The 92421-nt window shown below is 59.5% G+C and carries 98 protein-coding genes and 1 tRNA gene (1 of these 99 cut by a window edge); 28 read left to right on the forward strand and 71 right to left on the reverse strand.

Annotated elements, in window-relative coordinates; genetic code table 11:
* From tpiA to LAO20_14130, 6 genes are all read right to left on the reverse strand, one after another.
* A protein-coding gene (gene tpiA, locus LAO20_14105) for a triose-phosphate isomerase (GenBank protein MBZ5532561.1) crosses the window boundary here: on the reverse strand, positions 1-551 show its 5' portion. The gene continues 199 nt to the left of window position 1, outside the view; only the first 551 of its 750 coding nucleotides appear in the window; the start codon lies at positions 549-551; the stop codon falls past the left edge of the window.
* Positions 548-1150, reverse strand: coding sequence for an O-acetyl-ADP-ribose deacetylase (locus LAO20_14110; GenBank protein ID MBZ5532562.1), 603 nt, complete (start codon positions 1148-1150; stop codon positions 548-550). The genes tpiA and LAO20_14110 overlap by 4 nt, the downstream gene beginning before the upstream one ends.
* A gap of 5 nt (positions 1151-1155) precedes the next feature.
* Positions 1156-2367: a phosphoglycerate kinase gene (locus tag LAO20_14115; GenBank protein ID MBZ5532563.1), complete on the reverse strand. Its 1212-nt coding sequence runs from the start codon at positions 2365-2367 to the stop codon at positions 1156-1158.
* 26 nt (positions 2368-2393) lie between these two features.
* The gene (gap, locus tag LAO20_14120; protein ID MBZ5532564.1) at positions 2394-3401 is read right to left on the reverse strand and encodes a type I glyceraldehyde-3-phosphate dehydrogenase; all 1008 of its coding nucleotides are present in this window, start codon (positions 3399-3401) and stop codon (positions 2394-2396) included.
* 314 nt (positions 3402-3715) lie between these two features.
* On the reverse strand, positions 3716-4246 hold the full coding sequence (locus tag LAO20_14125; GenBank protein ID MBZ5532565.1) for a methyltransferase domain-containing protein: 531 nt from the start codon (positions 4244-4246) through the stop codon (positions 3716-3718).
* Between the two features lie 61 nt (positions 4247-4307).
* Entirely contained in the window at positions 4308-4829 is a 522-nt protein-coding gene (locus LAO20_14130; protein ID MBZ5532566.1) for a hypothetical protein, read from the reverse strand.
* Positions 4830-5178: 349 nt separating this feature from the next.
* Here LAO20_14130 and LAO20_14135 point away from each other — a divergent pair, with 349 nt between their 5' ends.
* Positions 5179-5901, forward strand: a complete 723-nt coding sequence (locus tag LAO20_14135; GenBank protein MBZ5532567.1) for an AAA family ATPase — start codon at positions 5179-5181, stop codon at positions 5899-5901.
* Between the two features lie 108 nt (positions 5902-6009).
* Here LAO20_14135 and LAO20_14140 read toward each other — a convergent pair whose 3' ends face one another.
* The 8 genes from LAO20_14140 to LAO20_14175 form a co-directional block, all read right to left on the reverse strand.
* Positions 6010-6777, reverse strand: a complete 768-nt coding sequence (locus LAO20_14140; protein ID MBZ5532568.1) for a cytochrome c oxidase subunit 3 — start codon at positions 6775-6777, stop codon at positions 6010-6012.
* Positions 6778-6801: 24 nt separating this feature from the next.
* On the reverse strand, positions 6802-8520 hold the full coding sequence (locus LAO20_14145; protein ID MBZ5532569.1) for a cbb3-type cytochrome c oxidase subunit I: 1719 nt from the start codon (positions 8518-8520) through the stop codon (positions 6802-6804).
* Positions 8520-9320, reverse strand: coding sequence for a cytochrome C oxidase subunit II (locus LAO20_14150; GenBank protein ID MBZ5532570.1), 801 nt, complete (start codon positions 9318-9320; stop codon positions 8520-8522). Before LAO20_14150 ends, LAO20_14145 begins: the two co-directional genes overlap by 1 nt.
* A complete protein-coding gene (gene pdxT, locus LAO20_14155) occupies positions 9320-9898 on the reverse strand; it encodes a pyridoxal 5'-phosphate synthase glutaminase subunit PdxT (GenBank protein ID MBZ5532571.1) in 579 nt (192 codons plus the stop codon). The genes LAO20_14150 and pdxT overlap by 1 nt, the downstream gene beginning before the upstream one ends.
* Positions 9899-10072: 174 nt before the next feature.
* Positions 10073-10993 carry a pyridoxal 5'-phosphate synthase lyase subunit PdxS gene (gene pdxS, locus LAO20_14160; protein MBZ5532572.1) on the reverse strand — a complete coding sequence of 307 codons (921 nt, stop codon included), beginning with the start codon at positions 10991-10993 and terminating at the stop codon, positions 10073-10075.
* Positions 10994-11098: 105 nt separating this feature from the next.
* Positions 11099-12244, reverse strand: coding sequence for a hypothetical protein (locus tag LAO20_14165; protein ID MBZ5532573.1), 1146 nt, complete (start codon positions 12242-12244; stop codon positions 11099-11101).
* 11 nt (positions 12245-12255) lie between these two features.
* A complete protein-coding gene (locus tag LAO20_14170) occupies positions 12256-12738 on the reverse strand; it encodes a PaaI family thioesterase (protein ID MBZ5532574.1) in 483 nt (160 codons plus the stop codon).
* A gap of 168 nt (positions 12739-12906) precedes the next feature.
* Positions 12907-13482 carry a methyltransferase domain-containing protein gene (locus LAO20_14175; GenBank protein MBZ5532575.1) on the reverse strand — a complete coding sequence of 192 codons (576 nt, stop codon included), beginning with the start codon at positions 13480-13482 and terminating at the stop codon, positions 12907-12909.
* Between the two features lie 25 nt (positions 13483-13507).
* Here LAO20_14175 and miaB point away from each other — a divergent pair, with 25 nt between their 5' ends.
* The 16 genes from miaB (at position 13508) to LAO20_14255 (ending at position 22730) form a co-directional block, all read left to right on the forward strand.
* Positions 13508-14962, forward strand: a complete 1455-nt coding sequence (miaB, locus tag LAO20_14180) for a tRNA (N6-isopentenyl adenosine(37)-C2)-methylthiotransferase MiaB (GenBank protein ID MBZ5532576.1) — start codon at positions 13508-13510, stop codon at positions 14960-14962.
* Between the two features lie 11 nt (positions 14963-14973).
* Positions 14974-15294 carry a hypothetical protein gene (locus LAO20_14185; protein MBZ5532577.1) on the forward strand — a complete coding sequence of 107 codons (321 nt, stop codon included), beginning with the start codon at positions 14974-14976 and terminating at the stop codon, positions 15292-15294.
* 376 nt (positions 15295-15670) lie between these two features.
* Complete coding sequence (locus LAO20_14190) at positions 15671-16216, forward strand: hypothetical protein (protein ID MBZ5532578.1); 546 nt, start codon at positions 15671-15673, stop codon at positions 16214-16216.
* Positions 16217-16678 (forward strand): hypothetical protein, encoded by a 462-nt coding sequence (locus LAO20_14195; GenBank protein MBZ5532579.1) that lies wholly within the window; start codon positions 16217-16219, stop codon positions 16676-16678.
* Between the two features lie 4 nt (positions 16679-16682).
* A complete protein-coding gene (locus LAO20_14200; protein MBZ5532580.1) occupies positions 16683-16880 on the forward strand; it encodes a hypothetical protein in 198 nt (65 codons plus the stop codon).
* Complete coding sequence (locus LAO20_14205; GenBank protein MBZ5532581.1) at positions 16877-17344, forward strand: hypothetical protein; 468 nt, start codon at positions 16877-16879, stop codon at positions 17342-17344. The genes LAO20_14200 and LAO20_14205 overlap by 4 nt, the downstream gene beginning before the upstream one ends.
* Position 17345: 1 nt before the next feature.
* On the forward strand, positions 17346-17504 hold the full coding sequence (locus LAO20_14210; protein MBZ5532582.1) for a hypothetical protein: 159 nt from the start codon (positions 17346-17348) through the stop codon (positions 17502-17504).
* Positions 17501-17743, forward strand: a complete 243-nt coding sequence (locus LAO20_14215) for a hypothetical protein (protein MBZ5532583.1) — start codon at positions 17501-17503, stop codon at positions 17741-17743. Before LAO20_14210 ends, LAO20_14215 begins: the two co-directional genes overlap by 4 nt.
* The gene (locus LAO20_14220) at positions 17740-17961 is read left to right on the forward strand and encodes a hypothetical protein (protein ID MBZ5532584.1); all 222 of its coding nucleotides are present in this window, start codon (positions 17740-17742) and stop codon (positions 17959-17961) included. The genes LAO20_14215 and LAO20_14220 overlap by 4 nt, the downstream gene beginning before the upstream one ends.
* Positions 17949-18152, forward strand: coding sequence for a hypothetical protein (locus tag LAO20_14225; GenBank protein ID MBZ5532585.1), 204 nt, complete (start codon positions 17949-17951; stop codon positions 18150-18152). The genes LAO20_14220 and LAO20_14225 overlap by 13 nt, the downstream gene beginning before the upstream one ends.
* A complete protein-coding gene (locus LAO20_14230) occupies positions 18145-18408 on the forward strand; it encodes a hypothetical protein (protein MBZ5532586.1) in 264 nt (87 codons plus the stop codon). Before LAO20_14225 ends, LAO20_14230 begins: the two co-directional genes overlap by 8 nt.
* Before the next feature lie 187 nt (positions 18409-18595).
* Entirely contained in the window at positions 18596-18958 is a 363-nt protein-coding gene (locus LAO20_14235; GenBank protein ID MBZ5532587.1) for a hypothetical protein, read from the forward strand.
* Positions 18959-19002: 44 nt separating this feature from the next.
* Entirely contained in the window at positions 19003-20763 is a 1761-nt protein-coding gene (locus LAO20_14240) for a ParB/RepB/Spo0J family partition protein (protein MBZ5532588.1), read from the forward strand.
* Entirely contained in the window at positions 20760-20999 is a 240-nt protein-coding gene (locus tag LAO20_14245) for a hypothetical protein (GenBank protein MBZ5532589.1), read from the forward strand. Before LAO20_14240 ends, LAO20_14245 begins: the two co-directional genes overlap by 4 nt.
* Positions 21000-21216: 217 nt before the next feature.
* Positions 21217-21423 carry a hypothetical protein gene (locus LAO20_14250; GenBank protein ID MBZ5532590.1) on the forward strand — a complete coding sequence of 69 codons (207 nt, stop codon included), beginning with the start codon at positions 21217-21219 and terminating at the stop codon, positions 21421-21423.
* Positions 21423-22730 (forward strand): hypothetical protein, encoded by a 1308-nt coding sequence (locus tag LAO20_14255; GenBank protein ID MBZ5532591.1) that lies wholly within the window; start codon positions 21423-21425, stop codon positions 22728-22730. The genes LAO20_14250 and LAO20_14255 overlap by 1 nt, the downstream gene beginning before the upstream one ends.
* An 832-nt stretch (positions 22731-23562) precedes the next feature.
* Here the strand turns inward: LAO20_14255 and LAO20_14260 are convergent.
* The 20 genes from LAO20_14260 to LAO20_14355 form a co-directional block, all read right to left on the reverse strand.
* A complete protein-coding gene (locus LAO20_14260) occupies positions 23563-24045 on the reverse strand; it encodes a hypothetical protein (protein ID MBZ5532592.1) in 483 nt (160 codons plus the stop codon).
* Positions 24046-24049: 4 nt separating this feature from the next.
* Positions 24050-25072, reverse strand: coding sequence for a hypothetical protein (locus tag LAO20_14265; GenBank protein ID MBZ5532593.1), 1023 nt, complete (start codon positions 25070-25072; stop codon positions 24050-24052).
* Between the two features lie 22 nt (positions 25073-25094).
* The gene (locus tag LAO20_14270; GenBank protein ID MBZ5532594.1) at positions 25095-25784 is read right to left on the reverse strand and encodes a hypothetical protein; all 690 of its coding nucleotides are present in this window, start codon (positions 25782-25784) and stop codon (positions 25095-25097) included.
* Positions 25781-26923, reverse strand: coding sequence for a hypothetical protein (locus LAO20_14275; protein MBZ5532595.1), 1143 nt, complete (start codon positions 26921-26923; stop codon positions 25781-25783). The genes LAO20_14270 and LAO20_14275 overlap by 4 nt, the downstream gene beginning before the upstream one ends.
* Positions 26920-27204, reverse strand: coding sequence for a hypothetical protein (locus LAO20_14280; GenBank protein ID MBZ5532596.1), 285 nt, complete (start codon positions 27202-27204; stop codon positions 26920-26922). Before LAO20_14280 ends, LAO20_14275 begins: the two co-directional genes overlap by 4 nt.
* Entirely contained in the window at positions 27204-27662 is a 459-nt protein-coding gene (locus tag LAO20_14285) for a hypothetical protein (protein MBZ5532597.1), read from the reverse strand. Before LAO20_14285 ends, LAO20_14280 begins: the two co-directional genes overlap by 1 nt.
* A complete protein-coding gene (locus LAO20_14290; protein ID MBZ5532598.1) occupies positions 27655-28164 on the reverse strand; it encodes a hypothetical protein in 510 nt (169 codons plus the stop codon). Before LAO20_14290 ends, LAO20_14285 begins: the two co-directional genes overlap by 8 nt.
* On the reverse strand, positions 28161-28520 hold the full coding sequence (locus LAO20_14295; GenBank protein ID MBZ5532599.1) for a hypothetical protein: 360 nt from the start codon (positions 28518-28520) through the stop codon (positions 28161-28163). Before LAO20_14295 ends, LAO20_14290 begins: the two co-directional genes overlap by 4 nt.
* 42 nt (positions 28521-28562) lie before the next feature.
* Positions 28563-29096, reverse strand: coding sequence for a zinc finger-like domain-containing protein (locus LAO20_14300; GenBank protein ID MBZ5532600.1), 534 nt, complete (start codon positions 29094-29096; stop codon positions 28563-28565).
* Between the two features lie 76 nt (positions 29097-29172).
* A complete protein-coding gene (locus tag LAO20_14305; GenBank protein MBZ5532601.1) occupies positions 29173-29955 on the reverse strand; it encodes a hypothetical protein in 783 nt (260 codons plus the stop codon).
* Positions 29956-30083: 128 nt separating this feature from the next.
* Positions 30084-30821, reverse strand: a complete 738-nt coding sequence (locus LAO20_14310; GenBank protein MBZ5532602.1) for a hypothetical protein — start codon at positions 30819-30821, stop codon at positions 30084-30086.
* Positions 30822-30966: 145 nt separating this feature from the next.
* Positions 30967-31599 (reverse strand): hypothetical protein, encoded by a 633-nt coding sequence (locus LAO20_14315; GenBank protein ID MBZ5532603.1) that lies wholly within the window; start codon positions 31597-31599, stop codon positions 30967-30969.
* A 176-nt stretch (positions 31600-31775) separates the two neighbouring features.
* Positions 31776-31982: a hypothetical protein gene (locus LAO20_14320; protein ID MBZ5532604.1), complete on the reverse strand. Its 207-nt coding sequence runs from the start codon at positions 31980-31982 to the stop codon at positions 31776-31778.
* Between the two features lie 7 nt (positions 31983-31989).
* Complete coding sequence (locus tag LAO20_14325; protein MBZ5532605.1) at positions 31990-32604, reverse strand: hypothetical protein; 615 nt, start codon at positions 32602-32604, stop codon at positions 31990-31992.
* Between the two features lie 3 nt (positions 32605-32607).
* Positions 32608-32793, reverse strand: a complete 186-nt coding sequence (locus LAO20_14330; GenBank protein ID MBZ5532606.1) for a hypothetical protein — start codon at positions 32791-32793, stop codon at positions 32608-32610.
* Positions 32794-33807 carry a hypothetical protein gene (locus tag LAO20_14335; GenBank protein MBZ5532607.1) on the reverse strand — a complete coding sequence of 338 codons (1014 nt, stop codon included), beginning with the start codon at positions 33805-33807 and terminating at the stop codon, positions 32794-32796.
* 7 nt (positions 33808-33814) lie between these two features.
* Entirely contained in the window at positions 33815-34063 is a 249-nt protein-coding gene (locus LAO20_14340; GenBank protein MBZ5532608.1) for a hypothetical protein, read from the reverse strand.
* Between the two features lie 19 nt (positions 34064-34082).
* Positions 34083-34553, reverse strand: a complete 471-nt coding sequence (locus LAO20_14345) for a hypothetical protein (GenBank protein ID MBZ5532609.1) — start codon at positions 34551-34553, stop codon at positions 34083-34085.
* A complete protein-coding gene (locus LAO20_14350; protein ID MBZ5532610.1) occupies positions 34553-36208 on the reverse strand; it encodes a hypothetical protein in 1656 nt (551 codons plus the stop codon). Before LAO20_14350 ends, LAO20_14345 begins: the two co-directional genes overlap by 1 nt.
* A complete protein-coding gene (locus LAO20_14355) occupies positions 36208-36459 on the reverse strand; it encodes a hypothetical protein (protein MBZ5532611.1) in 252 nt (83 codons plus the stop codon). Before LAO20_14355 ends, LAO20_14350 begins: the two co-directional genes overlap by 1 nt.
* 232 nt (positions 36460-36691) lie before the next feature.
* On the opposite strand from LAO20_14355, the gene LAO20_14360 reads away from it, so the two are divergent.
* Positions 36692-37186, forward strand: coding sequence for a hypothetical protein (locus LAO20_14360; GenBank protein ID MBZ5532612.1), 495 nt, complete (start codon positions 36692-36694; stop codon positions 37184-37186).
* A gap of 32 nt (positions 37187-37218) precedes the next feature.
* Here LAO20_14360 and LAO20_14365 read toward each other — a convergent pair whose 3' ends face one another.
* From LAO20_14365 to LAO20_14385, 5 genes are read right to left on the reverse strand one after another with little or no spacing between them, the layout of a single operon-like run.
* A complete protein-coding gene (locus tag LAO20_14365; GenBank protein MBZ5532613.1) occupies positions 37219-37932 on the reverse strand; it encodes a hypothetical protein in 714 nt (237 codons plus the stop codon).
* Complete coding sequence (locus tag LAO20_14370; GenBank protein MBZ5532614.1) at positions 37929-38192, reverse strand: hypothetical protein; 264 nt, start codon at positions 38190-38192, stop codon at positions 37929-37931. Before LAO20_14370 ends, LAO20_14365 begins: the two co-directional genes overlap by 4 nt.
* A complete protein-coding gene (locus tag LAO20_14375) occupies positions 38189-38677 on the reverse strand; it encodes a hypothetical protein (GenBank protein MBZ5532615.1) in 489 nt (162 codons plus the stop codon). Before LAO20_14375 ends, LAO20_14370 begins: the two co-directional genes overlap by 4 nt.
* Positions 38674-39597 carry a hypothetical protein gene (locus tag LAO20_14380; GenBank protein MBZ5532616.1) on the reverse strand — a complete coding sequence of 308 codons (924 nt, stop codon included), beginning with the start codon at positions 39595-39597 and terminating at the stop codon, positions 38674-38676. Before LAO20_14380 ends, LAO20_14375 begins: the two co-directional genes overlap by 4 nt.
* Positions 39594-40532: a hypothetical protein gene (locus tag LAO20_14385; protein ID MBZ5532617.1), complete on the reverse strand. Its 939-nt coding sequence runs from the start codon at positions 40530-40532 to the stop codon at positions 39594-39596. Before LAO20_14385 ends, LAO20_14380 begins: the two co-directional genes overlap by 4 nt.
* A gap of 469 nt (positions 40533-41001) precedes the next feature.
* On the opposite strand from LAO20_14385, the gene LAO20_14390 reads away from it, so the two are divergent.
* Entirely contained in the window at positions 41002-42309 is a 1308-nt protein-coding gene (locus LAO20_14390) for a hypothetical protein (GenBank protein MBZ5532618.1), read from the forward strand.
* A gap of 182 nt (positions 42310-42491) precedes the next feature.
* Here LAO20_14390 and LAO20_14395 read toward each other — a convergent pair whose 3' ends face one another.
* Both LAO20_14395 and truB read right to left on the reverse strand, forming a co-directional pair.
* Positions 42492-45284: an ABC transporter permease gene (locus tag LAO20_14395; protein ID MBZ5532619.1), complete on the reverse strand. Its 2793-nt coding sequence runs from the start codon at positions 45282-45284 to the stop codon at positions 42492-42494.
* 144 nt (positions 45285-45428) lie between these two features.
* Positions 45429-46307 (reverse strand): tRNA pseudouridine(55) synthase TruB, encoded by an 879-nt coding sequence (gene truB / locus LAO20_14400; GenBank protein ID MBZ5532620.1) that lies wholly within the window; start codon positions 46305-46307, stop codon positions 45429-45431.
* 49 nt (positions 46308-46356) lie between these two features.
* Between truB and LAO20_14405 the strand changes: the two genes are divergently transcribed.
* Together LAO20_14405 and LAO20_14410 are read left to right on the forward strand one after the other, a co-directional pair.
* Positions 46357-47043: a rhomboid family intramembrane serine protease gene (locus tag LAO20_14405; protein ID MBZ5532621.1), complete on the forward strand. Its 687-nt coding sequence runs from the start codon at positions 46357-46359 to the stop codon at positions 47041-47043.
* Positions 47044-47204: 161 nt separating this feature from the next.
* Positions 47205-48389: a DUF1080 domain-containing protein gene (locus tag LAO20_14410; protein MBZ5532622.1), complete on the forward strand. Its 1185-nt coding sequence runs from the start codon at positions 47205-47207 to the stop codon at positions 48387-48389.
* 9 nt (positions 48390-48398) lie between these two features.
* Here LAO20_14410 and LAO20_14415 read toward each other — a convergent pair whose 3' ends face one another.
* The 5 genes from LAO20_14415 to LAO20_14435 form a co-directional block, all read right to left on the reverse strand.
* A complete protein-coding gene (locus tag LAO20_14415; protein ID MBZ5532623.1) occupies positions 48399-49103 on the reverse strand; it encodes an SDR family NAD(P)-dependent oxidoreductase in 705 nt (234 codons plus the stop codon).
* Positions 49104-49775 (reverse strand): GTP cyclohydrolase I FolE, encoded by a 672-nt coding sequence (gene folE / locus LAO20_14420; protein MBZ5532624.1) that lies wholly within the window; start codon positions 49773-49775, stop codon positions 49104-49106.
* Positions 49747-50169 carry a 6-carboxytetrahydropterin synthase gene (locus LAO20_14425; GenBank protein MBZ5532625.1) on the reverse strand — a complete coding sequence of 141 codons (423 nt, stop codon included), beginning with the start codon at positions 50167-50169 and terminating at the stop codon, positions 49747-49749. Before LAO20_14425 ends, folE begins: the two co-directional genes overlap by 29 nt.
* Positions 50166-50576: a 6-carboxytetrahydropterin synthase gene (locus tag LAO20_14430; protein ID MBZ5532626.1), complete on the reverse strand. Its 411-nt coding sequence runs from the start codon at positions 50574-50576 to the stop codon at positions 50166-50168. Before LAO20_14430 ends, LAO20_14425 begins: the two co-directional genes overlap by 4 nt.
* 125 nt (positions 50577-50701) lie before the next feature.
* The gene (locus LAO20_14435) at positions 50702-51646 is read right to left on the reverse strand and encodes a hypothetical protein (GenBank protein MBZ5532627.1); all 945 of its coding nucleotides are present in this window, start codon (positions 51644-51646) and stop codon (positions 50702-50704) included.
* A gap of 81 nt (positions 51647-51727) precedes the next feature.
* Between LAO20_14435 and LAO20_14440 the strand changes: the two genes are divergently transcribed.
* Positions 51728-52210 carry a TlpA family protein disulfide reductase gene (locus LAO20_14440; GenBank protein MBZ5532628.1) on the forward strand — a complete coding sequence of 161 codons (483 nt, stop codon included), beginning with the start codon at positions 51728-51730 and terminating at the stop codon, positions 52208-52210.
* Positions 52211-52229: 19 nt separating this feature from the next.
* Here LAO20_14440 and LAO20_14445 read toward each other — a convergent pair whose 3' ends face one another.
* The 7 genes from LAO20_14445 to LAO20_14475 form a co-directional block, all read right to left on the reverse strand.
* Complete coding sequence (locus LAO20_14445; GenBank protein MBZ5532629.1) at positions 52230-53093, reverse strand: hypothetical protein; 864 nt, start codon at positions 53091-53093, stop codon at positions 52230-52232.
* Entirely contained in the window at positions 53090-54040 is a 951-nt protein-coding gene (locus LAO20_14450) for an ABC transporter ATP-binding protein (protein ID MBZ5532630.1), read from the reverse strand. The genes LAO20_14445 and LAO20_14450 overlap by 4 nt, the downstream gene beginning before the upstream one ends.
* Entirely contained in the window at positions 54037-54924 is an 888-nt protein-coding gene (locus LAO20_14455; protein ID MBZ5532631.1) for a hypothetical protein, read from the reverse strand. Before LAO20_14455 ends, LAO20_14450 begins: the two co-directional genes overlap by 4 nt.
* Positions 54911-55891 carry an ABC transporter ATP-binding protein gene (locus tag LAO20_14460; protein MBZ5532632.1) on the reverse strand — a complete coding sequence of 327 codons (981 nt, stop codon included), beginning with the start codon at positions 55889-55891 and terminating at the stop codon, positions 54911-54913. Before LAO20_14460 ends, LAO20_14455 begins: the two co-directional genes overlap by 14 nt.
* 14 nt (positions 55892-55905) lie before the next feature.
* Positions 55906-58539, reverse strand: coding sequence for a FecR domain-containing protein (locus LAO20_14465; GenBank protein ID MBZ5532633.1), 2634 nt, complete (start codon positions 58537-58539; stop codon positions 55906-55908).
* Positions 58536-59069: a sigma-70 family RNA polymerase sigma factor gene (locus tag LAO20_14470; protein MBZ5532634.1), complete on the reverse strand. Its 534-nt coding sequence runs from the start codon at positions 59067-59069 to the stop codon at positions 58536-58538. The genes LAO20_14465 and LAO20_14470 overlap by 4 nt, the downstream gene beginning before the upstream one ends.
* 223 nt (positions 59070-59292) lie before the next feature.
* Positions 59293-61497 carry a hypothetical protein gene (locus LAO20_14475; GenBank protein ID MBZ5532635.1) on the reverse strand — a complete coding sequence of 735 codons (2205 nt, stop codon included), beginning with the start codon at positions 61495-61497 and terminating at the stop codon, positions 59293-59295.
* A 250-nt stretch (positions 61498-61747) separates the two neighbouring features.
* On the opposite strand from LAO20_14475, the gene LAO20_14480 reads away from it, so the two are divergent.
* Positions 61748-63322: a benzoate-CoA ligase family protein gene (locus LAO20_14480; GenBank protein ID MBZ5532636.1), complete on the forward strand. Its 1575-nt coding sequence runs from the start codon at positions 61748-61750 to the stop codon at positions 63320-63322.
* A 223-nt stretch (positions 63323-63545) separates the two neighbouring features.
* Entirely contained in the window at positions 63546-64133 is a 588-nt protein-coding gene (locus LAO20_14485; protein ID MBZ5532637.1) for a hypothetical protein, read from the forward strand.
* 32 nt (positions 64134-64165) lie between these two features.
* On the opposite strand, the gene LAO20_14490 is transcribed toward LAO20_14485, so the two are convergent.
* The 8 genes from LAO20_14490 to LAO20_14525 all read right to left on the reverse strand — a co-directional run bounded on the left by LAO20_14490 (position 64166) and on the right by LAO20_14525 (position 71051).
* Entirely contained in the window at positions 64166-65323 is a 1158-nt protein-coding gene (locus tag LAO20_14490) for a pyridoxal phosphate-dependent aminotransferase (GenBank protein ID MBZ5532638.1), read from the reverse strand.
* A gap of 30 nt (positions 65324-65353) precedes the next feature.
* Positions 65354-66247 (reverse strand): hypothetical protein, encoded by an 894-nt coding sequence (locus tag LAO20_14495; protein ID MBZ5532639.1) that lies wholly within the window; start codon positions 66245-66247, stop codon positions 65354-65356.
* A gap of 238 nt (positions 66248-66485) precedes the next feature.
* The gene (locus LAO20_14500) at positions 66486-67868 is read right to left on the reverse strand and encodes an NAD(P)(+) transhydrogenase (Re/Si-specific) subunit beta (GenBank protein MBZ5532640.1); all 1383 of its coding nucleotides are present in this window, start codon (positions 67866-67868) and stop codon (positions 66486-66488) included.
* A complete protein-coding gene (locus LAO20_14505) occupies positions 67865-68191 on the reverse strand; it encodes an NAD(P) transhydrogenase subunit alpha (protein ID MBZ5532641.1) in 327 nt (108 codons plus the stop codon). Before LAO20_14505 ends, LAO20_14500 begins: the two co-directional genes overlap by 4 nt.
* Positions 68192-68300: 109 nt before the next feature.
* Positions 68301-69440 (reverse strand): Re/Si-specific NAD(P)(+) transhydrogenase subunit alpha, encoded by a 1140-nt coding sequence (locus tag LAO20_14510; GenBank protein ID MBZ5532642.1) that lies wholly within the window; start codon positions 69438-69440, stop codon positions 68301-68303.
* Between the two features lie 247 nt (positions 69441-69687).
* Complete coding sequence (locus LAO20_14515; protein ID MBZ5532643.1) at positions 69688-70020, reverse strand: DUF5615 family PIN-like protein; 333 nt, start codon at positions 70018-70020, stop codon at positions 69688-69690.
* Positions 70017-70229, reverse strand: a complete 213-nt coding sequence (locus LAO20_14520) for a DUF433 domain-containing protein (protein ID MBZ5532644.1) — start codon at positions 70227-70229, stop codon at positions 70017-70019. Before LAO20_14520 ends, LAO20_14515 begins: the two co-directional genes overlap by 4 nt.
* Positions 70230-70676: 447 nt before the next feature.
* Complete coding sequence (locus tag LAO20_14525) at positions 70677-71051, reverse strand: substrate-binding domain-containing protein (GenBank protein MBZ5532645.1); 375 nt, start codon at positions 71049-71051, stop codon at positions 70677-70679.
* Between the two features lie 653 nt (positions 71052-71704).
* Between LAO20_14525 and LAO20_14530 the strand changes: the two genes are divergently transcribed.
* Positions 71705-71793: transfer RNA gene (locus tag LAO20_14530), tRNA-Leu, on the forward strand.
* Positions 71794-72097: 304 nt separating this feature from the next.
* On the opposite strand, the gene LAO20_14535 is transcribed toward LAO20_14530, so the two are convergent.
* The 8 genes from LAO20_14535 to LAO20_14570 all read right to left on the reverse strand — a co-directional run bounded on the left by LAO20_14535 (position 72098) and on the right by LAO20_14570 (position 82582).
* A complete protein-coding gene (locus tag LAO20_14535; protein ID MBZ5532646.1) occupies positions 72098-72562 on the reverse strand; it encodes a TlpA family protein disulfide reductase in 465 nt (154 codons plus the stop codon).
* Positions 72563-72717: 155 nt separating this feature from the next.
* On the reverse strand, positions 72718-74064 hold the full coding sequence (locus tag LAO20_14540; protein ID MBZ5532647.1) for a carbohydrate ABC transporter substrate-binding protein: 1347 nt from the start codon (positions 74062-74064) through the stop codon (positions 72718-72720).
* Between the two features lie 117 nt (positions 74065-74181).
* The gene (locus LAO20_14545) at positions 74182-75483 is read right to left on the reverse strand and encodes a hypothetical protein (protein ID MBZ5532648.1); all 1302 of its coding nucleotides are present in this window, start codon (positions 75481-75483) and stop codon (positions 74182-74184) included.
* Between the two features lie 93 nt (positions 75484-75576).
* Positions 75577-76242: an SCO family protein gene (locus tag LAO20_14550; GenBank protein MBZ5532649.1), complete on the reverse strand. Its 666-nt coding sequence runs from the start codon at positions 76240-76242 to the stop codon at positions 75577-75579.
* Positions 76243-76304: 62 nt separating this feature from the next.
* Complete coding sequence (locus tag LAO20_14555; protein ID MBZ5532650.1) at positions 76305-78323, reverse strand: multicopper oxidase domain-containing protein; 2019 nt, start codon at positions 78321-78323, stop codon at positions 76305-76307.
* Between the two features lie 185 nt (positions 78324-78508).
* Positions 78509-78823, reverse strand: a complete 315-nt coding sequence (locus LAO20_14560; protein MBZ5532651.1) for a helix-turn-helix transcriptional regulator — start codon at positions 78821-78823, stop codon at positions 78509-78511.
* A 1103-nt stretch (positions 78824-79926) separates the two neighbouring features.
* Positions 79927-80322: a response regulator transcription factor gene (locus LAO20_14565; GenBank protein MBZ5532652.1), complete on the reverse strand. Its 396-nt coding sequence runs from the start codon at positions 80320-80322 to the stop codon at positions 79927-79929.
* A gap of 223 nt (positions 80323-80545) precedes the next feature.
* Positions 80546-82582 (reverse strand): PAS domain S-box protein, encoded by a 2037-nt coding sequence (locus LAO20_14570; protein MBZ5532653.1) that lies wholly within the window; start codon positions 82580-82582, stop codon positions 80546-80548.
* A 641-nt stretch (positions 82583-83223) separates the two neighbouring features.
* Between LAO20_14570 and LAO20_14575 the strand changes: the two genes are divergently transcribed.
* Complete coding sequence (locus LAO20_14575; protein MBZ5532654.1) at positions 83224-83856, forward strand: response regulator transcription factor; 633 nt, start codon at positions 83224-83226, stop codon at positions 83854-83856.
* 63 nt (positions 83857-83919) lie between these two features.
* On the opposite strand, the gene LAO20_14580 is transcribed toward LAO20_14575, so the two are convergent.
* Complete coding sequence (locus tag LAO20_14580; GenBank protein MBZ5532655.1) at positions 83920-86337, reverse strand: hypothetical protein; 2418 nt, start codon at positions 86335-86337, stop codon at positions 83920-83922.
* Between the two features lie 166 nt (positions 86338-86503).
* Positions 86504-88876 (reverse strand): hypothetical protein, encoded by a 2373-nt coding sequence (locus tag LAO20_14585; GenBank protein MBZ5532656.1) that lies wholly within the window; start codon positions 88874-88876, stop codon positions 86504-86506.
* A 726-nt stretch (positions 88877-89602) separates the two neighbouring features.
* Here LAO20_14585 and LAO20_14590 point away from each other — a divergent pair.
* A complete protein-coding gene (locus LAO20_14590; GenBank protein ID MBZ5532657.1) occupies positions 89603-92236 on the forward strand; it encodes a hypothetical protein in 2634 nt (877 codons plus the stop codon).
* Positions 92237-92247: 11 nt separating this feature from the next.
* Positions 92248-92421 (forward strand): RNase adaptor protein RapZ (locus tag LAO20_14595; GenBank protein ID MBZ5532658.1); only part of this gene is annotated, 174 nt, incomplete at its 3' end.

Raw genomic sequence — 92421 nt, forward strand, 5'->3', positions numbered from 1 at the left:
ACCGCCAGCTCCGGCGTTGCCGTTTTGCCGGTGCCAATGGCCCACACCGGTTCGTAGGCGACGACCAGCGGAATCGCCTCACCGCCGGAGATATCGCGAAAGGCCACACCGCACTGGCGACGCAGCACGTCTTCGGTGAGTCCGGCTTCGCGCTCCTGCAGCACTTCGCCCACGCAGACGATGGGCTTGAGTCCCGCGGAGAGGGCGCGCTTGAGCTTGCGGTTGACCGTGTCATCGGTCTCGCCGAAATACTGGCGGCGCTCCGAGTGGCCGATGACCACGTGGGTGCATCCGGCGGCCATGAGCATGTGGGCGGAGATGGCGCCGGTAAACGCGCCTTCCTGTTCCCAATGCATGTCTTGCCCGCCCACGCCGATGCCGCTGCCTTGCGCGGCTTCCACCGTAGCCGGAATGCAGACAAACGGCGGGCAGATGACGATTTCATCGCGGGTGTGTCCCCAGGCGTGCGGCATGAAGGTGGCGAGGAACTCCCGCGCCTGGTTAGGCGTTTTGTACATCTTCCAATTGGCAGCGATCAATTTTTTTCTCATGAAGGTAAGGGTTCCGTAGTGATGAGCAGATGGGGAAAGTTCCGGGCCAGTTCGCGCGCCGCACTCGCATACGTCCGCAGGGCACGCTGGTCAAAAAGCACAAAGCGCACCAGCATCACTGAGCGCGGCTTGCTCAGCAAGGCAGCGACGGCACGCAGAGCGATGGGGGCGGCAAGATGCGCAGGATATCCAAAAGCTCCGGTGGAGATAGCAGGGAAGCTGACGCTGCCGCAGCGCAGGCGTTCGGCTTCTTCCATGCAATGGCAATAGCAGCTTTCCAGAATTTGCGGTTCGTTCTTGTCACCGCCGTGCCACACCGGACCGACGGTATGAATGACGTAACGTGCTTGCAGGTTCGCGCCGGGCGTCGCCACGGCCTGGCCTGCCGGCAGCGAACCACGCTGTTCGCGCACCTTCTTGCATTCTTCCAGAAGTTGCGGACCGGCAGCGCGATGAATGGCGCCATCCACGCCGCCTCCGCCGAGCAGGCTGGAGTTGGCAGCGTTCACAATGGCGTCAGTGGTCTCTTGCGTGATATCTCCCAGAACAAGATCGAGGGCTGCTTGATCGCCAATGCGATAGCGCGGGTGAATGGTCATTTCATCTACTTGTCGGTAAGGGCCTCAACGCCGGGCAGTTTCTTGCCTTCAAGAAACTCCAGTGACGCGCCGCCTCCGGTGGAGATGTGCGTGATCTTCCCGGCGACGCCCGACTGGTGCACTGCGGCCACGGAATCTCCGCCGCCGACGATGGACGTGGCTCCGCGGTTGGCCGCCACCGCCTGGGCAATCTTCATGGTCCCCGTGGCGAACGGCGCAACTTCAAATACGCCCATGGGCCCGTTCCACACAATGGTTTTGGCTCCGGCAATTTCCTGGGAAAATGCTGCGACGGTTGCAGGGCCGATGTCCAGACCCATTTGGCCTGCGGGAATGCCGGCATCGGTGGTCACGGTCTGCGTTGCAGAAGCCGCGTCAATCTTTTCGGCAGTCACGTGGTCCAGCGGCAGCAGCATGCGGACTCTTTTGGTTTGCGCTTCTGCCAGAAGCTGTTTGGCCAGGTCGAGCTTGTCTTCTTCCACCAGCGACTTGCCCACCTGTTTGCTCTGGGCTTTCAGGAAGGTGTACGCCATGGCGCCGCCGATCAGCAGCGCATCAACTTTATTGAGGAGGTTGCGGATGACGTCAATCTTGTCAGAAACTTTGGCGCCGCCGAGAATCGCGACAAACGGCTTCTCCGGATTCGAAGTCGCTTTGCCCAGATACTCCAGTTCCTTCTGCATGAGCAGTCCGGCTGCGGCTTTGTCCACAAAGTGCGTGATGCCCACCGTGGAGGCGTGGGCGCGATGCGCGGTGCCAAACGCGTCGTTCACGTACACATCCGCCAGCGCGGCCAGCTTGCGGGAGAAACTCTCGCCATTGGCTTCTTCCTCGGCGTGGAAGCGCAGGTTTTCCAGCAGCAGCGTGTGGCCTTTGTCGAGCTTAAGGGCCATCTCTTCGGCGGCGAGTCCGATGCAGTCGGGAGCAAAGCCCACGTTGCAGCTTCGTCCCAGTTGCTCGTCCAGCAACATGCGCAGGCGTTCGGAGGCGGGCTTGAGGCTCATCTTGGCGTTGAACTTGCCCTTGGGACGCCCCAGGTGCGAAGCCAGAATGAGCCGCGCACCCTTGCGGATAGCGTATTCGATGGTGGGCAGCGTTTCGCGAATGCGCGTGTCGTCGGTAACGCGGCCGTCTTCGGACAGTGGGACGTTGAAGTCCACGCGCATGAATACGCGCTGGCCGTCGAGATGCAGGTCTTGTATGGAAAGCTTGGCCATGGCTCCTTCTTTTACAGCGCTCACGGTTACAGCCCCTTCTTGGCCATGTAGTGGATCAGGTCGCGGACGCGGCAGGAGTAGCCCCACTCATTGTCATACCAGGCGATCACCTTCACGCAGTTGCCGCAGACCACGCGGGTCATGGGCGCATCCACAATGGACGAGCGGTCGTCACCCTTGTAGTCGGACGATACCAGCTCGGCCGTTTCATAGCCCAGGATGCCTTTCATCGGACCATTGGCCGCGGCCTGCAGGGCTTTGTTCACTTCCTCCACCGTGGTGGCCTTCTCCACAAACGCCACCAGGTCCACCACGGAAACGTTCGGAGTGGGAACGCGCATGGCAAACCCGTCAAGTTTGCCTTTCAGGTCAGGGATCACCAGGTTGATCGCCTTGGCTGCGCCGGTGGAGGTTGGAATCATGTTGATGGCCGCTGCGCGGGCGCGCCGCAGGTCTTTGTGCGGGAAGTCCAAGATCACCTGGTCGTTGGTATAGGAGTGGATGGTGGTCATGGTCCCACTCTGGATCTTGAAGTTATCGTGGACCACTTTGGCCACAGGCGCCAGACAATTGGTGGTGCAAGACGCGTTGGAGATGATGTGGTGCTTGGCCGGATCGTAGTTGCCTTCATTCACGCCGAGGACAATGGTGATGTCTTCATTCTTGGCGGGCGCGGAAATGATGACCTTCTTCACCGGCCCACGTAGATGGGCCTTGGCCTTTTCCGCTTCCGTGAACTTGCCGGTGGATTCAATCACCACCTGCGCTCCCACGGAGTCCCACTTGAGCGCCGCCGGATCTTTCTCTGAGAAGACCTTGATGGTGCGGCCGTCAATGGTGATGGAGTCGCCGCTGGCCCTGATGTCATGCTTGAGGTTGCCAAGAATGGAGTCGTACTTGAGCAGGTGGGCCAGAGTCGCCGGGCTGGTCAAGTCGTTGACCGCCACGAATTCCAGGCTGGGGTCGTCGATGGCGGTGCGGAGGACATTGCGTCCGATGCGGCCAAAACCATTGATGCCAACTTTGATTGCCATAAGTTTTTTACTGTCCTCCACGCAAAGATGAAAGATAAAGGTCCCGGAAATTGCACGATCAAGATTGATTGCATAACGCTGCTCGCGAAACCAAGTGACCTGCTGGCAGAGATGGCCTGAACTCCAGCTAAAACTCTTCAGGTTAGCAGAGAAAGCAAAGCACGGGCAAATGGACCTCGTGCCGTGAGGCACGAGACGTCAATCGTTGGCCCGCAAAACACAAGGGAGTCTTTAGTTTGATAGCAGGGAAGAGCTGTTCGTTGCCGTGGAGTGATAAGGAAAAGCGTTTAAGCGCGGACGTGGTTCTGCGGTCGTCAACGCCGGTACAAGTACAACGTGTAGTCCACGTTGCCTTCAGATCTGGCAGGGAACTCTTTCTCCGCGCGCCATCCCGGGACCGGATAGTCCAGCGACACCACGCGCGCGCCTTTCGCTAACTGGCTGGCCAGACGGGGCCCCAGATAGCCGTTGACCTGAGTCAGGAGGTAGAGAGTGACCACGGTAGCGTCGCGCAGGCCGGTCTTGAAGAAATCCTCTTGCCGGAATGAAACGCGGTCTTGCAGCCCGTACTCCGCCACTTTCTCCTGTGCGTGCCGGCAAAGCTTCTCGTCAAGCTCAATGCCCACGGCGCGGCAGCCGAACTCCTGCGCCGCCATGATCGGGATGCGGCCATCGCCTGAGCCCAGGTCGTACAGCACATCGTTCGCGCCCACCTCCGCTGCTTCCAGCATCTGGCGAGCGATGGCCCACGGCGTAGGAGCAAAGAACACGGACTTGGTGAGCTGTGCCAGAGTTTCTTCCAGCGACCCAGCTTCCGTCCGGCGACCAAAAAAAGGAATGCGCATGAAAAACTAAAGCCGCGGAATCATCGCCTCCGCGGCAAAGCGTGCGAATAACGCGATGAACTTATTTTGGCGCCGGGGCTCCGGCGTTCTTTTCTTGAATGGCTTTGTCGCGCTTCTCGCCTACAGGATGAGTCGCGGCGGCATTCTTCTTCATTTTGATCTGAGCGTCAGCCTTGCCGGTGCTTTGCTCAGCCGCCGACTTGGCACGCTTCTCATTCACCACGTCAGCCTTGCTTGCACCGGCGGCGTTTTTCTTGAATTTGAACTCCGAACTGGTTTTGGCGGCATTGGCCTCGGCCTTGCCCTTCTGTTTCACGGTAAGCGCGTCTGTTTTGACGGCCGCTTTCTCGCTCGTGGCTTTGGTCATCTTGGCAGCGTCTTTTGATGAGGCGTCCGCCGCTGCAACCCTGTTCTTCTTCTGTGCAGCGTTGGCGGCCTTCTCCTGAGCAGCCTTTGACGACTTAACGGTGCTGGCCTTTTCGGTTTCTGCTTCCTTGGAACCTTTGAGGACCTGGGCTTGGGCAGGGACAGTCGGGCCGGCAAGTCCAAGCAACGACAGAAGGGCCAAATAAGCTTTACGCATAAATGTCTCCGTGAGAGACGAGCAAGAGTTATGGAAATCCACCCTGCCACAGACAGGGACCCGATCTGCCAGGAGTAACGAAGTGGCTTGGTGGTTGCGCCGCGAATTATAGCAACTTCGCCTAAGAGCGCAAGAGGTGAACGTAAAAAATCACCTTAGCCGCGGTCATTTCTCTCGTGCGTCCCCGCCATGTACGCCGGAGCGCGATTTGACGCGGGTGAAACCCGCCTTCAGGGCGATTGGCTGAACCGCGGAGGGGAGGGTAACCACCTGGGAACTCCCGTGAGAGTTGCAACGGTTCATCTTCGTGTGTTACACACGAGTCATGCGCAATTGGATGCGCGAGCGCATGCGGCGCCGTAAAAAGAAACCCGAGAACCCTTCTGAGGCTACCGGCAAAGTCGGGCAGCAAAAGCCTCCCGTAGACGAACACCACCCTGAACCCATCGTCCCGGCCTATGATGAACCGTCCGATGAAGGGCCCCGCGTAAGTCCCCGCGACGCCCGCATGGAGACGGAAGTCCAGCCGGAATCGCCTTCCACGCCTCCGGCCGGGCCGCCTGAGCAGCGGCTGGTCCAGGCAGCCAAGACCACCCGCGCCCCAAAAGGCGTCGTAGTACTGGCGATTGGCCTCCCCGGGTCCGGAAAGACTACGTGGTTCAAGCGGCGCGGCGTTACCCCGCTTTCCAGTGACATGCTGCGCTCCATCCTTTTTGATGACATCGGTGAACAGCGTTATCAGGGATTAGTGTTTTCCACCCTGCGGTCTTTGCTGCGCGCGCGCCTGATCGCCCGCATGCCCTGGAATTACGTGGACGCGAGCAACCTCGCCCCGCACGAGCGCAAGCAGTGGATCAAGATGGCTAAGGGCTTTGGATATGAGGTCCACGCGGTGTTCTTTGATGTACCACTTGAAGTTTGTCTGGAGCGCAATCGCAAGCGCGAGCGACAGGTAAAAGAAGAAGTCATCGAGCGTATGGCCGCCAAACTCAAACCGCCGACGTTTGACGAAGGCTTCGCCAAAGTCACCCTGGTGCGCGTGAAGGCCGGGGCCAAAGGGCCAGCCGAGTAAATCGAGCAATCCCGCCGCAGCGTTCTTGCGGTATCGGAAGAATCGAGAAATGCCTCGCGTAGAGACGTAGCGCCTGCTACGTCTCCAACCCTGTATCGCCGACGCGGTTCATTTTCGCGTGAAATAGAGCAGCGCGAAGATCGCCATCCACAAAATCCCCATATAGTGCCAATACCATCCGGTGGCTTGCAGGGTGACCTGGCGGAAGTCCGCGCCGCGCGGCTTCCAGCTGCGGAAGATGACCCACATCAGGGCGACCAAGCCGCACAGCAGGTGGGCGCCATGCAGCCCGGTAAACGCATAGAAGAATGAGCTTCTTGAATTCCACGCCAGAAACAGGCCTTGACGTCGCAGGATATTCCAGACTTCGACCTGCCCGCCAAGAAACGCCAGGCCCAGCAACAGCGTCAAGAACAGCCACGGCATCTCTCTGCGTCCCGCAGGAGGCACAATGCCCAGCGCGGCAAACTCACTCTGTTTGAGCAGGCGTCTGCGGGACAACTCCAGCGTACCGCTGCTCAGCAGAAGGACTGCTGAATTGATCCACAGTTGCAGGTAGGGCAGCGCCAGGGGAGTCCACACGTGGACGACGCGGTTCAAGTCCTGATCATAGTGCTCGACCGAGCGGCGCCACAGGTAAGCGACCGTCAGCGCAACGAACAGGGTAGTGATGGCGACCATGCAAATCGCCATCAGGATGCGGTAGGTCAGGTGGCGTTCGCGCTGCTGGTTAAGGTTTTCGTTACGCTCAGGATCGCCGTCATCACCACCGCCGTAGCCAAAACGATGCGGAATTTTGCCCGGACCGCCGCCGCCCAGCTTGGGCTTGCGATCAGGCTTGCGTTCGACTTCGACATGTTCCGTGACAACCGGCATGACAACTCGATTCAAGTTTCCGCGTCAGGTAGCGGCATTCTGCATACGGAAATCCGCGCCAGCCTGATCGCCGCCGTACTCGTACGAGCCTTGGCTGACAATGGGTGTAACCGCGCCAAATCCCTCCGCCGGCGCCGGCGACGCCAGAGTCCACTCCAGCGTTGTACACTCCCAGGGATTGGCTTCCGCCGGCTGGCCCTTGAACATGCTGCGAAAGAAATTCACCAGAAAGATGATCTGTCCGGCGAGAGTCACAATCGCTGCCAGCGTGATGATCTTCTGCAAAGGGGCCATCGCCGCCACATATTGTACGCCGGTTAATTCTGAATACCGCCGCGGATGTCCGGCAATTCCCAGCAGGTGCATTGGTATAAAGATGGCGTAAGCGCCCAGAAAGGTTATCCAGAAATGCAGCGCGCCCAGGCGCTCATTCATCAGGCGGCCGAACATTTTGGGGAACCAGAAATGCGTGGCGGCAAAGATCGCAAACAGCCCGGCCATGGCCATGATGAGATGAAAATGTCCGACCACAAAATACGTGTCATGCAGGTATTCATCCAACGCCGGTTGCGCCAGCAGCGGCCCGCTCAATCCGCCGGCGATGAACAATGAGACAAATCCCACGGAAAACAGCATGGGCGTGGTGAAGCGCAAGCGTCCGCCGTAGATCGTCCCCAGCCAGTTGAAAGTCTTGATGGCGGAAGGCACGGCAATGGCCGTGGTCAGCGTGGAGAAGGCAAATCCCGCGTGCGGGTCCATGCCGCTGACAAACATGTGGTGACCCCACACCATGAAGCCCATGGCGCCGATGGCGATCGTCGCCGCAACCATAGCCTTGTATCCGAACACCGGCTTACGCGAAAAAGTTGAGAGCAAGTGCGACGTAATGCCCATCGCCGGCAGAATCGCGATATAGACCTCCGGATGTCCGAAGAACCAGAACAGATGCTGCCACAGCAAGGGCGACCCGCCGCTGCGCTGCACCGGCTGTCCGTTGACGATCAATCCGCCGGGAACGAAGAAGTTGGTGCCGAAATGGCGGTCGGTCATCAGCATGACCAGCGCTACCAGAAGAATGTTGAAGGCCAGCAGAATCAAGATCGCCGTGATGAACCATGCCCAACAGGTCAGCGGCATACGCATCCAGGTCATCCCCGGTGCGCGCTTCTTCAAGGTGGTGGAAATGAAGCTGGTCGCGCTCATCACTGACGCCACGCAGAACAGCCCGATGCTCACCAGCCACAAGTCCGTCCCCAGGGCTTGCCCTGGTCCGGCGGAAGCCAGCACGCTGAGCGGCGCGTATTGCGTCCAGCCGGCCACGGACGCGCCCCCAGGCACAAAGAAGACTGACATCAACACCAGAAACGCCGCCAGCGTAGTCCAAAAGGCCAGCATGTTCAGTCGCGGAAATGCCATCTGCGACGCGCCCAGTTGCAGCGGCAGAAAGTACGTTCCGAATCCCGCTTGCGGCAGGGTGGAGAGCACAAAGAACACCATCACCGTGCCGTGGATGGTCAGGTAGCCGAGATAGTGTTCGGGTTTGATCTCGCCCAGGAAGGGAATCGCGAACTTAGGCCAGACCAGATGGATACGCATCAGCAGTGATAGCCACGCACCGCTCAACGCTGCCGCCAGCGACAAGAATAGATATTGCACGCCGATGATCTTGTGGTCCGTGCTGAAGACATAACGGCGCAGGAGGCCCGCGTGTGCAGCAGCGGCGTTGGGGGACAGGGCTGCCATTATTCCTTAGCGTTCTCCTGTGCTTTCAGCCACTTCTCAAACTCATCTTCGCTCACCACGCGCACCACGGCCCGCATGCGGTAGTGGCCTGTCCCGCACAACTGCGTGCACGCAATTTCGTAAGTTCCGATTTTGGTCGGCGTGAAATGTTTGTGGATGGTCATCCCCGGGACCGTATCCTGCTTGAAGCGCATGGCCGGAATGAACAGGCTGTGGATCACGTCTTGCGCGCGCAGCTCAAGCTGCACCAGATGGCCAACTGGCACCACCATGGAGGTCGAGACGATGTCATCCCTGCCCGCGGGGTCGCTGGGCTCAATCCCTAGCGGATTTCCTTCGTCCGGCCGCGCGAACTTCTGTGCGTCGGTGCGGCCGAGAACGCCGTCAGCTCCGGCGTATCTGAAATACCACTGAAATTGCGCGCCGGTGACTTCAACCTGCACGGCGGTGGGGCTTGGATGTTCATGGGTCATGCGCGCCCACATGCGTCCACCGGAGATGTGAAAGCTGAAAAAGATGGCGGCCATGGCCACCGTCCAGGCGATTTCCAGCCGCCAGTTTCCCGCCCAGCTTTCGCCAGCCGCTGAATCGCCGCTACGCCTCTTGGCTAGAAAGACTGCCAGCAGGACCTGTCCGGCAACGAACAAGCCGCCCAGCACCCACAGAGCGATGCGGAATTCCTGATCAACCGGCGCAGCTTCCGCCGACGCTCCAGCAGGGAACCACCAGGGATGAGCAACAAAAGCGTATACGCAGCCCAACGTAACCAGTAGCAGCGCGATCAGCAGTGCGCGGGCCATTATTTGGGAGGGTGTCCGTTCTGCAGCAGCTTGAGGAATTCCTGGTGCACGCGTGTATCGCGGGAAAGCTCAGGATGGAACGTGGCCGCCATGATCTTGCCCTGGCGCACCAGCACCGGATCGCCGCCTTCGCTGGCCAGCACTTCCACGCCCTTGCCCGTGCGCATGATCCGGGGCGCGCGGATGAACACCATCTCCAGCGGACCGCCTGCCAGCTTGGTTCCGGCTTCATGAATCGAGCTGTCAATCTGGCGGCCATAGCCGTTGCGGCGAATGCGGATGTCCAGCACGCCGAGCGATTTCTGCGCAGGGTTCTCCACTTCTTTCGCCAGCAGGATGGCTCCCGCGCACGTCCCGAACGCCGGCTTGGTGCTGACGAAGTCGCGCAACTTCTCCAGGAAGCCGTGCTCCGAAAGGAAGTTGAGAAACGTACTGGACTCGCCGCCGGGGATCACGATGGCGTCAATCGAATCGAGTTGCTCCGGCTTGCGGACAAGCGTGACCGCCGCGCCCAGCTCCTCGAGCCGGGCTTTGTGCGCTTCGTAGTCGCCTTGGATGGCCAGGACACCAACCTTCATTTTGCTGACACCTGAATTCTCACCACGGAGGCACGGAGACACGGAGGAATCACAAAAAGATGTAACGACGAGACGGCGTTGCCACGTATTCGGAGGCTGATGTCAATCTCATCGCAGAGGAATAAAACATTAATACGGCTGTTGCTCCGTGCCTCCGTGGTGAAAATTCTGACTCTACCATCCCCTGGTCTGCAGCATGTCCGCCTCAGACATCGCGGCCACGGCCAGGCCTTTCATCGCGCCGACCAGGTCTGCGCTGACTTCAAGCAACACTTTAGGATCGTCAAAGTGCGTGGTCGCGCGAACGATCGCCTTGGCGCGTTTCTCCGCTTCCGCGGGAGGCGCAAAAGTCGTCGAGTCGGACATGAAGATTCCCGATCCCACGAACACGGCTTCCGCTCCCAGTTGCCGGACCAGCGCCGCGTCCGCCGGGGTGGCGATGCCGCCGGCCGAAAAGTTCGGAACCGGCAGTTTGCCGGCCTTGGCCACCATGCGGACCAGCTCGTAGGGAGCCTGCAGGTCTTTCGCTTGGGCATAGAGCTCTTCATCAGAAAGTACGGTGAGCTGTTTCATCTCGCGAACGATTTGCCGCAGATGTTTCACCGCATGCACGACGTCGCCCGTGCCGGCCTCGCCTTTGGTGCGAATCATGGCCGCGCCTTCGGCAATGCGCCGCAAGGCTTCGCCCAGGTTGCGCGCGCCGCACACAAACGGGACCTTGAAGGCGTGCTTGTCCACGTGATGGGCTTCGTCGGCTGGCGTGAGGACTTCGGATTCGTCCACGTAATCCACGCCCAGCTCCTGCAGGATCTGCGCTTCAGCAAAATGGCCGATGCGGCACTTGGCCATGACCGGGATGGAGACGGTGTCCATGATCTCGCGGATCTTCTTGGGGGACGCCATGCGGGCCACGCCGCCCTCGGCGCGAATCTGCGCGGGTACGCGCTCCAAGGCCATCACCGCCACCGCGCCGGCCTTCTCGGCGATTGCCGCCTGCGCGGCATCGGTCACGTCCATGATCACGCCGCCTTTGAGCATCTCCGCCAGGCCCGTCTTGAGCCGCAAGCTGGTGTTGTTACCGTTCAGTTCTGACATAAGCCAAACTCCTGAAACCGCGGCCTCACGCCGCAGGCCCAACTGTTGTGTGAACCATCTATTTTAGCGCGATACCTGTCTTTGATGCATTCGACGCTCGGGTTCCTAAGGCTTGATTCGCGTAGGGCGCGCTTGGCAATGGTTTGTCATGGGTGTGCCGGACGGGAAGAGAATCAAGGCATCGATGACCCATTTGTTGGCGTCCTGCGGAGCCAGAACCACGCGTTGCCTTTGCGGCACATAGATGAATTGGGCTTGAGGCGCGCTGGCCAGGACTCTATCGAGCGTCTCACCGGAGGCAAGGCGGTTGTCTTTTGCCTCGTAGTAGACAGGTTGATGCCGGCCCCTCCAAAACGTGTCCCCGGCAAGAGGAAGTGTCTCTATGCAAAATATTTTGACGCCGGCTTGCTCCAGACGCAGAGCCATGGGCGCGAACGGTTGATTTCTTGCTGTGCCTCCGTCCGTCCTCATTGCTTTCGTAATGTGATCAGCCCCGTAGAGCACCAGGAGGGCCGGAACCTCGCGGGTATGCACCAGATCCTCGATGTTACTCGCCACCGCCTGCTCGCGCTCCTCGAGATAAGGACTGCCCGTCAGTTGACCGGTTCCTACTTCAAAACCCTGCTGGTAGGCACGTATCGAGCTTTCGACAGTGCGAAGCTCAGAGCTTACACGCGAATCCAGGGGGAAGCGTTTCAGTTGAGCGACGGTCTGAAGCCCATGTGTTTTGATTTGGTCTGCCGCAGGAATCCTTGCGCCTGCCGCCTGGGGAATTTGTTTCTTAAGGGCGATCAGGTGCTGCCGAATTGCCGGAGCCGGGGAATCAATATCAACAAAGTGAACTCGGATGCGTTCGGATTCTTGCAGGCCGGCATTGAGCGTCCTGATTCGGCCAAGAATTCCGACGCGAAGACAGAGCGTCACCGGCAGAGTGTCTGATCTGCCCTCCACATAGGCCTGCGCCTGGTCTTCGTAAACGCTCTTTTCTTCGAGCGCAACATCGCGCAAGCCTGATGTTTTGTGGAGTAGCGCGAGATATTGCAGCAAAAAGTCTGCGGTTTCTTCTATTCCGTGCAGTTCGCCAATGAGGTAGGCCTGGTAGCCCTGGGTGGGAAGCGAAAGACTTTCAACCTTGCTGCCCGCCCAGACGCCCGGACGGATCTCTTGTGCCTTCGCCACTGGCGCATTGATTAGAAGAAGCACCAAAACCAGGATGCAAGCCTTGAGAGGTTCTTTCGAGGTTCGTACCATCGTCGCCTTTCCTAGTCTTCCGGCTGCAGGTGCTGCGAGAACATCTTCTTGATGTCGATGGCCACAAACGTGCCGCTGCTGCGGGCCAGCAGAGCGCCGGATTCGTCCGTGATTTCGGCCACGTTAGTGTGCTTGCGCCCTTCCACTTGCCGCTCGCGCGCGGTCACGGTGAGCGCTTTGCCTAGAGGCACCGGCCTCATGTACTCCACGTTCAAGGACTTGGTCAGGGCGATCACGTTGCGCAACTTGTTCACTTTGCCCATGGCTTCATCCAATATCACGGCGATGATCCCCCCGTGCGCGTGCCCCGGAGGCCCTTGGTACTTCTTCGCCAGGTTGAAATTACAGTAGGCCGTTCGGGCGGCTTCGTCAAAAAAGAAGTCGAGTTGCATGCCGTCGGCATTGCCCTTGCCGCAGGCAAAGCAGTTGTTCTGCACAGGATGGTCTTTGCCGATATGCTCTGAGTGGCCGGGGGCTGGTTTGTGCTTGGACATGGAAGAAAGCTGATTCTAGCACCGCCAGCGAATCCATCACGGCGACACGACGTGTTTCAGGGCGAAGCCGACTTGCGTGCTGAGGCCGTCGTTGCGAGCGCAGAGGACATCGCATTTGGACAACAGCCGACGGCGGTTTGGAGCGTCGCGACATGAATTACGAGTGTTCTAGCTCTTCCTCCCCACCAGCTCCGCCGCAGCTTTGCCTTCCAGTGTTTCGTGATAATGCAGCACGCGCATGTGAGACGAGAAAGCATGCAGTAGCTCATTCGGCTGCAGCAAATATCGCGGATCGTCCGGTCCGCCGGGGACTTTCATGCGGTCAATCGTGTACGTCCGATAGATCAAGAACCCGCCGGGCTTGAGCGCGCGCAGGATGGCAGGGAAGAGTTCGCGTTTGAGAAAGTAGAACACCACAATCGCGTCATACAACTCGCTCCCCAGATCGGTGATGGTGTTCAGATCCACGACTGCCGTGTCCAGAGTTAGGGTGTGTGCAGCAGCTTTTTCCTTCGCCAACCCCAGCCCTACTTCCGAGATGTCCACGAGCTTCACTTGCCATCCGCGCTGAACCAGAAATAGCGAATTCCTTCCGGCGCCGCCGGCCAGATCCAGGGCTTTCCCCGGCGCGATGTTGACCAGAAATTCGTCGTAAACGCGCTTCAGGAAGTCATCAGGCTCGGTCCATGATCCTGGGCCTTCAGTGTAACGGGTGTCCCAACGAGCTTTTTCTCCGGGTCGCATTCGTTAGCAGAGAGGACACAAACCGATGCTGGAACACATCGCCCAGCACTCCATTGTTTTTCTCTGCGCCCTCCATTCTCCGTTGCGGGGGTTGATTTTCCCTTGCGCTATACTGGCACAAGTGCCTGACATTCCACAAAACGCGTCTTCACGAGACACTGCGGGCCAGAAGGCTTTCTACATCGAGACCTTTGGCTGCCAGATGAATGTGCATGACTCGGAGAAAGTCATCGGGACGCTGCTGCGCCATGGGTATCGCCAGGTGCAGACCGTGGAAGAGGCCGACCTGGTACTCTACAACACCTGCTCCATCCGCGACAAAGCCGAACAAAAAGTCTTCAACCGCCTCAACGACTACAAGAAATACCAGAAGCAGGGCAAGAAGTTTGCCGTCCTGGGCTGCGTGGCGCAGCAGGAAGGCGAAAAAATCTTTGAGAAGGCGCCGTATGTTTCACTGGTGGCCGGATCGGCGTCGTATCGTAACTTGCCGCAAATGCTGGTGCAGCTGGAAGCAGGGAACAATCGCGTCACCGGCCTGGACGACCGCGAGACCGATCTGACGTTTGAGACCGAGTTCACTGCCCGCAGCAACCCGCATCGCGGCTACATCACGATCATTGAGGGCTGTGACAAGTTCTGTGCCTACTGCGTCGTGCCCTACACTCGCGGCAAAGAACGCAGCCGGACGTCAGAGTCCGTGCTGTCTGAAGCCCGCCAGATGGCCGACCTGGGCTATACCGATATTCAGCTTCTAGGCCAGAACGTAAATGCCTACGCCGACCCGCTGGCGAAGAAGACTTTTGCCGAACTGCTCTACGCCGTGGGTGAGCTGCCGGGTATCCGTCGCGTGCGCTTTACCACGTCGCACCCGCGGCATTTCAGCCGGGACATCGTGGAGGCCATTGACGCCTTGCCGACGCTCTGCGACCACGTCCATCTGCCGGTGCAGAGTGGGTCGTCGCGCGTGCTCCAGGCCATGAACAGGGAATACACCCGCGAGATGTACCTGGAGAAGATCGCCTGGATCAGGGCCGCCAAGCGGGACATATCGCTGACCACGGACTTGATCGTTGGCTTCCCCGGCGAAACGGAAGCTGAATTCGAAGAGACCATTACCTTGATGCACGAGGGCCAATTCGATGCCGTCTTCGGCTTCAAGTACTCGCCGCGTCCCAACACGCCGGCCATCGGCATGGATGACAGCATCCCAGACGCCGAGAAATCCCGCCGGCTACAGATTCTGCTGGACCGCCAGCGTGAAATCCAACGGGCTAATTATGAGAAGAAGGTCGGGCGGATCTTTGAAGTGATGGTTGAGGGTTTGAACGAGGCCCGCGGACAGGTCGTTGGCCGCACCTCACAAAATATAACGTTAAACTTCACTGTTTCCGGACAAGCTGTGCCAAATACTGGAAGTTACACTAATGTCATGGTCACCAAGAGCTTTCCCAACAGCCTGGTGGGCGAGATGGTGGTTTGAGCGGGTCACCGATGCCTCGGCCTGAAGAACAACTACAGAGACTCTATATCGCCGGCTTCGAACTCGAAACTTTTGAGCGCTTTCCCAAGGCCATCGGCGTTGTGCGGGAAGGATACGTCGCGTTCCTTGTCCCAGGACCGGACGGGCTCCAGATTCTGGGGAACGTCGGCAGGCGCATGGGCGAAAGCCTGGGGCCGTTGGTAGAGCGCGGCGGACGTAAGGTCTTCGTGCATAAGCAGGAAGAGATCGAAGCTACGGCCGAGATGATTGAGGCCCTGAAGCAGTTCAGGGAAGACCTGAAGCGGCTACTGCATGAGGCTGACTTGGTCTAATTGGGCACGTCCTGGGCTGGGATTTGGCATATTTTACATAATATACGTTATCAGACGTTGAGCGGGACGGGAGGAAGCAAGACGCAAGGAAGCTGGGATGCGTTTTGGCTCCACTTGGTTCTTCGCGTTGTCGCTCGCGGTGGCTACCCCGGCCACTGCAAGCGGCCACCTGCCGGCACCGCTCGACACCTCACAGGACTTCCACGCGATCGCTGCCGGCATCCACGGCGCCTGCTTCGTAGATACGGGCTTCTCCTGGCAGGCGCCGTTTTCTGATTCTGAATTGCAAGCCCCCAGCCCGAGCGTCTATTCTTCCCCCACTTTTTTCCCACACGAAACGACTCAGCTTTCTTCCCGTTCATCCGGGAGGAGTCGCATGGTTTGTGCCCGTCGAGCCAAGCGCGTTCTTGACTACCTGCGCGACATGATGGACGTGTGCCGGGGATTCCACCGCCACGATCTTTTGCGCGAGTACCAGGACGCCTGGGAGGTTGCAGCAGTCGCCATCTACGGCGCGTTGCCGCCGCGTAAGCCTATCGCGGCGAATTTCGCCTACGTGTCCCTAGCGCCAAAAGCGCCCACCTTCTGGCGCCAGCAAATGCTGGATTCACCGCTCAAGAAGATCGTGGGCCGTTTTCATGAGGAGCGCCGCGACCGTCGCCTGGGGATGGTGGCCACCGATTACGAGATGCTGGAGTGTGGCCACCGCGTTACGGCCGGCGTCCATCTCCCTGATTCGCCGCCGGCGAAGCGGCGCCACTGTTCGCAGTGTTCCAAGCAAAAAGTTTCTCCCGCGGTAGGGGCAGAGGTCGCGGCCGTCGCAGGGGCTGCACGTCCCGCGGCCCTGCCCCGTTTTGACCTTGGGGAAAAGAAACCGCCGGCGCCGGCCGCAAGCTACGCGCAGGCGAAAAGGAGGTGCTGAGTGTTCGAAGCACTTCAGCCGGCCATGATTCCAGCAGCCGCCACGGCGATAGACAAGGGGCTGTCCTACGACGAAGCCAAGTGCGCTTTCCAGACCAGTCTTGCTGCTGAGGCGATGCGGCGAACCGATAGCGACTACCGCGCCGCCAAGATCCTGAAGATGGCGCCCAGGTGGTTTTCTGTGGTGGTCAAAAGGAAACGCTGGAGCGCGTTGCAGCCGGCCATGACCCCAGCCGCGGCCGCGGCGATAGACCTGGGGCTGTCCTACCAGCAGGCAACGGCCGCGTATGAGCAGGCCGTTACCGCTGAGGCGATACGGCGCGCCGGCAACAAACAACGCGCGGCCCAAATCTTGAGGATGGCGCGCACCTGGCTGTCTCGCGTGAGCAAAGGCAACCGCAGAGGCAGCTTCAACCGAGGCGGAGGGAAAAAACCAAAACGGCTTGCCGCCGTGGAGAGCTGAGGCCATGCACTACCTGGTGGACGTGGGCCGGCTGATTCCCGTGACCGCGGTGACGGCGCAAGACGCGCTGGCGCTGGCGGAGCTGGACATCGGGTGCGAGAAGCACATCCACCGCGTCGCTGTGTACGAGCTGGGCAGCGACGGCAAAGAAGTAATCCGGGTGATCCCCTGCACCCAACAACGAAAGGAAGAAAGCCCGTGAAAGACGTAAACCTGAAAACTGCGACCAGCGCCGCGTTGGCGACGATCGTGATTCTGCTGCTGTGCGGCCTGGGCGTGAAGTCCTGCAACGCTGAGGATCTTCCCGACGCGCCCCAGGCCAAACCTCAGCCGGTCCACGCCGGCAACTACTTTCCAGAGCATCGCTTTCTGGACAAATCAAACACCTTCGCACTGGGCGCGATGGTGAGTTTGCGTGCGACGGACGCGGTGATCACCTGCCGCGTTTTGAAAACGGGACGATGGGAGGAAGGCTGGCTGTCCACTAATTCCTGCCGCGGCGTCGCCACCTTCAATGCGATTTTCAGCGCCCTGGGCGCCGGCGGAGCGTATCTGCTGCACCGCACCGGACACCACAAGCTGGAGCGCATCCCCATGTGGATCAGCGCCGGCGGATCAGCCGCGGGGATCGCTCAGTACGCCCAGCAGCGCAGCAGGGGGTTTTAAGGTGGACGACCACTCCGCCCTGGATTACGTGGACAGATTCACCGCGGCTGTGGTGCGGTGGGTTGACGATTATCTGGAGCGCGCCGCCTACCAGGGACCGGCGTGGAAACAAGCGGCCGCGCTGGAGTTGCCGGCCGTTCATGGGAGGGTTTTGCAATGAGCCAGTTCAGATTGGCGCAAACGTCTGCGCCGCTGGAGATCGTCCGCATGAAGAAAAAGAAAGTCCTGGTGATCGTGGAAGTTGAGGGGCCAGAGGAGAAGGTCCACGATTACGCCCGGATCGTTGAAGGCCACGTGCGCGCGATGGAAGGGATCATGCAGCGGATCAAGCTGGTGAGCAGCAAGCCCACGCCACTGCCAACGTTGAACGTTTACACCAGGGACGTGGAAAAAGCATGAGCGCCGGCGCCGACAAAAAACCCGCGTCCCCGCTGTTCGAGGTGCGCTGTCCCGCATGTATGCAGGACTTTGGCGGGTCCACCGCGCTGGAATCCGTGGTGCTGCTGTTCGAGCACCTCAAGGAGAAAAAAGACGTTGACGCTGCCCACTTCGAGGAATGGAAGTGGGGCCAGCAGGTGCTGAAGAACCTGCCCAAGGGGGACGTATGCCCAGGATGAACGGCGAACGGCCCGAAGCGTATGCCGCGCGGAGAGTTTTCGAGTATCAGCGCAAACACGCGCCGTCGTTGGAACTGAAGCCGGAGAGCGTTCCCTGGCCGCGGCCGTGTCTTTGCGCGCGGTACCCGTTCGCGCACTACCACGTGGAAACCACGCCGGTCCTGGACCGGCAAGGCAGGGGCAATGGCTGAAGCAATCCGCAACGCGCCCAACTGGTGTTTTTTCGTCATGGGGTCTTTTGCGGTCCTGGGCTTTCTCCTGGGATGGCGCCTGCGCCATCACGACATCAGCAAGGCCGCGTTGACGTGCAACAAGGGGTACGACGCTGGGCGCGTGATGCGGCCCGGCTTCGACCCGATCCAGGAGACGGCCACGTGGAACGCGGGGTACCTCAAGGGCTGGAATGATCGCGACGCTAACGGCGACGCTGAAGGGAACAGGAAATGACCCAACTCCTGCACAAGCCGGCCAGCACAGAGCCGCCGCTGCTGCTGTTTTCAGATTTTTCCCCGCGCGCCGCTTGCGTCTTTTGCGGTGACGGGAAAGAAGGCCGGTACATGTGCAGCACGTGCCGGCGGGTCCCGCTAGTCCAAATGTTTGGGAATTATATACATGAGTACCGTGGAGGGAGCGAATGTCAACAGTGTTGAGAAGTGAAAAAGTAACCGGGCCTTTGGGCACATTCAGGATTAGCACGGTGAAGACTCTCGCTGGTGGTGGAGCAAACGACACGAGAGGGCCATTCAGCGATGCGGATTACGTTGACGAAACACCGTGGCCGTTTGAAGTCATGGTCTTTAGGGAGGTCAGTATTACTGGCCTGTACCATGCACCGCTGGCCAGTGAATCGGAAGCCATCGAACATCATGCTTTGATGGTTGAAACTATTCGCAAAGGGTTGGAATTCGGCGGCGGGGTGCAGGGACAATTTGGCACTCCCTCTGTCACGGCACAAGAGTGGCGTGATCGCATGGCCGCAAAAGGGTTAGGGACTTAAGTATATAAATCCCAAATGTTTTGGTTGAACAGGAGGTGACGAAAGTGTCTACATCAGCAATCGAGCAAAGACCCACCGCGGCGCCACCGCCGCCAGACAGCGAGACGGCCAGCGTCAATATCCCGCTGAGCAAGATCGTGCCATCCAAAACCAACCCCGGCCGGTCCTATGACGCGGCACGGGACAGCGAAATGGTCGAGAGCATCCGCGCGCACGCGGTCCTGCAGCCCATCTTGCTGCGTACCCCAGGAGTAAAAGGCAGCTCTTTTCAGATCAAGGGCGCCTATGAGATTGTTGCCGGCGAACGTCGCTACCACTGTTCGCTGAAAGCCGGCCGCACACACATCTCAGCCGTGGTCCGCGAGCTGACTGACATCCAGGCGCTGGAGATCCAGACCATTGAAAATGACCAGCGTGAGGATCTGGACCCGCTGGGCAAGTCCGCGGCGTATGCCCGGCTGAGAGACGCCTACCTCGCAGACGGCCTGGGCGATTACAAAAAGCGCATGGTGGAACGCCTGGGGCGCAAAGAGCGCACCGTGGAGCAAACGCTGTCCCTGGGCAACCTGTCCAAGCAAGGCCAGAATCTGCTGGCCAATGGCGATATGTCGCTCAGCCACGCTTACGAAGTTTGCCGCCGCACCGCCGCGGAGCAAAAGAGAATCCTGGACTGGTACGAACATGCGTCCAGGTACTCCAAAGTTTCAGTACGCGACCTGAAGGACCACATTCGCGAGGAGTGCAATCACTTTCTGGACGCGGCGCCGTTCGACAAAAAAGACCCCAAGCTCTTCCCTGGCGCCGGCGCCTGCACTGATTGCCAGAAAAATACCGCGGTCAATCCCAACCTGGTGGACCCGGAGGACCTGAAAGGCAAGAACGGCGGGAAACGCGCCATCTGCACCGATGGCGATTGCTGGAAAACCAAGGTGAGCCGCAACCTGGTCCAGATCGAGGAGGCCGCGAAAAAAGCCCGTGAGGAAGTCATTCACGTTTCCACGTCGCATGCACCCCCCAAGGGCGCCAAAGCTGCTGGTGACTGGAAAGAGGTCAAGCCTGGGAGCTGCCAATATTCCGGTCCCGGCTTGATCCTTGATGGCAAGCAACGTGGAACGGAGATCGAGGTGTGCATCGCCACCAACGTGTGCAAAGAACATTGGGGCAGAGACGTGGAGCCAAACGCCAGCCGCATTCCTTCCCGTCCCCGGAGCGAGGCTGAGAAAAAGGCCATGCTGCAAAAGCAGCGCAACAAGAAGCTGGACCAGGCTTTCAGGATCGCCGCCACGGCACAGCTACGCAAGAGTGTGAAGTCGCTGAAAGACCAGGACCTGAAGGACGTGGCGCTGGCCATGTTTGAAGGAATGGACCGCCGGCTGCGTAATCCTGTCCTGGCCGCAATGGGTTGGAAGACCAGCACGAGCTGGTACGGCCCATCCACGCCCGCCAAACAGATCGCCGCGCTAAAGCCGCCTGACGTTGCAGCGTTCATGGCTCTAATGGCGATCGCAGACAACGTGCTGCCTGGCCTGCCAGACTACATAGGCCGCGACAGCAAGGTGCAGTTGCAGCCATTCGCCAAACGCCACAAGGTGAACCTGGTGAAGATCCACAAGGCCGCGGCCGCGCCACTCCAGGCCAACTGGCGCGTGATTGATGCGCGCAAGAAAGCAGCCAAGGCCAAGCCCAAACCCAAGGCGAAGGCCAAGCCGGCGCAAACGATTGCGAAGGTGACTCGCGCATCGGCCACAAAGGGCATTCTCGCCCACATAGCCAAGAGAAAGGGGAAGGCGAAGAAGGCCGCATGATCGCGATCAGGGAGTTTGAGGTGGAACAAGGGTCCACGCCGAACATGAGTTACCGCGTCGCTTTTCTCAAGGGAGGCGTGGTAGTGGCGGAGTTTATTAGGCCCACGATGCAGGAAGCGGTGGACGCTTGCCACGTCGCCGGGTATCAGTTTGCCGACAGGGCTAGCTTTTTCCTGGAAAAAGGCGGGACATCTGTTGCGCCGGTTTCGTTGCTCGTGTTGAGGCCCAAGCAATGAGCAAATTCTGGCTGAACGCGCTGTGCCTGATCGCGGCCCTGGCGGTGGCGATGCTAGCCGCGCGTTGCTGAGAGCTTCCCCGCTGAAACAGGCGGGGCATCTGACGACGAAGGGAGGACGTTTCCTTTTTTGTTTAGAACTTAGCCAATCAGGGGACCGGACGCCAACCCGCTAGTGGGCTTTGGTCCCCCTGATTCTAAACCAAGGAGCAGGGAGAATGAACCAAAAGTTTAGATACGAGGCGGAGTGGTGGGCACACCCCAACGGCCGACAACAGAATCTCTATTTCGGCCGAACGTTCGCGCTAGCAACGGACGATCCAAGCCAGGCGCTGGCGCTGATCATCAAGAACCCGCCCCCCGAAGCAAACGGCGGTCCAATCAAAAACTTCAGCGGCCCTAACTGGACGGTGTACACAGACTGATGGCCAAGACTCCTCACCATCTGCGAATGCTGGGCGTCCCCGAGGACTGCGGCCCCGATCGCGCCGTCCCCAGGGTGATCGAGGGATATGTTGGCCCCTACAAAAAAGAGGCCATGAGTCTCTACTTCAGCAAAATCTTTGCGCGCGCCCTGCCTGAGTGGAACGCGCCTGAGATCCACTTCAGTGAAGTCACCCACGCCCGGCTGGCAGCGATGAACGGCGTGCGCCGTGAGACTATCAGCCGGCGCATCGGCAAGCTGTCCAGGGGGACAAAGAAATGGGACGAAGCCCAGCGCAGAAAGCGTTCGATGGAAGAAACCAGGCGCGCGGCCGCGCAGGGCAAGCGAGTGCGGGTTGGGCGCCGCAAGCTGGCGTTGCGATCGCTGGAACCCGTTGCGGAGTTGTTTGAAGTCACGCCGCGATTCAACGCCCCCAACCTGTACAAAGGCCCCAAGGGCGCCGTGGGCGGCAAGAACGATCCTTGCCGCGCGGCCCGTGACGCCGCTGAGAAATATGGGACGAAAAATTTTGACTCCACGGCCCACGTCAACGGCTTCAAGCGCATTGACGCCGTCATCTGGCATCCCACCCTGCCCGACGTGGTGCCCTGTGAATGCAAGATGGGCCAGGCGCGGCTTCCCTTCCAGGGGGAATGCCCCACGTGCGGGGGCAAGGGCAAGGTGTTCAAAGGCTCACTGCCAGATTTCGGCCGAAACTTTCTCACGCTGCTTCAGATGTGGGGCATTGAAGACGAGATCCCTGAGCTGCGCGACAATGACGACAAGATCGTGCGCAAGCACAAGCCCGCGGGAATGCTCCAGATCCCGCAGTGGAAGATGGCACAACGCATGGGATGCGACGAAGACACCCTGCGTAAGTATCAGCGAAAAGCTGAGGCCCTGCTGTTCATCAAGGTTGTGGACGGCGACAAATACGGGGCGTGTCCATCGTGCGCCGGCGGTCCAGTGCTGGCCAAAGCCAAGGTTTGCCCGTCCTGCCACGCCAACATTGCCGGCAAGGTGCGCATCACGTCCAGCGATCCCGACAAGATCATCTGGATGCCCGGCCGGCTGATGGAGCACGAGATGTGCCTGGCCGAGCGGCAACGCTTCCTGGAGGCCAAGGCGAAGCTGGCAGACCAGTCCGCTGCCTGGAAGGCTGACCAGGTCCACCTGGAGCTGCTGAAGGAATGGGGAGGCAAGGAGCACACCCTAAAAGCCTTCTGGAATGAGCTGTACCGTCGTTTTGCTCACCACGGGGTCCCGCGTGACGCGCGCAAGGCCCTTCTACCCTCTTACCTCGAGTGATTTGATCCCTTTACACCAGTTTCCTGGCCTGGCACCAGGGAGCGCGACGGGAGAGTTGTCCCCGCCGCGCTTTTTTTGCGTCCCCGCATGGATGGCTGCTATACTCTAACTTTCGCCTATTGTTCTATGGGCAAAAGTTTACCAGGTAGATTCTGGAAAAACGTCCCGGTCGGGCCGATCCCGCCCTCCCCTACCCGTGGCATCGCCAGGAGCGAATAAAATCCACAGGCCACGGTGAATATTCAAGAACAATGTGCGTTTTCTCGGAGTACGACAGTGCGATCCTTCGCAAACCACGGTGCGAAAAATCAGAAGTTGGGCGTGCGAAAAACCCTGTCTTCTCTTAGACTTTAGACCTTCAGACCCCTTATCTAGAGTAGTAGCTAGATTTCCTCGCTGTGCATGGTGTGGAAAGCGGAGCGTCACCAAGAACGTGACGCTCTTTCCCTTTGGGGCTCCGCCCCAAACCCGCAGAACCTCCCAACGAACGGGAGGTGCAATCCAGATGCCACACGGGATAGATCCCACCAGGTCCCACGTGAACGCCGGCGAAGAGCAAAAGCAACCCCAACCCCAAAAACTTCAGCCTGCTAAAACCGCGCGTATGCGTCTAACCCAATCACCCCGGCAACGATCACACAGCCAGGCCCGGCAGAGTTCACACCACTGGACCAGCTTAGATCGCGTATCGTTTTCCAACCGCCGGCAGCACTCACACGTTCCAACAATCACCATGCCTCAGTCCAGCAATTCGTCCAGGAGAAAATATCCCCCGATGATCAGCAGCCCGATCCACACCGGCGCCGGCAGCGAGCTGAGTACAACGCCAGGGTCAACAGTTGCGCTTGCTACTTGGACCTGGCTTAGATCGGGGAAGCCCAGGAGCTGCTGCCCCTGAGCCGCCGCCCCCTGCAAAGTAGTTTGCAAACACATCGTTGGGGCTTACGCCCAGGAACCCCGTCACGTTGGCCACCCATGCCGCGGAATTGCCCGCGTACTTTTTCGCGATCTGTGACCAGGTCATTAGCGGCGAGTAGGTGGAACTGGTCCCGTTGACAATGTTTGTGATTTTTTCGCGAAGCGCCTGCCAGCCGCCCTCTTTGCTGGCGAACACAATCAAAATCTCACCGTCTGGCAGTGTCACGTAGCCAGAGACGGGTTGGCCGTGTTCGTCGCCTTTGCTGAGGTCCCCAGGGTTGTTGTAGCGATCTGGAGGTGCACCGGGAACGTTGGCGCCCTCTGCCGACGCGATGGCCTGGCAGACGGTCCAGATCAAGTCACCACCAGGCCACGTGCTGGGATCAAAGGTGATCATGTTTCTAGTTGTCCAGCTTTACGTCGTATTCCAGCAGGATGGCCGAGTTGCCGCCGTTGGACGTGGTAAATTTGAACGCGATATTTACAAACTCCGCCACCGTTTCATCCACCGCGGCCGATGCGGCCGTCGCAGTGTCCAGGAAGTCAGTACAGCCCACCGCGGTGGTCGCTCCCAGGTTGATGCATAGCTGCCCTTTCGCGATAAACGTGCCAGACGCGCCGATGGTGGACGTGGTAGAGAGTGAGCAATCAAACCAGAATTGGCCGTTGGTGAGGTTGTTCGCCTGGTTCGTGCTGGTGATGGCGCAGCCGGCCGGCGCCACCACAGTGCCAGAGGCGCATCCTGAAACCTGGCACAGCATCAGCTCTGCGTTTAGGACCGACGCCGCGGCGTTGGTATAGACCCCACTGCCATGAACCCTGATCTTGCGTGGCGTGATGTTGGCCAGGTTCGCGGGGATCTGTATGTCGCTGGCCGCGGCCACCAGCGGGGTAAAGTTCGCGGTGGTAATCGGGACTGAAGTCGTGCCCTGGTAGGCGCCCAGGCTGCGCGTGAGGTCCGCGTAAAGCAGCGCCGGCGCCGGCACAGCGTTAATGTTGCCGGTGATGTCCTGGCTGGCGCCGGCGATCGTGATCTGCCCCGTGGTGAAACACTGAGGCCCTGTGCTGCCAGGGTCCGGGTAGCTGGTGGTGGGAGCTGAGCAAATCGAAAACTGCCAATGCGTGCTCCCTGGCGTAATCGAACCGTTGGCCATCAACGAAAGCGCGAACTGCCCCGCTGTGTTAATGGTCACCGGGGACACCGGCGGGATCAGCGGGAAACCCGTTGCGGTCACGCTGGGCGACGCGCCGCCGCTCACGTTGACAAACTGAGGCATGACGGTCCCGCCCCCATAGGGCACGCCGTTTTTGTCCAGGACCGTCCCGGTGATAGACGTGATGGTTTGCCCCGCGGCCGGCAGGACCGCGGCGAACGAAGCGGCCACCAGCAATAGCGCGGCCGCAAGAGTTGTTTTGACGCTCATACTTGTTTCCTCCAAAAAGTTGCTATCGTTTCTTTCCCCCGCTGAACATCAACAGCGCGGCGCCGCCGGCCAGCAGGACCCAGTTGGGGATGCCGCCGATCATGGCGCCCTGCAGCCAGGTGGCGATGGAAGCCATAAAGTCGGCCGGCGCCGGCGCAGATGTTTGCGCTGGCGTCCCCGTGGTGGTGGAAATAACCAAGCCGGACGGCGTGACCGCCGTGGGCGTGGATGCCGGCGTGGACGCGGGCGATTGCGTCACCGCGGGCGCTACGGTGGAAGTGGGAGCGGACGCCGCGGACGGCGTGGCCACGGGAGTGGCGGCCGGCGGGGTGTAAGCGATTGCGGCGCCGCTGGCGTCGCAATAATGGCTGGACCCGTCCGACATGTTGCACTGGAAAACTCCAGGCGCGACGCTCAGCGTATTGACCAGCGTGACCGTGGCGCCGGTTTGCGTGGACACCGGCGTACCCGATGGCGTGACGGCCGGCGTGGGCGCCGATGTGGATGCCGCCGCTTGTGCCGCGGCCCATTTTGCAGCCAAGTCCGCAGGGAGTTGCTGGCCAAACTGCTGGAGCACGCTTATCTGCGTCGCGTCTGGCGTCTGTGGTGAAAAAGAAAACGATTGCCCCGATGCAGAGATGAACTGATCAGGCAGGACCGGGTAGCCCAAGCCCAGCCTCTTGCGCGCGTGAACGTAGCGGCGATGGATCACAAGATGCTCCCCTGAACGTCCAGCGTGCCGGTATTTGCGACCCCGCACGTGGTGAGCTGGACCTGGACCGTGTGTCCCACAGCGCCGGCCAGGCTGGGATTCCATTGGAACCTGAAAGTTGTAGTACCCACCTCAGTTGCTGCGCTGGTCCACAGGTTCACAGAGGCAGTGGTGTCCACTACCAGGAGCTGAGAGGTTCCGGCGGAACATCTCCCGCTGATCGAAAACACGTGTGCGCGCTGGAATACGTTTCCAGCCACCAGAGTGAAAGTCACAGAGGCAGTGGCGTTCACAGCGGTGGTCTCTGCGTTGTTGGTGTTAGCCGGCTGAATCGCGGCCGGCTGAGCCGCACCAGGCGGGTAAAAGTAGTAATAGCCTGTGTAGTTTCCCGCTCCCGTGCACGAGTTGCATCGCACGCTGATGGCAGTACAAGACATTGCCGGCACCGGCAGCAAAGTTGAACCTCCGCCGGTTAGGGTCAGGGACGACTCTGTGCTGACCGCTCCAAAATCAAAGCATCGCGCTACGAGAGTGCCGCCGGTGAAATTGGCGGATGCGCTGATTACGATGTAACCCGCGGTTGACCCATAAGGGGAATTGATCGTTGGAGCGGTGATGGTCCCAGATTGTGTCTGCTGGGTAAAAAGCACTTTTCTGATCTGCTGGCCGGCCCCATAGAGGCCAAAAGGATTTTCCGGGATGGCTGAGGTGCCAACGTAATTGGCCGTGATGGTATCAGCCACGTCGCACGTCGTACACTTCGCCAGATTCACCCGCAAAAAAGGATAGTTGCCAATGCCAAGGACCAGGCCCTGGGCGTTCTGGCTGATCTCTGTGCCATCATCGCTGATGGGAAACCATGTACCAGTGACGCAAGTCGCGGAGTCGCTGTTAAAACTGCCTTCCAGTCGAATCTGTACTCCTGTCGGCGCGCCGGTTGCTCCCGTCTCCTGGTAGAAGAGAAAATGGACGGTCTGCCCCACGTTCGTGATGCAGGGGGATGCGGTAGGAGCACTTACGCCGTTTAGGTTTAGCTGCGTTGCGGACGCCGACACGCTCTGTGGGGACACGTTGGTGACCTGGCCCACGGCCGCGGCCGCGGAGAGTAAGAGCAAAATCGAAAGTAGAATCTTTTTCACGAAGTCCCCTTTTGGTGTTGCGATCTTTCCCAGAGTCGCCGGCGGATCGCGTCCAACATCAAGCCCACGTCGTCAACCTCTTGGTCGGCTGGGATGTCGTTTTCCTGGCAGTACCAAATCCAGATGAGCTTGTGTTGCAGCATGAACACGTCCATCTTTTTCTCGAAGCGGCGCATAGTGCGTACCAGCCACACCACCGGCGCCCCCAGCCCGCCCACCACAGCGATTAATGTGGCGACGAAAGCCAGATAAGGGTTAACGTTGGCCATGAAAGTAGGCATCACCAGATCGAATCCTCAGTTGCGCGCCACTTGGGGTAAAACCATCCGCTGAGCCGCCCGCCGGCCTGCACTCCGCCCGCGGCCAGGCTCACGTTGGAGACTTGCAGCACCACGAGTTGCTGTTCGTACACCAGGATGCCAGCCGTCTCTGCTGGATTGTTCACCGCGCCCAGGCTGGCCAGGATGTTGTCGTAATTGCGAATCACTCCCGCGTTGGCCAGGATCTGCCAGATCAGCGAGCCGGACCCTTCAGTCCAGCCGCCGCCCACGATCACGTTGCCCACGCGCTTGATTACGCCGTGGAAGCCCTCGGGCACAGTGAACGTGACCACTACGCCGCTGGCCGCGATCACCGGCAGCGCGATATAGCTGGTGTAGTCAAAGGCCAGGCCGTCTGGAGGCATCCACAGATGCGCCGGCAGAGAGATTTCTTGCGGCAAAATTGTTTGGCTACTCATCCACGCACCCCGCGATCACGACCTGAACGCCGTTGGCGCTGGCCTGTAAATTCTGAATTCTCACCAGGATGGTGTGGCCGGCGTGGAAGCGGTAAGGCTTACGCAGGGAAAAAGGATGCCGCGCACTGCCCCCAAAATTCACGTCGTTAACGCCCACGATCGAAAACCGTTTTCCCTTCCCTGGCTGAGTGGACATGTCGCGGATCTGCACGCGGCATCCTGGGTTGGCCCCGGTCCCGCCCACCGTGGTAGAAACCATCAGCGTGTGAGCGAGAAAGTCCGACTGGCAGACCTGGCGCAGTTCCACCCACTGATTGGCGGGAATGGTCACGTCGCCCGCGGCGCCGCCAAACACTTGCCAGAAGGGACGCCGGCCGCGCATCTGCCGGCGATCGCGCAAGCTGGGCACATACGCCCGGCTGGCCAGCTTGGCAGTGGATAGCCACAACCCCAGCGCGTGACGCCGCGGTCCCTTGAAGCGGTCCTGATTCCAGATGCTCATGTCAGCCTGTCCACCTGTGCCTGGTAGTGCTGCGCTATCCGCGTGTGCAGCGAGTTGACAGCCTGCGACTGTTCAGGCTGTTTGAACTTCTTAAACCAGCCATCATTCGCGGCCAGTGTGTTCACCTGGGCAGGCGTAAGCTGTGCCGCGGCCATACCCTGGGCCGTGGACAGCAACGCTTGCACGTCGGCCTTGGTGCGAATATCCTGCGCGGCCACGATCTGTTGTTTATCGTGGTCCCGGTTGCCAGGATGCTGGACCAGGACCAGGCGTGTGACCGGGTCCAGCACTTTGGCGTAGATCCAGTGGTCCACGCCGTCAGTCTGTCTGATCTGGACAATGTCCCCTGCGTTCATAAAAAGTTCTCCCTCTCCTCGCGAAGTTCAGGCCGCGGGGGGTTATGCCTTGACGATCGCGCCCTGGCTGCCTTGCGCCGGATTGTCCCGCGGGTAGAGCTTGTAGCCACGAAGCACCAGTTGGATCGTGTTGCCCGCGTTGGAACGATCTGTAAAGCTGGCCCGGACCACTGAAGACCTGGCCCACACGTAAGGCTCTACCAGCGGGAAAGGCAATTGCGCCGTGCCGGCAAAGTTCTCGCCGTTCACGTTGGTAGTGGAAAGATTCCTGCCGGTGGAAGGATCGAGCAGCGACACAGAGTAAATCCCGGTAGAGTTGGCCACGGTAAAGACCCATTCAAAGTCCGCGTCCTGGTCAATCTGCTGCTGGACAGGCAAGCCGGCCTGCAGGGCGGTAAGGACCGCGTTGGGCAATACCAGGTCATAAGGCACGCGAATGGGCTGTTGCTGGATCACGCCGTTGCCCTGGCAATTGGGACAAGTCTGGAAACCGCCGCGGCCGGTGGGCAGTGCGCCCTTCCCTTTGCAGGTGGGGCAGGTCACGCCGGCTGCCAGTGCTGATGGTGTGGTGGACATAAATGTCTTTTTCCTCAAATCTCAAAAGAGTCTGCAAACTCCAGGGCCTTACCGGCCCTGGAGCTAAAGCGTTTTCTTAAAAGCCAGCAGCGGCGATCGCCGCGTCTGGGTTTTTGTAGCCCATGCTGAGCAATTCCTGGCGCGCGTAATCGCGGTTCAAGAATTGACGCATCTCATCGCGTGACACGTGCGCGATCTTGGGCATGGCCTTCACCTGTTTACTGTTGGCGTGCTGCTGCAAAATCCCCAGCGTCACGTGCAAGCCGGTGCTAAACAAGGCGATCCACATGGACGCCTTTTGTTGCGCGATGGGATTTTTGATTTTCAGCGTAGCGAGCGCGGCCTGGTCCACCTGCGCGGTGAACGCATCGGCCCCGTTCAGCAACGCCTGGTAGGCATCTGCGCCTGGGTTGGCCAGGTAGGTGTCGCACGCCGCGGTGAGCTTATCCAGCGCCGGCCCGGCGCCATCCACCAGAGGCTGGAGAACGCCGGCAATGTCGGGATCTAAAACCCGCACCTCTCCGACAATCATCTGCGCCTGGGGCAGCAAAGCCTTGGCAGTCTTTAGCCCGCCCTCTACCCGCTGGACCGCGGCCACGGTTTGGGCCTGGCTATACGTGCAGCCCGTTGTGGCGATTGGCACAACGATCAGCGCAGCGCACAGGAATAAAGATAGGCTGGACTTGGCCACGTTCGCCGCGGAAGGCAGCGCGCCGGGCGACGGCATCCAGTGATTGAAGATCGCGCCGGTGGCCACCACGACCGTGGACCACGCGGGATGCGTCGTCACGAACTGGACAAGGTATTTTTGTATCTCAGGAGAGAGCGCGGTGAGCACCGTCCCCAGCAATGGCAGCAAAGATGGAAGCAGCTTCTTGAAATTCGCGTTTCGGGTTCTCCCGGCCGCAAAAGCGGCCAATTTCGGCCATTTCTTAAGCCCTGGGCGCCCGGCGCAAACGTTTGCGCCGGGCGCTTTTGGGGGTTGTCTTACTGCACGGCGCGGAACAGTGTGCCGTCCAGGAACACGTGGCTGTAGATCCCGGTGCCCGCGATCGGGGTGCCAGGAGCCGCTACGACGTTCGCGGTGGTGAAGGGCGCGGCCGTCACGTTGCTGATGGTGGGGTCAATCACGCAGTTGAACTGCTGCTGCTGCTCGATTGGCACTCCGCCGTAAGCCAGCGTGTAGGTGTTGCGCGCGTCCGGCCAGCCGTTCGCGGTCAGCGAATAGCCGTTGGTCGCGGCAAACGTGCCCATCATGGACGCGAATGCCCCGCCGCCGGCCGGCAGCCGTCCAACGATGGTGTCCTGGTAGCTCTTCCCGTTCACGTTGAATTGGAAGAAGCATTCCATGTACTTTTCCAGATCGTTGCCGACTACGTTGCCCTCAGTGAACACGCTGATAGCGCGAACAATGTGCTTGTTGGGCGCCTGCAACACTCCGGCCAGGATCTGGCTGGTGTGCGCCGGCGTTTTCACAAAGCCAGCGACGCCGCCAAAGTTGTACGTCTGCCCTTGCGGGACAGCGAACAGCGTCAGCTTGACGGTGGCCGTGTTGAGCGCGACCGCGTAGATGTCATAGAGGGCCTGGGTGATTCCTTCCAGGTAGCCCGCCATGATGGGGTTTTTCCGGCGAAGCCGGGGACGCCCCAGGTCGAACCCTTCCAGTTCAGGCAGGTGCGCGAACTTGCGCGATGCTTGCTTGGTTTGGCGATTGGTTGCTCTCATCTCTAACACCTCCTTCTGAGAGACTCAAATTCGCCAAATGCAAAAACTCTAAAAACTCTCCAGTCTCGGGACCGCGCAACCGACCGATGCGCGATCCAGCGAGGGATAAAGGCCCATACTCAAAGCGAGGACGTGGCGGAGCCGCCTAAGCGGCCCAGCGCGAACCCCAACGGGTTGGCTCGTCTGACGCCGCTCCCGGCAGTGCCGCCGGCGCTGCTGCTGCCGCGGCCAGTTGCGCCGCGGTGGACTGCGCCGCGGACTGGACCGAAGGCATAGGCGAGCCGCTGTAGCCAGGATTCAGCAGGTAAGGACCCTGCCCTGACGTAGGCAGCGGGAATGAGTTTTCGATGTAATAACCCATGTCCCCGCTCAGACCGATCGGGAAACTGGACCCGAAGAAATTGTTAAAGATCCTCAGACCCGTCGCGATCAGACCGCCGGCCAGGAAGTGCGCGCCGGCTTGCGGACCGGCAAACTTGCCAACCAACTGGCCGCCGATGAAGGCGGTCGCGCCGTTCAGCACATAGCCGATAACGCCAGTGTTGTACTGAGCGGCCACCAGGCCAGGAGCTGCGAGCGAGCCGACTGCGCCGGCCGTGCCCCACAGCAGAAGCCCGCCGATTTCGCGAATGCTGCCTGCCCCGCCTGGATTACGACGGCGCCGGAAGCTCTTGCGATGCCTCGCTCCGCCAAACCCAAACGGGTTTGAACGGCGGTGACTCGTGCGCCGGTGATGCGTGTTGCCAATCCGGCGGTGAGACTTTCTCTTTTTCGCCACGATAAAAACACCCCCTCCCCCGCTGAGCTTTTGGCCTCTCGGCTTGTGAACGCGCCGGCGAAGGCCGCGCCCTGAACTTGGATTAACGACTCTGATCTTCATAAAATTGCCCCTTTAAATTCGATTGCAGGCGTCCCTGGCCTTTTTCAGGTCTTACCCCACGCGCACAACTTCAATCACTTACGCCGGCGCCGCGCCTTGCTTTTCTTTGCCACTGGCAAGCCAGCGCGCCTGGTGCGACCGCGACGCGCGGGATTGCGTTTCTTCTTTTTCCCGCGGCCGCGCGTGGACTTAAACTCAAACTTCAGCCCCGCGGCCTTCAGCGCCTTGCGTATGCCGCGCGCCTCGCTCGGGTTCTTTGCAACGATGGTCCTGGCTTTCATGCTCTCCTCACCCCGCTCTGTCTATGCGATACCTTCCGCCGAAAAAGAATGCTTGCCCGGTGTCCTGGTCAATCAGCAACTCCATCTGCGTTCCCGTTCCCGGCGCGCCGGCGCACTGTGCGATCCAGCCCTCTGCCAGCCCTTCTGGCCTGATGAGGATCTGCGCCACGGGACCAAAGACCAGAAACCGCGTGCCCTTCAATTGCCCGCGCGCGCGATCGCCCAGCTCTTGCTTGATCATCGGCGCCGCTGGCGGGACGTAATCGCCGGTGACCTGCGCCGCGGTGGGAATTGGCGGGACCCACGCGGGATCTGGAATATCAGGTAGGCCCACTCTGCCATCCGCACGAACGATTGGGTCCAGCAGCAGCAGCGTGCTGCGGTCCTTGGTTTGTGCGATCCGCGGCATCAGGCTCTGGCCTTTTTGTCCTGTCCCGTAAAACTCCAAACGCACGCCTAAGCTGTTGGCGACTGCTGCGCTGGGCAGCGCGGCGCCTTGCGACGCCTCCAGTACGATCACCCACGCGCGGCCGATCAGCTCATAGTCGTTGTGCAGAATTCTGTCTTGTTGCCAGCTCAGCGTGCTGGCCGGCGAGTCCATCGTGCCCTGTGAAGTACCCATTTCTCAGATCCTCGCTTTCTTCCACTTCGCCAGCTCGCGCTGTGCGTTGCGTAGCTCTTTCTCCTGGTCCTTGACCATTCCCCTTGCCTGCGCCAGCCTTTCCTTCTTGCCCTGGACCTTCGCGCGCAGCTCACGGAGAAATAGCCTGCGTTGTTTCTTTTTTCCCGCGAGCGTGAGGACTGGTGGCATCTAAAACACCCCCAGCAGTTTTGCCGCTGCCAACCCGCCCACGCCCCAGATCACGATCGCCGGCAAACCAGTGGACGCGGCGAGCTGGTCCACCAGTGAAGCCGCGGCGCCAACTGGATTGCTTGTGATTGAAGGCGCGCCACCAGCCGTGATTGCGTTGCCGCTGGCGTCACATGGCCAGGTGCGGCCTTCGTTCTTCCCAAACGTGGTGTAGTGCGTCCAGGCCCCGGCCGGTCCGCCCGCCGTCCCCATGCCGGGGTCCGCGGCCACGTCGGGATAAAGTTTCCAGTAGGCTTGTGCGCACGCCAGCGACGCCTGCGCCGGCAGCATGGCCGCGTATGTAGCTTTTCTTTTCGCGATCACGCCGCGGGCCTCCGCCAAAATGAAGCACGCCGCGTTGCAGTGGCTGGAGTCCTGTTTCAGAATAGGGCTTACGTTCTGCTGCAAATCTGAATACAGTTTGTCCAGCGACGGCCCCGCCTGCGCCGCGGTGATCACTCCCTGCTGGACCGCCTGGTCAATCACGCTCAGCGAGTCATTGATCGCCTGGACCACAGCGCAGATGATCTGCTGCTCTTGCTTCACCTTAGCCGCGTGGTGGGCGAAGATGGCGCCAAAGACTTCCAACACTCCGCCCACGGCCAGAACGACCGGCGCCAGCGGCCCGGTTGCGCCCGCGGCGATCGCCGTTGTGGCCCAGGAGACGGCCGCGCTGCCACCCGCGCTAGTGATAAGCGCCGCTTTGCTCGGCCCGATGACGCCTGAGCAATTCTCCGCGGTGTAGAGCGCGCCTTGCGACATGGCTTGCTGTACAACCTGCTGCACGTTGGCCGCGGCCGGCGCGCCAGACTGCCCCGCAAAAACCTGCTGCAAGATCGTGGCATCGTCGCCCAGGCGAGTGTGACGCCGGCGCGCAACGCGGCGCGCGGGGAGCGGCTGCGCCCCAGGGGGGTAAGACCCCAGCGGCAACGGGCGCCGGCCTAGATCGTTCGTGGTTGGAGTCTGAACGTACATCGGGCGCTTAGGGTTCGACCTCCAGCAGTTTGGGCTTTGCCTGCTCTGCCGGCGTGCGGGGTTCGAGTTGGTCCGCGGGAAACATGACCAAGCTGCCTTCCATCGAATGCCCAGACGGGTGATCGCTGCCAGTGATGCGGCATACAAAGTTGTCGGCATCAGGCAGGCCCTCATGGGACACTACTTGTGCGGGCACGCCGGCCAGGTGTGGCGCTGTGATGGTGACCAGGTCGCCGCGTTTGAATTTCTCTTCCATGATTCGCTCCTTTAGCCCTCTAAAACGGGACAGCAGTTTTGTCAGTACCTCTCGCACGTCGAATCCTCCAGATCTGGTCCGCGAACGATGAACGCCGCGCGGGCGACGTGGCCCTGATCATGGCGATCGCTTGCCGCGGGTGCAGATCGTTGGACTCGCCTTTCAAACTCTTGACCGCCATCATCCACTGCGCCAGAGACTTTGCCGGCTCCGCGGCCGGGTTGTATTCCTGGTCCACGCGCTGGCCGATGTTGTAGCGTTTCATCAGATACGCCACCAGGATGTTGTGAGCATGGCAGGAGTACACCAGGTTCCTGGGGTCGTTGTCTGACTCCACGCCGTTCAGGTGGTGGACCCGCGGGTTTTTCAGTGACCCGCAAAACACACACCGCTTGGACTGGCGTTTGTCAATGCACTTGGCCGCGCGGTTGCGCTGCTGGCGATCAGTGATCTCGCCGGCCGGCTTTCGAGTTTCAATCTGGCATTGCATCAGTTGATGATCCCCGGCGCTTCCACGCGATACGATCCGCCCACAAACAAAACTTGCTTGGTCAATTTGTCAAAGACCAGGCGCGGCCGTTCCCCGCCCTCTTCCCCGAATACGTGGACCCACTCCAGCACTTCGTGGGGCTTCTTGGCGACGTAGACCACAAACGTGGCCTCGCCCAGATCCACAAAGTCCTTTTGGGTGTCGGTTTCAAACTGGCTCACGTCAATCTCCAGCGGCTCTGTGCAGATCACGTAAAGCTGTTTGCCGTTGGGCGAGCTGGCCAGCAGAGCAATCTCTTTCAGGTACTGGTGGGGATCGTCCAGAACTCTCTTGACCTGGTCCACCTGCGGCCCGGTGAGGAATGCCATGTGCGGGAGCTTTTCCCAGTGCTGGACTACAGCGTCCGGCCGCGGGTTGATCTTGTCGAATTTCTCACCGTTCACGCCCAGCGCGACCAGCGGCCCCAGGATGGTGTAGTCCTTGCGTCGCTTCGCTGAAACCTGAAGATCAAACTCGCCTTCCGGCGCGCGCTTGTGGAATTGCTCGTACAGGTCCTTCGCCTGGTCCGTCGCGTTGGGGTTCCCCCGCGGTCGCACGTAGCCCTCTAGCTCCGTGTGTCTTTCCCCGCGTCGGCTTTTTGGGGTGCGCTTTAGAAACGTGGCGAGATCCCGTCTGGTCCCTGGCTTGTCATAGTCGCCCGGCCGCGGGTTCCCTTTCTTCTTTGACACTCTGACTATGTTGCTGTCGCTTGCGATACCCGGCGTCCCATGCGCTCCACCCATGTTGAGGACCCAGCCGCCGCTGCTGCTTGGCATGACTGCGCGGCCGGTGCGCTGCTGGCCATGCGGCGTGACGATCGTGACGCGGTCCCCTGGCCGGATGGCGTCCACCAGGCCGGGGTTCTGGCGCAAACGTTTGCCGGGGTTGCGCCTTAAATCGAACTCGACGCCGATATGCTCCGCGGCGCCGTGGGTGCGGCCCGATGCCCGTTTTGCGATCTCCAGAACTTGCTGGTGGGCTTCGCCGGTGAATGGCTGGCCGGCAATCCTTATGTCCAGCCAATTGTGCGCGGTCCCGCGGCCGTGGCCTACTTTCGCCTTGAATCCTGCTGCGGTGAGTGCGCGGCGAACGTTCAGGATCTCCGCCGCGCGTTCTTCCCGGCGATTCTCTGTATTTTTCTTGCCGGCCACGTGGGCTATCTTCTCGCCCGCGCCAAACGCCAGCCCTTGCACCAGCGCGAGGGGCAGAGGGTTTTTCGCGGAGTGCTTCGCCAAGGCGCGGCGGCTGTATACCTTTTCCGGGTTGCCAAAGATGATCAGCTCGCCGGGGTTCTTGCCCACGGCGCGCCGGAACAGAGATTCAAAGCCTTCCCCGCTCGCCGGATGGGGGACCATCTTTTCCGCGACGGGCTTTTTGTAGCCTAGGTTTCCCAGGGCAGATAGCACGTCGCCGCGGACCGAGCTTGCCTGCGCGACGCCGCTCGGGCGGGCGCGGCGACGTGTGGCTGGCTTCCCGCCTAGTCCGGGACTGAGCGGAACGCCAAACAGCGAAGCAAAGCCCTTGCGCGCGGCGCCCTTCATCTTGTGGACGATCTTTTTACGCACGCGCTTTTTCTCTGAGCGGGTGAACAGCGGATTGGCGTTGGGCTGGGTCACTATGCTTGTTTCTTCCTCAGCAGGTCGAAGTCAGGGAACGCCATGCCAGGCGGTGCGATCGCAGGCGGTGCGTTCAGCCCCAGCATGTCGCGCTTGTTTTTTTCCAGCGTGGTCGTTGCCAGGGAAAGCAGCGCCAGCGCGTCCAGGATGTTGGAGTGCATACAGCTAAACTCCCCGGTCTTGGGGTTGAGCCGGACAAAGAGATACGCTTCGCCCTCGGGGATCCCCTGCGGTTTGCTGTTGTCAGACATACGTCCTCCGGGTAGAATTCACGCCACACCCCCTTGGCTGAAAGGAAAGCCCGTGGCCAAACTCCGCTCCAGCACGATCGTCAGACACTACGACCCAGACGATGAAGACCGGCCGCGGCGCCGGCGTGGGCGCGATCCAATCCGCGAGATTGCGCGCGCTGCTTTGCTGGTCTTGATCCTGTGGCTCCTCTACCAGATGTTTAAAAGTTATCCCCACTAGAAAGGAAAGCCCGTGGCCAAACTGCGTTGGATCGCCGGTATCGTCCTGGTCCTTCTTGTCGCAAGCGGCGCTTACAGCGTCATTTCCCGGCGCATGGCAAGTGCGAGATTCAGCAGCCAGGTTTACGGGGAAGTCCCCGATGCCCCCAAAAGTTTTGTGCTGAAGCCAGGTCAGGCGATGACTCTTGGACCGCCCCACAGCGCCGGCAACGTGCGATACGACGTGGCTTCCTCCATGCCGGTGAACACTGGGTTGATGGTCAGCGGCGGACGCTGGCCCAGAGACGCGATCTGCTACGAAGCCCAGGTGTTGGCCTCTGTGAAGTCCTGCAAGGTTGACCCGCCCAATCCTCAGTGGATCGTCGTTGCAGACACCAGGACTTCCAGCGATGTCGTTGCCGGCGCGATTTTTGGAAACCAGCAAGTGATCGCTGACAACAAAGTGACGGTCACCATCTATCACTGGGGTTGCGCGAGAAACTGCTGCGCGACCCTGGATTGCCGGTAACGCCAGACAAAGCGCGATCTGTAAGACGTTTCTCATAGGTTCTTGATCAACACGATCGCGCCGATAGTCAGCGCGATGCCGCCCACGGTCCCCACGCCAAGCCCAGAGAACAGCGAGCTAATGTCAAAGGGCGGATTGGAAGATCCAGATGGCGCCTGGTCTGAATAAACCAGGCCCGGCGAAACTGGCGCATCAGTTGCAGGACCAGAGGCAGAGACAAAAGTAAAGCTGGCGTTGCTGATGTTGTCAGAGAGGACCTTGGCCATCTCCATCCCGGCGTTCAAAACAATGCTGCCCTGCCCTGAGTAGACGAAAGAGATTAGATATCCCCCACCAGGAGCCGGCGTTGGTGTGACGTTGCGAAAATTTGAATCGCTTTTCAGGGCAGACACGATATCGCTGGTAGCCAGACCCACGCAGACACCAAACAAACCACAGCTCACGTTGAACTGAAAGACGTAGTTGCCTCCAATCACCATCGTGCTGCCAGGGTCAAGAGTGCCCAGGCCACTAAGCCTCACCGGCGCGTGGACGCCGCGGGCAAAGGCATCGTCGCGCGTGAGTCTGATCATGTGCGCGTGACGGGCTGCAGCGGCGTGGATATGCTGCATACGTTGGGCGTGGTCCATCGCGGCCGCGGATGCTTTCCAATCGGGATGCGAAAGCCGGCGCAGCTCGCCCAGGGTGCGCACCGTTCCCGGCCGCCAGCCGTTGGGATTGTCAGTGTTCGCGCGCATGTAGCTCATCGCGCCACCGTCCAGCACCGTTTGAGCGGGTCAGTTGCCACGTCCACGCGATAATCGGGTCCATAGCAAACGCGATCGCCGGACAGCAGTTCGTACGCAAACTCTGAACAGAAGCCCAGCTTTTTGCAGGGATAGTCGTTCTTGTCCTGGGCCACGATCTGAGGGACGTTGGGATCGAGAATGTAGAGCTTCACCGTGTGCTTGGGTGCAGCACAGCCGATCGCGACGAAGGCCAGAAACAGAAATAGCGTTTTCTTCATTTCTTTTTCCCTCCAAACAGCAGCAGCGCCGCGATCCCGCCCAGGACAAGGTAGCTGTTCTTCACGCCGGGAATCATCTGCTGATCAAACCAGGACGATGCCGGCGCCGCGGCCGCGGCCACCGTTGCCGGCGAAGGGATTGTCCCCGACGTGGGCGTGACCACCAGCGGCTTGGTGCTGGCCTGTGTGCTGGGGACTTGTGCCGGCAGAGTGGTGAACACGCCCGGCTGGGTCGCGGGATTCAAGCCAGGCCAGGCGCCGGGCAGTGTGTCAGGATTCTGAAAGGGTGTTGGAGCGGCAACCAACACAGGCCCGCCCTGGAATGCAGGAGTCATTGGCGAGCCGTCGCTGATAGGCTGCGGCGGACCAAAGGGCTGCGTGCTGAAGTCGCTGCCGGCAGATCCAGCCACGACAAAGCCCAGACCCAGGCGCCGCGGGAATGGCACGTGCACGCGACTATGCGGGAAGATGGTGCCTCGCCTCATCTGCGCTTCCCCTTATTGGCCATCGCCATCACCAGCAACGCTCCCCCGCCCAGCAGCGCGACGTTGGGGATCACTGCGCTGCCAATGCGAGTTGACCCGCTGAACAAAGTGGAAACAGAAGTCTGCGCCGGCACAACCGTTGGCCGCGGCGTTCCCGCGTTGAAGCTGAACACGATTGGAAAGCCGCTGGGCGATGTGGCGGTGATAGGCGGGACGGCCGGGTTGGCAAAATCAAACGTTGTGCGCTGGGTTCCTGGAGCTGGGGCCACCACAGTGGGAGTCACACCGGGCAAAGACACGTCGCCCTGTTCAGTGGCCATTGAGGGATCAGGCGGGCAAGGCACGATCGTGCCATCGGGCTGAGGCCCACACACGTCTGCCCCTAGTCCGCTGCAGGGCGCCCCGCAATTCAGATTGGACATGCCGCGCCGATTCATATCGTCATGGCGATGCCGGCGCAAACGTGTGCGCCGTCCAGGGCTGGTGCGAGAGATGATCCTGCGGCCATCGGGGAGCTGCACGAGCTGGTGGCCGCTGGCGGTGACCGGCTGGCGCAAAGCGGTGATGGCCACCGGCGCCGGCGGCGGCTGGGGAGTTTGCTCAAACACGCCGCGCGGGAGAATGTCAGTGTTGTAGAAGCGATATTTACCCGTGGCCGGGTCCACGCGATAGGTGACCGCGCCCTGGCCTTGCGACGTGGCCCGCGGCGGTGGACCAGGCGGGACCCATTCACCTGAGACGCCGCGTGTGCGCGACAATTCAGGCTGAGCGTAACGGGGGTAAGGCGCGCCGTCCCAACCCATGCGGGGATTAATCGGCTGGCTCAAGCTGGTAGTGGGCAGAGGAAAGCGCGCGCGCTGGTACCAGCCCAGCGGCCGGTGTCCAAGATCGTTCTCAGTCGAAGTGCGAATGTAGCTCATCGTCTGCCCCCAAGCGCCATGAACGCCAGAAGGCCGATTCCCCCGTAGAGCATCCAATCGGGAATGGTCCCCACGGCCGACGTCACAATGCCACCAGGCGCGCTGCTTACCATGAGCTGTCCCGTGGGTGAAACAGGCACGAGCTGGCCGGTCGTTGGATTGACGGCGAAGCCAGGCACGCTGGGCCGTATGCCGGTGTTTGTCGCGTTGATGATGCTGGCCGTGGCCTGGCCGGCCGTGCCCACGATCTTTGCGATGCCGGTGGCGATGTCTTCAAAGTCGCCCATGCGACGCAAGCGGCCCGGGCGCCGGCCGTCGTAATAGCCGCCCAGCCCTTGAATGTCCTGAAAACCGGCGTTGGTCAGCGACCAGACGCGCTTGCGAAAGTAGTTTCGCGGCCCGCGGCCAAAAGCAGGATTGCGACGTGCAGAGTCCAGAGGGAGCCATTGGCCGTCAATCTCTACCTCGCAGTAAATGTGACTGAAGACCCGCGGCGCGCCGGGATCTGAACTGACGGTGACCAGGCGCACGTCGTGGCCGATGGTGGCCAGCAGAGAAGGCAGCAGGACGCTGTTAATGTCGTCACAGTCGCCGGCGCGGACCAGAAGGATCTCGCGGGCTGTCCTCAGCGTTTCAATGCCGGCAATGTCCCGCGTGAAGCGAATGTTTTGCCTCACCCATTCGTAGACGGCGCGGATCTCGCCTACAAAGTCAAATTGCTGGACGCCGGCCGCGCGCACGATGGCGATCGCGAATCGGTTGATGTACTGGTCCGTCATGCCCTGGTGGACCAGCTTGCGTATGCGTTCAATCGTCTGCGCTGTGCCGCGGTCACCGTCAGACAGGGGCAGGCTCAAAGTGGGTTGCAGGCCCAGCAGGACCGCGAGCTTGTCAGGGGGAGGGCTTTGTGTTCGCGTCGCGAGTTGCTGATTCATTTTGGGCGCCCCTTCTTTCCCATCGTCCTGGAGTGCAGCACTGCCAGGAACAATTCCAGCACCGGCCTGGTTGCCGGCGTCACTGGAATCACCGCTTGCTTCTTGGTACCCGCTAGCACGCCGTTCAGGTCGCAAAACGCTTTCTGCAGCTGCGACGCATTGGGGGGAGCCTGCATTGCGAATTTAACGGCCAGCCGGTTTGCATTTGACTTTGGTCAGTAGCTCGATCGCGGCTGGCCTGGGTACCGAGCGGGGTGAGTCTGGCAAAGGACGCGACGGGACGCAAGAGTTTGCCTGTTACAGGGAAAACCACGTGCCCTGTTACAGGGATGAGAATGTACCCACGTGCGCTATACAGGGATTTTTTGCCCACCTGCACCACTTTTTGTGCTAATGTCTCAAGGCTTAGTCCCTCAACCGAGACGTTCCCCCGAGCCTCGCTGGGTTTTGCATTTGAGGGAAGGTTTGCATGGCTACGCGCACGAACGCTCCCGCCCAGCGCGGTGGGGTACTACACCAATCCATTTCACTTACGCCCGACGCCGCTGCCGCGGCCGGCGATCCAGCGCAGGACTCCGCCCCGACTTTCTGGGAACGCATCTACGCGATCAAGCCAGAAGAGTGGGCAAACTATTTCTGTTATCTCTACCGCGGCCGCGGCGGAGCCAGCCTGGCAAAGCTCACTCACCCATTCGACGCCGATTGGGTGAAACAGCAGTATGGCGGGGGAGATTACCGCGCGCTGCTGAACGACCAAAACTACAAGATGGTCGCGTCGCACAGCTTTTCCATCGAAGGTCCACCCAAGCCGTCGCCAGTCGAAGCGCAAACGGCTGCGCCGGCGGCCGCGCCTAACGACGCATTCCAGGCTCAAGTGCTGGAGCTGATCAGGGAAAGCAATCGGCAGACACAAGACCTGGTCCGCGAAGTGTTGCGCGATCGCCAGCAGCCCGCGGGCTACGCAGCCGGGGCGGTGGACCCCAACATCGCGCTGAAGGGCGTGATAGAGATGCTGGTGGCCACCATGCCCAAACAGCAGGACCCGCTAGCGTTGCTGGTCCAGCTCAAAACATTGATGCCGACACAAACCGACCCGCTTGATTTTCTGGTCAAGCTGAAGACCGCGGGCTTAATCCCCGATGGCGCCGCGGGAGGCACCTTGCTGGAGCAAATCGAGAAGATCACAGAAGTCGCCAGCAAGCTGGGACTCTCCGCCACCGGCAGCAAGAGTCTGGGCGAGATCCTGCTGGAGAAAGGCCCTGACATCCTGGCCGGCATTGGCACAGTAGTGGACAAATACAAAGGCGTGGAAAACACCAGGCTGGAAGCAGCAAAGACCATTCGCGAGGTCCAGCGAAACGCCGCGCCTCCAGGCGTGGCCCATACAACTGCAACGCCGGCAGGTCCCGCGGCGCCGCCAGCGATCGCCGCGCCGCCCAGCTCAGCTCTGGACGTTGAACCAATTGGAACGCCAGGCGCGCCCACGTCGCCGGTCACTACTGAAAACATGATGACAGAAGCCGACCTGGTCAAAAGCAAGATCGTTAAGGCGATCGCCAACGGCGCCGGCGGAGGGGACATAGTCAGCTTTATCGGCGTGATGGATGAAGCTCTGCTGGACACTTTCCGCGGCGTGTCGGCCGCAGACCTGGAGATGTTCTGCAACATGGACCCCATCTTGAAGCAAGCAACCCAGCTCCCGCGCTTCAAGGAGTGCGTCCAGGAGATCGTAGAGGTCCTGCAGGAGGAAGAAGTCGAAGCGAGGCCGGTCAACTGAAGAAGTTACCCCGGTTACCCTGCTAGACACTCTAGTTCAAAAAAGTTCTTGACTATGTGTCTATAGTTGTAGTTATACTACGCGCATCTGAAAGTTTTGCTTCTTTCGAGATTACCCGCCTATACGTTATCAGACGTTACCGGTCTAGCCTGCGAGAAGACAGGCTCCCCGGATCCCCTTTCTTACTCATACCTCAGCGCCACCATCGGATCCACGCGGGAAGCTCTTCTTGCCGGAACGTACCCTGCCACGGCGGTCACCGCTAACGTGGCCGCTATCGCCATAGCGATGCTCAAAGGATCGTGTGGCCCGAGTCCGAACAACCTGGATTTGAGTAGCCCGGTCGTCGCCCAGGCTGCGGGCAGTCCCAGGGCAAGGCCCGCCAGAACGATTACTGCGGTCTCGCGTAGGACCATGCCTAGAATGCTTCCCCTTCCGGCGCCCAGGGCCATGCGGATGCCGATTTCGTTGGTGCGGCGGGCCACCACGTAAGCCATGGTGCCGTAGAGCCCAACGCAGGCCAGCATCAGCGCCAGGAAGCTGAAAGCTGAACTCAAGGCGGCGAAGGTCCGTTCCAGGAACAGCACTTCATCGATCACTTGGGCTTCCGTTTTGATGTCAACGATGGGCACGTTCTTATCCACGGCCGCAGCCTCTTGCCGGACGGTGGCGATCAGGCCGGGCATCCCCGCCTGTCCGCTCTTAACGGTAAAGGTCATAAAGGGCCAGGAAAAGGCTTTCACGTCCTCCAGAAAGCCCGCAGAAGTGAATAGCTGCTGATGAGAGAAATACGCAGTCGGCGGCACATCTTCGCGGATGCGCGCGTATTTCACGTCACTGGCCACTCCAACAATCTGATAATGCACGGGGTGCTTGCGTCCTCCCAGCACCAGTTCGTGTCCGATAGGGTTGTCACCGTGCATATATTTATCGACAAATCTCTGGTTTACCACCACCACTGGCGGCGCGGCTGCCGTATCCTGCGCGCCAACAGCACGTCCTAGTCGAATCGGGATATTCAGGGTTTCAAAATAGCCGGGGCCGACCACGTGGCGGTACACGTCGGCCCGCTTGTCACCTTCGGTGTAGCCAGGAATTGCAGCCGCAGTGATGCTCATGCCCGCGCCGATGGCATTACGGTCAGAAAAAGTAACGGCTTGCACCCCGGGAATTCGTTGCAGGCGCCGCTGCATCTCCAGGTAGTACTGGTTCAATTGCGCATCCTTGTAGCCGTTCAGCCCAGGTCGGACGCTAAAGAGCAAAATATTCTGATGATCGAAGCCCAAGTTGACGCCTTGCAGGCGATTCAACGTTCTTAAGAGCAGCCCGGCGCTTACCAGCAGCAGTAGGCAGAGGGCAACCTGTCCGGCAACCAGAATCTTGCCGGCCCTGAGCTTGCGTCCTGAAGCTCCGGACGAAGGCTGCTTGAGCGAACTCAGCAGGTCCATGCGTGTGGCGCGCAGCGCCGGGGCCAAGCCGAACAGAATGCCGCTCAGGAGGCAGACGGCGCTGGTAAAGAAGAGCACGCGAGTGTCCAGGTGCAACTGCAGCGTGATTCGTTCGCGGCCGCTGGAGAGCAGCGCCAGCAATACCCTGCCGGCCCACTTGGCCACCACCAGTCCCAGTGCGCCCCCGCAAAAGGCAAGCAGGAGGCTTTCCGTAAGCAACTGGCGTATCAACCGGAAGCGGCGCGCGCCCAGGCTTAGACGTACCGCAATCTCGCGCTGGCGGGCGCTGGCTCGCGTGAGCAGCAACGCAGCAACGTTGCCACAGGCGATCAGCAGCACCGCGCCCACCATCATCATCAGCAGCAATAGCGAACTTGAAAACTGTCGTCTCAAGTTATCAAGGCCCTGCTTGACGGGAACCACCTGCAATGCCGGTTTGTTGGGGTCAGCCGTTGCAACAACCGTGCGCAAAGCCTGATCGAACACCACGGCCAATTCGGCTTCGGCCCGTTTTTGGCTGATGCCGGGTTTCAGCCGGCCAACCACGCCTGCCCACCATACTTTGGGATCTTTCAGGTAGGTCAAGCCGCTGTCTGTGCCGCCGTGACGAGCCTGCTCGGCGGAATACAGAGCAAGGGGAACATAGAAGCCCGGCGAGCTTCCCGGCTCCAGACCAAAGAAATCCGGCGGAGCCACGCCGACGATGGTGATAGGTAGGCCGTTGAGCACCACTGACTTCCCTGCAACTTGTTGCGTCCCGCCCAATCGCTGCTGCCAGAACCGGTAGGAGACTACGGCGACCGGCGGCGCCGACTCGAGGTCGTCTTCAGGAAGAATCGTGCGACCCTGTGCGGCCTGCACGCCCAGGCCTTCAAAGTAGTTGCCGGAGACGCCTTGGATATTGGCGGCTTCCGCCCGCCCGTCAATCCCCACGTTCACCTCATCGCTGTTGGCGGCGAACGCGAAGGTGCTTGTGAAAACGTGGTTCTGTTCGGTGAACTGCCGGTAAGCGGCGTAGCTGAAGGAATAGCTGGTCATCCCCTGGTCGCCGCCGCCAAAGCCGCTGCCTTCCAGATCATTCACGAATTTCTCCGGCCAATCCTTGGCATGCCACTGCAGCATCACCAATCGCTGCGGCTCGGCGACCGGCAGCATGCGCAGCATCACCGCGTCAATCGCGCTGAAGATGGCAGTGTTGGCGCCAATGCCCAGGGCCAGGGATACAATCACCACCAAAGAGAAGCCCGGATTTCTGGCGATCATGCGCCCGGCATACCGCAGGTCTTGCGCTAGGGTCTCCAGGAATTGCAGCCCGCGCTGCTGGCGATAGACATCTTGCGTCTGGGCAACGCCGCCGAAGTGTTTCTTGGCCTCCCGGTGCGCTTCTTCCGCGGACATCCCCTTGCGGCGGTTTTCTTCCTCCAGCAACTCCAGATGGGCGCGGATCTCCTGGTCCAGCTCCCAGTCATTCTGCCGCTGGCCAAAAAGGCCTTTGATGCGCGCGCCCAGAATTTGCAACCAGTCCATATGGTTAGTTTCTCCCCAGCACCCGGCGGCGGTCAGCAGCGCCGGGCGGCTCTCCTGTTGATATCCAACAGAAATAGACTCCCTTTCCTTTTGAATGTCAACAGGAGAGTTTTTCCTTCCCCGAACAACTCCCGGACATTGACGCTAGAGCACAATCTTCGGCTGGAAGAGCGTGCCGGCGACTCTCTTGGCGATGGCCAGAAGTTCCCTTTGGCTGGAAAACACCCGCACCATGCTGGCTTTGCTGAATTCCGGCAGGTTGACGGCTCCGCCGTGCTTAAGGCGGACTTGCGCTTCCGGCGGCGCCATGACAGCGGGAAATTCGGGCAATACCAGCCGGGGATGCAGGAAGAGTTCGTCAATTGAGCCAGCGGCCATCGCTTCTGCGAGTTCCTCCAGACTGTGCGCGTTCTCCAGATCCAATTCGCGGACCGCGGTGCGGACCAGCGCCGACAAATGCGCTCCCGTCCCCAGAACTTTGCCCAGATCGTGCGCCATGGAGCGCAGGTACGTCCCCGAGCTGACCCAGGCCTTGAAACGCGCAATCTTGCTCTTCGGGTCCCACTCCAGGATTTTAAACTCCTTCACTTCGACTTCCTTCGGCTTGAGTTCTACTTCCTGGCCTTTGCGCGCCAGCTTGTAGGCCGGAACGCCGGCAATCTTCTTGGCCGAGAATGGCGGCGGCATCTGCTGTATCTTCCCCGTAAAGCTGGCCGCGGCCGCCTGGATCTGTTGCAGCGCCAAGTTCACCGGGAGCTCCGGGCCGGTGGGGTCGCCGGCGGCGTCATAGGTGTCCGTCGCCTGGCCAAAGCGGATCGCGCCTTCGTAGCGCTTGTCGGAGTCGGTATAGAACTGCGCCAGGCGGGTAAAGCGTCCCAACACCAGCGGCAGGACGCCGGTGGCGGTGGGATCGAGCGTCCCCAGGTGCCCCACGGACTTCTCCCCGCAAATGCGGCGCACTCGCGCTACCACGTCATGCGAGGTCATCCCGCCCGGTTTGTTGATGATCAGTACGCCGTCCACTTGAGTAACTCCGTGATATCAAGCATCATAATCAAGAAGCAGCAAATTAATGCTCCCCATTAAAGACGACGCGCCGCGCTCCAGCACTCCCTACGTCACTTATTTCTTGATCGCACTGAACCTCTTCATCTTTCTTTTTGAATCCACACTGCGGCCGCGCGCGCTGGCCAGCTTTGAATTTCAGTTTGCCCTGGTGCCTCAGCACGTGGAAGGCTGGATGTCCGGATCGCTGCCGGCCTCCTACGCCCTGCTTCCCTTCTTCACCTCCATGTTTCTTCATGGCGGCTGGCTGCACGTGATCTTCAACATGTGGTTTCTGGCGATTTTCGGCGACAACGTAGAAGACCGGACCGGCCACTTTACGTATCTGGCTTTTTACTTGGTCTGCGGCTTGGTCGGCAATCTGGCGCATTTTGCCTTCAACTTTAGTTCTCCGGTGCCAGCAGTGGGCGCCAGCGGTGCGATTGCCGGCGTGATGGGGGCATACTTCTTGCTTTATCCTCGTGCGCGTGTGCTGACCTGGTGGGGCTTCTTCGTGTTCTGGCTTCCCGCGTGGCTGGTCCTTGGCTACTGGTTCCTGGGCGAGTTCCTGAGCGGCGCCGCGTCGGTTTTTACCTCGTCCGGCGGGGCCGGCGGCGTGGCTTTCTGGGCGCACGTGGGAGGATTCGTCTGCGGCTTGCTTCTCATCAAGCTGCTGCCAACACGCAAGAATGTTTACGCGTTTGAGGACTACTGAATCCGCGAAGCTGGATGCCGCTCAAAATCGAACACTCATTCCCTAAGTAGAGCACCCTCTCAGCCGCCACAAGAGCATCTTGCTGGCAGCCTGCTACCAATTCTTGGGACGAATCGTCTACATGCTCGAATCGTAAATCAAAATCTCAAGCAGGCACCCAAATGCTATTCAAATGCAACTCAGCGCGGCTGCTCTCCATGATCGTTTGGGTTTGGCTCCTCGCCGCAGCAGCGCCGGTAACCGCCCAGCCGCAGACGCTTTCTGTCCCCGCCGATTCCCCGCGCTGGGACCTGCAAGGACAAGCCAAGGTAGCCGACTATCAAGGCCGCAAATGCCTCTTTCTCGATAGTGGAGCGGCGATCTTGAAAGACTTTGAAATGCGCGACGGCGTCATTGACTTTGACATGGCAATGCCCGATGCCGGCAACTCGAATAAGCGCGGATTTTCCGGTCTTCTGTTTCGGTTGGACAAAGACGGCGCCAACGGCGAAGAGCTCTATCTGCGCCAGCACAAGTCCGGGCTTCCTGACGCCATGCAGTACACTCCGGTCCTCAACACCGGCCGCAACTGGCAGATCTACAACGGGCCGGGATTCACGGGCGCGGTGGATATCCCGAAAGACTCGTGGTTCCACCTGCGCCTGGAGGTTGCTGGGGCGCAGGCCAAGTTCTACGTCAAAGACATGGAGAAGCCCGCGCTGGTGATGAATGATCTGAAAAGCGGCGTACAAAGAGGCCAGGTGGCCCTGTACGTTCTGACTGGCGCGACGTATTTTTCGAATTTCGAAGTACGGGCAACGACAGACGCGGCCTGGGAGCGACGACTGACGCCGATGCTCACGGGCACTCTCGCTAAGTGGAGCCTGTCGCCTACCTACGATGCGCTCACGCGCAATCTGGAGCGTCCGCTCTCGCCCGCGGAGACGGCGGCCATCCAATGGCAGGACGTGGAAGCCGAGCCGCCGGGCTTTGTGGTCATCTATCGTTATCGCGAAGCACCGCATCCGAGAGTCTCATTTCAGGGCGATTTTTCCAAGCGCCTGGAACCGCAGCCGGGCATGAAAGTCGTGTATGCGCGGACCAGCATCACGTCCGACCGCAACCAAGTGAAGAAGCTGTACATCGGCTATAGCGATGACGTCAGCGTGTTCCTGAATGGCCAGATTCTCTACCGCGGCCGTAGCGCCCAGGGCTTCCGCGACCCCGGGTTCCTGGGCATCGTCAACCCGGAGAACGACGCCGTCTACCTTCCGTTGAAGAAGGGCAACAATGAACTGGTGCTGGCGGTGAGCGAACTCGGCGGCGGGTGGGCGTTCATTTGCCGCTTGGTGGACATGGAGAACTGAGTCAGAGGTTCACAAGACGCCAGCGGCCGGCAAAACTCTGATTTCGTCAATCGATGCGTTGGCCGGCACCGATACTGCGTGCAAGACGGCTTCGGCAACGGTTTCGGGCGACACCATCTTGGCGCGTGGAGCGTCGGGCCAGAACTGCTGCCATATGTCGGTATCGGTGGCGCCGGGCATCAGGGCTACCACGCGGATGCCGCGCTTTCGCAGGTCGTCTCGCAGTGCCTGGGTGAAGCCCATCGCGCCAAACTTGGACGCGTTGTAGGCTGACATCCCCGCGAACGGCTGCACCGCGGCAACCGACAGGTTGTTCACGATGGTCCCACCTGCGCGCATCAACGGCAAAGCTCCGCGGGTGACCAGAAATGTTCCGGTGAGATTGGTGTCAATCACCTGCTTCCAGGTTTCAATGGAAAGCTGGTCAGCCGGCGCCAGCGCGTGGGCCACGCCGGCGTTGTTGATCAGCACGTCAATCGTTGCGTGGCGTTGCTTAATCCGCTGAAAGGCTTTTTCTATAGCGGTGGGATCGGTGATATCGAAGACAAGAGTTTCGACGCTGGTCGCTTTCAGCGAATCCGCGGCGGCTTGCAGAGAGGCCGCGTTGCGTCCGGTGATGATGACTTTGTAACCCGCGCCGGCGAACGTTCGTGCCAGAGCCAACCCGATGCCCCGGCTGCCGCCGGTGATCACGGCAAGTTTGGTGTTCGCCATCTAGAACGTGCTTCCGTTCTTGCCGTTCCTGATCAGCGAGAGAAATTCTTTCCGCGTTTTGTCGGACGAGCGGAAGCTGCCCAGCATGTGGGAGGTCACCGCCGACGAATGCTGTTTCTCCACCCCGCGCATCATCACGCACATGTGGCGGGCCTCAATCACCACGCCCACGCCCTGCGGCTCAATGGCTTCCTGCAAGGTCTCCGCGATCTCCACGGTCAGGCGCTCTTGAATTTGCAGGCGCCGGGCAAAGATGTCCACCAGCCGCGGGATCTTGCTCAGGCCCACGACCTTGCCGTTGGGGATATAGGCCACGTGCACCTTGCCAAAGAACGGCAGCGCGTGGTGTTCGCACAGGCTGAACATCTCAATGTCTTTGACGATGACCATTTCGTCGTAGTTCACCTCAAACAAGGCCCCTTGCAGGACCTGGCTGGGGTCCTCGCGATGGCCCTTGGTCAGGTACGTCAGCGCTTTGTACATGCGCTCCGGGGTCTTGATCAGGCCGTCGCGGTCCGGGTCTTCTCCCAGGCGCAGCAGCAATTCGCGCAGCAGGTCCTGCGGCGTGGCTGAGGCCAGGTCGTCCAGGTCAACCGTCTTCTTCAACACGTTCCCTACAGCTCTTGGCTTCACGCTGAGCTCCCTACGTACGGATTTCTTTTCCACCGGCATATTCGAATGAATTCAACATGGTCTCTTCCACACGGACTTTCTCCACCGCTGCATGACGGAAACCGTTCTTCAGCGTGCTGAACAGCTCGATGCAAAGGTTCTCCGTGGTTGGCACCACCTCGCGGAACTCCGGCAAGGTATTGAGGTTCTGAAGGCCGAAGCGTTCCACAATTTTTTCGTTCACAAAAGCGTCCAGGTCGGCCAGATTGCAGACCATCCCTGTTCTGGGATCCACCTGGCCCGTTACCGTCACCTCCAGGCTGTAATTGTGGCCATGCCCGAAAGGGTTGTTGCACTTGCCGTAGACCGCGCGGTTCTCTTCCGCCGACATGGCATCGCAATGCAAGCGGTGCGACGCGGGAAACCTGTACCGCCGTGTCAGGTACGCCTTCATGCTTCACCGTAATAGTCCACAAAGAGGTCCGGCGTCTCATAGACGCGGATGCGATGCAGTTGCGCGGCGTTCAGCTTGCTCTGCAGCCGGTTCCATATGGCGATGGCCAGGTTCTCTGTGGTGGGGATGGCGTGCTTGAACTCAGCAACTTCGTCATTCAGCGACCGGTGGTCCAGCGCGTCAATCACCTCGCGGTTCATGATGTCTTTCAGCTGCTTCAGGTCCACCACGAAGCCGGAGCGGGCGTCCACTTCCCCTTTGACCGTGACTTCCAGGGTGTAATTGTGGCCGTGGCCGTGAGGATTGTTGCACTTGCCAAAAACCCGCTGGTTCTCCTCAGGCGTGAAGTCCGGATTGTGGTAGTAATGCGCGGCAGAAAACTCTGCCTTTCGCGTCAAATAGACCATCAGAATCAGCTCTTCAGCTTGGAATATCCCTTTCAATAGATGAGTTGATCAGCACCCGAGGTTCAGAACCTCACCAAGTGTGCACCCATCCAGCTTACCGCACAGCGCAGGGCACGGCCATTTGCTCATATGCTGCGGTAAAAATCAGCCCGCGCGATCGAGTCCCGGAAGGCGCGTTGAGAAAAAGCATCGTCCGGGATCCGCGAAAGATATTGATGTGCCTTCTCAATCAGCGCCAGATCGTCCGCCTTGGCGGCCGCTTCGTCCAGATCAGAAAAAAACAGCGGGTAATCAGGGCCTAATAATTCTACCAAGGATGGCAGGCGATTACAGATCACCGGGGTCCGCCGGACGACACATTCGATCAGGGTGTTGTTCACCACGGTGTCGTAAAGATCAAGGAATACCACGTTTTGGGCCAGCAAACGGTCATAGTCGCCCGGGGCCTGGTAGGCCAGAAACTCCACTGAAGACCAATCAGCCTTTCTGGCTGCGGGCTCATTTTCAGCCTCCCGGCGAAGCAGGGACTCCAGATGCGGATCAGGCATTGGCCTGGGCGCGAGCAGCGTCTTCCGCAGCGTAGTCACTTTCAGAAGGCTGATGGAGTGCAGCCGTCTCAGCCATGAGCCGATCTGGACGATCCGGCGGACGGGATTCGCCAGGAAATCTTCCATACGAAAGAAGCGCTCCGGCGGCTCCGTGGGATGCACCGCAGCCGCCACGGGAACGTCAGTCCTTTCTCTCAGCCAGGAGCACATGGTCTCTGAAAACACGTAAATTCCCCGGCAATACGGCAGGCTCTGGCGCCAAGCCGGTAAATTGAAAATGGATTGCGGAGCGGATTCGAACTCGTGCCAGGTGGGAATTCCAGGCGGGTTGTGGATGAAGGCGATCCAGTCACTGCGATAAGGCAGTTTTCCCGACTGCTCGTTTTCTTGGAGGTCCCAGCAGAAGGTGGCTTCGATGAAGGGGTCGAGGATCACGCCGTCAGGCTTCAGCAAAGGCTTGAGCGCGTCCAGGGCATAGGCCCAGCCGCTGCGATGATGGGGGAAAGTAAGATGCCGGGCCAAAGATAACTTTGGTCGTTGGCTGGCAGGTTGTTCGGGAGGGGCCATTTCCATGCGAATCGTTCTATTATAGAAGGTGTGAAGATGCCTCGTTTTGTACCCATTTTGCTGTTGGCGGTTCTGCTCGCAGGATGCAACCGCAACTCGACGGTCGGTCTGGTCGGCACCAAAGCCCCGGATTTCACCATCAAAGACTCTGACCGCACGGTCTCTTTGCATGACTTTAAGGGCAAGACTGTTCTGCTGAATTTCTGGGCCACCAACTGCCCGCCATGCGTGGAAGAGATGCCTTCACTGGTCCGGCTGCAGAAACTGAAGGGCCCTGGGCTGGTGGTGCTGGCGGTGAGCACAGACCAGAGCGAGCAGGAGTACCACAGGTTCCTGCAGCGGTACAGCATTGACATCCTGACCGTCCGCGATGCCGCCAGAAAGAGCCCCGACCTTTACCTCACCACCGGCCAGCCGGAAACCTTTGTGATTGACAGCTCGGGGATGGTGCGGCGCAAGTTCTGGGGACCGGTGGATTGGACCAGTAAAGAAGTCCTGGATTATTTGAGCAAGCTGTAATTCGGCGAGGCCAGGAAGCCTAGTCCGCCAAATAGCTGATCTCCATCCGGCGTATGCGCATACATGCGAATACCAGAATCGCCGCGCAGAGGCAAAGCAGTCCGATCACCGCGATCCACGCGGGGACGGGTTCAGCCACAATCGTGAACAAGGCCATCATGCCTTCTGGACGAAGCGTGACCGGACAAAGCTGTTTTAGATAGAACGCGATACTCAGCTTCTGCAATAGTGAAGGAAGAACAACGTGGAAAGTCTCCCACAGCAGAACAAACGCTCCCGGCAGGATGGGGTTCTTGAAGACCAGACTCAAAGCAAGAAACACTGCTCCATATCCCAGACAAGCCAGCAGGGTGACGCTCAAATAAGCCAGCAACTGACCGAGCCCTGGTCCGGAAAAGACATACGCACGTCCCGCGGCGGCGGAGTGAGCGTACAAGAAGGTGAAGCACAGCAGGATGGCGGTGCCAAAGATCAGGGCTGAAGAAATCAAGCCGGCTAAAAACTTGCCGGCCACCAGCAGTTCCCGGCGCATCGGCGAGAGGAAGTAATAGTGCAGGCTCTTCTCAACGATTTCTCCGCGGAAGAGCCAGCTAAACAGGCCCAGGCAGCCGAAGAAGATGCCAAAGCGGAGATAGTAAACCTGAAAGACAACGGAAAGAATTTCCGTGCTCTCATTGAGATCGGAGCTTCCTCCCAATGGCTCGCGGAGGAACTGGATGGCAATGAAGAGCGCTGGGGCGAATGCCACCAGGTAGATCCAGATGCTGCGGCGCATCCACACGGCTTTCTTGAGTTCGATGCGGAGGATGGCGCCGAGCTGCGACCACCACAGTTGCCACGGAGCTTCACTGAACGACTTGGTCATGGTTGCGATGGAACTCATACCGTACCCCCTCCGCCGCCGATCAGGTATTGATAGACGGAGTTGACGTCATCATCGGCTGGGGCCACAGCTTGCAACGAGATCTGCTCTTCCGCCACGATCTTGTTCAGCAGCAGGTAAAACTCGTCGGCATCGCGGGTGCGAATGAGCACGCCCTGGCCGTCACGGTTCAACTTGGCTTCCACCACGTGATCTTGCGAAAACAAACGCGAGGCCAGCAGATTGGGAGCGTCGCAGCGGACCAGAATCTGCATGGGATGTTCTTTCACCTCGCTGCGCACGCCGTGAATCTTGCCTTCGGCGACTACGTAGCCGTAACTCATCAGGACGACCTGGTCGGAGATCTTGTCCACCTCGTGCAGGACGTGGCTGGAGAGGATGACGTGCATGCCTTCCTTGCCCAGCGTTTCAAAAAGCGCAATGGTTTCCGCGCGGGCCATAGGATCGAGGCCGTTGAGCGGTTCGTCCAGCACCAAGACTGTAGGGTGATGAGCAACGGACTGGCCCAGACGGATGCGCTGGCGCATGCCTTTGCTGTATCCGGCCACCCTGCGCAAGGCCGCCTCGCGCAGGCCGATGCGGTCAATGGCTTCCCAAGTCAACTGGTTCGCTTCCACACTGCTCAATCCGCGCAGCATGAGCGATTGGTAGATGAATTCGTAGCCGGTCACGCCTTTGGGAAAGGAATCAAACTGCGTGCAGTAGCCCACGTGGCGAAAGAATTCTTCCGGCTGGTCCGGTGTAAGCCCCAGCACGCTGATGCTGCCCTGCGTGGGACGCACCAGGCCGGTCATCAAGTTCATGAGCGTGGTCTTGCCGGACCCGTTTGGACCCACCAGGCTGGTCACCCCGGGAGGAAGCGACAGGTTCACGCGGTTCACGCCCAGAACTTCCCCGTAGAATTTCGAGACGTTATCAAAAACGATGGTGTTGTTGCCGGTGGTCATCCGCGTTCCACCTCGCGGGCCCTCAAGCGCAGGTTCAGCAGCCACAAGGACAAAAGGCAAACAGTGAGGAGTGATGCCCAGGCTGCCCACAAAGGAATAGCTTCGCTGCTGGTTTGCACGTGGTGGAGCGGAATGCGAAACAAACTGGCCCAGACCAGGGTAAGCATGTGCGGAAGATTGAAAAGTGATCCCCAGGTGGTCCGCAGGATGAGGTTCATAATGAAGCCAAAGGCCGGCAGTAAGAAAAACGTCCCGAACAACAGCAGGGTCGCGGCGATGCGCCAGCGCACCCATACGGCGATGGCCATGGCCAGCAGGGAGATCAAGGCAATCCAAAGCGCGCACGCGACAAAGATGGAGCCGGCCATCCACAGGTTCTGCCGTCCCCAACCGGCGCCGCGAAGCTCCGCCTCGATGGCGAACAGAATCAGGGCGGGAACCCAGGTAGTGAAAGACAGCAGTGCCGCCAGCACGGACACTTTGCCCAGCAGATATTCGGCGCGGGACAAGGGACGGCTCAGATACAGCTGGATGGAGTGGTTGGCAAAATCCTTGCTGATCATCCCAGGCGCTCCCCAGGCGGTAAGGATGAATGCCATCCAGCCTTCGAAGCCAAGAAAGCCCAGAAACCAGTTGCTGTTGATAGTGGCCGCCATGGTGTTGCCTGCGCGGATGTTCAACAATGCCTGGACCGCCGAGCTATTCACTAAATAGATGTAGCCGAGGCCGATCAAAAACGGCACAAAACACACCACCGTGAACGCGGTGAACATGCGCGACTCAAACAGCCGGGAGAAGCCGTAGCGCGAAAGCACGGTAAAACGCGACCACCGCGGCGTCATCACGCCCTGGTACGCTTTGTAGGTTCGCTTATATACGGCCATTCGTATTCCCCATTACTGGTGGCGGTGGCGGCGGTGGTGACGGCGGTAAGGCCATGCTCCCGGTCATGGCTTTCAGGAAGATGTCCTCCAGAGAGTCGCGACGATAGTTCATACGCCGGATCTGCACCGAATGTTCCGTGGCTAGACGATAAAGCTGGCGGACTTCAATGTTTTCCGGCAGAACGATTTTCAGCCGCCCGCCTCCGAAGCTGGCGCACTCGCAGCCCAGGCCGCGGATGGAATCCAGAAAGCCGTTCTCCACGTTGACCTCAAGTTCCAGGAACTTGAGGTTGGCCCGGCGCTCTTCTTCCAGGTTGCACAGCGCGGCGATCTTTCCCTCTTTCAGGATGATCACCTGGTCGCAGCATTCCTCAATGTCGTGGAGCAGGTGAGAGGAAATCAGAACGCTGACTTCGCGGGTGTCGCGGATCTCGCGCACCAGTTGCAGCATGCGCTGGCGGGCCTCAGGATCCAGGCCGTTGGTGGGTTCGTCCAGCAGCAGCAGGCGCGGGCCGTGAGCGATGGCCTGGGCCAGCTTGGCCAGCTGCTTCATGCCCAATGAATATGTGCCGACTTTGCGGTAACGGGCTTCACCCAGGCCGACGTAAAAGAACGCTTCGTGGGCGCGCTCCATGGCTTCGCCCGGCGGCAGGCCGGAGAGTTCCGCCATGTAACGGACAAAGCGCACGCCGCTCATGTCAGCGATGAACGCGTCGCTTTCCGGCATGTACCCGATGATAGAACGCAGTTCGCGCAGGTGGGTGCGCGTATCTTTCCCAAAAATACGCGCCGCTCCAGTGAGCGGCGTGTAGAAGCCGAGCAACGTATTGATCAAGGTTGATTTGCCCGATCCATTCGGGCCCAGCAGACCGATGCACTGCCCGGTGAGCGAGCCCGAAAGCCGGTCGAGAATGATCCGGCTGCCAAGCTGGACCTGCAAATTGTCGAGTTCAATGACTGGGGCCATTAGGGTCCTTGTAATCATTGGGAGCGCAAGTGCGCTCCCCCGGGTTGTGCCATTCGCATAAGCGTGGAAAGCGCCAGGGTGTTCAGGTCCAGCCCAAAGAAACGGCTGGCGCTGGCCACGCGGATGGAGTTCGGTTCTCCGTAGGCGCAGACGACGCTCGGTTTGGTTTCCGCCGCCAGTTGCTGCAGTGACTGCAACTGTGACGGCGAGAGCTGTTGCATGATCGGTCCCACGACGGGAGCCAGGTTCTGGTACACCAGCGCGGAAACATCAGCATGCTGGTCCTGCGGAAGCAGGCTGCGGAAGCTGCCGGAGCGCGCCAGCGAATTGCCGCTCTGCTTTACGGCTACGGCGTTCATGACCAGGGCGCGACTCGGACCCAAGATCATGTAGCCGTCCGTGAACGTGTAGTTGATTTCGCCGGACTTGGTTCCGTCCGTAAAGTGCAGCGCGTAGTATGTGAGCCCGTTGACAGAGGCTTGCTCCAGGCTGGCTTTCGCGTCCTGGTTCTTGATGTGGTCGTTGGCGTCAGCGACAAGCTGCTGAATCGTGGTTTGCAGACGGCCAGGGTTGTAGACCTCAACCACCACTTTCCACGCAGGCGTGGGGAGAAGCGGTCCATCGAGAGCAAAGGTGATTTCGCCACCCAGCGTTTCCGCGAGGTCCTGACGGAAGTTTATCTTCAGCTCCGCTTCGCCCTTCGCGATATGGGCTTTGGCTTCCGGATTGGAGTTGATCGCCGTATTGAAGACGTCGTCCAGCATTTGTGCAGGGCTCTTGGAGACGAACGCCGCGGCCGCGGCTGCGTCCTTGGAAACAAAATCCAGGCCACCGATGGGCGCCGGCGCTGCCAGCCATGAAGCCAGCGCATGGCGTGGACCGGTGAAGGTCAGCTCCGCGCGGTTGGTCACCTGGCCGGCAATGTCTTTGCGCTCGGCGATAAGGTATTGCACGTCAGCCAAGCCGCTGCTCTGGAAATCACTCTTGTGTCTTTCGCTAACGTGATGAGCAGAAACATGGCCTGAAGCCATGGCCTGCAAATTCGCGCCAAACAGCAACCCTGCGCCCTGCTGATAAGAAGCTGCCATCCGCTGGCCGAACGGTGTTGCGGCGAATCCGCCGCCTTGGCCGTGATTCAGAACGGCGTTGAGCTGCTGCAATGGAGCGATCTCCACCGCGGCGGCAACAAAGTCCGGACGCACCAGCAAGAAGAGCCCACGCCCGTCGCCCGGCGCCGTGGCTGACGCAATTTCCGTTTCGTCAAAAACCCGCACTGTGCCCCGCTTCTTTGGGTCTAGATGCTTGGCGGCTTCCTGTTCAATGAACTGCCGCAGTCCCGGCCGCTGCACCTGGGCGATCACTAGCGGTGGACCGCTGTGACCGTCATGCGACACGGAGAATACGATTTCATTGCCCAGGTATTGGCTCAGGTCGTGGATGTACTCAATGACTTCGTCATACTTGGGCGCACCCTTTTGCGATTGCGCCTCTTGCCACCAGTCGCGCAGCACCTGGCTTTCCTGCAACTCCTGCTGGAACAGTTTGTTGGCCTGGTCCACGGCGTCGCCCAGGTTGGGAATGCTGGCATAAAGAATCGTGCTACTGGGCAGCAAGGGGAGAAGATTGCTCTGATAACGAAGCTCAGGCATCTTCACCGCTTCCAATTTGCTTTCCAGATGCGCGAACTCAGCCAGCAAGGCCAGGTGCTTATCAAGATTCTGGCTCCAGGCAATTTCCTGCTTGACCGGGACGGAACCAACACTCGCGTTGGTGGACCGCTGATCGCCGGAATGCAAGACGCTGGTTACCCCGGCTTCGGCCACGCGGACTTCGCCTTCAATCACAGACACGCGCGAACCTTTGATGCCGCTGTTGACGGCGAAGACCGTACCTGTCACCGACACGCGGCAATCGGGCGCAGCCACGTAAAGATGGCCGGAACTGCGCTTGGCGGCCTGGACAATGATTTTGCCGCGGTCCAGCGCGATGGTCGTGTCTTTCCGGTGCATGGAGACGGCAAACTCCACGCGTTCATTCATCTCGACGACTGAGCCATCGCCTAAACGCAGCACGGCTTGGGAATCGCCGGCGGTGCGGACACGCTCGCCTTCCTGCAATTCGTCGCCGGGCTTGAGAGCCTGATCGTTGCCGCTGAAGCCTACGCGATAGAGCCCGCCGCTGAGTGATTCCACCCGCGCGCGCATCCCGGCGGGTGAAGCGAAGTAGCGGTCCTGGACAAAGTAAATAGAAATCCCGACGATCACGACGGCCGCGGCTGCCATGACCCAGCGGAAATGGCCTTGCGTCGCTTTGGGCAGTTCCTGCTTCCAAGGCAACGGCGCAGTGGACGCGCGTTGGCCGGTCTCGGCTTCGCGACGGCAGTCCACGCACTCGTGCAGATGATCTTCCACCAGCAGAGCGCGAGCCGGGGAAAGCTGGCCGCGGCGATATTGCGGCAGAAGCGTCCGGATGTCACCGCAGCCGCGGATGGATGCCACGTCCGCCGTGGACGCGGACGTCTCCTGGCTCAGTTGTTGCCAGACGCGGGCGCCCGCGGCGCGCAGCGCTTCATTTTCCGGCTGATCGGCTCGCAAGCCGGCAATGGCCTGTTCCAGGCTTTCTTTCGGATTCTTGTCTTGATGGTTCATCGTCCACCCCTCGTCTGCGCTTTGAAATCTTTCTTGAGTTGAGTACGCGTACGATGCAACACCACGGCAACCACAGCCGGCGAGGTCTTCATCAATCCGGCGATTTCGCGGTTGCTGTAATCTTCAATGAATCGAAGCACAAACATCTCCGCCCAGCGCGGGTTCAAGCGCGCCAGGGCCTGCCGCAGCCAGTCTCGCAACTCCAGGTTGCGTCCCGCGGTAGCGGCAGACACCGTTTCCATCGGGTTGGGATCGTCGTCGAGCGGCAACGTTTGTGTTTCTTTTCTTTTTCGCAAAATATCCAGCGCCGCGTTCACCGCGGACCGCCGCAGGTAACCCGGCAGATTGTTGATGTCCGGCCATACGGTCTGGCGTACTAGGCGCAGGAACACGGTCTGCAGGGCGTCTTCGGCGTCGCCGGGATTGCCGGTAATGCGATAGGCCGCCTTGAAGACCAGGTCTTTGTGTTCGACAAACACCCGTTCCAGCTCCGGCGCGGGTTGTTCTCCGGCCAGGACCGCTGCGTTCATACTGGAGATTTGCATTGTGGCTTGCAATTGAGTCCGGTGCTCCTCTCATCCATTACGACGAGGAGAAGGTCTGCTTTATTAACCGGGAGCCCGGAATTAATTCTCCGCTTTCCCGGTCTGAAAGTCATTACGCGCCGGTCCTGGGGAAAGTTCCCTGGAAGTATGGCGGGCCGCTCGGGCGAGCGGCCTATTGGACTGGAGCCCAGGCCGGGAATTTAGCCGATCACTGCACCGGGGCCCAGGTCTGGCATTCCTCGGATGTAACCGGCGATTCCAGCGGAGGGCCGGATTGCGTTCGGACCATGCCGTCTTCGGTCGAACAGAAGCTCTTGCCTCCGGTATTGGGGTCCACCGGAGTGGCGACCACGACATAGCCTTCACACAATGTTCTCGTACACGTGGCGCTAACGCTGTAGCGATAGCCATTCTTGGCGCACCATGTCCCGGAGGCGCAAGTGGCGGGAGCCAGCGTTCCGTTCAGCAAGCACGCTGCGCTTGCAGATTCGCCCTGGCAATCGCCGCTGGGGCCAGGCCCCAGAGTGGCCAAGTCCGGGGCGAAACCGCGGTTGGCGTAAGTGACGGAGTACGTCACCTGCGCAGTGTTGACGGTACGAACGGTGGCCGCCGCGGCAGCTTCGTTGGCCGCTATCCTCGACCGCATGAGATTGGGAATCGCCACGGCGGCGATCACCCCGATAGCGCCAACGCTGAACCCGCCGTTGTCATTGCTGGCCTGGCGAATGGCACTCTCTTCTCCGTAGAGTGCAGAAACGCTAGGCTTGCTCTCGATGGTTTGCGGCAGCAGTCGGGCCATTTCCGGCGCGAATTGCCGCATCATGGGCGCGATCAGCGGCCCAAGATTCTGATAGAACAACGCAGACGCTTCAAGCGGAGAACCCGCCGGCATGGCCGCGCGCAATTCCTTCGACTTACCCAGACCATCGCCACTGCGATGGAGTTGCATCGCCTCCGTTAGCAGGCTGTGGCTGGGAGCCACCAGCAAATAGCCATCTACGATAGCGTATTCAATGTCCATGGTCTTTGGACCATTCGGGACGGAGAAAGAGTGATAGGTCGCGCCATCTTCCTGGTGGCTTTTGATCGGAAAATGAGCGGCGGTAGCCAGCAAGTCGAGCGTTTGCTGCAGGCCTTGAGGATCGCTGGTGCGGAGAATGACTTTCCACGACGGGTCCTGCATCGTCAGGCCGCCGACCTCAAGAACAAGCTCGCCGGTGAGCCTGGCGAGCAGCGCATCGCGCAAGTTGATCTTGAAGGCTTCTTCCATCTGCCCTAGACCTGCCATGCTGTTGGATCCTGCGGCGCTGTCCAAGTCCTTAAGGTCATCAAAGATCTGGGCCGGATTCTTGAGCCTGATGGCCAGGACCAAAGGCGATTTGGCGGAGACAAAATCGAGGCCTCCCAGGTGCTCTGGCGAAGCCAGCCAGGAAGCTACTCCGTGGCGCGGCCCAGAGAACGACAACTCACCACGGTTGGAAGGATGGCCGGGGACATTCTTCTGTTCCCAAATGAGGTATTTCGCGTCGCCGAACCCGGTGCTCTGCAGCATGGCCTGGGTCTGTTTGGTGGGCGGAACATTCTGGCGGATGATCGTGTGCAAGTCCGCTCCGGCCAGAAGTTCCGCTCCGCCGGCGTAGGCCTGGTTCAATCTCGTACCGAATGGCGTGGAAGCAAACCGTGCTCCACGAAGGTTGAGCAGTTTGTCTATCTTGCGCAACGTCGGGAGGTTGAACGCAACCACCACAAAATCCGGGCGCACCAGCACCACGGGGTCGTCCTTGGGACCGGAGGTCTTGGATTTGGCGGTGGCCAGGGTCACGGAGTCATAGATCGGCAAAGAAGGCTTGGCCTTCCCCGATATTTCTTTGTCCAGCTTCAACAAGAAAGCTTTGAGCCCTGGCTTCTTGATCTGGGCCAGCACCACGATGTCGGTGACTGGAATATTGCCGCTGGCAGAAACAACAATTTCGTCGCCAAGGTATAGCGAGAGCTGATGGACCTTGTCCAGGGCGTCTTCCACTTGGGGCCCGGCCGCCGCCACCGAACCGTGCAGCCACCAGTCAGCTAAGACCGGATTGTCCTTTCTTTCCTGCTGGAAGATTTTCAGGGCCTGGTTCACGACGTCGCCGTAGTTGGGGAACGCGGCATAAAACACCGTTGTTTCCGGCAGGACCGGCAACAGGTTGCTTTGCGCGCGCGCCGCGGGCATTTTGAGCTCCTGCGAAAGCCGTATCTGCAAATGGCCCAACGCTTCCGTCAATCCGGGGTACTTGCTGAACTCTTGGAGGAGCGGATTCTCTTTAGTAGGACTGGTCGTGGTCTGCTGGTCGTCCGTCTTGTCCTGGATGGCAAATGCCGAGGCCGCAACCAGCGTCAAGGCGGCTACCGCGGCTAGATGCAAGAATCGCAAGGATAGAGATGAATTCTGCTGTGGCAGGCTGGAAACGCATCCGTGGCGCATTCTTTTCTCCCCTGAAGCCGAACCGGCAAGGACCAGCTTTCGCTATTCATCTCGCGGTTGGCCTAGCTATGAGCATCTTACCCGAAACCGGGAAGAGCCGGTTCTACCCTTGGAACATGTCCAACCAAGTAAAACTCGCCTTGTCAGCGAGCGAGCCGGGTTGCCAATTTCCAATGCTCATTGCACAATTCTTCTACTCATGCACCTGAACATCCCCAGCTCGTTCAACGCGGCCGCGTACTTTGTTGACCGCCACCTTGCGGAAGACCGCGGCGACAAAGTGGCCTATGAATGCGGCGATGAACGGGTCACCTACCGCCAGCTTGCGGAGCGGGTAAACCGCGCCGGCAACGCCCTGACCAAGTTGGGCGTGCGACGAGAAGAGCGCGTCGCCCTGCTACTGCTGGATACGCCAGACTTTGCGTATTGCTTTTTTGGCGCCATCAAGATTGGTGCGGTGGCTGTCCCGGTGAATACGCTGCTGAAGCCGCACGAATACGAGTATGTATTAAACGATTCGCGGGCACGAGTCTTGATTGTGAGCGACGCGCTGCTGCCCCAGGTGCAAGCCATCCCGAAAGCGAATCTGCGGTACCTGGAGACGATTATTGTTGCCGGGAATGCGCCTCGCGGCGAAATGTCCCTGCAACAGCTTCTCGACGAGAGCTCGCCCGATCTGGCAGCGGCCCCCACCAGCAAAGACGATGCGGCGTTCTGGCTCTACTCCTCCGGCAGCACCGGCTTCCCCAAGGGCTGCGTCCACCTGCAGCACGACATGGTGGTGTGCGCTGAGCTCTACGCCAAGGCAGTGCTGGGAATTCGCGAAAGCGACCGCTTCTTCAGCGTGGCCAAGCTGTTCTTTGCTTACGGCCTGGGCAATGGGCTTTACTTCGCGCTGGCCGTAGGCGCTACCAGCATCCTGTGGCCGGGATCGCCCTCACCGCCCAATATCTACGGCGTGATTGAGAAGCACAAGCCGACGCTATTTTTCTCCGTTCCGTCGAACTACTCTTCCCTGCTGGCTTACCAGCGCGAGGGCGGCCCGGACTTTGATCTCTCCAGCGTGCGCTGGGCGGTTTCCGCGGGCGAAGCCTTGCCGGCGACCCTGTTTCACCGCTTCAAAGAACGTTTTGGCGTGGAGATACTGGACGCTATCGGCTCCACCGAGGCTCTGCACATGTTCATCGCCAACCGGCCCGGCGCGGTGAGGCCAGGATCGAGCGGGCAAATTCTTCCCGGATACGAAGCCCGCATCGTGGATGAAAACGGGAAGGACGTCCCCGAAGGCGAAATCGGCAACCTGATGATCAAAGGCGACGCCGTCTGCGCCTGCTACTGGAACCAGCATGAGAAGACCAAGGACACCATCCAAGGCCACTGGTTGCGCACTGGCGACAAGTACTATCGCGACCCGGACGGATACTACTGGTATGTTGGCCGTTCGGACGACATGATGAAAGTAAAAGGTATGTGGGTCAGCCCCATCGAAATTGAGAGCACGCTGCTGGAACACCCTTCCGTGCTGGAGGCGGCGGTTATCGGCTATGCCGACGGCAATGATCTGGTCAAGCCCGCCGCGTATATCGTCTTGCGCTCAGGCCAGCACGGTACGCCGCAATTAGGCGAGGAAATCAAACAGCACATTTCCACCCGCCTGGCGGCGCACAAGTGCCCGCAGTTGCTGGAATTCGTGGCTGAACTTCCCAAGACAGCTACAGGAAAGATCCAGCGCTACAAGCTGCGGCAAGCGGCATCCCATTCCGACGTCAGATAGCCTGCAAGTTTGTCTGGAACTTTCGTTCCCTCTCCGGCGTATATGTTCCAGAAGGAAGCGTGTACCAGAAAGCTTCTTCCAACGCTTCCCGGTTCAGGTGACGGCGTTGGACACACTTAAGCGTTCCGAGTTTTTGTGACCGCGCCGTCGCCTTGAATGTTTGCCGATCGAAAGATTCGGGTCCCTTCAGCCCGGCCTGCTTGGACCTAAGAGGGCCAAACAAATGAAAACGCACAGAATGTTGGCGGTTTTCTTCGTTTACCTGATTGCGGCGCTCGCCTGGAGCCAATCCAAACCTGAAAACCGCATGCAGATGCAGTTGCTTCCCCGCCAGGCGCTGAAGCTGGAGCTGAGTTCGGGCGACTATCGGATTGAGCCCGGCGCTTCTGACAAACTGGTGGTGATCAGCCAGACGGCAAATCCGAATCCCAAACCGCGTTTTGGCGTGGACGCCAATCCAAAACAGGCGTCAGTGAAAGTTGAAGGCCCGCCGAACTACGCCGCGGTGATCCAGGTGCCCCGCAACAGCGACCTGCGCATACGACTCAACGGCGGGCGATTACAAATCTCTGGTATTGAGGGCGACAAGGACGTTGAGTCCAACGCCGGGGCCATCCGCATTGACGTTGGCCGGCCGGAAAGTTACAAGAAGGTGGACGCTTCCGTGGGCGTCGGCCACATTGATGCGCGGGCATTCCAGACCAAGCAGGAGGGTGTTGCCCGGTCCTTCCGCCGCGAGGGTCCAGGGAAATTCCGGCTGCATGCCCACGTGGGCGCAGGCGATATCACGTTCTTTTCGAGCCTGATCTGAAGAAATAATGTTGGTCATGGAGCGAGGTTTCGTTAGAAACAAGCAAGCACTTTGCTCAGGCCTTCGGCAAAGTCGGCTTCGGGAGTAATCAGGCTCAGAACCAGGTAGCCGTCTCCGGGAAAATCATAGAAATGTCCGGGATGGACATACACGCCGTCTTCTTCCAGAAGCTCAATGGCCAGGTCTTCGTCAGAGCGCGTGGCCGGCCCGCGCAGCACCGCGTACCAACCGCCTTCAAGATGAAGACGCGTGCCGCGCGGGTTCTCGGCGAGTTGCGCATCCAGTTCCTTCAAGTTCTGTCGCACGCGAGACATGAGTTGCTTTTGGAAGCCGTGACGCTGGGCCAGCAACGCCGGCGCGGCAAGCTGGATGGGAGTATTCAAGGAAAGATAGGTGTCGGCGATGACCTCCAACCGGGCCAGCGCTTCCCTTTTCCTGGCTTCCGGTCCGCTGACGACGAGCCAGGCCAGCTTCATCTGCGGCAAGCCGGAAATCTTTGACAGCCCGCTCATGGTGAAAGTAAGCGCGGAGTCGTTGGCGGCGAAGCTGGGCTGGCGGCCTTCACCCAAGTTGAAATCAAGAAAAACTTCGTCGGCGATGATGGCCAGCTTCCGCGCGGCGCATATCTGATGAAGCCGGGCCATTTCTTCCCTTTTACAGAAATGTCCGGTGGGATTGTTGGGGTGGACAACGATCACCGCGCGCGTCCGCGGGGTGATGGCCTGCTCCAGGGCGTGGAAGTCAATCTGCCAGCCATGGTCGTAGAGCAAAGGATAACGTTGGAGCTTTACGTCCTGCAGGTCGGCCAATAAATCAAACAGCGGATAGCTGGGCGTGGGGATGAGGACTTCGTCGCCGGGATTGCAGAGCAGTCGAAATCCGAACGAGTAAGCTTCGCTAGTGCTGGCTGTTAACAGAATATCCTCAAGTGTCACTTTCAACTTGTGAGTCGCGTAGTATTCGCAAACGGCGTGCCGCGCCGACGCCATCCCTCGCGGATCAGGCTTGTACTTCAGCGCTCCAGGATGAATCAGGGCCTTCAGGATCGAGGACCCGTCATAGCGAAATCCGCATTCCGTGGGATTGGAAGCGGTCAGGTCCAGCAGCTTGCCGCCGGCCGCGCGGATACGGGCCAGCGCTTGCGACAAACGGTTGGTATGCAGGTCCCAGTTGGTGCGGTCAGCGAACATGGTGGTGTTATATCAGAACGCCGCGATCTCTCAGCGCGGTTGCGGCTGTTCCAGCCGCGGAAGTTTCTTTACCATGCCGCGAAAGCGGTAGTCGCGCAGGCCGTCAATGGCAGCCCACGCCGAATGGTAAGCAGTGTAGGCGCTGCTGTCTTCCTCGCCGACCCACGTGCCGTCGTCTCGCTGGTTTTCCACGAGATACTCGATGCCCTGCCGCACCAGCGGATCGTCTCCCTGCCCCAAAGCCTTCAGGCTGTCGAGCGATTCGCCGATCATCTCCGGATCTTCTTCGTCTTCCTTCAAGGCCTTGGCGAGTTTGTATTTCAGGAATGCGATCTCCTGCGGCAGCAAGGCCGGATCAATGCGCCGGGTGTGATAGGCATTCAGGGCATAAACCAGGTGGGTGACGGAGTAGAACATGTCGAACTCAGCGTCATCATCGGCGGCCTTGTAAGGACGCATGCGGGGCAGCCACTTCACCACGTCGGCCAGGCTGGCGCCCAGGCGGATGCCGGACGCGTCGCCGAAGAAGGTGATGACCAGCGCGTTCTGCCACATCTTATATTCCCTGGGGTCGCCACGCGGAGGCGGCTCATTGGGTGCGTCGAACTCGAAGTAATCCTTGGCGGTGAACTGCGCCGCGGCGCGGCGCAACTCGGCTTTGAAGCGGCGGTCATGCAGACCGAATTTGTCTGCGGCGTACGCGCTGGCGACGAGATCAGAGATGGTGTCAGCGTCGGCGTCCGGTGGCACATGCGGATGCTCCTTGCGCCATCGTTGTGCCAGATCAAGGCCCATATTCGCTGCCGTCGCGCGCAGCTTGGGGTCGCGAGCCGTGTGCGAAATCGTATAAAAGGCCCACACCAAGTCGCCACCGTGGTCGGCGAACACGGCGCTGTCGGAAGCCCGGTTGAAGAGAAAGTTCATGCCGCGTTGAATGACTGCTTGGCGGGAATCGGGCTGAACATTGAGGAGTTGAACATCTGGCGTGGCCGCGGACTGAGCAGCCGGCAATGCTACCGCCGCGACGATTACGAAGATCAGACAACGAGCAAGCGAGCGCACTTGCGGATTATAGCGAAGCCGAAAATTGAGTTGCGAAAAGAAGAAGGGCCCTCTCTTCCCAAAAAGCGAAAAGAGGACCCGAGAAACGAAAGAAGCGTAGCTAGACTTTCTGCACGGCTTGCGCCAGGTTGGTGAGGCTGGTCTTGGCGTCGCCATAGAGCATTCCCGTCACCGGCTTGAAGAACAGCGGGTTCTCCAGTCCGGAGAAGCCTTTGCCTTTGCCGCGTTTCAGCACGATCACGGACTTGGCGCGGTCCACTTCAATGATAGGCATGCCGGCAATGGGACTCTTGGGATTGTCGCGCGCGTCGGGGTTGACGACGTCATTGGCCCCGATCACCACGGCTACGTCGGTTGTGGACATTTCCGGATTGATCTGGTCCATCTCCCACAGAGAAGAATAAGGCACGTTGGCTTCCGCCAGAAGAACGTTCATGTGTCCCGGCATGCGTCCGGCAACGGGATGGATGCCGTACTTCACGGTGACGCCGCGTTCTTCCAGCAAGTTGCCCAGCTCACGGCAAGCATGCTGGGCCTGCGCCGTGGCCATGCCGTATCCGGGCACGAAGACCACCTGGTTCGCGTACGCGAGCTGAACGGCAACGTCGTCAAGGCCGACTTCGCGCATGGTCCCCACGGCACCGGTGTCCGTGCCGGTGACAGCGCCGAATCCGCCAAACAACACGTTGGCCATGGAGCGGTTCATGGCTTTACACATAAGGATGGAAAGAATGAAGCCGGAGAAACCGTCGAGCGTGCCGGCGATGATCAGCACGTTGTTGCCGAGAACGAAGCCGGTGGCCGCCGAAGAGAGGCCAGCGTAAGAGTTCAACAGCGACATCACGACGGGCATGTCCGCCGAGCCGATGGGGATCACCAGCATCACACCGAACACAAACGCCAGGCCCACCATGGTGAAGAAATAGATTGATGCGCTTGCCGCGTTGGGGTGCAACATCCAGAGCACCAGGCAGGTGATCATGCCCAGGAACAGCGCCAGGTTCACAATATGCTGGCCCTTGAACTGGATGGGCGTCCCGCGAATGAACTCCTGCAGTTTGCCGGCGGCGATGAGCGAGCCGGTCACCGTCAGCGAGCCTAACATCACTTCGAGGCCCAGAGCGCCCATCTTTACCGAGCCCAAACCGCTGCCGTGAATCACGTACTCGGCAATGCCCACCAGCGAGGCAGCCAGCGCGCCGAATGCGTGGGAGAGCGCGGTCCGTTGCGGCATGGCGGTCATGGGCACCATGGCCATGGGGATTCCGATAGAAGAGCCGACAATCAATCCTACGGCGATCCACAGATAGTCTTTGATTTCCGGATGGAACAGAGTTCCCAGGACGGCGGCACCCATACCGGCGGCAGCCATGATCATGCCGCGGCGCGCGGTGTCCGGATGGCTGAGGCTCTTCAAGCCCAGGACGAACAGGCAGGAGGCAATCAGGTACGTTGCTTCAAGAAAATAGGCCGGATGGTTCACTTTTTCTCCTCCACCTTGACCGCTTCTTTCTTGCGGAACATCTTGAGCATGCGGTCGGTGATCAGGAACCCGCCGGTTACGTTGATCATGGCGGAAGTCACGGCCGCGCAGCCGAGCAGAGTCGCCAGCGTCTGATGATTTTCATAGCGAGATCCTGCAATCACCAGCGAGCCGATCAGCGAGATGCCGGAGATGGCGTTGGTGGCCGACATCAGCGGCGTATGCAGCAGCGGAGGCACGCGCGAAATTACCTGGTACCCAAGAAACGCGGCCAAAGCGAAGACGTACAGCGACGCGATCACCACCGCGGGATTCAGCACCATCTTTTCAGCAGCTTCCCCGCCCTCAGCGGCGACTTTCGCCACAATCAAAACCGCGGGATGAAACAGAAGTTGAATCATTCAAATCTCCTTAAGTATTACGCATTAAGCTTTAGGCCACCGGGCGTCCCAGGGCGGCTGCCACCGCGGGATGAACGCTGCCACCCTGAAAGGTGACGCACGACCCTTTCAGGATCTCGTCGGCCATATCCATTTTCAAATTGCCCTTGTCAATGATGAGTCCAAGGAAGGTTACAACGTTGCGGGAGTAAAGCTGGCTGGAGTTGCCGGGGACGGTTGCCGGGACGTTGAGCGGCCCCATTATCATCACTCCGTTACGATTCACCGTCTCTCCCGGTTTGGTGAATGCGCAGTTGCCGCCGGTGGACGCCGCCAGATCAACGATCACGGCCCCGGGCTTCATGCTGTTCACAGCTTCTTCGGTCAGCATGAGCGGAGCTTTGCGCCCCGGAACTTGTGCGGTGGTAATCACCACGTCAGAAGTCGCAGCGTGCTTGGCCACCATTTCGCGGCCCAGCTTCAGCGCTTCCGGACTCAGTTCCTTGGCATATCCGCCGGCATCTTGGGTTTCAATGCCGCCCAGGTCCACTTCCAGGAACTTTGCGCCCAACGACTTCACGTCCTGCCCGGCCGCTGCGCGAACGTCATACGCTTCCACCACCGCTCCCAGCCGTCTCGCCGTGGCGATGGCCTGCAATCCGGCAACGCCCGCGCCCAGCACCAGAACTTTCGCGGGAGGCACCGTTCCCGCGGCGGTCATGAGCAGGGGGAACATGCGAGGTAGTTGCTCGGCGGCCATGATCACCGCTTTGTATCCGGCCACGGTGGCCATGGAAGAAAGCGCGTCCATGGATTGCGCGCGCGTGATGCGCGGCACCAGTTCCATGGCAAACGCCGTGAGCTGGCGCGACACCACGGGCTCCAGCCCGGCGGGATCATCCAACGGCTTCAAGAAACCGATGATAATCGCCCCGGCACGCAGCTTCCCGTAGTCATCCGCCTCCAGCCGATTGACGCAAGTCACAATGTCCGCGCCGCTCAGCAGAGATGCACGATCCATCACGCTGGCTCCGGCTGCCTGGTAGTCCGCGTCCAGAAAACCACCCCGGCTACCCGCTCCCGTTTCAACTCCCACTTCCACACCGCCGGCAATCAGTTTCTTCACTGAATCCGGCACCAGCGCGACGCGAGCTTCGCCTGGCTGTTTTTCCAAGGGGACCGCAATCCTCATATAACGTCATCCTCTCTTGAGAACCAAAAGGTTGAGAACGACAAGCCGTTTTCCAACCCGTATTTAGTGCGCGACCATTATTAATAAATCTGCGATTTTACGGAAGTAGGTAGTTTAGAGGGGCCCAACGACGGCCCGCTGTGACGAAGATCACGCGGGCGTAATTTTGCGAGGTCTGCTGCGTCAGCGACGAACCGCGATTAAGACGAGACAATCGACCAGGGCAACACGAAGAACAGGAGGGACTTCATTTTCCGATCCCAACTTCAACAACCTGACCGGGCTGAATGGACCTTAGAGCGGCAAGAGCTTCTGGAACAAGTGGGCTGAGATCACCAATATCGTTTGATTGAGCGCGAAGTATCAAGATGGCAATGTCCCGGCCCGTTAGATTCTGCTGATAGCGGATGTTCTTGTCGATGGTAATAAGCACATCAAAGCGGAATTCAGCCTGCGCTAACAATTCGCCATTGGCCGCGCCGCCAAACCCGGCATCGCGAACGCTTTCACACTCGTGGCCGCCAGCGGCAAACATGGGTCCCAATTTCTTGGGAACACACTCGTCAATCAGCAATCTCATTTCAGGGTTGCAGCCAGGCTGAATCTGGCTTCTTCAAGGGCAGCAATCGCAGACGTGCGGGTCACGCTGGGAAAGTCCTCCAGGAACTCGTCTAACGTCCGCCCATGTTCTAAGTAGTCGGTAAGTGACTTGAAAGGAACGCGGGTTCCGCGGAAAACAGGCTCCCCACTCAGAACACCGGGATCGCGGACGATGATGTTGGAAGCCATGAGCTGATCTCCAGTTGCTGTAAGCAATTTTACGCCTGTTTAGGAGCGAATGCTTGCTATCAATATCTAGCAAATCGGCTCTACCCAAACGGAGTATCATTGAATGCATGTCATCGAAAACGTTCGAGCATTATCGGCACGCGGCTCGCCATCATGAGCAGGCGGCTTATCACTTCAACGAGGCAGCCAAACACTTCAAAGCCGGGGACAGGGAAAGAGCCGCGCAACACGGATATTTGGCCCATGGCCATAGCCAGCACGCGCTCCATCACGGCACCGAGGCTGCGAAGCTACATGCTGGAGCCGGCAAGAAGACGTCTAAGTAAGCAGACAAGAAGTAGGGTGTCGTTTGACGGAGAGTTCACCGTCGCGCATGGGCTCCGCGCGGACTGAGGCGGGGATCACACGGCGATCACGGCAACCTTGAAGGGGGCACGTAGCACAATTTCAATGCAGCAGGTAGCCTGGTTCCAGGGGTAGCTTCCCGTCCACTTTCAAGACGTTCACCTTGCTGGAGATGGAGTACACGTCAACCAGGCCCATCGCGCCCGGAGTGGATTCCACCAGCTTGAGTACGGCATCGTCGGAATCAACCGTCACAAAAGAGCTTTTGTGGGCGGCCAGGTACGAGCGCACCTCGTCCGCGGTCATCTTCCACAACCGCTGCAGGACGAACTGCAGATCAGGCGAGGAACTTTGCCTCAGGACCAGCGTGATGTTTCTGCCGTCCGGCCATTTCCTGATGTTGGCCTGGAGTATCTTTGCCAGGTCAGCGGCGGAGACGTTACCCGTTGCATTGGATTTGTCCACCACTACCGCCATATGCCGAGCTTCGCAAGGAAGCCAGCACGCCAGCAAGATGCCAAGCGCAAGAAAATGTCGTTTCCAATGCTTTATGTGACCCATCTCTGATCTCAATGAAGTTACTCTAAGTGCCTGTTGTCTGGAAGGTTACAGAGGTAATGCAAAGCTCTTAAGACCCCGGGAGCGCCGGGGGAGTTGGCATGCCGTTGTGGCGACCCTCTTCCCTGTCGGAGGACCCGTGGTAGGGCAGACCACGCGGGGGACGACATCTCGTCAGCGGTTTGTCGCGCAGCGACCATCGTCCATAAACCTGCATTAAGGGCGAGGCCAACCACGCGCCGAAGCCCGCTGCGACAGGTGCTGAATCAATCGCGGAGGGTGCTGCGCTCGCCAGCGGTTTGAAGCGTAAGCGAGCAAAAAAGAGCACATCGAAGATGCTGATGTGCTCTGAGTAATAGCCGTTGCGCTCCAATTTCGAAGCCCATCATAGGCGTCATGCCCACGGAGCAAAAGAGTACAGAGGTAACCGAGCGAGCATTGCCATGATCGCCGGGATTGCCAAAAACTGCCAAGAATCGGGGGTTAGCCGGGACCGCCGTCTAGACTGTTCGCCTCGTTGGGCCGCTGGTACGAGAATGCTTTCCCCGTGCATGGCATAAAATGAAACATGAGCCGAGATGGCGAAACTGGCAGACGCAGCGGACTTAAAATCCGCAGGGCCGAAAGGCCTGTGGGGGTTCGAGTCCCCCTCTCGGCACCATTGTTCCCTGTCGCTTCGCTCCAAACCGCCTGCGGACTTCGCCATCGCAAGCATTTGTCAGCGTTCGTCACGGCGCTGCTCGCCACGCCAGTCGGGCGAGCAGCTCATTGAGTCGTTCTCGTTCGCTGAGTAGCGCAGCATTGCATCTTCGATGTCGTTTCTGCTGACGAATCGCGTAGAGCTCAAACACGCTTCGGGTCGTTGAGTTTCATGTCGCTTCCACAGCGTTTCACGCTTCTCAATTCGCAACATGCGCAGCGGTCGAGTCTTTTGCCATCCGGGCATCATTCTCGATGCTGGTTGCTTACTTCTTAATGGCGGCGGCAGGTACGCTCTCCTTAAGCAGACCGTCGAGCAGCGTGCGCAGATAGGATTCGTCTTCCAGCCTTAAGTTTCCATCATAGCCTCCGCTCTGAGCGCGAATCATGCCGGCGCGGTCTATGATGATCACCTGGGGAATCCTCAAAACTTCGCTTGGCCCGCGATTGAGATACTGATCCACACTGTTCTTATCGGTATAGCCCACCGGATAGTTGAGCTTGTAAGTCTCCGCCAAATAGCCCACCAGCGGGCCGTTGACGTCGGACTGGGGAGCGGGAAACGCCACTGCGATCGGCTGGAAGCCGCGTGCTCCTAACTCGGCGTTGAGCTTATTCATGCTCTGGGCCAGATTGAGACATTTCTGAGATCTCAGGAAAAAAAATTCGATCATCACCACTTTGCCCTTGAAGCTGGAAAGCAGGACCTGTTTGCCCGAGGGCTCATTCATCGCGAATTCTGGAGACTTGCGCGGTAGCGGGGCGGAAGGAACCGCTGTAGTCGCGCCCACGATTAGAAATGCTAGAACCAAGGATGTAAGCTTCCGCATGGACATAGTGTTGGACCCTCTTCGATACATTAGCGTTTTCCTCCGGACGGCCACGATCAGCTCACCTGCTTCCATTTGTCGACGATGCGCTGCATTTCTGCCGCGCCGGCGGCCGCGGCATCTTCCGCGCTCTGTTCACCTTTAAGGAGCTTGCCCACCATTCTGGGGATGACAGAACTGTTGAAAATCTCCATGAACGCCGGGTTGGCCATTGCCGGCACGCCCAGATTCGGCGTCCAGTGCAGCGCATCCTGCAAAGGCGCGTACTTGTATGGAGGATCGGCGGCAGGATCTTTCTCGATGCGCACGATGAAGTCAGGGACCGTTTTGGGATAGATGGGAAGATTGCACCCTTTGGATTGGTCATAACCGGTCCGGGAACTGTCAACCAGGTCGCCCGCGAACTTTTTGGCTCCTTCCTGGTTCTGGGCAAAGTTCCAAACCGCCGAGCAATTGGTAACATGGGGCAACGCAGTAATTCCCATCCCGTTCCTGCCGATTAGAGGAGGCTGCAGCCTTATTCTTTTAGCGGTGTCCGCACTCTCTTTCTCCCCGGTGCGTAAAAGACTAATGCCATTGATACTGCAGGAAGTCTTGCGGGCGAGCATGGCGCGCACGTTGTCGGTTGAACCCCAACTGAGCTGCTCAGGAGTTCCTGTCTGCTGATACAGAGATTGGATGTACTTGACCGCGACCGTTGCAAAGACGTTCTTGTTAAAGACTACGCCTCCGTATCCATCCAATATCCAGGCGCGGAAGGCGTAAAGAATGGTGTGCAGCGTGACGTTGCCTTCCAGCGTCGGAGAGAAGGCCAGCCCGCAGGGCACGCCGAACTGGTCACGTATTTGTTTCCCTCCACCAAGCAGCCCGCCGTAATGCACCGGGCCGGCGGGCATGCCAATCTGGCCCCAGTAGTCCTGAAAGAAGTGCACGGGAGAGGGGACCCAAAAATCGGCGAAACCGAAATACTTCTTGGTTTGGAAATTGAATGTTGATCGATGCGCGAGCTGCTGGATGGCGCCGACCCGGGATGCCACTGCCTGGTAGATTTCGCCGTGATCAATCACGTGGTGGCAAAATTCCGCAGGCGGCCAGGGAAAGATGAACAGGTCGTGTCCATTACCGGCCTTGACCTCGGCGAAGGCGCGGTCACGAATCTGTTCCACGGGAAGAATGTCAACGATGACGTTGGTATCGTTCTGCCTGCCCCAGTCTTTGGCCAGCACGTTCACAAACCACTGATCGAACTCAGGCAGGAAGTGGGCCCATTTGGCGATCTTGAGCGTCTTCTGGCTGGCGAGAGCACGCTCCGGGAAACTGAAGAAGGGACCGAAAGCGGCTGCCCCAGCCGCCAACTTCAGGAAATCTCGACGAGAGGCGTTAGCGCCTGTGTTCCTGGTCATTGAGGATACCTGTTTGCCGACGAACAGTTCATCGAACAGCATTAGAAGATGCACCCCTGGCTGAACTTCCCCGCCAGGGGTGGTGAGACAAAATAAACTTTATTGCCTCAGCAGAACTTACTCTACGGAGGTCTCGAAGCAGAACTTTCCCGTGCTCTTCAAGCAGCTGAAGTTGTTCGACACGAACGAATCCAGCAAGCTGTTGTGCGTCACCACATCCAGGAACGCGTCCGCCGCGATGGCGCCGTTGCGGGGATCGGGAATCGCGGGACAGACGAGCCATGCCGCGCCTCCATCAGTCCCGTCCGTGGCTTCCTGACCTTCCGCTCCGCAGCCATTGGCCTCAAGTTCATCATTGAGCTCATGAGCGGTGAGGATGATGGGATATCCCTCGGGACTAAAGCCGTTCGCGTGACCGATGGCCGCGTACACATCGTGACAGGGCTGAACGGTGGTCGTGGGAGGTTGTGTGAACCAGAAGTACGTAATGATCCACATGCCCAGCAGATCGTCGCAGAAATAGCCGTAGGGGCTGTCGCTGTAGGCCTTGTGTTTGCAATTCTGGTCGGTGTTGTTGATGCAGTTATTGTCGCTGCCGTCCATGGCATTGCGGTTGGTGGCGAACCTCCAATTCTGCCTTAGGTTCGGAGTGGCAACGTCGGATATCGTGTTGCCATGCGAGTCTTTGGTATCGGCCACGCTAAAGCAGGGCGTAGCCGGCGCCAGCGGGCTGACCATGTCCGCCGCGCAGGGGTTTAAGGCAAAGGTGCCATTCGGGAGCTTCTGGTTGATTGACGCGTAGGCCTCGAAATTGCCAACGATTTGCAGCATGCTGATCCCGCGAGGGTTGAGGCCCGTGGCGTTCCCGACCGGGTCCGTGCCTGGAGTGAGCGAAATGACTTCGCCGGCATTCGACTGCACGCCGTCCAGACCGCCGTTGGTGATGGCGCCAACCGTGCGCGAGTAGCTGGTTTCAAAAGCATTCTGGCTGTGGATGAAGGCGAGGATGGAGATGAACTCCAGGGTCTCGGGTATCCCGGACGCCTGTCCCGCGCACTGGGGGACGGCAAAAGCGCCATTTTGATCGACGCAGCTAAAGGGGCTGTTGCCGTCGTCTGAGTTGCCTCCGGTGGTGGCCAGAATGCGGAAATTCCGCCGCGTCGGATCGGTTGTGGCGCAGTGGGTGGTGTCCGCCACCCAGTTTGTCTGGGTACCGGTTGCCGGCGGACCGAACTGCCGGAAGGTGCCGAACCGGCCGTCGGGTTCAGTATTCAATTCAGCACCCGTGGTCGAGGCGATTCCATTGTCCGCGTAAAACTGATTACTGAAATCGCACGGCGGCGGGTTAATCGGGGTAAAGGTCTGGGCGGAGGCAAGCCCTGCAACCATTACAACAAAACATCCGAAAATGCTTTTCATCAAGCTCTTCACAACTCTATCCTCCTTGGGCCGCGTCCGCCGCGACCCCGGAATGAAAAACGTGTTTGACAACCAGCGGTTCCGCAACAAGCTTCAGGATGGTTGCACCCGGCTTTGCTCAGGGTGGACCATCCACTCGAAGGTTTCGGCGATCCATTTCGCATTGCCCATCCCGGGACAAGCCGACCACAGCATCAGCGGTTCATTGCCGTAGCGAATGTTGCCGATGTGCTGGGTTTTGTCCTTGTCGATGGCCGGTTCGGGATAAGAAAAGCCGATCGCTCTGCGGAGCTTCTCTATGTCCTCGGGTTTGCCAGTAAAGAAGCTCCAGCCTGGCCCGGCGCCATACTTTCGCCGGTATTCCCTGATCACTTCAACCGTGTCTATTTCCGGAGTCAAGGTGAAGGAATACATGTGGATGTCGCGGCCGACCTGGTTGCCGAGCAGCTTCTGCACTTTGGCCAGATTGGCGCTTACCAGCGGACAAATCTCGTCGCAATGGGCATAAAAGAAGTTGAGCGTAACCGCCTTGTTCTTGATCAAGTCGTCGTAGAAAAGAACCTGCTTGCCTTCATGGTTGAGCAGAGGAAGGTTGGGCAAGTGCTGTTGCTGGATCCTGCGGCGCGCCCGCTCTGACGAGGTCAGCGCCGGCGAAGAATCGGGCGGGCCTGAGCCGAGCGCTGCGCCACCCACCATCCCGGCCGCCAGAGGCGCGACTGCCGTTAAGCTCAGGAACTTTCGTCTTGAAATGTCAGGCATGATCGAATCTCCTTCCGCGCCCCACACATGATTTGTGCGGGGCGCAGTTTCTAGCCTCTTTTTTATGGCACCTGCACGTTGTCGCCGGTCGGCTCTACGTGCCAGAGGGCCATCATGGCGTGGTCCTCGTGGACCACGTTATGGCAGTGGATGGGGTACTTGCCCAGCCAATCGCGGAAGCGGAAGAACAGCTCCACACGCTCGTTGGGATGCAACTGGGTCACGTCTTTCCGTCCCCGGTCGGCAGGGACGGTTGGCGCGGACCGGTTGCGGTTCAGGATCTGGTGCTCTTCCAGGTGAATGTGGACGGGGTGCGTCCAATCGCCGGTGAGGTTGGTCAGGAGCCAATGTTCCACGCTGTTCTGTTGCACCGTGAAGCGGAACGTATTGCAGTCCATGAACTGCCCATTGATGGACCACTGGCCGTTCAGGCGGTCAAACTTGAAAGTACGCACGATCCTGGGTGCAGGCGTAGTGCTCGGCAGGGAGTAGAACGTCTGCTGGCTCGGAGGCAGGCTGTGGTCTGCTACCACCGGGCCGGTCACCTGGAACTGCAAAATCAGGTCGCCTGCGCCGGCTGGCTTCACTGCGGGGATAGTATTGGCGAGAACCGTGGTGCATTCGGTGTTGACCGGCTCGTTTTGGGCAAAGAGCTGGCTGTCCACCGCCACCGGACCCTGGCCGTTGATCTGACTCAGGCGGTTCTCCAGGTAGAGCGTCTGGCCGGCCAAGTTGGTGAAGTCAATGATGACGTCCACACGCTCGGCGGGGCCAATGCGCACGCTTTGAACCTGGACAGGGGCAGGAATGAGGTTACCGTCTGTGCCGATCAGGAAGAATGGGTTGGTTGTGGGCGAACCCGTTCCGCCGATGTTACCTGTGAGGAAGAACTCGTAGAAGCGCGACGGACCGGTATCCAACAAGCGGAAGCGGTAGCGACGGGGCGAGACCTGGAGGAAGGGTTGGATCACGCCGTTCACCAGGAACTTGTCGCCTAGAATGCCGTCCAGGTTGAACAGATCGAACACCAACTCGCCGGTCTGCGGATCGAACACCTTGTCGTTGAACATCAGCGGGATGTCGAACTGCGGGAAGCTGGGGAGATGGAAGCCTGTGGTTTCGTCGCCAGTGTCAGACTGGTTGAACAGGCAATAGAAGCCGGCCAGACCTTTGTACGTATTCTGCGAAGTGAAGTCGATGCGGTGATCGTGGTACCACAGCGTGCTCAATGACTCGTTGATATCGCCGTTGGGCGCGTTGGTGGAATTGAAGCCGGCCAGCACATTTGGGTAATACTGGTCGCAGAAGTGTCCGGCGGGATAGAAGTCGCACGGGTTGCCGTCGCTCTCTGAAGGTGTGTGGCCATTATGCAAATGGGTACTCACTGACGCCATGCCGAACCCGGTGTTGTTGCTCTGCGTAATCGAGGGCAGCGAATTGATGTTGCGCGTCAGCTGCGGCCTGCCGTAGAAGGCTTTGTATGTAGGTCCAGGGCTGCGCGTACCGGTACCATCGTCGAAGCCCCAAATGGTCTGGTTGGGCAGGTCGGGAGAAAAACTGGTAGTGAACTGCCTCTGGTGAAACTGATACAGCGTGGCGGGCACCACCGGGAACCGCGTAGAATCGATCAGTGGCGCCTGGAAGGGAGCGGCGCGAACTTCTCCAGCAGCCGTGTTCGGATTCTCGGTCGGCGTGGGACTCAGGGATGCGACCGTTCTCGCAAGCGGTATGATCGGCAGCGGCTGGATAAATGCCCTGGTCTTGGGACTGGCCGTCTGGTTACCGGGCACGCAATTCTGGTTTGTGCCGGGGCTGTTGGTGGACGCTGAACTCGGAGGTTGGTTGGTTTTAACGTTCGAGCCGGGCAGGCCTGTTGTAGGACTCTGGGGGCTGATCTGAGCCCTGGCGCTCAAGCCGCTCTTGGCTACCAACATACCGCCCGCGGTCAGCAGCCCCATTCTCAAGAGGTCGCGCCGGCTGGTGAGCCCGGCGGCAATGAGTTCGCGCCGGTTCTTGGCAGCGTCGCACATCTCTTTAAAGCGACGCTTGGAGACCTTTTCTCCGAAGACGTTGTAGTACATTCATGCCTCCTTTTGAGTCTGCGGCCGTACAGTCCTCAAAGTTGCAGGAGACAAAACTAATCGGAAATGCTGTGACGGTAAACACACAACAGTTAGCCAAAACAGTTGTTTATTAGCATTTTCAGAGATTGCTGCTGTACGCAACAAGAAACAAGTTAGCATTTTCTGCTTTTCTTTTTACCCAATCACCTGGATTGGCGGTAGCGGCGCGGCGCCTGCAGGAAGCGGCGCTCAAACGCGCGAATAAAACTCGACGTGTGTTCATAGCCCGACAGGTGGGCAATTTCCTTGACGCTCAAGTTGCTCTCGGCGAGAAGTTGCGCGGCCCTTTGCAGCCGCTGTTCGGTGAGCACATGTCCGAGGCAAGTTCCTGTCTGCTGCTTGAAAACATGCTGAAGGTGCGACGGACTCAGATTGAATTCCTGCGCCAGATCAAAGATGTTGCGGGGAGGTTCAGCCGCTATGGTCTGCAGGATTTTGCGGACGCGCCGTTCTTGCACTGCGACAATCGGTGCTACAGGCTGAGAAGGAGCAGCGCTAAATCCGGATAAATCTCTCGCAGCAGTACCTTTGGTGTTTTTGCTGCTCGCAGAGAGTGCGTGGGAACGGGAGCTTGACACAGGGCCTCCTACAGCGGCTCAGCGCCATCACCTCTGGAGTCCTGCCCGCAAACTTGCTCGCTTACGCTGCTGGAACGTCAGGGCGGAAGGGCTGGTCCGTCTACATTTTGCCCAACTGGCGTAGTCGCTAGTTGAGCATGCCCGATGCTTCCCCTTCTTGGGCCATCACGGAACCGCGCGGCGTGCATGGCTTCCACTCATTCACCGCTGCAGTTGCATGTGCGATGTCTTCTCGCACATGACGATTTCCCAAAGTACCTTGAGACGAATGTGGTTTGAGGATCGAACGATTGGGTCCGCCGGCCAATTCGTTTCGATGTGGATAAACAGATTTACCTGACTGACAAGCTGACTAGATCATTCGGCTTGTCAGGTAAGTCGAGCTGCTCAGCCAGATAGTTGCTTTGGGGCGGGTAGTGCAGCCTTAAAGCACATCCAATTTCCAACGTTGCCGAAAATCTTCCGGCTCCTCACAGGCTTGTCGCCAAGTCTTATGCCAGTAGACATCTGCTGTCAATAAATATCTGATGAATTTAAGAACAAAATTTCCTTGAGCTCCAAAATGGGACGAGCACGAAGAATGACGCTTTTTGTCAGTTTTCGGTTGCGCCAAAGTCCATACAAATAGAAATTTGGAACGATTGGGCAAACTACCTTACGATCGTGGGGGCTTTCACCCTCGCGGGGGTTCGAGCCCCCTCTCGGCACCAGTGTTCCTGTCGCTACGCTCCAAACCGCTTGCGTGCCTCGCCGTTGCAACCATTTGTCAGCTCTCGTGACGGCGCTGCTCGCCGCGCGAGTCGGGCGGGCAGCTCATTTCCACGACGCGCAAGCGTTGAATTTAGCCCTCGCGACAATGTTGGGCGCCTTACTGGATGGAGAGTTTTTCACTCAAATGATCGAAGGACGAATGGCGGACTTCTTCGTCCTCTTCCGGGTTGGGGAAACGGAATCCCGATAGTTGTTCCGCGTGCTTGCGCCGTTTAATTCTCCAGAGACGCACGCAATCGCCTGAGAATGGCAGGCAGTTCAATACTGAGCCGGCCCTTGGTGGCAAATTCATACGCGCCGCTTTTCTTGCAAGCTTGGCGCAAACCGGGCATGTCGTGGGCGGTCAGCATAACCACGGGAATTGCGGGAAAACGCCCGCGCAGCACTTCGGTGGCTTCCAATCCACTCATTCCCGGCATCTGCAGGTCCATGAGCACCAGGTCGGGCTGCAGCTCTGCTATGGTGGCAAAGGCCTCGTGGGCTCCCTGGGCGGTTCCCACTACTTTGGTATTGGGATCGCCTTCAAAGAATGAACAAAGAGTCCTGAGGAAGGTTGGAGAGTCATCCACCACCAGGATTCGAAGAGATTTCGTAGCACGTTGCAGCATTTTCGGTCTCCTGTCGTGCGTCCGCTGATACTCGCCTGTCTGTCCTGTGTGGCTGAGGCCAGACCCCTTCACAGCGACTTCGAACCCCTTGCTAGATACAGCCCAAGGCGTGTGGAGTCGTCACTACAGTAGAGGCTGCATTACCTTCAATGATATAGGTTTAGGGGAGAGATCGAATCAGGTGGATTGCTGATTTCGCCAGGGGAGAACCTTGAGAAACCGTTTAGGCAACCGCGCCTGAAGAAGGCCCTTGGGCGGCAGCCAGCGGCAAAGTGGCAAGGATGGTGGTGCCTCCGCGGCCCGTCTTGATCTCTAATCGTCCCTTCAACAGGCGCATTCGCTCGCGCATCGCGGCAATGCCAACTCCGGCGTTGGCTTTTCCGGGCGGAAGGCCCCGGCCCTGGTCGGCAATTTCCAAATTGAGCATCGAGTCCTGGCGGGAAAGCAGGATGGTTGCCGTGGCGCTGTGTGAGTGGCGATGAACGTTAGAGAGGGCCTCCTGCACAATGCGGAATACGGCTAATTCCACGTCAAATCCCAATTGGTCCAGCTCTCCCTGGGTGGTCAAAGTAACCGCAATGCCGCTGCGCCGGCTGAAGCCTTCCACGTAACCGCGCAAAGTCCGGCTCAGGCCGAGTTCTTCCAGCAGCGGGGGGTGAAGCAGATAAGAGATGGTGCGCAGCTCATTGGTGCAATCGTCAACCAACCGCTGTGATTCCTCAATGGCGGTCTGTATGGCCGGCACGGCGGCGCTGGCCTCTTGCATGCGCGCCATATTCAAGTTCAGAGCAACCAGGTTTTGGGTGGCTCCATCATGCAGCTCACGCGCCAGGTTCCGGCGCTCCTCTTCCTGTACCCGCATCATCCGCCGGGAAAGTTCCTGCACCTCTTCCTCCGCGTGTTTGCGCTCGAGAATCTCAGATTGGAGAGATTGGTTGCTTTCCTGCAGATCGGCGGTCCTTTCCCGGACCCGCAGTTCCAGCTCATCGTGTGCTCGCCGGAGTTCCTCCGCCGCGCGCACCTCCTGGGTAACATCGCTGCAAATGATGGTGAAGGTCCTATCGCCGGCGACGTCCAGCCGGGAAACTGACGCCGCCATGGGAAACTCAGTGCCATCTTTCCGCACGCCATAGACCTGCCGCCGCTTGGACATCAACAGACTTTGCTTCGCCGATTCCGCGAACTGGGCCACGTGTTTGTGATGCATGGCGCGAAAGCGTTCGGGAATCAGGATGTCCATGGATTGCCCCAAGGCCTCTTCCGCGGTGTACCCGAAAATCTTCTCCGCTGACTGGTTGTAAAGGGTGATGCGCTGGTTCACATCTGCTGAAACTACCGCTTCCGCGGAGATCTCCAGGATGCCGGCGAAACGCGCTTGCGAGGTGCGCAAGGATTGTTCAACGCGCCGCCGCTCGGCAACTTCTAATCTCAGTTTATCTACGATCTGCGCGATCACCATCAGCAGCAGGCTGGCGCCGAGGCCGGAAACGAACGTCGCCAACGGAAAATTGGAGCGAATTTCGCGCATGGCCTCCGGGTTGGCCCAGACTCTCAGCCGCCACGTTGGCCCGGGAAGCGCGACGTCAATAGCCTGCGTCCAATCATGTTTGTTTTCCGGATTGTAGCCGTCCAGCCGGTAAGCCTCCTCGCCATTGGCCTCGATCGCCACAGAGAAATTCAGGCCTTGGATATCTACAAACATGGTGTCCAGGGAACGTTGCGCGTCAAAGTAGCCAAGAACGAATCCGCGAAACTGTCCTCGTTGATAAATGGGCACAACCGTGAGCCATTGCTTCCGGCCGGCCGGCGACGTCAGAAGCGGTGACACTGTCTCTTTTTTTGAAAGGATCACGGCCTTCAACAGGGCCTCGCGTACCCCGTTGTTCACGCGCGGTGATTTCTCGCCTGGAGCCACGGACACCCAGCGTTCCTCATACTTGGGATCAAGCCATTCAATGGCGATGCAGCCGGGATGATGTTCCAGATACAAATTGGCAAACGCCGTCCATTCCGCATACGTCGGTTCGCCGATCTCCCACATCTTGGCCAGCCGGATCTGCCCCATCATCCACGCTTCCATGTCGGAACTGAGATCAGCCGCCACGGCGGAAGCGGCCAGCCGCGTCACTTTCTGGATGTGAACATGTTCGTTGGCGCTGGCGAAACGCCAGGAAATGAGGGTCCCGGCGACACCGATGCACAAAACCGCCAATGCCAACCGCGACACCGCCGGCCACATGGCCATGCGCGTACGGCCCATTCAGAGCCTCCTACCGGGGGAATTTCAGTATGAATCTGGCGTCTACAGAAAGGATGGAATAATCCCCTAAAGTCTTTAACGGTGCAATTCAGGCAAATCCTGCCTCCGCAGTGCACCTTTTGATTTGCCCCATTATCTACCTGCAATAATTAAAGGGCGGTTAGTGCCAGATTAGAGATTTTAATGTTCCATCACTAAGGAGACAACGCTTAATCCTGCCTCCATGCCGCGTACTTGAAGGCGAATCACCGCGCATCGCCCCAGCTTTTTGCTAAATAATATTAAGTAGTAGTGTCTTTGCTTCTTTATTTATTCCAAATACTAGCAATAGCACATTATCAACTAAAGATAGGCATGGCATTCTGTGACCGTGGCGTCGAGCTGTGAATGGATTGTCGAATCGGAAATGACGCTCCAACTGCGCAGCAGATTGCAGCTTTTGGGGCTTTTCATTAACGAATGACGGCTTTGGGTGGTAAGCTGCAAAAAACCTGGAAACACTGGTCTTGGACGCGGTTTCCTAATCTCAAGGGCACGGCAGGGGTTGGAACCCGCAGACGAGTGGTTGCAGACTTGAAGAGTCTCCTCTGTCAGGCGCAGTTCTTAGTTTCCTCTAATTCCGGGTTGCAAAGAGGTGGTAGATGGCGGTACGTGTACTGCTGGCTGACGACCATGAAATCGTTCGTCAAGGCTTGCGAGTCCTTCTGGAGCGGGAAGGCTTCGAAGTGGTAGGCGAAGCCGCCGACGGCCGCGAAGCCATAAAACTTTGTGAGGCCCATCATCCCGAGGTTGCCATCCTCGATTTGTCCATGCCCCTTTTGAACGGCGTTGACGCTGCGCGGGAGATCATCAAATCCAACTCACGGACTAAAGTGGTCCTGCTTACCATGCACACGGAGGACCACCTGGTGCTGGAGAGTTTGCGCGCCGGGGTGACCGGGTATGTTCTCAAGACCAGGGCTTCAGGCGAGTTGGTTCAGGCCATTCGCGCGGTTTGCCGCGGAGAAATGTTTTTGACCCAGAGCATTTCCCGCACCATCGTGCAGGCATTCCTGGTGAAGGCCGATCTGCCGGAGAAGCCCATCAGCGACCGTGAGCGCCAGGTGCTGCAACTGGTGGCCGAAGGCAAGACTACCAAGGAAGTCGCCACGCTGCTGGGCATCAGCGTCAAGACCGCCGAATCTCATCGCTCCAACATGATGGAAAAACTCGACATCCATGACACCGCTGGACTGGTCCGTTACGCCATCCGCAAAGGCATCATTCAGTCGTAGCCCGATCTCAGTGGCCTCTTTCGCACACGCGTCTGCATACAGCTCAGGACACACCGTAAACACCTACGGACGCGCGACGTTCTGCAGGAAAGTGGGCAGCGGCAGAGCTCCATTCTTACCATTCGCCGGAATGGTCATGTATAGGTCAATGGCTTGTCCAGGGTGATTGGGATCGGGCACGGGAAATCCGTTGGCGTCCACCTGATGGCCATTTGGCACCATGAGCGACGGATGATCGAAAGGCGCCGACTGGTTCAGGGTGCGCGCATCCAATAGCCCGGCACGGAGGAAGTCAACCAGATCGGTCTTCTCCTGCACGCCGAGACCGAGGGGCTGGACGTTGGGATCCATCAGACAATTTATCTCGTTGGCTGTCACAGGACACGTTGGTTCGTCTGCTGCTAATGGAAAATCTCCGCCGCGGTCGTAAAACTCAACCACCTGTTCCAAGGTAAGCTGGCCGCCGTTGTGGAAATACGGGGCGGTCAGCGCCAGATTGCGCAGTCCCGGCGCTTTCTCATTGCCGTAATTTGAGATGAGATCGAAGCAGCCCAGAGGTGAAGGAGCAAGTCCGTCGCCTGGGCGCCCAGGGATGATCGGCGCCGGACCACCGGCGCATACACCGAGCTGGGCGTTGGCCGCTTCCGAGAGAGGCGCACCGGTGATGCCATCGCCGTCCGCCAGCCCGATGTCTTCGTGTCCGGGCCGCGTACCAATGTGGTAGAACCCGGAGTCGTAGACGCGGACACTAAGGTCGCCCATGATCATGCGCTCCATGGGGGTCTGGCTGACGTGGCTTACGGAAGCATTGGTCAGTTCCGGTCCGCCGTGGCACACGATGCATTTTCCCCTGGTCTCAAAAACCAGCAGCCCGCGAAGCTGGCCCGTGGTCAGTGGCGTGGCGCCGATGCTGTAGGCCACTTTGGTGGGAAACCCGGTGGGCGGCGGCAGTTCAAAGAACACGGTTATCTGGCCCGTGGCGTAGTTAACGCTGCCCGAGACGATGCCGATCCCGGTAATGCCTCCGAATCCGTTATCAAAGGCAAATACATTCTGGTCGCTCTTGTCGAGAGCGGGGTTGAAGGCCTGCACTGACACGGTGTAGGGAGTGACTCCCTTGCCCAGCGAGAAGCTGAAGGCTTGGTTGACGTTATCTGCGGGGATGGTGAACACTTTTTGCCCCGCCAGGTATTTGTCAAACGGCGTCTGGTCAGCTCGCAAGGTGCTCTCGTAAGCCTGGACGGCAAGCCCCCAGAACAGCGAGAAGTTATATTCCATCTGCGTGTATTCTGCCGTGCCGGCCGGGCAGGTCTGGGCCGGAGTCGCCGTTGGGTTGATCAGGGTCTCCGATCCATCCGCCGCAATGCAGATGTGCCAGACTGACTGCCACCACGCCGGCTGGAAGGCGGCCTTGATCATTGCGGGGTAGCTGATGTTGATGCCCCGCTTGGGTGACTTGCTGTTTTTCCCCAGCACGCTGTCATTAGAGTCGACCAGTTGGGCGGCGAGCGGACCTCCCGTGGCCGACAACGGGTCCAATGACATCAGCTTCCGCCCAAGCAGCGGGAAACTACGGCCAGCCGCAGACATCTCAAAGCCGCTCAGCGCCGGCCCCAGCGCCTGGGAACACAACGCTGAATTCTGCAAACGGACCAACCCCGAAACCGGCTGGATGGTGGTGGTGGATGCAGAGAAGAAATGAGATGAAGCGTCGCGATCGCCAAACGGATTGGCGCCGTTGCAGATGTTGCGCGCGCGTCCATCCCAGAAATTGCGGAAATTGAACACGGCGTTGACCGCGCTCGGCGTATTGCGCGGCTCGACTTTGCGGGTGTTGATGAGCTGCCCGGGGTGGCTGGGGTCTGGGTAGGAGAAATTAACGTCGGGGCTTACGGTGCTGTTATCAACGCTGTTGCCCACGGTAATGGAGTTGAACGTCCGGGCAAATACGCCCTGCGAGGAAATGACATCGTGATGGTTGACGCCGGTGTTGAAGGGGAAAGTCCCCAGATCTGTCAGAGGTTTGTAGAGCGGAAAATCGCCGTCATGATAACCGCCGAACCCGGCAGTCGGGTTCCCGGCATGCAGTTGGTAATTCGGATAGTAGACGTTTCCACTGAGTACTCCCAGCGTATACGCGTTGAAATTGGGGGATGAAGGATCTTTGTCCCTCAGCCCGGGATCCACCTGATTCATGGCCCGGCTGTCAGCGCCCGCATTGAAGTGGCAAGTGGCGCAGGCCTGCACGCCATCACTGCCCACTTGCTGGTCCCAAAACAGGGCTTTGCCCAGTGCGATGGCAGCGGCCTGGTTGGCGATGTAATTATTCAAGCCGGGGACCGGAGGATTGGGCACCGCGGCCAGCGACGTCATGGGCTGCTCTGGAATGACTTTCTTCGCGGATGCGGGTGCGCTCTGCGCCCGCAGAATCGACAAGGCAAAGAGCACGCCGCACAGGGCAGCAAGTACTGCAAGGACCATTCTATTAGTGCGTTGCAACTGAGTATTCATAGTGCTCTCCGCGGGGCTTATCCCCAGGTTGTGTATCCGCGTCCGTCGGCGGACTGTTTTGTGAAAACCGAGTTTCCTAGGCTGGCAACCTTGCTTACGTTCGCGGGCGTGACTCAAGGCTGCCAGCCTCCTCTTCTTACTTCACGCTGGTTATCCCACTGGTCGCCGAGCCGCCATTGCCAGAAACCACAGTGACCAAATTCGGCAACGGAATACCGGTGAAGGTAACGGTGTACGTCCCAGCGCCCGCGTTGGTCATCAGCGCAGCATACGGCTGGCCCGTCGAAGGATTGATGATGTCCAGCGTGGCTTTCATGCAGCCCGGAAGCACGTTAGTCAAAGTGCAATTTGTCGGGCTGGCCAGGACGACGTTGGTGGTCGCGTTCACATCAAGCCGGGCCTTGCTGGTGCGATATGTCGCCGCGGTGATGGTGACCACGTCCGCCTGGTGGGCGTTGGTAACTTTCAGTGTGAAACTGGAGGTCGCGGTGCCAATGACGACTCCGTTCGGCGACACCTGGGTGGCCGTCAGTGTGATCTTCATGTTGCCTGGGCTGAAGGGCGTGAACGTCGCCACCGAGCAGTTGAAGGTCTGGCATTGCAGAGATGCTGCCGGGCTCAGCGTCCAGATAAAGTTCGTCGCGCCGGATTCAACGGAAGCCGTGGCATTCACTGTGACCGGGCTGCCCACGGGGGCCGGTGATGAGATGCCGTCCGGAATCACGACGAAATTGGCGTTCAACGCCGGCGCCGTGCCGGGCGTGCAAGTAGGCGCTGGTGCGGTGAGATCGGGCCACGGTGAGAGCTGCCCCACCATGTAGGCCGGGTTGCCGCCTAAAGGACCGGTGCCGTTCACCAAGAACAGAAAGTCCTGGAAGTTGTAGCTCACGATGGGACCGCCGATCACCAGGTTTTCGGGGAATACGAAAGTAAAGTCCGGCGCATTGTATTGCCCGTAAGCGAGACCGTTGGCAGCGACCGTGGGAGTCACCAGGGGAACACCGTTGGGGTCCGTGGTACTCGGGCTGAGGTAGCCGGCGTAACCAGAGAGGCGCGCTCGCACCAGACTTACTGGCGGCAGGAAAGCACCGCCCGCGGGACGGAATCTGAAACGCCCTTTCTTGGCGCCGATCGGCGGACCCTGGTCAACGAGCTGGGCCAGAATCCACGGCGCCGAGAGACGGTCCGTCAGTGTGCCGTTGCAGTCCTGGTCCAGCGCCACAATGTCAACCGGGCGAGAGGGGTCGGTGGAGAATCCATCTACGATGACCTTGGAAGTAACTTCCTGCGGGATGTTCGGGTTGGGAACGCCGCCCGTGCCCTGCAGCAAAACGTCAATCGCGATGTAAGCAGGATTGGTTCCCGGCCAGGTATAGACGCCCACATTGCCGATGACCTGGTAGGCGGCAATGATGTAGTTGCTCTGCGGGGCGGCCATGTCCAACACACAGGCCGAGCCGGTGCCGGGGCCGGTGCCGGCGGCGCATGGCGGCATCAGTACTCCCGCATACGTCACGAAGTCACCGACTTCGAAAGGCATCTGCTCCCATGCGTCACTTATGGCGTTCGGCGCCGTGGTTTGCGGATTATCGCGTGGCGCAGGCATGGTGAAAGTCATGGCGTAACTTCCTGACGTATCAAATGGACGGTTGCGCTGCGGGCAGCGGTCATCTTCGGTTGACATGACCAGCGAACCAGGCACAATTGGATGCGATGGCGCCGTGCCCGGGGCAACGCGTGGAATGCACATCGGGAAACCTGTCTCGCTGCGCACCGTGGGATTGGCCTGGTCAACCGTGAAGCGTATGTCCGGGCTCTGCCCCATGCTGTACCTTCCCACATTTCTGCCGGGGACGGCCGGGTTCGTCAGGCCCGGGATGGGCGGATCATTGATCATCACCGCCCTGCCGTTCACGATCAACATTCCGTTCGCGTAGTCAATCGCGCTGATGAAGCCTGACGAGGAGTTCAAGGCCTGCTGCGAGAGGAAGATCAGGCCCGCAATGTAGCAAAGAGAAGCTAAAGGAAGACCCGTGCTGGGATCGGTGTGCAGAGAGCAGACCGAAGGACTGGCGACAATATTGCCCTGAACGTGCGCCTCCCAGGTGCCGGGCATGCAACCGATGCCAGTGCCAATCGGCGGCAGACAGTCGGCCAAGGCCAGGCCGGAGGAGCTGCCTGCGTTGCTGAGGGTGGCGGGGGCCTGCGCGAACATCTGGCCCCACGACAGCGTGGCCGCGGGCATCTGCACAATGCTGTTGGCCGGCACGATGATGACATGATCGTTGACCTTGATCGTGCCGCCGGATACCAGGTCCCCGGCCGTACCAACGGGGTGGTCAATGGTGGCGGCCTGGATAAAGCCCAAGGTATCAAAGCCGGCCGACTCGGTGGCCAGCGCTCCGCTTTGCGCAACTGCCGGCGCGGCGAGCGCCACCAATACGAACAGCGTCACACAGGCCACTCTGGCGATGGCGGCCACGGTTTCTTTTCTCATGCGTAAATTCATGGTGTCGCTCCTTGGTTTGTATGCTCGCATCGTGGGCAAACGCCTGGTACCGGAGAGCATGACTCGCAAGCATGGACCACAGCATGTGATCCGACCATCAGGTGGGTTGGGGAATTTGGGGAGGGAAAACCCTGATCGGATGGACGCGGGGACTTCGCCAGCGATGGCGATGGCGCATGTGGCTGGTTCGTCCGCTCTCGCCGGCCCTTCCTTATTAAGCTAAGCCCGGGGGCGACTCACGGTTTCAGTTTCGGGAATGTTCGCACTCGCTGAACCGTACCGCCTCTCAGAATTTCTTGCGCTTGGTTCCGGCAGCAAGTTCGACAAAAAACTCGCGCCTCCGGTTTTGGACACGGGCTGCACAAAACGCACTTCTCTGCTGTGATGGCGCGGCGGCTATCGCGCACCCTGCCGCAAAGCCTTTCCTGGATGTTGCTTAGGGGCTACGTAACACGAGAAGTGTGATGTCTATCACACGTCCGCGCTCAGGGGTTTCTCCTCTGCGCTCAGGGTTTCTCCGCATGTGAATTGCCCAACCCACCTGATTGTTGTGATTTGCTCCGCGGTACACACTCTTAGCCGTTACCTGAGTCACATGCTGACGCCCAGACTTCCGGGTAGATCCTTCAAGCTCCCCTGGGCCTAAAGCGTTCGACATTGTCACTTGAGCCCCGCTGTCAGGGGAATAGGGCCCCACAAGAAATCTGTCTACCAGGAGAAGACACCATGAGTCTTACAAGAATCTTCCGGACAAAAAGCACAGTCCCCCGTTTTGTGGGCGTGCTGCTACTCAGTCTACTGGCCATTTCGGCCACTGCGTTTGGCCAGCTGCCAATTCCAGCTTCATCACAGTTTGACATCACCGGCTTCCTTCAAGAGGCAACTGTGACCAGTCCGGGCGACGCCCACTCCGGCGGTACGCTCAAGATCAACGGTCACACGGTGACCGTGCCCAGGGAAACCATCGTTATCCTGCCCGCCAACGCGCTTACCTGGCAGGAACTGTTCGCCAACGCGCCGGCGCCGTACACCGGAGTTGCCACCGGCATGGCGCTGGCCGACGTTCCGGCCCCTCTCACCACTTACGAGTTCGAAGTGATCGGCAACCGGGTAGGTGACACCTACATCGCCGGGCTGATCTTTATGTCCCAGCAGGCCCTGAACTCTGGCGCGGGGTTCATCAACTTCATTAACTACGCCACCGGCGAGATGCGTGTAGGCGGTCAAATTGTGGTGGACGGACTGGGGAACCCCGTTCTGAGCGGCACGAACCCGGGCACCCGCGTGCGACTCAACGATCCTGTGGGCCGATATGGCCGGGTCATGAGCCCCGACGTGCGCTTTACCGTGGACCCGGACAACCCGACGATCATGGGCGCAACCGGCTACCCCATGTGCTTACCGCGCACTGCTCCGGTGGGCGGGGTTACTACCGATGTCCTGTGTCCCGAGGGGAACCGGCCTATAACCGTGGCGGCATCGCCAACATCGCCCGCGGTTTATTCAACCAACTTCACCACGAACAACCTGACGAACCCGGGTTTCCCGGCGTTTCCCGGGGTGTTCCCGGACTCGACCAAGCAGGCGCCCTTTGAGGTTGGCGACTGGATCACCTTCGCGGGAACTCTGGTCACGGACAATGCAAACCCGACGACGGGCCCGTACCCGGGAACCGCTAACACCTATATTTCCGCCCACACCATCGTCAACAACGTGGCGATCTATACATTCCCGAGCAGCAATCCGGCCTACGTGATGACAGAAGTCACCCTCATCGGCACTGGAGGATTGACCGTCCTCGGCGCCGGCGAAGCGGTAATCCGCACGCGGTTCGAGGGCATGACCACCGACGTTGATCCGAGCGGAGCGGCCCAGAGGAAGATCCACCTGTACGGCATTGATCTGACCTCCGCCGGCGTCACCAGCGATCGTGACTGGGGAACCATTGGCGTTGATCCGGGCCCGCCCATCGGAGCAGTCAAAGGCCGCTGGCGCTTCCGTCCGCCTTGCTTGCCGTTTGGATCAGTTCCCGCCAAACCGGACAAAGATTGCGTGATGAACCAGTCCGGCACCTTCCTGCCGCCCACGCGCGAGATGCGGTCGGTGATCGAAGGGCTGCAGTCGCAAGATCCAGCCAACCCCGGGGCCATAGCTACCGCCAACGGGCTTTTCTACGGGCAATACCACGCCCCCATCATGTTGTACATCTTCCCGGAGAACGTCCCGGGCGCGCCGATCGTGGAAAATAACTTCAACTCCATCCCCTTCCTGGCCTGTGGCGGGTATACCTCGTCAGGGATACCGGGAGGAGCAGGCACTTTGGTGGGGATCCTTAATCCCTGGCCCAGCAACATAACTCCGAACACATCGAATTGCGTCGGGCTGGTCGTTGCGCCCAGCAATGTGGTTGCCACCGCTACCCCAAGCTCGGTGATCTCCGGGACGGGGACGCTGGTGACGCTCAGCGCCACTGCCGCCGGAACGCTTCCGTTGAGTTTCGCCTGGACGCAGGCTCCCACGGACGTTCCCCAGGTGGTCCTCACCAATCCTAATACCGCCACAGCGACCTTCACCACGCCGGTGGTTGCAGCCAACACGACGCTTCACTTCACTGTCACGGTGACCAACAGCGCCGGGTCTGCTTCCGGAGTCACCAGTGTCTCAGTCGCGGTGGACATACCCATCGTCAACCATGTCCCGCCCCAGACGGTGTTTTCAGGGACGCCGGTGACGATGATCATCACTGGAACTGATCCTGCCGGGCTGCCGCTCACCTTCGCGGTGACTCAGACCGCAGGACCGGCGCCAAATCCGCCCGGACTCGTGCTCACGCAAAACCCGCCGAGCGGCGCGACTCTCAACTTCACCTATACGCTCCCGATAGGAGCGCCAGCCGCCACGCTGAACTTCTCGATCGTGGCGACCAACACCGCCGGTGCGTCGTCAGCGCCGGAGTTCACTTCGGTCACCGTCAACCCGCTCCCGGATAGTCTCTCCATCACGAACGCGGAGTACCGGACCGGCAAACAGCGGTTGATCATCAACGTCACCGATGCTACCGACAACCCGGCCATCAACGTCTTCCTGCAGCCGTACCGGTGCGAAGCTAATGCTCCGCCCTGTGCATTGAACCCGGCGACGGGCTTCTGGATGTATAACCCTGACCCGGCAGCAGGTGGTGTCGGAAACGTCTTCACCTACGCACCCGGTGGACTCTACACCATTGATGTAACTGGAGCGCCGAGGCCGGCCTGCAATCTGGGCGGCGCCTACGCTACTCCATGCGGTAACGCGTCCGTCAAGGTCACTTCCTCGCAAGGTGGGACGGCGACTTCCGTGCTCACCAAGATCCGGCAGTAAGACAGCCCCCGGTGGTCGACTACGTCCTGGGGTTCGCGCAGACCCGGGGATTCGTGGAGCGCATCCAGGACTTCCTGCGGTTCACGCTTCCCCTGTACGTGCAGGAGGGCAAGGCGTATCTGACCATCGCCGTGGGGTGCACCGGTGGGCGGCACCGGTCGGTGGTCCTGGCGGAGGAGATGGCG

Source organism: Terriglobia bacterium, from assembly GCA_020072815.1.
GTDB lineage: Bacteria > Acidobacteriota > Terriglobia > Terriglobales > Acidobacteriaceae > Angelobacter.

Coding starts and splice junctions, on each gene's coding strand:
- LAO20_14310 (MBZ5532602.1), bottom strand. CDS start 30,821: ATGAGAGCAACCAATCGCCAAACCAAGCAAGCATCGCGCAAGTTCGCG.
- LAO20_14455 (MBZ5532631.1), bottom strand. CDS start 54,924: ATGGCCGTATATAAGCGAACCTACAAAGCGTACCAGGGCGTGATGACG.
- LAO20_14280 (MBZ5532596.1), bottom strand. CDS start 27,204: ATGCCTACTTTCATGGCCAACGTTAACCCTTATCTGGCTTTCGTCGCC.
- LAO20_14465 (MBZ5532633.1), bottom strand. CDS start 58,539: ATGAACCATCAAGACAAGAATCCGAAAGAAAGCCTGGAACAGGCCATT.
- LAO20_14145 (MBZ5532569.1), bottom strand. CDS start 8,520: ATGGCAGCCCTGTCCCCCAACGCCGCTGCTGCACACGCGGGCCTCCTG.
- LAO20_14330 (MBZ5532606.1), bottom strand. CDS start 32,793: ATGCCACCAGTCCTCACGCTCGCGGGAAAAAAGAAACAACGCAGGCTA.
- LAO20_14165 (MBZ5532573.1), bottom strand. CDS start 12,244: ATGGTACGAACCTCGAAAGAACCTCTCAAGGCTTGCATCCTGGTTTTG.
- LAO20_14200 (MBZ5532580.1), top strand. CDS start 16,683: ATGCACTACCTGGTGGACGTGGGCCGGCTGATTCCCGTGACCGCGGTG.
- LAO20_14115 (MBZ5532563.1), bottom strand. CDS start 2,367: ATGGCCAAGCTTTCCATACAAGACCTGCATCTCGACGGCCAGCGCGTA.
- LAO20_14150 (MBZ5532570.1), bottom strand. CDS start 9,320: ATGGCCCGCGCACTGCTGATCGCGCTGCTACTGGTTACGTTGGGCTGC.
- LAO20_14445 (MBZ5532629.1), bottom strand. CDS start 53,093: ATGAGTTCCATCGCAACCATGACCAAGTCGTTCAGTGAAGCTCCGTGG.
- LAO20_14245 (MBZ5532589.1), top strand. CDS start 20,760: ATGATCGCGATCAGGGAGTTTGAGGTGGAACAAGGGTCCACGCCGAAC.
- LAO20_14450 (MBZ5532630.1), bottom strand. CDS start 54,040: ATGACCACCGGCAACAACACCATCGTTTTTGATAACGTCTCGAAATTC.
- LAO20_14290 (MBZ5532598.1), bottom strand. CDS start 28,164: ATGAGCATCTGGAATCAGGACCGCTTCAAGGGACCGCGGCGTCACGCG.
- LAO20_14110 (MBZ5532562.1), bottom strand. CDS start 1,150: ATGACCATTCACCCGCGCTATCGCATTGGCGATCAAGCAGCCCTCGAT.
- LAO20_14550 (MBZ5532649.1), bottom strand. CDS start 76,242: ATGCCTGACATTTCAAGACGAAAGTTCCTGAGCTTAACGGCAGTCGCG.
- LAO20_14230 (MBZ5532586.1), top strand. CDS start 18,145: ATGGCTGAAGCAATCCGCAACGCGCCCAACTGGTGTTTTTTCGTCATG.
- LAO20_14260 (MBZ5532592.1), bottom strand. CDS start 24,045: ATGATCACCTTTGATCCCAGCACGTGGCCTGGTGGTGACTTGATCTGG.
- LAO20_14440 (MBZ5532628.1), top strand. CDS start 51,728: ATGCCTCGTTTTGTACCCATTTTGCTGTTGGCGGTTCTGCTCGCAGGA.
- LAO20_14555 (MBZ5532650.1), bottom strand. CDS start 78,323: ATGTACTACAACGTCTTCGGAGAAAAGGTCTCCAAGCGTCGCTTTAAA.
- LAO20_14385 (MBZ5532617.1), bottom strand. CDS start 40,532: ATGAATCAGCAACTCGCGACGCGAACACAAAGCCCTCCCCCTGACAAG.
- LAO20_14515 (MBZ5532643.1), bottom strand. CDS start 70,020: ATGAGATTGCTGATTGACGAGTGTGTTCCCAAGAAATTGGGACCCATG.
- LAO20_14285 (MBZ5532597.1), bottom strand. CDS start 27,662: ATGAGTAGCCAAACAATTTTGCCGCAAGAAATCTCTCTGCCGGCGCAT.
- LAO20_14510 (MBZ5532642.1), bottom strand. CDS start 69,440: ATGAGGATTGCGGTCCCCTTGGAAAAACAGCCAGGCGAAGCTCGCGTC.
- LAO20_14580 (MBZ5532655.1), bottom strand. CDS start 86,337: ATGGTCCTTGCAGTACTTGCTGCCCTGTGCGGCGTGCTCTTTGCCTTG.
- LAO20_14125 (MBZ5532565.1), bottom strand. CDS start 4,246: ATGCGCATTCCTTTTTTTGGTCGCCGGACGGAAGCTGGGTCGCTGGAA.
- miaB (MBZ5532576.1), top strand. CDS start 13,508: ATGCTGGAACACATCGCCCAGCACTCCATTGTTTTTCTCTGCGCCCTC.
- LAO20_14370 (MBZ5532614.1), bottom strand. CDS start 38,192: ATGAAGAAAACGCTATTTCTGTTTCTGGCCTTCGTCGCGATCGGCTGT.
- gap (MBZ5532564.1), bottom strand. CDS start 3,401: ATGGCAATCAAAGTTGGCATCAATGGTTTTGGCCGCATCGGACGCAAT.
- LAO20_14170 (MBZ5532574.1), bottom strand. CDS start 12,738: ATGTCCAAGCACAAACCAGCCCCCGGCCACTCAGAGCATATCGGCAAA.
- LAO20_14390 (MBZ5532618.1), top strand. CDS start 41,002: ATGGCTACGCGCACGAACGCTCCCGCCCAGCGCGGTGGGGTACTACAC.
- LAO20_14565 (MBZ5532652.1), bottom strand. CDS start 80,322: ATGCTGCAACGTGCTACGAAATCTCTTCGAATCCTGGTGGTGGATGAC.
- LAO20_14140 (MBZ5532568.1), bottom strand. CDS start 6,777: ATGCCGGTTGTCACGGAACATGTCGAAGTCGAACGCAAGCCTGATCGC.
- LAO20_14485 (MBZ5532637.1), top strand. CDS start 63,546: ATGAAAACGCACAGAATGTTGGCGGTTTTCTTCGTTTACCTGATTGCG.
- LAO20_14460 (MBZ5532632.1), bottom strand. CDS start 55,891: ATGGCCCCAGTCATTGAACTCGACAATTTGCAGGTCCAGCTTGGCAGC.
- LAO20_14130 (MBZ5532566.1), bottom strand. CDS start 4,829: ATGCGTAAAGCTTATTTGGCCCTTCTGTCGTTGCTTGGACTTGCCGGC.
- LAO20_14470 (MBZ5532634.1), bottom strand. CDS start 59,069: ATGAACGCAGCGGTCCTGGCCGGAGAACAACCCGCGCCGGAGCTGGAA.
- LAO20_14525 (MBZ5532645.1), bottom strand. CDS start 71,051: ATGGCGGTAGTGGTGGACAAATCCAATGCAACGGGTAACGTCTCCGCC.
- LAO20_14395 (MBZ5532619.1), bottom strand. CDS start 45,284: ATGGACTGGTTGCAAATTCTGGGCGCGCGCATCAAAGGCCTTTTTGGC.
- LAO20_14185 (MBZ5532577.1), top strand. CDS start 14,974: ATGCCTCGGCCTGAAGAACAACTACAGAGACTCTATATCGCCGGCTTC.
- folE (MBZ5532624.1), bottom strand. CDS start 49,775: ATGCCGGTGGAAAAGAAATCCGTACGTAGGGAGCTCAGCGTGAAGCCA.
- LAO20_14355 (MBZ5532611.1), bottom strand. CDS start 36,459: ATGTCTGACAACAGCAAACCGCAGGGGATCCCCGAGGGCGAAGCGTAT.
- LAO20_14590 (MBZ5532657.1), top strand. CDS start 89,603: ATGAGTCTTACAAGAATCTTCCGGACAAAAAGCACAGTCCCCCGTTTT.
- LAO20_14175 (MBZ5532575.1), bottom strand. CDS start 13,482: ATGCGACCCGGAGAAAAAGCTCGTTGGGACACCCGTTACACTGAAGGC.
- LAO20_14495 (MBZ5532639.1), bottom strand. CDS start 66,247: ATGAACTTTCTCTTCAACCGGGCTTCCGACAGCGCCGTGTTCGCCGAC.
- LAO20_14375 (MBZ5532615.1), bottom strand. CDS start 38,677: ATGAGGCGAGGCACCATCTTCCCGCATAGTCGCGTGCACGTGCCATTC.
- LAO20_14365 (MBZ5532613.1), bottom strand. CDS start 37,932: ATGAGCTACATGCGCGCGAACACTGACAATCCCAACGGCTGGCGGCCG.
- pdxT (MBZ5532571.1), bottom strand. CDS start 9,898: ATGAAGGTTGGTGTCCTGGCCATCCAAGGCGACTACGAAGCGCACAAA.
- LAO20_14410 (MBZ5532622.1), top strand. CDS start 47,205: ATGCTATTCAAATGCAACTCAGCGCGGCTGCTCTCCATGATCGTTTGG.
- LAO20_14255 (MBZ5532591.1), top strand. CDS start 21,423: ATGGCCAAGACTCCTCACCATCTGCGAATGCTGGGCGTCCCCGAGGAC.
- LAO20_14135 (MBZ5532567.1), top strand. CDS start 5,179: ATGCGGCGCCGTAAAAAGAAACCCGAGAACCCTTCTGAGGCTACCGGC.
- LAO20_14220 (MBZ5532584.1), top strand. CDS start 17,740: ATGAGCGCCGGCGCCGACAAAAAACCCGCGTCCCCGCTGTTCGAGGTG.
- LAO20_14415 (MBZ5532623.1), bottom strand. CDS start 49,103: ATGGCGAACACCAAACTTGCCGTGATCACCGGCGGCAGCCGGGGCATC.
- LAO20_14215 (MBZ5532583.1), top strand. CDS start 17,501: ATGAGCCAGTTCAGATTGGCGCAAACGTCTGCGCCGCTGGAGATCGTC.
- LAO20_14320 (MBZ5532604.1), bottom strand. CDS start 31,982: ATGAAAGCCAGGACCATCGTTGCAAAGAACCCGAGCGAGGCGCGCGGC.
- LAO20_14265 (MBZ5532593.1), bottom strand. CDS start 25,072: ATGAGCGTCAAAACAACTCTTGCGGCCGCGCTATTGCTGGTGGCCGCT.
- LAO20_14490 (MBZ5532638.1), bottom strand. CDS start 65,323: ATGTTCGCTGACCGCACCAACTGGGACCTGCATACCAACCGTTTGTCG.
- LAO20_14540 (MBZ5532647.1), bottom strand. CDS start 74,064: ATGACCAGGAACACAGGCGCTAACGCCTCTCGTCGAGATTTCCTGAAG.
- LAO20_14325 (MBZ5532605.1), bottom strand. CDS start 32,604: ATGGGTACTTCACAGGGCACGATGGACTCGCCGGCCAGCACGCTGAGC.
- LAO20_14430 (MBZ5532626.1), bottom strand. CDS start 50,576: ATGGTCTATTTGACGCGAAAGGCAGAGTTTTCTGCCGCGCATTACTAC.
- LAO20_14585 (MBZ5532656.1), bottom strand. CDS start 88,876: ATGAATTTACGCATGAGAAAAGAAACCGTGGCCGCCATCGCCAGAGTG.
- LAO20_14335 (MBZ5532607.1), bottom strand. CDS start 33,807: ATGTACGTTCAGACTCCAACCACGAACGATCTAGGCCGGCGCCCGTTG.
- LAO20_14520 (MBZ5532644.1), bottom strand. CDS start 70,229: ATGGCTTCCAACATCATCGTCCGCGATCCCGGTGTTCTGAGTGGGGAG.
- LAO20_14225 (MBZ5532585.1), top strand. CDS start 17,949: ATGCCCAGGATGAACGGCGAACGGCCCGAAGCGTATGCCGCGCGGAGA.
- LAO20_14545 (MBZ5532648.1), bottom strand. CDS start 75,483: ATGAAAAGCATTTTCGGATGTTTTGTTGTAATGGTTGCAGGGCTTGCC.
- LAO20_14235 (MBZ5532587.1), top strand. CDS start 18,596: ATGTCAACAGTGTTGAGAAGTGAAAAAGTAACCGGGCCTTTGGGCACA.
- LAO20_14300 (MBZ5532600.1), bottom strand. CDS start 29,096: ATGTCCACCACACCATCAGCACTGGCAGCCGGCGTGACCTGCCCCACC.
- LAO20_14575 (MBZ5532654.1), top strand. CDS start 83,224: ATGGCGGTACGTGTACTGCTGGCTGACGACCATGAAATCGTTCGTCAA.
- LAO20_14505 (MBZ5532641.1), bottom strand. CDS start 68,191: ATGGTGCTGAATCCCGCGGTGGTGATCGCGTCGCTGTACGTCTTCGCT.
- LAO20_14190 (MBZ5532578.1), top strand. CDS start 15,671: ATGGTTTGTGCCCGTCGAGCCAAGCGCGTTCTTGACTACCTGCGCGAC.
- LAO20_14405 (MBZ5532621.1), top strand. CDS start 46,357: ATGCTCCCCATTAAAGACGACGCGCCGCGCTCCAGCACTCCCTACGTC.
- pdxS (MBZ5532572.1), bottom strand. CDS start 10,993: ATGTCAGAACTGAACGGTAACAACACCAGCTTGCGGCTCAAGACGGGC.
- LAO20_14250 (MBZ5532590.1), top strand. CDS start 21,217: ATGAACCAAAAGTTTAGATACGAGGCGGAGTGGTGGGCACACCCCAAC.
- LAO20_14340 (MBZ5532608.1), bottom strand. CDS start 34,063: ATGGAAGAGAAATTCAAACGCGGCGACCTGGTCACCATCACAGCGCCA.
- LAO20_14535 (MBZ5532646.1), bottom strand. CDS start 72,562: ATGAATGAGCCCTCGGGCAAACAGGTCCTGCTTTCCAGCTTCAAGGGC.
- LAO20_14425 (MBZ5532625.1), bottom strand. CDS start 50,169: ATGAAGGCGTACCTGACACGGCGGTACAGGTTTCCCGCGTCGCACCGC.
- LAO20_14295 (MBZ5532599.1), bottom strand. CDS start 28,520: ATGAACGCAGGGGACATTGTCCAGATCAGACAGACTGACGGCGTGGAC.
- LAO20_14380 (MBZ5532616.1), bottom strand. CDS start 39,597: ATGAGCTACATTCGCACTTCGACTGAGAACGATCTTGGACACCGGCCG.
- LAO20_14480 (MBZ5532636.1), top strand. CDS start 61,748: ATGCACCTGAACATCCCCAGCTCGTTCAACGCGGCCGCGTACTTTGTT.
- LAO20_14345 (MBZ5532609.1), bottom strand. CDS start 34,553: ATGCAATGCCAGATTGAAACTCGAAAGCCGGCCGGCGAGATCACTGAT.
- LAO20_14570 (MBZ5532653.1), bottom strand. CDS start 82,582: ATGGGCCGTACGCGCATGGCCATGTGGCCGGCGGTGTCGCGGTTGGCA.